Annotated in this window: 105 protein-coding genes (2 of these 105 cut by a window edge); 47 read left to right on the forward strand and 58 right to left on the reverse strand. The window is 59.6% G+C overall.

Annotated features, from left to right (window positions below; all coding sequences use genetic code 11):
- The 7 genes from HNQ72_RS06875 to HNQ72_RS06905 all read left to right on the forward strand — a co-directional run.
- Positions 1–457, forward strand: the 3' end of a protein-coding gene (locus tag HNQ72_RS06875; protein ID WP_183990771.1) for an ABC transporter substrate-binding protein. The gene continues 860 nt to the left of window position 1, outside the view; 457 of the gene's 1,317 nt are visible here — the last part of the coding sequence; its start codon lies off the left edge, out of view; the stop codon is at positions 455–457.
- A gap of 201 nt (positions 458–658) precedes the next feature.
- Positions 659–1,531, forward strand: coding sequence for a carbohydrate ABC transporter permease (locus HNQ72_RS06880; protein WP_183990773.1), 873 nt, complete (start codon positions 659–661; stop codon positions 1,529–1,531).
- A gap of 11 nt (positions 1,532–1,542) precedes the next feature.
- The gene (locus tag HNQ72_RS06885; protein WP_183990775.1) at positions 1,543–2,367 is read left to right on the forward strand and encodes a carbohydrate ABC transporter permease; all 825 of its coding nucleotides are present in this window, start codon (positions 1,543–1,545) and stop codon (positions 2,365–2,367) included.
- 12 nt (positions 2,368–2,379) lie between these two features.
- Entirely contained in the window at positions 2,380–3,384 is a 1,005-nt protein-coding gene (locus HNQ72_RS06890; protein WP_183990777.1) for an ABC transporter ATP-binding protein, read from the forward strand.
- A 45-nt stretch (positions 3,385–3,429) separates the two neighbouring features.
- Positions 3,430–4,914: a mannitol dehydrogenase family protein gene (locus HNQ72_RS06895; protein ID WP_183990779.1), complete on the forward strand. Its 1,485-nt coding sequence runs from the start codon at positions 3,430–3,432 to the stop codon at positions 4,912–4,914.
- 8 nt (positions 4,915–4,922) lie between these two features.
- Entirely contained in the window at positions 4,923–5,654 is a 732-nt protein-coding gene (locus HNQ72_RS06900; protein ID WP_244654311.1) for an HAD family hydrolase, read from the forward strand.
- 55 nt (positions 5,655–5,709) lie between these two features.
- Positions 5,710–7,290: an FGGY-family carbohydrate kinase gene (locus tag HNQ72_RS06905; RefSeq protein WP_183990781.1), complete on the forward strand. Its 1,581-nt coding sequence runs from the start codon at positions 5,710–5,712 to the stop codon at positions 7,288–7,290.
- 17 nt (positions 7,291–7,307) lie between these two features.
- Here the strand turns inward: HNQ72_RS06905 and HNQ72_RS06910 are convergent, their stop codons facing one another.
- Both HNQ72_RS06910 and HNQ72_RS06915 read right to left on the reverse strand, forming a co-directional pair.
- Positions 7,308–7,709: a nuclear transport factor 2-like protein gene (locus HNQ72_RS06910; RefSeq protein WP_183990783.1), complete on the reverse strand. Its 402-nt coding sequence runs from the start codon at positions 7,707–7,709 to the stop codon at positions 7,308–7,310.
- An 82-nt stretch (positions 7,710–7,791) separates the two neighbouring features.
- Entirely contained in the window at positions 7,792–8,544 is a 753-nt protein-coding gene (locus HNQ72_RS06915) for an SDR family NAD(P)-dependent oxidoreductase (protein WP_183990785.1), read from the reverse strand.
- A gap of 111 nt (positions 8,545–8,655) precedes the next feature.
- On the opposite strand from HNQ72_RS06915, the gene HNQ72_RS06920 reads away from it, so the two are divergent.
- Complete coding sequence (locus HNQ72_RS06920; protein WP_244654312.1) at positions 8,656–9,588, forward strand: LysR substrate-binding domain-containing protein; 933 nt, start codon at positions 8,656–8,658, stop codon at positions 9,586–9,588.
- An 82-nt stretch (positions 9,589–9,670) separates the two neighbouring features.
- Here the strand turns inward: HNQ72_RS06920 and mcpU are convergent, their stop codons facing one another.
- Positions 9,671–11,767 carry a methyl-accepting chemotaxis protein McpU gene (gene mcpU / locus HNQ72_RS06925; protein WP_183990789.1) on the reverse strand — a complete coding sequence of 699 codons (2,097 nt, stop codon included), beginning with the start codon at positions 11,765–11,767 and terminating at the stop codon, positions 9,671–9,673.
- Positions 11,768–12,181: 414 nt separating this feature from the next.
- Between mcpU and HNQ72_RS06930 the strand changes: the two genes are divergently transcribed.
- Entirely contained in the window at positions 12,182–12,895 is a 714-nt protein-coding gene (locus tag HNQ72_RS06930) for a sulfate transporter family protein (RefSeq protein ID WP_183990791.1), read from the forward strand.
- Here the strand turns inward: HNQ72_RS06930 and HNQ72_RS06935 are convergent.
- Positions 12,892–13,317: a VOC family protein gene (locus HNQ72_RS06935; RefSeq protein ID WP_183990793.1), complete on the reverse strand. Its 426-nt coding sequence runs from the start codon at positions 13,315–13,317 to the stop codon at positions 12,892–12,894. The two genes, HNQ72_RS06930 and HNQ72_RS06935, sit on opposite strands and share 4 nt — an antisense overlap.
- Before the next feature lie 89 nt (positions 13,318–13,406).
- Between HNQ72_RS06935 and HNQ72_RS06940 the strand changes: the two genes are divergently transcribed.
- Positions 13,407–13,985 carry a TetR/AcrR family transcriptional regulator gene (locus HNQ72_RS06940; protein WP_183990795.1) on the forward strand — a complete coding sequence of 193 codons (579 nt, stop codon included), beginning with the start codon at positions 13,407–13,409 and terminating at the stop codon, positions 13,983–13,985.
- Here HNQ72_RS06940 and nth read toward each other — a convergent pair.
- Entirely contained in the window at positions 13,963–14,757 is a 795-nt protein-coding gene (gene nth / locus HNQ72_RS06945) for an endonuclease III (RefSeq protein WP_183990797.1), read from the reverse strand. The genes HNQ72_RS06940 and nth overlap by 23 nt on opposite strands.
- Positions 14,758–14,778: 21 nt before the next feature.
- Here nth and HNQ72_RS06950 point away from each other — a divergent pair, with 21 nt between their 5' ends.
- The 4 genes from HNQ72_RS06950 to HNQ72_RS06965 all read left to right on the forward strand — a co-directional run bounded on the left by HNQ72_RS06950 (position 14,779) and on the right by HNQ72_RS06965 (position 17,306).
- On the forward strand, positions 14,779–15,276 hold the full coding sequence (locus HNQ72_RS06950; RefSeq protein WP_183990799.1) for a DUF2244 domain-containing protein: 498 nt from the start codon (positions 14,779–14,781) through the stop codon (positions 15,274–15,276).
- Positions 15,277–15,344: 68 nt separating this feature from the next.
- Positions 15,345–16,226 (forward strand): methylated-DNA--[protein]-cysteine S-methyltransferase, encoded by an 882-nt coding sequence (locus HNQ72_RS06955; RefSeq protein WP_183990801.1) that lies wholly within the window; start codon positions 15,345–15,347, stop codon positions 16,224–16,226.
- A gap of 136 nt (positions 16,227–16,362) precedes the next feature.
- The gene (locus HNQ72_RS31065) at positions 16,363–16,608 is read left to right on the forward strand and encodes a PilZ domain-containing protein (RefSeq protein WP_244654313.1); all 246 of its coding nucleotides are present in this window, start codon (positions 16,363–16,365) and stop codon (positions 16,606–16,608) included.
- A 98-nt stretch (positions 16,609–16,706) separates the two neighbouring features.
- The gene (locus tag HNQ72_RS06965; protein ID WP_183990805.1) at positions 16,707–17,306 is read left to right on the forward strand and encodes a dual specificity protein phosphatase family protein; all 600 of its coding nucleotides are present in this window, start codon (positions 16,707–16,709) and stop codon (positions 17,304–17,306) included.
- 16 nt (positions 17,307–17,322) lie between these two features.
- Here HNQ72_RS06965 and HNQ72_RS06970 read toward each other — a convergent pair whose 3' ends face one another.
- From HNQ72_RS06970 to HNQ72_RS06980, 3 genes are all read right to left on the reverse strand, one after another.
- Positions 17,323–19,170, reverse strand: coding sequence for an ABC transporter ATP-binding protein (locus HNQ72_RS06970; protein ID WP_183990807.1), 1,848 nt, complete (start codon positions 19,168–19,170; stop codon positions 17,323–17,325).
- A 36-nt stretch (positions 19,171–19,206) separates the two neighbouring features.
- Positions 19,207–20,370 (reverse strand): M20 aminoacylase family protein, encoded by a 1,164-nt coding sequence (locus HNQ72_RS06975; protein ID WP_183990809.1) that lies wholly within the window; start codon positions 20,368–20,370, stop codon positions 19,207–19,209.
- An 81-nt stretch (positions 20,371–20,451) separates the two neighbouring features.
- Positions 20,452–20,697 carry a hypothetical protein gene (locus tag HNQ72_RS06980; RefSeq protein ID WP_183990810.1) on the reverse strand — a complete coding sequence of 82 codons (246 nt, stop codon included), beginning with the start codon at positions 20,695–20,697 and terminating at the stop codon, positions 20,452–20,454.
- On the opposite strand from HNQ72_RS06980, the gene HNQ72_RS06985 reads away from it, so the two are divergent.
- The 3 genes from HNQ72_RS06985 to HNQ72_RS06995 all read left to right on the forward strand — a co-directional run bounded on the left by HNQ72_RS06985 (position 20,696) and on the right by HNQ72_RS06995 (position 24,500).
- Positions 20,696–22,405: a peptide ABC transporter substrate-binding protein gene (locus tag HNQ72_RS06985; RefSeq protein ID WP_183990813.1), complete on the forward strand. Its 1,710-nt coding sequence runs from the start codon at positions 20,696–20,698 to the stop codon at positions 22,403–22,405. The two genes, HNQ72_RS06980 and HNQ72_RS06985, sit on opposite strands and share 2 nt — an antisense overlap.
- Before the next feature lie 165 nt (positions 22,406–22,570).
- A complete protein-coding gene (locus HNQ72_RS06990; RefSeq protein ID WP_183990815.1) occupies positions 22,571–23,581 on the forward strand; it encodes an ABC transporter permease in 1,011 nt (336 codons plus the stop codon).
- Entirely contained in the window at positions 23,574–24,500 is a 927-nt protein-coding gene (locus HNQ72_RS06995; RefSeq protein WP_183990817.1) for an ABC transporter permease, read from the forward strand. The genes HNQ72_RS06990 and HNQ72_RS06995 overlap by 8 nt, the downstream gene beginning before the upstream one ends.
- A 306-nt stretch (positions 24,501–24,806) precedes the next feature.
- Here the strand turns inward: HNQ72_RS06995 and HNQ72_RS07000 are convergent, their stop codons facing one another.
- Both HNQ72_RS07000 and HNQ72_RS07005 read right to left on the reverse strand, forming a co-directional pair.
- Positions 24,807–25,748: a sensor histidine kinase gene (locus HNQ72_RS07000; RefSeq protein ID WP_183990819.1), complete on the reverse strand. Its 942-nt coding sequence runs from the start codon at positions 25,746–25,748 to the stop codon at positions 24,807–24,809.
- A 381-nt stretch (positions 25,749–26,129) separates the two neighbouring features.
- Positions 26,130–26,924, reverse strand: a complete 795-nt coding sequence (locus HNQ72_RS07005) for a response regulator (RefSeq protein ID WP_183991385.1) — start codon at positions 26,922–26,924, stop codon at positions 26,130–26,132.
- Between the two features lie 165 nt (positions 26,925–27,089).
- On the opposite strand from HNQ72_RS07005, the gene HNQ72_RS07010 reads away from it, so the two are divergent.
- Positions 27,090–27,284, forward strand: a complete 195-nt coding sequence (locus HNQ72_RS07010; protein ID WP_183990821.1) for a NepR family anti-sigma factor — start codon at positions 27,090–27,092, stop codon at positions 27,282–27,284.
- Complete coding sequence (locus HNQ72_RS07015) at positions 27,281–27,862, forward strand: RNA polymerase sigma factor (RefSeq protein ID WP_148143172.1); 582 nt, start codon at positions 27,281–27,283, stop codon at positions 27,860–27,862. Before HNQ72_RS07010 ends, HNQ72_RS07015 begins: the two co-directional genes overlap by 4 nt.
- A 365-nt stretch (positions 27,863–28,227) precedes the next feature.
- Here the strand turns inward: HNQ72_RS07015 and HNQ72_RS07020 are convergent, their stop codons facing one another.
- Together HNQ72_RS07020 and HNQ72_RS07025 are read right to left on the reverse strand one after the other, a co-directional pair.
- Positions 28,228–28,677: a hypothetical protein gene (locus tag HNQ72_RS07020; protein WP_183990823.1), complete on the reverse strand. Its 450-nt coding sequence runs from the start codon at positions 28,675–28,677 to the stop codon at positions 28,228–28,230.
- Between the two features lie 6 nt (positions 28,678–28,683).
- The gene (locus HNQ72_RS07025; protein ID WP_183990825.1) at positions 28,684–29,025 is read right to left on the reverse strand and encodes an ElaB/YgaM/YqjD family protein; all 342 of its coding nucleotides are present in this window, start codon (positions 29,023–29,025) and stop codon (positions 28,684–28,686) included.
- Between HNQ72_RS07025 and HNQ72_RS07030 the strand changes: the two genes are divergently transcribed.
- A complete protein-coding gene (locus HNQ72_RS07030) occupies positions 29,024–29,179 on the forward strand; it encodes a hypothetical protein (RefSeq protein ID WP_183990827.1) in 156 nt (51 codons plus the stop codon). The genes HNQ72_RS07025 and HNQ72_RS07030 overlap by 2 nt on opposite strands.
- A gap of 176 nt (positions 29,180–29,355) precedes the next feature.
- Here HNQ72_RS07030 and HNQ72_RS07035 read toward each other — a convergent pair whose 3' ends face one another.
- From HNQ72_RS07035 to HNQ72_RS07100, 14 genes are all read right to left on the reverse strand, one after another.
- Positions 29,356–30,180, reverse strand: coding sequence for an ABC transporter permease (locus HNQ72_RS07035; protein WP_183990829.1), 825 nt, complete (start codon positions 30,178–30,180; stop codon positions 29,356–29,358).
- A complete protein-coding gene (locus HNQ72_RS07040) occupies positions 30,180–31,127 on the reverse strand; it encodes an ABC transporter permease (RefSeq protein ID WP_183990831.1) in 948 nt (315 codons plus the stop codon). The genes HNQ72_RS07035 and HNQ72_RS07040 overlap by 1 nt, the downstream gene beginning before the upstream one ends.
- 274 nt (positions 31,128–31,401) lie before the next feature.
- Positions 31,402–32,925, reverse strand: coding sequence for an ABC transporter substrate-binding protein (locus tag HNQ72_RS07045; protein ID WP_183990833.1), 1,524 nt, complete (start codon positions 32,923–32,925; stop codon positions 31,402–31,404).
- A gap of 124 nt (positions 32,926–33,049) precedes the next feature.
- Complete coding sequence (locus HNQ72_RS07050) at positions 33,050–33,802, reverse strand: ABC transporter ATP-binding protein (RefSeq protein WP_244654314.1); 753 nt, start codon at positions 33,800–33,802, stop codon at positions 33,050–33,052.
- Positions 33,799–34,650, reverse strand: a complete 852-nt coding sequence (locus HNQ72_RS07055; protein WP_112508262.1) for an ABC transporter ATP-binding protein — start codon at positions 34,648–34,650, stop codon at positions 33,799–33,801. The genes HNQ72_RS07050 and HNQ72_RS07055 overlap by 4 nt, the downstream gene beginning before the upstream one ends.
- Entirely contained in the window at positions 34,647–35,579 is a 933-nt protein-coding gene (locus HNQ72_RS07060) for an ABC transporter permease (RefSeq protein ID WP_183990835.1), read from the reverse strand. The genes HNQ72_RS07055 and HNQ72_RS07060 overlap by 4 nt, the downstream gene beginning before the upstream one ends.
- Positions 35,576–36,643, reverse strand: coding sequence for an ABC transporter permease (locus HNQ72_RS07065; RefSeq protein WP_244654315.1), 1,068 nt, complete (start codon positions 36,641–36,643; stop codon positions 35,576–35,578). Before HNQ72_RS07065 ends, HNQ72_RS07060 begins: the two co-directional genes overlap by 4 nt.
- A gap of 221 nt (positions 36,644–36,864) precedes the next feature.
- Positions 36,865–38,505, reverse strand: coding sequence for an ABC transporter substrate-binding protein (locus HNQ72_RS07070; RefSeq protein ID WP_183990839.1), 1,641 nt, complete (start codon positions 38,503–38,505; stop codon positions 36,865–36,867).
- A gap of 49 nt (positions 38,506–38,554) precedes the next feature.
- Complete coding sequence (locus tag HNQ72_RS07075; protein ID WP_183990841.1) at positions 38,555–39,604, reverse strand: dipeptidase; 1,050 nt, start codon at positions 39,602–39,604, stop codon at positions 38,555–38,557.
- Between the two features lie 86 nt (positions 39,605–39,690).
- Positions 39,691–40,368: a phosphoribosyltransferase gene (locus HNQ72_RS07080; protein WP_183990843.1), complete on the reverse strand. Its 678-nt coding sequence runs from the start codon at positions 40,366–40,368 to the stop codon at positions 39,691–39,693.
- A 19-nt stretch (positions 40,369–40,387) separates the two neighbouring features.
- Complete coding sequence (locus HNQ72_RS07085) at positions 40,388–42,175, reverse strand: adenine deaminase (RefSeq protein WP_244654316.1); 1,788 nt, start codon at positions 42,173–42,175, stop codon at positions 40,388–40,390.
- A complete protein-coding gene (locus HNQ72_RS07090; RefSeq protein WP_183990845.1) occupies positions 42,172–43,095 on the reverse strand; it encodes a nucleoside hydrolase in 924 nt (307 codons plus the stop codon). Before HNQ72_RS07090 ends, HNQ72_RS07085 begins: the two co-directional genes overlap by 4 nt.
- Before the next feature lie 84 nt (positions 43,096–43,179).
- A complete protein-coding gene (locus HNQ72_RS07095) occupies positions 43,180–44,241 on the reverse strand; it encodes a LacI family DNA-binding transcriptional regulator (RefSeq protein WP_183990847.1) in 1,062 nt (353 codons plus the stop codon).
- Between the two features lie 109 nt (positions 44,242–44,350).
- Positions 44,351–45,268, reverse strand: coding sequence for a LysR family transcriptional regulator (locus tag HNQ72_RS07100; protein ID WP_183990849.1), 918 nt, complete (start codon positions 45,266–45,268; stop codon positions 44,351–44,353).
- A 168-nt stretch (positions 45,269–45,436) separates the two neighbouring features.
- Here HNQ72_RS07100 and HNQ72_RS07105 point away from each other — a divergent pair, with 168 nt between their 5' ends.
- A complete protein-coding gene (locus HNQ72_RS07105; RefSeq protein WP_183990851.1) occupies positions 45,437–46,612 on the forward strand; it encodes an acyl-CoA dehydrogenase in 1,176 nt (391 codons plus the stop codon).
- 60 nt (positions 46,613–46,672) lie between these two features.
- Here the strand turns inward: HNQ72_RS07105 and HNQ72_RS07110 are convergent, their stop codons facing one another.
- A complete protein-coding gene (locus tag HNQ72_RS07110) occupies positions 46,673–47,851 on the reverse strand; it encodes a GNAT family N-acetyltransferase (RefSeq protein WP_183990853.1) in 1,179 nt (392 codons plus the stop codon).
- A gap of 334 nt (positions 47,852–48,185) precedes the next feature.
- On the opposite strand from HNQ72_RS07110, the gene HNQ72_RS07115 reads away from it, so the two are divergent.
- The 3 genes from HNQ72_RS07115 to HNQ72_RS07125 all read left to right on the forward strand — a co-directional run bounded on the left by HNQ72_RS07115 (position 48,186) and on the right by HNQ72_RS07125 (position 51,618).
- Positions 48,186–48,782 carry a cupin domain-containing protein gene (locus HNQ72_RS07115; protein ID WP_183990855.1) on the forward strand — a complete coding sequence of 199 codons (597 nt, stop codon included), beginning with the start codon at positions 48,186–48,188 and terminating at the stop codon, positions 48,780–48,782.
- A 166-nt stretch (positions 48,783–48,948) separates the two neighbouring features.
- Complete coding sequence (locus HNQ72_RS07120; RefSeq protein WP_183990857.1) at positions 48,949–50,385, forward strand: NAD-dependent succinate-semialdehyde dehydrogenase; 1,437 nt, start codon at positions 48,949–48,951, stop codon at positions 50,383–50,385.
- Between the two features lie 126 nt (positions 50,386–50,511).
- Positions 50,512–51,618, forward strand: a complete 1,107-nt coding sequence (locus tag HNQ72_RS07125) for a DNA alkylation repair protein (protein WP_183990859.1) — start codon at positions 50,512–50,514, stop codon at positions 51,616–51,618.
- Between the two features lie 39 nt (positions 51,619–51,657).
- On the opposite strand, the gene HNQ72_RS07130 is transcribed toward HNQ72_RS07125, so the two are convergent.
- The 5 genes from HNQ72_RS07130 to cysP all read right to left on the reverse strand — a co-directional run bounded on the left by HNQ72_RS07130 (position 51,658) and on the right by cysP (position 58,061).
- Positions 51,658–53,739, reverse strand: coding sequence for a DEAD/DEAH box helicase (locus HNQ72_RS07130; RefSeq protein ID WP_183990861.1), 2,082 nt, complete (start codon positions 53,737–53,739; stop codon positions 51,658–51,660).
- A 538-nt stretch (positions 53,740–54,277) separates the two neighbouring features.
- Complete coding sequence (locus HNQ72_RS07135) at positions 54,278–55,297, reverse strand: sulfate/molybdate ABC transporter ATP-binding protein (protein ID WP_183990863.1); 1,020 nt, start codon at positions 55,295–55,297, stop codon at positions 54,278–54,280.
- Positions 55,294–56,172 (reverse strand): sulfate ABC transporter permease subunit CysW, encoded by an 879-nt coding sequence (cysW, locus tag HNQ72_RS07140; protein ID WP_183990865.1) that lies wholly within the window; start codon positions 56,170–56,172, stop codon positions 55,294–55,296. Before cysW ends, HNQ72_RS07135 begins: the two co-directional genes overlap by 4 nt.
- 3 nt (positions 56,173–56,175) lie before the next feature.
- The gene (gene cysT, locus HNQ72_RS07145; RefSeq protein ID WP_183990867.1) at positions 56,176–57,000 is read right to left on the reverse strand and encodes a sulfate ABC transporter permease subunit CysT; all 825 of its coding nucleotides are present in this window, start codon (positions 56,998–57,000) and stop codon (positions 56,176–56,178) included.
- Positions 57,001–57,077: 77 nt separating this feature from the next.
- Positions 57,078–58,061 (reverse strand): thiosulfate ABC transporter substrate-binding protein CysP, encoded by a 984-nt coding sequence (gene cysP, locus HNQ72_RS07150; RefSeq protein WP_183990868.1) that lies wholly within the window; start codon positions 58,059–58,061, stop codon positions 57,078–57,080.
- Between the two features lie 277 nt (positions 58,062–58,338).
- Between cysP and HNQ72_RS07155 the strand changes: the two genes are divergently transcribed.
- The 3 genes from HNQ72_RS07155 to HNQ72_RS07165 all read left to right on the forward strand — a co-directional run bounded on the left by HNQ72_RS07155 (position 58,339) and on the right by HNQ72_RS07165 (position 61,988).
- Complete coding sequence (locus tag HNQ72_RS07155) at positions 58,339–59,238, forward strand: DMT family transporter (protein ID WP_308422337.1); 900 nt, start codon at positions 58,339–58,341, stop codon at positions 59,236–59,238.
- A 77-nt stretch (positions 59,239–59,315) separates the two neighbouring features.
- Positions 59,316–60,332, forward strand: a complete 1,017-nt coding sequence (locus HNQ72_RS07160) for a glycosyltransferase family 2 protein (protein ID WP_183990870.1) — start codon at positions 59,316–59,318, stop codon at positions 60,330–60,332.
- 9 nt (positions 60,333–60,341) lie between these two features.
- Entirely contained in the window at positions 60,342–61,988 is a 1,647-nt protein-coding gene (locus tag HNQ72_RS07165) for a hypothetical protein (RefSeq protein WP_183990872.1), read from the forward strand.
- 17 nt (positions 61,989–62,005) lie between these two features.
- On the opposite strand, the gene HNQ72_RS07170 is transcribed toward HNQ72_RS07165, so the two are convergent.
- Positions 62,006–64,069, reverse strand: a complete 2,064-nt coding sequence (locus HNQ72_RS07170) for an ATP-binding protein (RefSeq protein ID WP_183991393.1) — start codon at positions 64,067–64,069, stop codon at positions 62,006–62,008.
- A 93-nt stretch (positions 64,070–64,162) separates the two neighbouring features.
- Positions 64,163–64,768 (reverse strand): TetR/AcrR family transcriptional regulator, encoded by a 606-nt coding sequence (locus HNQ72_RS07175; protein ID WP_183990874.1) that lies wholly within the window; start codon positions 64,766–64,768, stop codon positions 64,163–64,165.
- Between the two features lie 159 nt (positions 64,769–64,927).
- On the opposite strand from HNQ72_RS07175, the gene HNQ72_RS07180 reads away from it, so the two are divergent.
- Positions 64,928–65,326: a RidA family protein gene (locus HNQ72_RS07180; RefSeq protein WP_183991395.1), complete on the forward strand. Its 399-nt coding sequence runs from the start codon at positions 64,928–64,930 to the stop codon at positions 65,324–65,326.
- 405 nt (positions 65,327–65,731) lie between these two features.
- Here HNQ72_RS07180 and HNQ72_RS07185 read toward each other — a convergent pair whose 3' ends face one another.
- The 6 genes from HNQ72_RS07185 to HNQ72_RS07210 form a co-directional block, all read right to left on the reverse strand.
- Positions 65,732–66,811: an enoyl-CoA hydratase/isomerase family protein gene (locus tag HNQ72_RS07185; RefSeq protein ID WP_183990876.1), complete on the reverse strand. Its 1,080-nt coding sequence runs from the start codon at positions 66,809–66,811 to the stop codon at positions 65,732–65,734.
- A gap of 144 nt (positions 66,812–66,955) precedes the next feature.
- Positions 66,956–70,123, reverse strand: a complete 3,168-nt coding sequence (locus HNQ72_RS07190; protein ID WP_183990878.1) for an efflux RND transporter permease subunit — start codon at positions 70,121–70,123, stop codon at positions 66,956–66,958.
- Positions 70,124–70,150: 27 nt separating this feature from the next.
- Complete coding sequence (locus tag HNQ72_RS07195) at positions 70,151–71,314, reverse strand: efflux RND transporter periplasmic adaptor subunit (protein ID WP_373289389.1); 1,164 nt, start codon at positions 71,312–71,314, stop codon at positions 70,151–70,153.
- Between the two features lie 58 nt (positions 71,315–71,372).
- The gene (locus HNQ72_RS07200; protein ID WP_183990882.1) at positions 71,373–71,975 is read right to left on the reverse strand and encodes a TetR/AcrR family transcriptional regulator; all 603 of its coding nucleotides are present in this window, start codon (positions 71,973–71,975) and stop codon (positions 71,373–71,375) included.
- Between the two features lie 156 nt (positions 71,976–72,131).
- Positions 72,132–72,404 (reverse strand): DUF4242 domain-containing protein, encoded by a 273-nt coding sequence (locus HNQ72_RS07205; RefSeq protein ID WP_183990884.1) that lies wholly within the window; start codon positions 72,402–72,404, stop codon positions 72,132–72,134.
- A gap of 79 nt (positions 72,405–72,483) precedes the next feature.
- Positions 72,484–72,942, reverse strand: coding sequence for a hypothetical protein (locus HNQ72_RS07210; RefSeq protein ID WP_244654358.1), 459 nt, complete (start codon positions 72,940–72,942; stop codon positions 72,484–72,486).
- 207 nt (positions 72,943–73,149) lie between these two features.
- Here HNQ72_RS07210 and HNQ72_RS07215 point away from each other — a divergent pair, with 207 nt between their 5' ends.
- From HNQ72_RS07215 to HNQ72_RS07235, 5 genes are all read left to right on the forward strand, one after another.
- Positions 73,150–74,286: a helix-turn-helix transcriptional regulator gene (locus HNQ72_RS07215; protein WP_183990888.1), complete on the forward strand. Its 1,137-nt coding sequence runs from the start codon at positions 73,150–73,152 to the stop codon at positions 74,284–74,286.
- Between the two features lie 167 nt (positions 74,287–74,453).
- A complete protein-coding gene (locus tag HNQ72_RS07220) occupies positions 74,454–76,391 on the forward strand; it encodes a hybrid sensor histidine kinase/response regulator (protein WP_373289390.1) in 1,938 nt (645 codons plus the stop codon).
- Positions 76,392–76,457: 66 nt separating this feature from the next.
- A complete protein-coding gene (locus tag HNQ72_RS07225) occupies positions 76,458–76,751 on the forward strand; it encodes a BON domain-containing protein (protein WP_183990890.1) in 294 nt (97 codons plus the stop codon).
- Between the two features lie 160 nt (positions 76,752–76,911).
- The gene (locus HNQ72_RS07230) at positions 76,912–77,790 is read left to right on the forward strand and encodes a sulfurtransferase (protein ID WP_183990892.1); all 879 of its coding nucleotides are present in this window, start codon (positions 76,912–76,914) and stop codon (positions 77,788–77,790) included.
- Between the two features lie 32 nt (positions 77,791–77,822).
- Positions 77,823–78,644 carry a MetQ/NlpA family ABC transporter substrate-binding protein gene (locus tag HNQ72_RS07235; RefSeq protein WP_183990893.1) on the forward strand — a complete coding sequence of 274 codons (822 nt, stop codon included), beginning with the start codon at positions 77,823–77,825 and terminating at the stop codon, positions 78,642–78,644.
- Positions 78,645–78,742: 98 nt separating this feature from the next.
- On the opposite strand, the gene HNQ72_RS07240 is transcribed toward HNQ72_RS07235, so the two are convergent.
- Positions 78,743–80,083 carry an enoyl ACP reductase FabMG family protein gene (locus tag HNQ72_RS07240; RefSeq protein WP_183990895.1) on the reverse strand — a complete coding sequence of 447 codons (1,341 nt, stop codon included), beginning with the start codon at positions 80,081–80,083 and terminating at the stop codon, positions 78,743–78,745.
- Between the two features lie 188 nt (positions 80,084–80,271).
- The gene (locus tag HNQ72_RS07245; RefSeq protein ID WP_183990897.1) at positions 80,272–82,614 is read right to left on the reverse strand and encodes a glucose/quinate/shikimate family membrane-bound PQQ-dependent dehydrogenase; all 2,343 of its coding nucleotides are present in this window, start codon (positions 82,612–82,614) and stop codon (positions 80,272–80,274) included.
- A 255-nt stretch (positions 82,615–82,869) separates the two neighbouring features.
- On the opposite strand from HNQ72_RS07245, the gene HNQ72_RS07250 reads away from it, so the two are divergent.
- Entirely contained in the window at positions 82,870–83,595 is a 726-nt protein-coding gene (locus HNQ72_RS07250; RefSeq protein WP_183990899.1) for a glutathione S-transferase, read from the forward strand.
- A gap of 2 nt (positions 83,596–83,597) precedes the next feature.
- Here HNQ72_RS07250 and HNQ72_RS07255 read toward each other — a convergent pair whose 3' ends face one another.
- The gene (locus HNQ72_RS07255; protein ID WP_183990901.1) at positions 83,598–84,113 is read right to left on the reverse strand and encodes a superoxide dismutase family protein; all 516 of its coding nucleotides are present in this window, start codon (positions 84,111–84,113) and stop codon (positions 83,598–83,600) included.
- A gap of 30 nt (positions 84,114–84,143) precedes the next feature.
- Positions 84,144–84,650: a sigma-70 family RNA polymerase sigma factor gene (locus tag HNQ72_RS07260; protein ID WP_244654317.1), complete on the reverse strand. Its 507-nt coding sequence runs from the start codon at positions 84,648–84,650 to the stop codon at positions 84,144–84,146.
- A gap of 165 nt (positions 84,651–84,815) precedes the next feature.
- Between HNQ72_RS07260 and HNQ72_RS07265 the strand changes: the two genes are divergently transcribed.
- The 5 genes from HNQ72_RS07265 (at position 84,816) to glgA (ending at position 88,675) form a co-directional block, all read left to right on the forward strand.
- Positions 84,816–85,022: a hypothetical protein gene (locus HNQ72_RS07265; RefSeq protein ID WP_183990903.1), complete on the forward strand. Its 207-nt coding sequence runs from the start codon at positions 84,816–84,818 to the stop codon at positions 85,020–85,022.
- Positions 85,023–85,208: 186 nt separating this feature from the next.
- A complete protein-coding gene (locus HNQ72_RS07270; protein WP_183991433.1) occupies positions 85,209–85,379 on the forward strand; it encodes a hypothetical protein in 171 nt (56 codons plus the stop codon).
- A gap of 120 nt (positions 85,380–85,499) precedes the next feature.
- Positions 85,500–86,000, forward strand: coding sequence for a YciE/YciF ferroxidase family protein (locus HNQ72_RS07275; protein WP_183990905.1), 501 nt, complete (start codon positions 85,500–85,502; stop codon positions 85,998–86,000).
- A 478-nt stretch (positions 86,001–86,478) separates the two neighbouring features.
- A complete protein-coding gene (locus tag HNQ72_RS07280; protein ID WP_183990907.1) occupies positions 86,479–86,850 on the forward strand; it encodes a DUF2934 domain-containing protein in 372 nt (123 codons plus the stop codon).
- A gap of 349 nt (positions 86,851–87,199) precedes the next feature.
- Positions 87,200–88,675, forward strand: a complete 1,476-nt coding sequence (gene glgA / locus HNQ72_RS07285; protein WP_183990909.1) for a glycogen synthase GlgA — start codon at positions 87,200–87,202, stop codon at positions 88,673–88,675.
- A 20-nt stretch (positions 88,676–88,695) separates the two neighbouring features.
- Here glgA and HNQ72_RS07290 read toward each other — a convergent pair whose 3' ends face one another.
- Together HNQ72_RS07290 and glgX are read right to left on the reverse strand one after the other, a co-directional pair.
- Positions 88,696–89,232 (reverse strand): antibiotic biosynthesis monooxygenase, encoded by a 537-nt coding sequence (locus HNQ72_RS07290; RefSeq protein WP_183990911.1) that lies wholly within the window; start codon positions 89,230–89,232, stop codon positions 88,696–88,698.
- Between the two features lie 147 nt (positions 89,233–89,379).
- The gene (gene glgX, locus HNQ72_RS07295) at positions 89,380–91,458 is read right to left on the reverse strand and encodes a glycogen debranching protein GlgX (RefSeq protein ID WP_210319498.1); all 2,079 of its coding nucleotides are present in this window, start codon (positions 91,456–91,458) and stop codon (positions 89,380–89,382) included.
- A 166-nt stretch (positions 91,459–91,624) separates the two neighbouring features.
- Between glgX and HNQ72_RS07300 the strand changes: the two genes are divergently transcribed.
- The 3 genes from HNQ72_RS07300 to HNQ72_RS07310 all read left to right on the forward strand — a co-directional run bounded on the left by HNQ72_RS07300 (position 91,625) and on the right by HNQ72_RS07310 (position 93,122).
- Positions 91,625–91,885 carry a hypothetical protein gene (locus tag HNQ72_RS07300; RefSeq protein WP_148143092.1) on the forward strand — a complete coding sequence of 87 codons (261 nt, stop codon included), beginning with the start codon at positions 91,625–91,627 and terminating at the stop codon, positions 91,883–91,885.
- 424 nt (positions 91,886–92,309) lie between these two features.
- Entirely contained in the window at positions 92,310–92,507 is a 198-nt protein-coding gene (locus tag HNQ72_RS07305; protein ID WP_183990915.1) for a hypothetical protein, read from the forward strand.
- Positions 92,508–92,561: 54 nt separating this feature from the next.
- Positions 92,562–93,122 (forward strand): type 1 glutamine amidotransferase domain-containing protein, encoded by a 561-nt coding sequence (locus HNQ72_RS07310; protein ID WP_183990917.1) that lies wholly within the window; start codon positions 92,562–92,564, stop codon positions 93,120–93,122.
- 195 nt (positions 93,123–93,317) lie between these two features.
- On the opposite strand, the gene HNQ72_RS07315 is transcribed toward HNQ72_RS07310, so the two are convergent.
- From HNQ72_RS07315 to HNQ72_RS07340, 6 genes are all read right to left on the reverse strand, one after another.
- Positions 93,318–94,334: a DNA topoisomerase IB gene (locus HNQ72_RS07315; RefSeq protein ID WP_183991401.1), complete on the reverse strand. Its 1,017-nt coding sequence runs from the start codon at positions 94,332–94,334 to the stop codon at positions 93,318–93,320.
- A gap of 88 nt (positions 94,335–94,422) precedes the next feature.
- A complete protein-coding gene (locus HNQ72_RS07320) occupies positions 94,423–96,120 on the reverse strand; it encodes a sensor histidine kinase (RefSeq protein ID WP_183990919.1) in 1,698 nt (565 codons plus the stop codon).
- A gap of 244 nt (positions 96,121–96,364) precedes the next feature.
- Positions 96,365–97,465, reverse strand: a complete 1,101-nt coding sequence (locus tag HNQ72_RS07325; RefSeq protein ID WP_183990921.1) for an ABC transporter ATP-binding protein — start codon at positions 97,463–97,465, stop codon at positions 96,365–96,367.
- A gap of 5 nt (positions 97,466–97,470) precedes the next feature.
- Positions 97,471–98,352: a carbohydrate ABC transporter permease gene (locus HNQ72_RS07330; protein ID WP_183990923.1), complete on the reverse strand. Its 882-nt coding sequence runs from the start codon at positions 98,350–98,352 to the stop codon at positions 97,471–97,473.
- Positions 98,349–99,275: a carbohydrate ABC transporter permease gene (locus tag HNQ72_RS07335; RefSeq protein ID WP_183990925.1), complete on the reverse strand. Its 927-nt coding sequence runs from the start codon at positions 99,273–99,275 to the stop codon at positions 98,349–98,351. The genes HNQ72_RS07330 and HNQ72_RS07335 overlap by 4 nt, the downstream gene beginning before the upstream one ends.
- A gap of 244 nt (positions 99,276–99,519) precedes the next feature.
- Positions 99,520–100,767 (reverse strand): ABC transporter substrate-binding protein, encoded by a 1,248-nt coding sequence (locus HNQ72_RS07340; protein WP_183991403.1) that lies wholly within the window; start codon positions 100,765–100,767, stop codon positions 99,520–99,522.
- 264 nt (positions 100,768–101,031) lie between these two features.
- Between HNQ72_RS07340 and HNQ72_RS07345 the strand changes: the two genes are divergently transcribed.
- A complete protein-coding gene (locus HNQ72_RS07345) occupies positions 101,032–102,084 on the forward strand; it encodes a LacI family transcriptional regulator (protein ID WP_183990927.1) in 1,053 nt (350 codons plus the stop codon).
- Positions 102,085–102,127: 43 nt separating this feature from the next.
- On the opposite strand, the gene HNQ72_RS07350 is transcribed toward HNQ72_RS07345, so the two are convergent.
- The 6 genes from HNQ72_RS07350 to HNQ72_RS07375 form a co-directional block, all read right to left on the reverse strand.
- Entirely contained in the window at positions 102,128–102,502 is a 375-nt protein-coding gene (locus tag HNQ72_RS07350) for a hypothetical protein (RefSeq protein ID WP_183990929.1), read from the reverse strand.
- A gap of 203 nt (positions 102,503–102,705) precedes the next feature.
- Positions 102,706–104,211, reverse strand: coding sequence for a tripartite tricarboxylate transporter permease (locus HNQ72_RS07355; RefSeq protein ID WP_183990931.1), 1,506 nt, complete (start codon positions 104,209–104,211; stop codon positions 102,706–102,708).
- Between the two features lie 10 nt (positions 104,212–104,221).
- Positions 104,222–104,683, reverse strand: coding sequence for a tripartite tricarboxylate transporter TctB family protein (locus HNQ72_RS07360; protein ID WP_183990933.1), 462 nt, complete (start codon positions 104,681–104,683; stop codon positions 104,222–104,224).
- A 290-nt stretch (positions 104,684–104,973) separates the two neighbouring features.
- Positions 104,974–105,957 (reverse strand): tripartite tricarboxylate transporter substrate-binding protein, encoded by a 984-nt coding sequence (locus HNQ72_RS07365; RefSeq protein ID WP_183990935.1) that lies wholly within the window; start codon positions 105,955–105,957, stop codon positions 104,974–104,976.
- Between the two features lie 251 nt (positions 105,958–106,208).
- Positions 106,209–107,603 carry a sigma-54-dependent transcriptional regulator gene (locus tag HNQ72_RS07370; RefSeq protein WP_183990937.1) on the reverse strand — a complete coding sequence of 465 codons (1,395 nt, stop codon included), beginning with the start codon at positions 107,601–107,603 and terminating at the stop codon, positions 106,209–106,211.
- A complete protein-coding gene (locus tag HNQ72_RS07375; RefSeq protein WP_373289391.1) occupies positions 107,600–109,426 on the reverse strand; it encodes a sensor histidine kinase in 1,827 nt (608 codons plus the stop codon). Before HNQ72_RS07375 ends, HNQ72_RS07370 begins: the two co-directional genes overlap by 4 nt.
- 234 nt (positions 109,427–109,660) lie before the next feature.
- Here HNQ72_RS07375 and HNQ72_RS07380 point away from each other — a divergent pair, with 234 nt between their 5' ends.
- From HNQ72_RS07380 to HNQ72_RS07395, 4 genes are all read left to right on the forward strand, one after another.
- Positions 109,661–110,137 (forward strand): DUF4126 family protein, encoded by a 477-nt coding sequence (locus HNQ72_RS07380; RefSeq protein WP_183990939.1) that lies wholly within the window; start codon positions 109,661–109,663, stop codon positions 110,135–110,137.
- Positions 110,134–111,501, forward strand: a complete 1,368-nt coding sequence (locus HNQ72_RS07385) for an FAD-containing oxidoreductase (RefSeq protein ID WP_183990941.1) — start codon at positions 110,134–110,136, stop codon at positions 111,499–111,501. Before HNQ72_RS07380 ends, HNQ72_RS07385 begins: the two co-directional genes overlap by 4 nt.
- Positions 111,502–111,603: 102 nt before the next feature.
- Complete coding sequence (gene asnB / locus HNQ72_RS07390) at positions 111,604–113,565, forward strand: asparagine synthase (glutamine-hydrolyzing) (protein ID WP_183990943.1); 1,962 nt, start codon at positions 111,604–111,606, stop codon at positions 113,563–113,565.
- Positions 113,566–113,729: 164 nt separating this feature from the next.
- Positions 113,730–114,218, forward strand: the start of a protein-coding gene (locus HNQ72_RS07395) for a glycosyltransferase family 2 protein (protein WP_183990945.1). 558 nt of this gene lie beyond the right edge of the window; only the first 489 of its 1,047 coding nucleotides appear in the window; the start codon lies at positions 113,730–113,732; its stop codon lies off the right edge, out of view.

Raw genomic sequence — 114,218 nt, forward strand, 5'->3', positions numbered from 1 at the left:
GTCCAAGGAAGGCGTGAAGAACCACGGCAACTGGCTGTGGTCGTGGAACCTCGCCGTTCCGGCATCCTCGCAGAAGGCTGAAGCCGCGCAGAAGTTCATCTCCTGGGCAACGAGCAAGGAATACACCGCTCTCGTCGCTTCCAAGGAAGGCTGGGCAAACGTTCCTCCGGGCACGCGCACTTCGCTCTATAAGAACGCGGACTACCAGAAGGAAGCAGCCTTCGCAGCTCCGACGCTTGCTGCTATGGACGCTGCCGACATCACCAAGCCGACCGTCAAGCCGGTGCCTTACACCGGTGGCCAGTTCGTCGCGATCCCTGAGTTCCAGGCTCTCGGCACCACTGTCGGTCAGCTCTTCTCGGCTGTCATCGCCGGCCAGTCCACGGTCGACGACGCGCTTGCCGCTGCTCAGGCAACGGCTACCCGCGACATGACTCGCGCCGGCTACATCAAGTAAGGGATTTCCTCCCAAGGATAAGGGTTGTCCGGCGCCTTTGCCGGGCAGCCCGCCTCAGACGGAAACCAGAACGACCGGAAGCCGCGCCTCTCGTCGTATCCACAAGCTACCCTATAAAAACAAGATCATGCTTCCGCGCTGACGTTCCATGAGGACGCCACGACGGCAATGAGAGCCAAAGCTCCGGGGAGGTTTTTTAAGATGGCAACGCAGAACACCAGGACGTTGGCACGCCTTATGATGGCGCCCTCCGTCGTCGTTCTTCTGATCTGGATGGCCGTACCGCTCGCAATGACGCTGTACTACTCCTTCCAGAACTACAACCTGCTGACACCGATGAATGTATCGTTCGCAGGCTTCTTCAATTATCAGTATTTCTACACCGATCCGGCCTTCTTCCAGTCGATCTGGAATACGTTGCTGCTGGTTCTCGGCGTGCTGGCCATCACCGTCATCGGTGGTACCGCGATCGCGCTCCTGATCGACCAGCCGATCTTCGGCCAGGGCATCGTCCGCATCCTGGTGATCTCGCCCTTCTTCGTCATGCCGCCGGTAGCTGCATTGATCTGGAAGAACATGATCATGCATCCGGGTTATGGTGTGTTTGCCGACATCGCCAAGTTCTTCGGACTTCAGCCGATCGACTGGTTCGCGCAATATCCGCTTTTCTCGGTCATCATCATCGTCGCCTGGCAGTGGCTGCCTTTTGCGACCCTGATCCTGCTGACCGCTCTGCAGTCCCTCGACAGCGAGCAGAAGGAAGCAGCCGAAATGGACGGCGCCAACTTCTTCAACCGCTTCATCTACCTGACGATCCCGCATCTTTCGCGCGCCGTCACCGTCGTCATCCTGATCCAGACGATCTTCCTGCTCGGCATCTATGCGGAAATCCTCGTCACCACCAATGGCGGCCCGGGTTACGCATCGACCAACCTCACCTTCCTGATCTACCGCACCGCGCGTCTCGGTTACGACGTCGGCGGCGGTGCCGCAGGCGGTATCATCGCAGTCGTTCTCGCCAATATCGTCGCCATCTTCCTGATGCGCGCCGTCGGCAAGAACCTGGACAAGTAGGAGAGAAGATCATGGCTCGTTCAGTTTCCACCGGACAAAAGATCGGCTGGAGCATCGCCGCCTGGGTCGTGGCTCTGCTCATCTTCTTCCCGATCCTCTATGCGGTCATCACCAGCCTCAAGACCGAGCAGGAAGCCATTGCCGGCTTCTCGCTCATCCCGTCGGGCACGTTCGAGAACTACGTCACGGTTCAGACGCAGCGTGACTACTTCAAGCCGTTCATGAACTCGGTGATCCTCTCGGTCGGCTCCACCATCCTGGCGCTGATCATTGCCATCCCGTCCGCATGGGCCATGGCGTTCGCCCCGACCAAACGGACGAAGGACATCCTCATGTGGATGCTCTCGACCAAGATGATGCCCTCGGTCGCGGTTCTCCTGCCGATCTTCATCATCTTCCGCACCTTCGGCCTGCTCGACAGCCGCGTCGGCCTGACCATCATGCTGACGCTGATCAACCTGCCGATCGTCATCTGGATGCTCTACACCTATTTCCGCGAAATCCCCGGCGAGATCCTGGAAGCAGCGCGCATGGATGGTGCAAGCCTCTGGAAAGAGATCGTCTATGTGCTGACCCCGATGGCGGTTCCGGGCATTGCCTCGACCCTGCTTCTCAACATCATCCTTGCCTGGAACGAAGCCTTCTGGACCATTCAGCTGACGACCACCAATGCGGCGCCGCTGACGGCCTTCATCGCCTCCTTCTCGTCGCCTCAGGGTCTGTTCTGGGCAAAGCTCTCGGCAGCTTCGACCATGGCGATTGCGCCGATCCTCATCCTCGGCTGGTTCAGCCAGAAGCAACTCGTTCGCGGCCTCACGTTTGGCGCGGTTAAGTAAGGAATTCCGATCATGGGCAGCATTACTCTTAAGAACGTCCAGAAACACTTCGGCGAAGCCAAGGTCATCCCGTCGGTCGATCTGGAAATCAAGGAAGGCGAATTCGTCGTCTTCGTCGGCCCCTCGGGCAGCGGCAAGTCCACGCTCCTGCGCCTGATCGCCGGCCTTGAAGACCTGACCGGCGGCACCATCACCATCGACGGCAAGGATGTGACGGAAGCGGCCCCTGCCGCACGTGGTCTCGCCATGGTCTTCCAGTCCTATGCGCTCTACCCGCATATGAGCGTCCGCAAGAACATCGCCTTCCCGCTGAAGATGGCGAAGATGGAACAGTCGGCGATCGACAAGAAGGTCGAGGCCGCCGCCAAGGTTCTGAACCTCACCGACTATCTGGAACGCCGCCCGTCGCAGCTTTCCGGCGGTCAGCGCCAGCGTGTCGCGATCGGTCGCGCCATCGTCCGCGAACCCTCCGCCTTCCTCTTCGACGAGCCGCTCTCCAACCTCGATGCAGCGCTTCGCGGCACGATGCGTCTGGAAATCAGCGATCTTCACAATCAGCTGAAGACGACGATGATCTACGTCACCCACGACCAGATCGAAGCCATGACCATGGCCGACAAGATCGTCGTGCTCAATCGCGGCAATATCGAGCAGGTCGGCTCCCCGATGGAACTCTATCTGACGCCGCGCAACCTGTTCGTGGCGGGCTTCATCGGTTCGCCGCGGATGAACCTGATCACCGGCGACTATGCCAGATCCAAGGGTGCCGTCACCGCCGGCATCCGTCCCGAGCATCTGACGCTGTCGAAGGAAAGCGGCACCTGGAAGGGCAAGGTCACCGTTGCCGAACATCTCGGCGCCGACACTTTCCTGCATCTCGATGTCGAAGGCATCGGCCAGATGACCGCACGCGCCAGCGGCGAGTTCGGCGCCCATCACGGCGACACCGTCTACCTGACGCCGGATGAAACCAAACTGCACCGTTTCGACGACAAGGGCCTTGCTATCAAGGCCTGATGGATCCTACCGGCCTGACAATGAGGCCAACCGGAGTATGAGAAAATGACTGTGAAGCTTTCGCTGGCAAGCCTCAAGGATGCCGCAGCAACCGCCGCTGTGCCCGCTTACGATCCTAAAAGCCTGACGCCGGGCATCATCCATTTCGGCGTCGGCAATTTCCACCGCGCCCATCAGGCCGTCTATCTCGACGACCTGTTCAACACCGGCAAGGGTCACGACTGGGCGCTGATCGGCGCAGGCGTCATGCCCTCCGACGCCGCTATGCGCGACAAGCTCAAGGCTCAGGATTACCTGACCACCGTCGTCGAACAGGACAACAACAAGACGGGCGCACGCGTTACCGCCCCAATGATCGACGTCATCGCACCCGACCAGAAAGACGCCCTGATCGAAAAACTCGCCGACCCGGCGATCCGCATCGTTTCCATGACGATCACCGAAGGCGGTTATTTCATCGACGCTGCCGGCCACTTCAACCCGGCCCATCCGGCCATGGTCGAGGACGGCCAGAACCCGGCTTCCCCGAAGACGGTCTTCGGCCTCATCCTCGCCGGCCTGAAGCTTCGCCGCGAACGTGGCGTGCAGCCCTTCACCATCATGTCCTGCGACAACATTCCGGGTAACGGCCACGTCACGGAAAACACCGTCATCGGCCTCGCCAAAATGTCCGACCCGGCCTTTGCCGAGTGGATCCACGGCAATGTCGCCTTCCCGAACTCGATGGTCGACCGCATCACACCGGCAACCGGCCCCCGCGAAATCGACATCCTGAAGAACGACTTCAACATCGACGACAACTGGCCGGTCTTCTGCGAAGAATTCAAGCAGTGGGTCATGGAAGACAACTTCCCCGCAGGCCGCCCGGCGCTGGAAGAGGTCGGCGTCCAGTTCGTTCCCGACGTTGCTCCCTACGAACTGATGAAGATCCGCATCCTCAATGGCGGCCACGCGACGATCGCCTATCCGGGCGAGCTGCTCGACATCCACTTCGTCCACGAGGCGATGGAACACCCGCTGATCCGCGCCTTCCTGGCCAAGCTCGAGAAGGAAGAGATCATCCCGATCGTGCCGCCGGTCCCGGATACCAATCTCGACGAATATTTCGATCTGATCGAGCGCCGGTTCCTCAATCCGAAGATCGGCGACACCATTCCGCGCCTGGCGCAGGATGGCTCCAACCGCCAGCCAAAATTCATCCTGCCTTCGACCCGCGATCGCCTCGCCAAGGGCGACGACATTATCGGCCTGTCGCTGGTCTCGGCACTGTGGTGCCGCTACTTCGCCGGCACGTCGGATAGCGGCCGCAAGATCGTTTTCAACGATGCCAGCGCAGAGAAGCTGCAGGCCGCAGCCCTCAAGGCCAAGGACGATCCGGCAGCCTTCCTCGTCTTCGATGAGATCTTCGGCGAGGTTTCCAACAACGAACTGTTCCGCAAGCGTTTCGCCCATGCATTGAAGACGCTATGGAGCGAAGGGACTGCAAAGACCCTGCAGCTCTATCTCGACGACAAGCTGGTTCAGGAATGAGGTGAAACGTGGCGGATAAGGCTTTGCTGAACAGCGGACCTCTGGTGATTTTCGACTGCGACGGCGTGCTCGTCGACAGCGAACCGCTTTCGGTCAGGGTTCTGGTCGAAGCGCTCAACCGCCACGGTATCGACATGGCCGAGGAGGAAGCCTACCAGCGCTTCCTCGGCCGCAGCCTCGCCACCATGCGGCAGGTCATGGACGAGGAATACGATTTCCACACCGGCCCGGAATTCCTCGAAACGCTGCGTCTCGATCTCTACGATCTGTTCAAGACCGACCTTCAGCCGATCGACGGCATTGCCGAAACGCTCGATGGTCTGGCGCTTTTGAACCTGCCGCGCTGCGTTGCATCCTCCAGCCAGCCGGAGCGCATCCGCCTGTCGCTCAGCATAACCGGCATTCTCGACAAGCTGGAGCCGCATATATTCAGCGCCTCCATGGTCAAGAACGGCAAGCCCGCGCCGGATCTCTTCCTCCATGCCGCCGAGCAGATGGGCGTAACGCCCGCAAACTGCATCGTCATCGAGGACAGCCCCGCCGGCATCGAGGCGGCGCAGCGCGCCGGAATGACCGTTTTCGCCTTTACCGGCGGATCGCATGCCTGCGTCCCTGGATATCGTGAACGGATCGACGAACTTTCGCCCGATCTCATATTTGACGCCATGCCGGATTTGCTCCACCTTGTAAAAAACCACATGGAGGGTCGCGGAGGAAAGTCTTCCCAACGGGCGGTCTGATCGTCATTGAGGAAGAGTTTGCCGCGAGCGGTACAGGGACAGGAAACAGATCTGGATGCGTGATCACCTCGTTGCGGTCGATATCGGCACGACCAGCGCGCGTGCCGGCGTTTTCGACAGCAGTGGCCGAATGCTTGCCAAGGCCAAACATCCGATCCGGATGTTTCGCCCCAGGGAAAGCCATGCCGAACATTCCTCGCAGGATATCTGGGCCGCCACCTGCCATGCCGTGAAAGCCGCGATGGCCGAGGCCAGCATCGAGCCTTCAAGCATCGCCGCAATCGGCTTCGACGCCACCTGTTCGCTCGTCATGCGCGACCGGGACGGCAAGCCGCTTTCCGTTTCCACCACCGGCGCGCCCGAGCAGGACACGATCGTCTGGCACGATCACCGCGCGATCCGCGAAGCCGACGAACTCTCCGCCTCCGGCCATCACGTCCTGGATTTCTCCGGCGGTTCGCTATCGCCCGAAATGGAAATGCCGAAGCTGAAATGGCTGAAGCAAAACCGACCGGAAAGCTGGGAAAAATCCGGTTTCATCTTCGATCTGGCCGACTTCCTCACCTGGAAGGCAACCGGATCGGCCGAACGCTCGCGCTGCACCGTCACCGCCAAATGGAACTATCTGGCGCATGAGACGCCCGGCTGGAAAAGCGATTACCTGAAGCTCGCCTACCTCGAAGACCTCAAGGAAAAAGCCGGGCTGCCGGAAGGCACTGCCGAAGTTGGCTCCAGCCTCGGCAAACTGTCGGAAGAAGCAGCTTCGCAGCTTGGCCTCGATACGCAAGTCGAAGTGTCCCCCGGCCTGATCGATGCCTATGCCGGCGCCTTCGGTGCGCTTGCCGGTGCTGCCAGCAATGCGGAACTCGAAACCAGCGTTGCGCTGATCGGCGGCACATCCAGCTGTATCGTCGCCTTCTCACGCGATCCGAAACCGGGCCGCAGCCTCTGGGGTCCCTATTACGAAGCGGTCCTGCCCAAACATTGGCTCGTCGAAGGCGGTCAGTCGGCGGCAGGTGCGCTGCTCGATCATATCGTCCAGATGCATGCAGCAGGCGGCGAGCCGACCTCGGATCTGCATGGCCGCATCATCGCCCGCATTGCAGAACTCCGCTTTGAGACGGACGGCGATATCGCCCCCAACCTGCATATCCTGCCGGATTTCCACGGTAACCGTTCGCCGCTGGCCGATCCGCATGTCCGCGGCGTCATCACCGGCCTTACCCTCGACACGTCCTTCGATGGACTGTGCCGCCGCTATTGGCGCAGCTGCGTGGCGATCGCGCTCGGCATCCGCCACATCCTCGATACCATGGTCGGTTTCGGTTATCGTTTCGAAACCCTGCATGTCACCGGCGGCCATGTGAACAACCCGCTGCTCGTCGAGCTTTACGCCGATGTCACCGGCTGCCGGGTCGTGGTGCCGCAGACAAGTGACGCAGTCCTGCTTGGCACCGCCATGACCGCCGCAGTCGCCGGTGGCCTGCATTCCTCTCTCTTTGCCGCCGGCGAGGCCATGCAGGCGGGCGGCACCGAATATCTGCCGAACCTCACCCGCAAGGCCGCATACGACCGCGATTACCGCCGCTTCCTCACCATGGTCCGCCATCGTGAGGAATTGAGGGAACTGGCCTGAAGTTCGGGTGACCCCGCTTATGTCCGGGATTTATCCTGCGATATCTCGCCTGCACCCGGCAGCGGATCGAAGAACAGGTAAAGCCCGCTGATCTGCCCGTCGCGAGCAATGATGAAGTCGGTCCCGGCATAGGCTGGCGGCTCGCCGGGCAGACCGGAAACCCAGCGCACCCTGCCCGCCGTTTCCTGCAGAACTTCAGCCGGGCCGAGCTCGCTGTAGCGATAATCCGGATGGGACGCACGGATCACACCCGCGATCCGCGCGATCTCCACTGGCCCGCGATAGATCCCGTGCGGCTCGTGGAATTCCGCATCCGGCGTGAAGATTTCCGCAGCAACAGCCTGCCGGCGCGCCTCATCAGCCTCGCCGAAAACCTCCTGCAGATTGCGCTTCAGCAGTGTCGCAATGTCGTAAGTCATCGTCAGTCTCCTTGAGGAAAGCCACGCGTCCGCTTGGGATACATTCGGGACGCGCGGATGAGCTTCAACGTTCAGGCAGGCCTCAGATCTGCACCTGACCACCATCGACGAAGAGTTCGACGCCATTGACGAAGCTTGCATCGTCCGAGGCAAGGAACAGCACCGCCTTGGCGATCTCTTCCGGCTGACCGACGCGGCCGGCAGGGATCAGGCTTGCCAGATAATCCTTCGTGCCTTCCGCCTGCGCACCGCCGCCGAACAGTTCGTTCAGGCCGGCCGTGTCGGTGACACCGGGGCTGACGGCATTGACCCGGATATGGCGGTCCTTCAGGTCGAGGATCCAGTTGCGGGCGAAGCTGCGGATCGCGGCCTTGGTGGCGGAATAGACGCTGAAGGCAGGCGTGCCGGAAATGCTGGTCGTCGATGAGGTCAGCACGATCGAACCGCCATCACGCATCAGCGGCAAAGCCTTCTGCACGGTGAACAGCACACCCTTCACATTGCTGTCGAAAGTCGACTGGTAATGCTCTTCGGTGATCGAGCCGAGCGCTGCAAATCCACCACCGCCGGCATTGGCGAAGACGACGTCGATATGGCTGTGCTTCTGCTGGACCGCATCATAAAGCCGGTCGATATCGGCAAGCTTGCCCATGTCGCCCTGTACGCCGGTCACGCGACCACCAATGGTCTTGACGGCAGCATCGAGCGCGTCCTGACGACGGCCGGTAATGAACACCGAAGCACCCTCGCCGGCAAACGCCTTGGCAGTGGCAAGTCCGATACCGCTGGTGCCGCCGGTAACGATGACGACCTTGTTTTCAAATCTCTGAGCCATTGTCTTTCTCCTTTAATCTTGCGGTTCGTTTTCCGCTGGATAAGAAATGCATCTGGAACGATGATTTCGAAAGTCGGCAAAATCGACACTCATCGTTCCATATGGAGAACGATGATGCGCCTCGATCTGAATGATCTTGTCTATTTCGCTGAAGTGGTCGCCCATGGCGGTTTTGCCCCCGCCGGGCGCGCGCTGCGCGAACCGAAATCCAAGCTCAGCCGCCGCGTGGCAGGATTGGAGACTCGGCTCGGCGTGCGCCTGATCGAACGTTCAAGCCGCCGCTTCCGGGTGACGGATGTGGGACAGGTCTTCTATCAGCGCTGCAAGGCCATGCTCGCCGAGGCGGAACTGGCGCAGGCTCTCGTGGCCGAAGCGAAATCGGAACCGGAAGGCCTGGTGCGCTTCAGTTGCCCGACCGGACTGGTCGAGCCGATATCGGGTCTGGTCAACACATTCCTAGACCGCCACCCGAAAGTGCAGCTGCAGCTCGTGGCGGTCGACAGGCCGGTCGATCTCATCGAGGAACGGATAGACATTGCGCTGCGCGTCCGCACCACAATCGACAGTGACGCATCGCTCACCATGCGCTCGCTCGGCAAATCGATCCGTATTCTCGTTGCAAGCCCGCAACTCGCCAGCCGGGTAGCCAGTATCGAACAGCTCGCCTCCCTGCCGACACTCGCAACCAGCGACGATGCGAGCGAACTGGAATGGCATCTGGAAACCGATGACGACCGAAGGCACATTGTCCGCCACGCTCCGCGCATGGGCTGCGGTGATTTCGCCGCGGTCCGCGCGGCCGCAATCGCCGGTCTCGGTATCGCCCTTCTACCCGATCACACCTGCCGTCAGGCGCTGGAAGACGGAACGCTTGTCCGCATCCTGCCCGCCTGGCGCGGCATCACCGGCATCGTCCATCTTGTCTTCACCACCCGCCGCGGCCTGCCGCCGGCGGTGAGAAAATTCATCGACCATCTGGCGGCGAATTTCCCCAAGGATGCGCTGGACGATCCGCAGTTCCGAAGTCGCATACCTGTGACGTGAGGTACTGAAATACGAATGAGGCGGCACATGTGCCGCCTCATTGATTTTCGCAGATCGGCATTCATATGCCGGTCGATTGCCATCAGGCAGCGCGGCTGTAGGATCCGCGAGCATCCGAGACGACGGCTGCACCAAGACGGAACTGCGCAAGCAGCGTCTTGAGAGCCGTGGCTTCCGACGCCAGACCATGGCTGGCCGCCGTCTGTTCCTCGACCATGGCGGCGTTCTGCTGCGTGCCCTGGTCCATCGTATTGACGGCAGTGTTGATCTCGTTGAGGCCAGTCGACTGCTCGCGGGTCGCGGTAACGATCGCCTGGATGTGACCGTTGATCTCCTGCACCTCGGCCACGATGGCCTCTAACCTGGTACCGGTCTCGCCGACACGGCTGACGCCCTGCTGCACCAGAGTGCCGGATGCGTTGATCAGCTCCTTGATCTCCTTCGCCGCCTGGGCGGAACGCTGGGCCAGTTCGCGAACTTCCTGCGCCACAACCGCAAAACCCTTGCCGGCTTCACCCGCGCGCGCGGCCTCGACACCGGCATTCAGCGCCAGAAGGTTGGTCTGGAAGGCGATCTCGTCGATCACGCCGATGATCTTGGAGATCTCCGAAGACGAACGCTCGATATCTTCCATGGCGCGTACGGCTTCACGTACGATATTGCCGGAATTTTCGGCGTTGGAGCGGGTCCGGCTAACCAGACGACCGACTTCTTCAGCACGATGGGCACTATCACGCACCGTCGTGGTGATCTCTTCCAGTGCTGCAGCGGTTTCTTCGACCGAGGCGGCCTGCTGTTCCGTGCGGCGTGCCAGATCGTCGGCCGCATGGCGGATTTCCGAAGCGCCGGCATCGATATTGCGGGCATTGTCACCCACCCTGGTCAGCGCGCCGTTCAGCTTGCCGATCGAGGTATTGAAGTCTTCGCGCAGGCTGTCGAGTTCGGCCACGAAGGGAGAGGTGATGCGATATTGCAGGTCGCCGTCGGAAAGATGCGACAGGCCCTTTGCCAGTTCGTCGACGGCAAAACGCACATCCGCTGCATTGCGGGCAGAAACGCGTTCGCGTTCGCCACGCTCACGCTCCGAAAGCGTCCGTGTCTCTTCCGCATCTCCCTCAAGACGCAGGCGCTCGACAGCATTGCTACGGAACACGGCAACCGCCGCAGCCATCGAGCCGATCTGGTCGGTGCGATCCTGGCCGGGAATGGCAGTGTCGAGATTGCCGGCTGCAAGCTTTTCCATTGCAGCCGTCATGGCGGTCACCGGCGAGATGACGATGCGGCTTAAAAGCGTTGCGAGGAAAGCGATCATGGCGACGACCGCAAGCACGGTTGCAATGGTAGCAGCAACACGGAACTTACCGAGAGCAGCATAGGCATTGTCCCTGTCGACGACGAAGCCGAGGCTCCATTCTGCATTCGGCAGGCCGACAACCGGCAGGAAGCTCACGAGCTTGCCCTTGTCAGCAATCGCAGTCTCGGAAATCTCTGAACCGATCTTCGGTGTATCGGTTGGAAACAGGTCGGCAAGCGTCTTGTTGACGAAAGCCGGGTCCGGATGGAGCAGGATCTTGCCGGCCTTGTTGACCAGGAAGGCATGACCTTCAGGTCCTGCATCGACCGAATTGATAGCCTGTACCAGTGTATCGAGCGAGAAATCGCTGGCAACGACACCTATGAACTTGCCGTCTTTTTCGACTGGAATAGCAGCCGTGATCATCAACTTCTTGTCGGACGCCGAAACATAAGGCTCCGTCAGGACCGGCCCGTTCAGGCTAACGGCCTGCTTGTACCAGCCGCGCTTGCGCGGATCATAATCAGCGGGTAGCGGCAGGTTGGGCCACTGCGTCATCTCGCCGTCGGCCTCGCCGCCGAAATAGGTGGAGACGAACTGGCTGGCGAGAACATCGTTATCAAGAATGGCGAAACGCGACGCAACGTCGGTGCTCTTCTCGATGTTCTTGGCAACGGTGTCGGTAAGCATGAAACGACCACTCAGCCAATTGGCGATGCTCTCCGATGCCTGTTTGCCGGTGGAGTCGATGTTGCGGGCAACGGACTCTGCCACGCCATCTCGCTGAAGACTGTCGATATAGATCGAAAAGGCGCCGAAGGCAGCCGCGACGAGTAGTGACGCGGCAAGCAGGATACGCGTCATGAGATTTGATCTTTTGGTCAACCGAGGTGTTCCTCTGATGAGCGCCGATAAACTCGGCTGCTCGTTGGCATTGTTCTGAGTGGGGGAGACATGCCGCAAGGCAAGGGCGGGAACGCTTCATGCGACCGTGACGCGGGCTAAGACCGCAAGCATCCGCATGAATAAAACCAAATTCTAAACTTTGAATAAAAAACAAACATACGCAATTGCACGCCGTGCGGGCGTACAAATATCACGCACAACAGAAAATTGCTTCAGGACGCGCAACAACCGTCAGACGAACCCGCAGGCACATTGCATTTAATCATACTTTTACTTCGCGCTACACTTCGCTTCTGCAATTATCACGTCTTGCAACACTCGACCGCGATGCCCCTGCTTGCCCTCTCGTTCCTCACTGCCTACATCTGCCCGGCCAACCGCCGGAGACCATGCATGATCCTCGACGCCGCCCGCCTTGCGTTCGTCAACCTTTTCGCACCGGAGACCCGCTCCGCCTTCTGGAAGATGCTGGGTCTGACCCTGCTCATTCTCGTCGGCCTGTGGTTCGCGCTCAGAGAGAGCTTTGCCTATTATATCTGGCCCTGGTTCGCCGCCTTCCTTCCGACAATGCCGGAATGGACCGGATGGGTGACACTGATCGCAGCCATTGCCGCCAGCATTGGCCTGGCGCTGGGGCTTGCACTTCTCATCGCCCCGATCACCGCATTGATCGCCGGCCTGTTTCTCGATGATGTGGCGGCAGTCGTCGAAAAACGCGACTATCCGAACGACCCGCCTGGCAAGGAACTGCCGCTCGGTCAGGCAATCGCCGGCTCGATCAAGTTTCTGGGCGTCGTCATCGTCTTCAACATCATCGCGCTGCTTCTTCTGTTCATTCCGGGCGTCAACCTCATCGCCTTCTTCATGGTCAACGGTTATCTGCTCGGCCGCGAATTCTTCGAATTTGCCGCAATGCGTTTCCGCACGCCGACCGAAGCCCGTGCCTTCCGCTCGAAACATGCCTCGACAGTCCTGCTTGCCGGCATGCTGATCGCCGGTTTTCTGGCGATCCCGATCGTCAACCTGCTGACCCCGCTTTTTGCCGCGGGGCTGATGGTGCATCTGCACAAGGCGCTTTCGGCGCGGGATCCCGGCTTTCGAGACTAATCCGGCAGCGCCGATGCCTCATACATCGCGGCATATTCCGCACTCGGCGGGATAGGCTTGATGATATCGATCAGCACGCCATTCGGGTCGGCGGCAATGAAATGTCGCTGGCCGAAATCCTCGTCCCGGATATCGAGACGTATCGGCAGGCCCGCCGCCTTCAGCCGCTCATAAACCGCATCGACGTCCTCGACCTCGAAGTTCAAAAGCAGGCCGGAAACCGTGCCGCGCCCGGCTTCCGGGATTGTCTCATGGCTGCCATCAAGAATGGCGAGCGTCACATGGTCGCTTTCCTTCGACTGCAGATGAACATACCAGTCGGCGGAGAACAGCGCCTCGAAACCGAAATGCTGGGTGTAGAACGCCGCCGTTCCGGCAACATCTGCGGTCATGATGACCGGATAATAGCTGACTGCCTTCATCTCTTTTCCTCCGTTGAGATTTAAGATACATTCAGTCTGTATGTTTTCTTATAAAATACATTCTGTCTGTATGTAAATAGAGGGCCGAAATGCCGCGCAGCAATCGTGAACGCACAGACGCCACCCGTACCGTTTTGCTGGATGCAGCCCGTAAGCTGTTTATCGAGAAGGGTTACGCCGAAACGGCAACGCCGGAAATCGTCGCTGCCGCCGACGTGACACGGGGAGCGCTCTACCACCATTTTCCGGACAAGAAGGCACTGTTCTGGGCGGTTATCGAGCGCGAGGCGAACAACGTTGCCGCCGATATCGATGCCCATTCGGCGGAAGCCTCATCAGCGCGTGAAGCCCTTCTGCAAGGCGCATCCGCCTATTTCGATGCGATGGCCGTGCCGGGCCGCACGCGGCTGCTCTTAAAGGAAGCCCCCGCCCAGCACGCGATCGATAATGGCGAAGGAGAAGACCCTGCCGAACAAGGCCTGAAGATCGGCCTGTCGCATCTGCTGGCAGGCTCGGAAAACCTCAAGCTTCTAGACCCTCTGACATCGCTGATTTCGTCGGCCTTTGAGAAAGCCGCAATCGCGATCGATTGCGGAGGAAAGCGCGCCGATTACGAAGCCGCAATCGCAGCCCTTCTCGACGGACTTATTGCGCAGCCTCGCCGATGAACTGAGGCGGCAACTCCACCAGCGGCGCCGGGATATCGAAGGTCTTTTCCGGCGAGCGACAGAGATCGGCTATGACGCAATGCTCGCATTCCGGCTTGCGCGCCTTGCAGGTGTAACGCCCATGCAGGATCAGCCAGTGATGCGCATGGAAGAGATATTGCTCGGGGATGACCTTGAGGAACTGTTCCTCCACCTCGTCCGGCGTCTTGCCCGGCGCCATCAGGCAGCGATTGCCGATGCGGAAGACATGTGTATCGACGGCAAGCGTCGGGATGCCAAAGGCCATGGACATCACCACATTGGCGGTCTTGCGCCCCACACCCGGCAGGCGCGTCAACTCCTCGAGCGTCTTCGGCACTTGCGAGCCGAAGTCGTCGATCAGCATGCGACAGAGCGCTATGACATTCTTCGCCTTGTTGCGATAAAGCCCGATCGTCTTGATATGGGCGATGACACCGTCTTCACCGAGCGCCAGCATCTTTTCCGGAGTATCGGCTATTTTGAACAGCGCCCGCGTCGCCTTGTTGACGCCGGCATCGGTCGCCTGGGCGGATAGTGCCACGGCAACGACCAGCGTGAACGGGTTCACATGCTCCAGCTCGCCCTTCGGCTCAGGCCGCTGGATAGAGAAACGGCGAAAGATCTCCACCATCTCTTCCTTCGAATAGGCGGATTTGAAGCGTTTCGTCTTGCTTGCCGCTGCCTTCCTGGCAGGGGCGCGAGTTGACTTTTGCAAAGTTAGGGAGCTGGATTTCGGTTTCGCAGTGGCCATGAGACTGTATAGGCATGCCCCATGATGGAAAGCAACGCGCCGATAAAGGATGACCGCCCGGTCTTCGCCGCTGAACTGATACCCTACCGGTCGCTGGGGCGAACGGGGTTCAAGCTGGTGCTCATGCTTTCGGGTACCGTCTGCGCCTTTTACGGCATCTTCTTCACCGTGACCGGCGCATGGCCGATCGGCCTGTTTCTCGGAGCGGATTTTCTGCTTCTCTATTTTGCCCTGAAGCTGAGCTATCGATCCGGCCGGCAGCGCGAGGAAGTCCGCGTATCGCCGACCGATGTGCTGATCCGCAAATTCTCGCCGACCGGCCGAATGGTCGAGCACCACTTCAATCCGTTCTGGACGCGTTTCCGCGTCAACCGGCATGAGGAATTCGGCATCACCTCCATGCATGTCACGGGCGAAGGCAGGGATACGGATATCGGCTCCTTCCTCAACCCCGATGACCGGGAGAGTTTTGCCAAAGCCTTCCGCAATGCACTGGCAACAGTAACTCGCCGCCTGTGACCAAAGCGCAAGAAACGGGTGGAATCGATGGAGGCGAAAGGGCACATATGAGCGAAAGGAGACAGACCATGAATGCTCTCGCTCAGTTTGCCGCGCCGGCAGTCGATGTGACGCCGGAAGGTTCGGATTACGAGACGGTGCGCCGGGTCATCGAGATGATCACCCTCGATTACCGCGACCAGCCATCGCTCGAAACGATTGCCGCCGAGATCGGCCAGTCACCGACGCAATTGCAGAAGCTGTTCACCCGCTGGGCCGGTCTTTCACCAAAAGCCTTTCTGCAGGCGGTCACGATCGATCACGCCAAGCGCCTGCTCGGTACCGAAGGTCTGCCGCTTCTGGAAACCTCCTATGAGGTCGGCCTTTCCGGCCCCGGTCGCCTGCACGATCTCTTCGTCACTCACGAGGCGATGTCGCCCGGCGAATGGAAGGCCAAGGGCGGCGGCCTGACGATCCGCTACGGCTTCCACCCTTCCCCCTTCGGCATAGCGCTGGTCATGGCCACAGATCGCGGCCTGTCCGGCCTCGCCTTTGCCGATGAAGGCCGCGAGCAGGAAGCGCTGGACGACATGACCCGCCGCTGGCCGAACGCAACCTATGTAGAGGACAAGGCCGCAACCGAACCCTATGTCGGCCGTGTCTTCGATCGCTCGAAATGGCTCTGTGACCGGCCCTTGCGGGTCGTGCTGATCGGCACCGACTTCCAGATGCGTGTCTGGCAAAGCCTGCTGAAAATCCCTTACGGCAAGGCCATCACCTATTCGGATGTCGCTAACGATATCGGTCAGCCGACCGCAAGCCGGGCGGTTGGGGCAGCCGTCGGCGCCAACCCGATCTCCTTCGTCGTCCCCTGCCATCGCGCAGTGGCAAAGAATGGCGCCCTCACCGGCTATCATTGGGGCCTCACCCGCAAGCGCGCCATGCTCGGCTGGGAGACGGGTGGAGCGTAACGCCCTGATTCTGTGCGGCTATCAGAATATTCGTCTGCCAATCTACCCGAAGAAGTTACGGGCTTTTTTGCGGGGTTTTCCGACATTGGCTCGGAACGCTACAGGATTTCCAATCGAACCTTGGAGATCCAGCCGGGTGCAAGAGCGTAAGTTTCCGCGATCGAGGGCCTTCCTCGGCGCAAAAATCCTGTTCAACGATCATCGTTCGGCTTTTGACGGCATCGTCAAGGAAATGTCGGAAGGCGGCGCGATGATCAGGACCGAAAGCGCAATGTCGGTCCCCGAAAGCTTCACGCTGCAACTCTCCGACGGCCGCCAGTTCGAATGCGATGTCCGCTGGCGTCGTATAAACGCGATCGGCGTCGAGTTCCGCACCGCCTGAGATCGAAGTCCCGCCTTCAGGTGACAGTCAGCTTAAAGGCAGATGCCACCGGACAACGACAGATGAAATCTGTCCTGTTCAGCAAGGTGGATCGGCGAATGGCAGTTACATTCAAGCGGAAGTGGCTTCGCAACGGAGCGGCAGCCATTGGTATCACAGCGCTTAGCATCGGCGCCTATCTGGGCTTCCTTCAGCTTTCCGGCAATTTCCACACCGTCATCGCCGGTGAACTCTACCGCTCGGCCCAACCGACATCCGGCCAGATCGAGGAATATGCGCGCAACTACGGTATCCGCACCATCGTCAACCTGCGCGGCCCCTCCAAAAACGCCGCATGGTACACCGATGAAGTGGCGACAACGCAGCGGCTTGGAATAAAGCATATCGACTTCCGCATGGTCTCCTCCAGGGAGCTCACCGCAGAACAGGCGGACCAGCTCGTCGCCTTGCTGAAAGATGCGCCGAAACCGATCCTGATCCACTGCCAGGCAGGTGCCGACCGCACAGGCCTCGTATCCGTCATCTACAGCCATCAGATAGCCGGCATCCCGACCGAAAAGGCGGAACGGCAACTGTCGCTTTATTTCGGCCATGTCGGCCTGCCGCTCGTCTCAAAAGCCTATGCCATGGACAGGACATGGGAAATGCTGGAGCGCCACTACGGTCTTTCCCGGGAACCGTTCACGGCCCCCATCTGAAAGGACGGCGTTCCTTTTATGCCACCTGCACGATATGTCCCTCGGAGACCTCACGGTATTGCCGCACCGGAGGCACGTAATCCACTGAGCGCACGGGGCTCTTGATCTCGTCGGTCGCCATGTTGCGCTTGATCGACCGGCGTGCAGGATCCGGCACGGGAACCGCCGACATCAGCTTTTTCGTATAAGGATGCTGCGGATTTTCGAACACAGCAGCCCGAGGCCCTATCTCGACGATCTCGCCGAGATACATCACCGCCACCCGGTGGCTTACTCGCTCGACCACAGCCATGTCGTGGGAAATGAACAGATAGGCGAGCTTCAGGCTTTGCTGCAGGTCAAGCAGCAGATTGCACACCTGCGCCTTGATCGATACGTCGAGCGCCGACACTGCCTCATCTGCCACAATCACCTTCGGATCGAGCATCAGCGCACGCGCAATCGCGATACGCTGCCTCTGGCCACCGGAAAACTCGTGCGGAAAACGCTTCATCATGTCAGCTGACAGGCCAACCTTTTCGAGCAGCGCCGCTGCCTTGTCACGCGCCTCAGCCTTGCTGCCAAGCGCATGTTCGACAAACGGCTCCATCACCGCAGAACCGATGCTCATGCGCGGATTGAGAGAGGCGAACGGATCCTGAAAGATCATCTGTACCGAGCGGCGCATGCGCCGCAGCGAAGACTGGTCGAGCTTCATAACCTCATAGCCGTCGAGCACTACATTGCCGCTCGTCGGGTTGATCAGCCGCGTCACGGAACGGCCGGTAGTCGACTTTCCGCAACCGGATTCTCCGACAAGCGACAGCGTCTCGCCCTCCTGCAGGCTGAAAGACACGTTTTCCACCGCATGCACGGCACCGGTCTTGCGACCGAGCAGGCCTGAATGGATGTCGAAACGCGTTGTCAGGTCACGAACTTCGAGGATCGGTGTCTTTCCCTTCGCCACCGTGTCGGTGACGTCGGCCAGCTTCTGCTGTTCACCGGTCTTGACGTCGATGATCGGAAACCGCAGCGGCAGTTTACGCTCGCCCATCGACCCCAGCCGTGGCACAGCCGAAAGCAGCGCACGGGTGTAAGGGTGCTTGCCGCGATGAAAGATATCGGCGGTCGCGCCCGTCTCCACCTGGTCGCCACGGAACATCACGATCGTCCGGTCGGCCACTTCCGCCACCACGCCCATATCATGAGTGATGAACAGAACAGACATCCCCTCCTCGTCCTGCAACTGCTTGATCAGATCGAGAATCTGCCCCTGGATCGTCACGTCGAGCGCCGTCGTCGGCTCGTCCGCGATCAAGAGTTTCGGCTTCGACGCAAGCGCCATTGCAATCATCACGCGTTGGCGCATGCCACCGGAAAACTGGTGCGGGTATTCGTCGAACCGGCCCTTGGCGTTCGGGATACGAACCTTTTCCAGAAGTCGCAGGACTTCCGCCTTGGCTTCGGCTTTAGAAATATCCTTGTGAACAGTCAGCGCCTCGGCGATCTGCTTGCCGATCGGGAAGATCGGGTTGAGCGAGGTCATCGGCTCCTGAAAGATCATCGAGATGTCGTTGCCGCGCACTCGGCGCATCTCTTCCTCGGGCAGCGAGACAAGCTCCTTGCCCTGCAGGAACACCTGCCCATCGATACGGCTGGTCTTTTTCGGCAACAACCGCATGATCGACAGCGACGTCACCGATTTGCCCGACCCGCTTTCACCGACGATCGCCACCGTTTCCCGCGGTGCGACATCGAACGAGATGTTGCGCACCACGGTCTTCCACTCGTCACCGACGCGAAACGAGGTCGAGAGGTTCTTCACCGAAAGAACCGGAGCGACGGAGCCGCCCCCATGTTCCATGTCATTTCCGGAAAGCAGCATCGGGTTCCCCTTTTTATATCGATGGTCTTGCCCGGATCAGGCCGCGAGCGCGGTTTCCGCCAGCGTCACCCAATAGCTGACGCCATAGGGGATAGCTTCGTCGTTGAAGTCATAGGCCGCGTTGTGCAGGCTCGCCGTATCGCCATTGCCGATAAAGATGAACGCGCCCGGGCGCTGCTCCAGCATGTAGGAAAAATCCTCGGCCCCCATATGTGGATTGACCTCGCCATTGACCGCTTTCGGGCCGGCTACCTTGCCGGCGATACCGATCGCAAATTCGGTTTCCGCTTCGTGGTTGAAAGTGACCGGATACCCGCGGCGATAGACGACATCGGCAGTAGCGCCATGTACGGTCGCAGTCATTTCCGCCACAGCGGTCAGGCGCTTCTGGGCAAAATCGCGTGTCTCCGGCAACAGTGTTCGCACAGTGCCGACAAGCTTCACCGTATCGGGAATGACATTGTTTGCTTCCCCGCCATGGATGGCTGAGACCGTGACAACCAGCGACTTGAGCGGGTCGGTTTCGCGCGAAACGATCGATTGCAGCGCGATGACGATATGCGATGCGGCGAGCACCGGATCGATCGAGTTATGTGGCTGTGCGGCATGGCTGCCGCGACCGTTGACGCTGATCTCGAACACGTCGGCCGCCGCCATGATACCGCCCTTGCGGATGGCGAAGTTGCCGACAGGAAGCCGCGGCTCGTTATGCATGCCGTAGACTTCCTTGATGCCGAACTTGTCGATGAAGCCGTCATTGATCATCGCCAGCGCTCCGGCGCCTCCCTCTTCGGCCGGCTGGAAGATCACGGCAACCGCTCCCTTGAAGTTGCGCGTCTCGGCCAGATACTGCGCAGCCCCGAGAAGCATGGCCGTGTGGCCGTCGTGGCCGCATGAATGCGCCTTGCCCGGCGTCTTCGATGCCCATGGCTTGCCCGAGGTCTCGAAAATCGGCAGCGCATCCATGTCGGCACGGAACCCGATCACCGGTCCGTCACCGTGCTTGCCCTTGATGATGCCGACGACACCTGTCTTGCCGATGCCGGTTTCGACCACATCGCAACCGAAGGAATTGAGCTTTTCGGCAACAAAGCGTGATGTCTCGTGAACATCGTAAAGCAGCTCCGGATTCTCGTGCAGATGACGCCGCCATTCGGCTACCTGGTCCTGCATCTCGGCTACGCGATTGATCACTGGCATTCCGGCACCTCGTTGATTTTTCTCAAGTTCCCACTTTGTGTGGAGCAGATATTGCGATGCTTGTGTGATGTTTTGCAAGCTTCAATTTTCGCTCTTGAACGAAAAATAGGCTTGTGCTTTGATGGCCCAAAATTTGGTCACACACGCCAGACGTGAAGGAATGGACGTGTCATAAATCGACTGAACATAAAGCTTGCGGGCAGCATCATTGGCACCCGTCGGGAAGGTTGACAGGCTAAAAAGCCGCAACCAGGGAGCCCCGACCGGAACCGCCCGCCACCAATCACCAAAACTCGTAAAGAGAACCACAAAGGGGAACAGCAGCATGCATAGATTGAAACTTCTGTTGGCCGGCACGGTTGCCGCCATGGCGCTTTCAAGCGCCACGGCACACGCGGAGCGCGGCACGGATGGTGACCTGAAGATCCTGTTCTGGCAGGCAGTCTCCACCATGAACCCGTTCCTGTCCGGCGGCACGAAAGAAGTCTTCGCATCTTCGATGGTCATCGAGCCTCTGGCCCGCACCGACGAAAATGGAAAGCTGGTCGCTTATCTTGCAACCGAGATCCCTACCCTGGAAAACGGCGGCCTAGCCAAGGATCTGCTGAGCCTGACCTGGAAGCTGAAGCCCGACGTCAAATGGTCGGACGGCACGCCGTTCACCGCCGAAGACGTGATCTTCACCTGGAAATACTGCACGGCGCCGGACGGCGGCTGCGCCCAGAAGGCACAGTATGAAGGCGTCAAGGACGTCGAAGCCATAGACCCGCACACCGTCAAGGTCACTTTCACCGAGCCGAAACCCTACCCCTATTCCGCCTTTGTCGGCTCTCAGTCACCGATCATCCAGGCAAAGCAGTTCGCCGATTGCGTCGGCGCCAAGGCGCCCGGCTGCACCGCTGCCAATTTCGGCCCGATCGGCACCGGCGCCTTTGTCGTCGCCGACTTCAAGCCGAACGACGTGATCACCTTTAAGGCCAATCCGAATTACCGGGATCCGGCCAAGCCCGCCTTCGCTTCAGTCACCCTCAAGGGCGGCGGTGATGCGGCCTCCGCCGCCCGCGCTGTGCTGGAAACCGGCGAATATGACTATGCCTGGAACACCATGGTCGAGCCGGAAGTGCTGCAGACGATGCTGGCCGCAGGCAAGGGCCGTCTTGAATCGGCCTTCGGCACCAATGTCGAGCGCATCAACCTCAATTGGACCAACCCCGACCCGGCTCTCGGCGACAAGCGCTCCACTACGGATGCAGGCCCCCATCCGGCCCTGAAGGACCCGGCAGTGCGCCGCGCCCTCTCGCTCGCCATTGATCGCGATATCATCGTCGAGGCGGGTTACGGCGCAGCCGGCAAGGCCACCTGCAACATCGTTCCGGCCCCGGAAGCTGTTGCTTCGACCAAGAATGACAGCTGGTGCCTCAAGCAGGACCTCGAAGCCGCCAACAAGCTGCTCGATGATGCAGGCTGGGCAAAGGGTTCGGACGGCATCCGCGCCAAGGACGGCGTCAAGCTCAACTTCCTCTACTCCACTTCGACCAACTCGGTGCGTCAGGCAACCCAGGAACTGGTCAAGTCCATGTGGGCCGAAATCGGTGTCGGTGCGGAACTGCGCAACGCCTCCGCATCGGTCTTCTTCGGCGGCGACCCGGCAAGCCCCGACACGTTCCAGAAGTTCTACGCCGACGTCGAAATGTACACCAACAATTTCGATGGTACCGACCCGGAGAAATATCTGGCGGAATGGCTGTGCAACCAGATGCCAGGTCCGTCGAACGGCTGGCAGGGCCAGAACATTCCGCGTTATTGCAACCCGGAATATGACAAGATGGTTGGCACTCTCTCCAAGACCGCAGACCCGGCAAAGCGCGCCGAGCTTGCCAAGCAGTTGAACGACATGCTGACGGAAGAAGGCGCTCATATCCCGCTCGTTCACCGTGGCGATCTTTCCGCTTTTGCAGTCTCGCTGGATGGCGTCAGGATGAACTCGTGGGACAGCCAGCTCTGGAATGTCGCTGACTGGTATCGCAAGAAATAACACCGGTTGCCGGACCGAACACTCTGTTGGTCCGGCATTCTTAGCCAAGGCATCACGATTTTCCCGGTCTACGGCCGGGCAAATCTCACCGTAAGGCACAGAAATCTGCGCATTCCCGCCGTGTTGCAGCTACGCGGCAGGCAATTGCAGACCGGAGAATTCCATATGTTCACATTCACGTTGCGACGATTGTTCTTCGCAATCCCGACGCTGCTGGTAATCAGCTTTGTCATTTTCGCTCTTCTCGATCTCGCCCCGAATGATCCGACAGGCGACCTGCCTCTGACGATCCCGCCGGAAGTGCGCGAACAGATCCGCGCCTCGCTGGGCCTCGATCAGCCTTTCTTCTTCCGTTATCTGGCCTGGCTGCATCAGTTTTTCATCAACGAGCCGCTCAACATCATCGAAAGCCTCACCGGCTGGCAGTTTGGCGATGGCGAGCGCATGCGCGTCCTTTCCTGGGCAACGCGCAGCCCGGTCGTCGATCTCATTGTCCAGCGTCTGCCTCAGACGCTCTGGGTCGTGGGCCTCGCCTATCTCTTCGGCATCCTCATCGCCATCCCGATCGGCGTCATTTCCGCCTACAAGCAGTATTCGGTCCTCGATCAGGTCGGCACGTTCATCTCGATGGTCGGTTACTCTGTCCCGACGTTCTTCACCGGCGTGCTGCTGGTGGTTATTTTCTCTTCCTATCTGCAGTGGTTCCCTTCGGTTTACGATACCAACCTGCGTGTCACGGACTTTTCCAGCTTCGTCGCGCAGGTAAAACAGATGGTTCTGCCGGTCGCCGTTCTGTCGCTTTATAACGCGTCACAGATCGCTCGTTTCGTTCGCGCCTCGATGCTCGACAACCTGCATCAGGATTATGTCCGCACCGCGCGCGCCAAGGGCGTGAAGGAAAAGGCCGTGCTGCTCGTCCACGTACTGCGCAACAGCCTCATTCCGGTTGTCACCGTGATTGCACTCGGCGTGCCGACCATCTTTTCCGGCGCCATCATTACCGAACAGATTTTTCGTGTGAATGGGCTTGGCCAGTTGTTGATCACCGCCGTGCAGGGCGCGGATATCCCGCTCGTCCAGACGCTCACCTTCATCTTCGCGGTGCTGATCGTCCTCTTCAACCTGATCGCCGACGTACTTTACGGCATTCTTGACCCGAGGATCCGTTATGACTGACGCAACCGCGACCTTGTCTGCACCGGTGACAGCCTCCACTCCGGCACGCTCTGCATTCGCCGACATATGGAAACAGTTCCGCGCCCATAAGGGTGGCGTTGCAGGCCTCGTCGTCTTCACCTTCATCGTGCTGGCCGTCTATGTCGGCCCCTATATTCACCGCGTCGCACCGAACCAGATCAACATCCGCGACAAGAACCAGTGGCCGTCGCTGGCTCACCCCTTCGGCACGGACAATCTCGGCAAGGACATGCTGGCACAGGTTTTGGCAGGCGGCCGCATCTCGCTCGCAGTCGGCATCACCGCCATGCTGCTTGCGCTTTTCCTCGGCACGCTGGTCGGCGTCCTGTCGGGTTATTTCCGCCGCTTGGACGGTCCGCTGATGCGTTTGACCGACCTTTTTCTGGCGCTTCCGCTGCTTCCGCTGCTTCTGGTCATTCTGCTTCTGTTTCGCGATACGCTGCGTTCAGCCTTCGGTCCCGAGACCGGTATATTCATACTGATCGTGGTCGTTATCGGCATTACCAGCTGGATGCATACCGCCCGTATCGTCCGCGGCGATGTTCTGGCGGTCAAAAGCCAGGAATTCGTGCTGGCGGCAAAATCGAGCGGCATGCGCGAATATCGCATCGTGCTGAGGCACATTCTCCCGAACGTGCTCTCCTCGATCATGGTCTCGGCAACGCTCGGCATCGCCTCGGCCATCATCACGGAATCGTCGCTCTCCTTCCTTGGCCTCGGCTTCCCATCGGACTTTCCGACTTGGGGGCGGCTGCTGTTCGATGGCGCCAACTTCCTGCAGCTGACGCCTTCACGCGTTCTCTGGCCAGGCCTCGCCATTTCGATGACTGTCCTGAGCGTCAACTATATCGGCGACGCAATCCGAGACGCGCTCGATCCACGCGCCGTCAAGCGTTGAGAAAAACGACGCCTTTGTGAAACGGCGGCGAAAGCTGCCGTTTACTTTTCTGGAAACGTCACTTTTTTCCTGAAAAAGTTGGAACCTTCTTTATCGCCGCCCGTTATCCGAGTGTCCGAAGGCGACCCCCCGTCCCCCGCCCTACAAAAGCTTTCGGACAAACTCTTCAATCCCCCTCGAAGAGACGAGCCGGCTCGGTTTCCCAAGGAAACCGAGCCGGATCTGTTTTGGCGACATGCCCTCCAGGCCGATGGATCGGCCGGCCACTTTCTCAACCACAGAAGATTTTTTGAAATTAGCCCGGTATCACTCGCCGCCGTGATCAAGCGGGAAACGCAGCTTGTAGCTGATGCCCCGACTGGAGATCACATATTGGGCCTTCCCGTTGACGGAAGCCGGCACGACACGCTCTAGAACCGTGCTGCCAAAATGAGCCTTTAGCCCTTCTTCAGTGGCATCCCGATCGTCAGAGCCGCTCAACGTCTCGTCCCAGCTGAGCTCGAGATAATCATGTCCGTCGGCATTCACCCGCGTCGAAGTGATGTCGATCGGCTTTCCGTTGCGCAACATCGAACCGTGGCTCACGGCATTGACGACCAGCTCATGCAGCGCCAGCCCCAGATGCAGCGAGGCATTCGGCGAAAGCAGCACATTGTCGCCAGAGATTTTCACCATATGCCGGTTATCCGGCATATATTTCTCCGTCTGTTGCCGCACCAGATCGAACAGATAGGCGCCACGCCAGCTGGAATCGGTGATCAGGTCCTGACTTTGCGAAAGTGAATAAAGCCGGCCCCGGAACTTATGGAGGAAGAGATCGAGCGAACCGGAATAACGCGCCGTTTGCAGCGCGATACTCTGGATGATCGCGAGCAGGTTCTTCGAGCGATGGCTTACCTCGCGCAACAACGCGCGCAACAGCCTCTCGCGATGCCGTTCTTCCGAACGATCGATGATCGTCGTCACGAGATGCAGCCCACCGGACTGGAACTCTACTGCCTGAACACGAAATTCGAAAATCTGGTCGGAACCGACAATAACCTCGATATGCCCTTTTTTGCCGCTTTCCGCCATGCCTTGCTTTAGGATGAGCAGCTTTGCTGCAACTTCATCACCGAACAGCGCGGCATCCGAAGGGCTCAGAATATCTTCAAGAGCCCATACCTCGGGCAAGTTGGCGAAATACAGATAGTCCAGCGCCTTGTTCTGAATAATGATACTCGCGCCAAGGTCGATGAGCGCGGGCATGAAAAATTCCCGCAGCTTGTCATCACTCTGACCAGCGTGCTGCCATGTCAGCGGATGCGCCAATCTTGCCACTCCATCTACCGCTTCATCCTGTGACGCCCCGATGGCAGCGCCAGATGCTCGTGTTTCTCTCTTAGGACCGCCCGGCTGCAACCGCAATCGAACATGTCCAATGCTTCGCGTGATGAAGACGGACAGGTGCCTTTACTTCGTACGCGCTGGTCCGGTGCCTAAAGCACCGGAACCTGCAATGTCAGACCATCATTAAGAATAGGCACAGGACAACTAAAACAAGGGGTGCCATGCCGCGTAAGCCGACTTGCCACAACACTATGCTGATAATTTTGTTCCTGAAGCATACAGATCAAGAAGATCAACCGCTCACGCAGCCGCCTTCACCGCCTCGTTGAAGAACAGCGCCTGGCTGATCAATGCTTTTACCATATCCGGATTGAACGGCTTGGTTACGAGGAAGGCAGGCTCAGGCCGCTCGCCGGTCAGCAGCCGTTCTGGGAAGGCCGTGATGAAAATGACCGGCACGCTGGACGTCTTGAGAATCTCGTTGACCGCGTCGATGCCAGAACTGCCATCGGCCAACTGGATATCGGCAAGCACCATCTTCGGCTGCGACGACTGGAACAGCGACACCGCCTCTTTGTGGGTGCGGGCAATTCCTGTCACGCGGTGGCCGAGATCCTGAACCATCTGTTCGATGTCGAGCGCGATCAGCGGCTCGTCCTCGATGATCATGATATCGGTCGCCACCTGTCGCGAGATTTCGCGCGACGCTTCGTCGAGCAGCTTGTTGACTTCCGCAACACTGACATCCAGCACCTCTGCAGCTTCGTCTGGCGTAAAGCCTTCGACGGAAATCAGCAGGAAAGCATGGCGTGCCTGCGAAGGAATGTTCGAGAGATTAACAGCTGCACGCTGTTCCCACGCGAACGGGGATTCGATCGGCCTGATCTCTATGGATGTGGAACCAAAAATCGCGACGAATAGTTTATAAAGCGAAACGCGATCCTTCGAGCTTTCCGGAAAGATGGAAACATCGGCGATCAGCGCTTCAAGAACGGCGGCCACATAAGCGTCTCCTGACGTCTGCGATCCGGTTACCGCTCGGGCATACCGACGCAGGTAAGGAAGGTGTGACGCAACGCGCGTGGTGAGTGACATGCAAATTCTCCCCTGGACCCTGTTGGGCAATTGACTTGAGTTTAACGTGGCGATGCAAAATAAGTTCCGCAAGACGGAACTTTTTTTAAACTCGGGCATTTTCCACCCGACAATTTGATAGCAGGCGCCCGCGTTATGAGTGACGAGATCAGAAAAAATCATGATATGACCACAGCCGAAACCTCACAAATCAAGCCAGGAACCATAGCTCCGAATGCTTCCATCTCGCGGAAGTTGAAAGAGTTTTATGACGCAGTGCAGGAAGAAGGCATTCCGGATCGTTTTCTCGATCTCCTTGAACGGTTGGAAGCAGCTGAAAATGCTCAAAAAGCAAACGCCAAGGCGGTGGATGCAAAATGAGCGCACAGGCTGAATCCACCAAGGCAGATGCGGATGACCGTGTCTTCAAGCGAGACCTGCTCGCGTCGCTACCCAATCTTCGCGCCTTTGCCGTGTCTCTGACCGGCCGCCACGACAAGGCGGACGACCTCGTTCAGGATACGATCATGAAGGCTTGGGCGAACCAGAAAAGCTTTACGGCAGGCACCAACATGCGTGCGTGGCTGTTCACCATCCTTCGCAACGAATTCTACAGCCAGATGCGCAAGCGTGGCCGCGAAGTGCAGGACAGTGACGGCCTGTTTTCCGAACGTTTTTCCGTTCACCCAGAACAATATGGCCGTCTCGACCTGCAGGACTTCCGTCAGGCGCTCGACAAGCTTCCGGAAGACCAGCGCGAAGCAATCGTGCTCGTTGGCGCTGCCGGTTTTGCCTATGAGGAAGCCGCCGAAATTTGCGGCTGCGCCGTCGGCACGATCAAGAGCCGCGTCTCGCGCGCCCGCACCCGTCTGCAGGAACTGCTCGGCGTTTCCGGCGAAAGCGACTATGGCCCGGATGCAGGTGATGCCGCGATCACAGCAAGAGCGTTCGGCAGCTAAAAGCCTGTAACCCAAGTATCGAAGAAAGGCCGCCTCGAGCGGCCTTTTCTTTTTCTACCGGCCTTCTGCGCGGGCACCCGACTCTCATCCGCCGACCGGCACCTTCTCCCCGCATACGGAGAGAAGGACACAAGTCGCAAGCCCTCCGCCGCTCTCAAACGCTGCACAGGCAACTCCCTCTCCCCGCAAGCAGGGAGAGGGTCAGGGCGAGGGACAAGCGGCAAACTCCAAAGCAAGCAGCAAACTCGGAGCCCTCCAGCAATTCGGGCCGAACGACAAACTCGCCCTGCCGAACCATCACCAGAAAACAGAAGGCCGCCCGAAATTTCCGAGCGGCCTCTCATCTCACAAACCCTGCGAAAACCTTACTCCGCCGGCGGTGGCCCCTGCTTCGACCCGCCACCCTTAGTCGCAAGGAAACCAAGTCCCCCGGCAACGGCAAGCAGCATCAAAGGTTTCGACTTCATCAGGAGCGGCAGCGCCGAAACGGCCGCGGTCATCGCCAGCGCCCGCTGACTGTTGGCCGCTGCTTCACGCCGCTTGCGCCGCTCTTCGGCAGCGTTGAGCATCATCACGATGGCAATGATGAACAGCGCCATGACGATCATGCCGCCCGCAATGACCAGCATCGCGATCGGCAGACCCCAGCGTTCACCGAGATGAATGGCGAGTGCCGCCACAAGCAGACCATAGGCAGTCCACAAAAACGCCGCCGCGATCCCGTAAAGGATCGCGTTACGTCTGATCTTTCGTTTCATCGCCGCCACATCCATCGCGATGAAGGATGCAACCAGCGGCCCCAGTGCTGTCAGCATCGAGGATCAGCGGCGCGACAGGAGCGCGAACAGGAAACCGACGCCGGCGGCAATCGCAACCGACTGGATCGGATTGGCACGAATCTGGCCTTCGAGATCGCGCTCCCAGGTCAACGCCTGGTTTTTGGCCGCTTCGGCGATCTGATAGGACGCGTCACTCGCCTCGGCTGCGGCACGCTTCGCCTTGCTCTTCACCTCGGAAGCCTTTTCGTTGCCGACGGCTGCAACGGTCTTGGCCAGCGCCGCGATATCTTCGCGCAACTGCTCCAGCTGAAGTTCGATATCCTTGGTCGAAGCTGCAGAACCGGTGCGCGGAAATTCGGTCGTCGTCGAGGTCGATGCGGGCATGACGGTCTCCTGTTTGATTATGTTCGATTTGGCTGCGGGCGATGCTTTGGTTTTGCGCGAGGCACGACTTGCCGTCGCCTTTTCGGAAGCATTAGCCGCACGCTTCGGCGCGGCCTTGGACGAAGTCACGGTAGCGGATGCCTCAGCCGGCTGAGCGGATAGCTTTCTCCGCGATCTCGTCTGCTTGGGCTTTTCTGCAACGTCGTTCAATCGATAACTCCCCTACCCATGGTTCAAGGCAAGACAAAACCTGCATGCCAATGACTGCACGCGAACAACGTCAGAGGTGAGGGTTTGTTCCAATCCTGAACGGCAAAAACTGAGAAAGTCTCAGCCCGCTTTGGTTTTCGGATCGAGCATATCGCGCAGGCCGTCTCCGAGCATGTTCAAGCCCAGAACGGCGACCGCGATTGCCATGCCAGGCAGGATGGCGAGCCACGGCGCCTGTCCGAAAAACGTCTGGCTGTCTGCGAGCATCCGCCCCCATGTCGGCGCCGGCGGCGGCATGCCGAGCCCCAGGAACGAGAGGCCGGCTTCGGTCAGGATCGCCAGACCCAATTGGATCGTCACCTGGACGATGATCTGGTTGGAAATATTCGGCAGGATATGCACGAGCGTGATCTTCGCCTTCGATCGGCCGATACCAACCGCCGCCGTCACATAATCCCGCGCCCATATCTGCTTCGCCCCGGCAAGCGTCAGCCTCGCAAACACCGGCACCATGAACACCGCAATCGCGATGATCGCCGTAAACCGTCCCGAGCCGAGAAAGGCGCCGAGCATCATCGCGGAGAGGATGGGTGGCACGGCAAAGATGATGTCGCAGCCGCGCATCACGATCAGCTCCAGCCAGCCGCGCCGCATCGCGACGATCACGCCGACGGCAGACCCGACCGTTGCCCCGATCGCCACCGCCAGGAACGAGGTCGAGAGCGAATTCCATGCCCCCACCATCAGCATCGAGGCGACATCGCGCCCGAACTGGTCGGTACCGAAAAGCCCGCCCGGCCCGAGCGGCGGCTTCAGTCGCTGCACGATATTCATCTTCGATGGTAGCGACGGCGTCCAGACGAGCGACAGAAGCGCCACGCCGACAAGCGCAAGCGTCACAACAAGCCCGATCAGCAGCACGGGGCGACGAAAGATCCCCCCCATCACGTCGCCACCCGCAGTCTCGGATCGATCACCAGATAGGCGAGATCAACGAGGAAATTCATCACGATGACGAGCGCCGAAAAGAACAGAACCACGTCCTGCATCACGATGATGTCGCGCTGCGACAGCGCCTGCAGCGCAAGCCGCCCGAGGCCCGGCAGGTTGAAGACATTTTCCACCAGCACCGCACCGGCAATCAGGAAGGTGAACTGCAGCCCGATCATAGTGACGACCGGGATCAGCGCATTCGGCAGCGCATGCCGCCATACGGCAGCCCCGTCGCTCAACCCCTTGGCACGGGCCGTGCGCACGAAATCCTCACCCATCACGTCCAGCACCGCGCTGCGCGCTACCCTTGTGAGCACACCCGCCTGCGGCAGCGCCAGCGCAATGGCCGGCATCAGCAATGCGGCAAGCCCCGCCCACAGGCCTGCATTCCAGCCCGGAAACCCACCGGCCGGCATCCAGCCGAGCTTGGTTGAAAACGCGATGATCAGCAGCAACCCCACCCAGAAGGCCGGCACCGCGATAGACACATAGGAAAAGGCACCCGCAAGATAATCAAACAATCCGTTATGCCGCCGCGCCGCCGCAACGCCGAGCGGGACCGCGATCGCAACCGACATCACGATAGCCATCAGCGCCAGCGGCAATGTCACCGCCAACCGCTCGACGATCAGCCCCGCAACCGGGACACCATAAGTATAGGACTGACCGAGATCACCCTGCAGCACGCCGGCAAGCCAGGCGAGATACCGAACGACGAGCGGCTCATCCAATCCCATCTGGGTCCTGAGCGCCGCCAACGTCTCCGGCGTCGCCGAAGTCCCAAGCATGATCGCCGCCGGATTACCGGGCAAAAGGTTCATCACGGTGAAGATCAGCAATGAGACGACAAGCAGCGTGACGATCAGGCTGACGATACGGCGGAGGAAGATGGAGATCATGGGATGCCTCGCACATCCACATCAGTCACTCCTGTGCCCTCGGCGTTTCGCTCAAGGTATGAGGAAGAAACGAGAGAGCCGCAACGATCTCCGACTGATCTCCCCCCTTGTGGGGGAGATGTCACGAAAGTGACAGAGGGGGGGACACCGCCACCCGTGAGGCGAAAGACAGATATGAGAGAGTTTGCCGCAGCTACCCCCCTCTGCCCTCCCGGGCATCTCCCCCACAAGGGGGGAGATCGATATGCCGTCCTGTTATGCCCGACCAAAACCCTCACTCTTCCCAATGTACCTCGGTCAGCACATTCGACGGGATCGGCTCATTCTCCCACAAACCCTTCAGCTTCTTGTCCCAGATACCGAGCTTCGGCATCACGAACAGGAACAGCGCCGGCACGTCATTGGCGAGAATGGTCTGCGCCTCGCCATAAAGTTTGTCCTGTTCGCTCGCATCCGTGCTTGCCTCGACCTTGGCCAGGACCGCGTTGAATTCCGGGTTCTTGTAATTGAAGTAATACGGGTCGCGCGCATAGATATCGATGTCCATCGGTTCCGCATGGGCAACGATGGTCATGTCGTAATCGGCGGCCTTCAGCACATCCGCCACCCATTTCGCCGGAAATTCGGTGGTCTCGATATTCATCGTCACGCCGATTTCGGCAAACAGCGCCTGCAGGATCTGCGAGGAGCGCTGCGCATAGGCCATCTGCGGCGCCTTCATGGTGAAGGAAAAACCGTTCGGATAACCGGCTTCCGCCAAAAGCGCCTTGGCCTTTTCGACGTCGTAAGGGTAGACGCCGGTCAGGTCCTTGTAACCGCGGTCGTTCGGCGTGTAATGGCTGCCGATCGGCGTACCGAGGCCCGACCACGCACCTTCCACCACCATCGCCCGGTCGACCGCCATCATCAGCGCCTGACGGACCTTCTTGTCGGAAAACGGCTTGCGGGAATTGTTCATGCCCGCCACGACCTTGAGTTCGGTATTGCCGATCACGGTCGCCAGCTTGTCGTTGCCTTCAAACGACGCGACCAGTTCCGGCGCACCGAATTCCGGAAACGCATCCACATCACCCGCCGTGAGCGCCGCCGACTGCGCCTGCGGATCGTTGATGAAACGGAAGGAAGCGGTCTCCAGCTTTACCGAGATATCCTTGTTCCAGTAATCGGCATTCTTCTTCAGATCGACTTTCGTGCCCTTGGCCCAGTTGCTGAAAACAAAAGGCCCGGTTCCGACCGGATTGGTCTTGTTGTCCGCCGCAGTCGAAGGCTCCACCATTACAGCCGCCGGCCATCCGAACCAGTAGAGCAGGCTTCCGGTCGGCTGCTTGAGTTTCAGCACCAGCGTTGCGGCATCCGGCGTCTCGATCGTGTCGATCGAGGTAAAATACCGCTTCTGCGGATTGACGCTGTCGGCACCGCGCGCACGATCCAATGTGAACTTGGCGACAGAACTGTCGAAGGCGACGCCATTGTGGAATTTCACGCCTTGGCGCAGCTTGAACGTATAGGTCTTGCCATCCGGCGAAACGTCCCAGCTCTCGGCAAGCTGCGGCTGCACCTTGCCCGCCTTGTCGATCGTCGTCAGGCCTTCGAAGACATTCTGCCAGGTCACCTGGCCGATCATAACCTGCGCGCCGATCGTCGGATCGAGCCCACCCGGCTCCACCGTCATGCCGATCGTCGCGGCAGTTTTGGGTGCTGCCTGCGCATAAGGCGCGGCGAAGGCCACGCCTGCGCCAAGCGCAAGCGCCATCACGCCACGCCGAGAGACCTGAGACCAGGAGAAAATCGTCTGCATCCTTCATGCTCCCCGTTATTCGCTGCCTGCAGCTTTGTTAAATGCAGTCTAAGGGCATTTCGCAACTGCACACAATGCTCATTCGCGACCTTCCAAGCACTTCCGGCTTTGCTGAAACACGGATTCAGACGCGACGAAATCCTTCGCTGGCGGTCATCAGCTGCCGTGTATAGTCGGCGGCGAACGCACGGCTTTCCAGCGCATCGGCAGTAACCGTTTCGACCACCTTGCCCGACTTCATCACCGCCAGCCGCTCGCACATATGGCTGATCACGCCGAGATCATGGCTGACCATCACGAAGGTCAGTCCGCGATCTTTTCGCGCCTGTTCCAGCAGGTTGAGGATTTCCGCCTGGATCGAGGCATCGAGCGCCGAAGTCGGCTCGTCGAGCAGCAGAACCTTTGGTTCGAGGATCAACGCCCGGGCGATCGCCACGCGCTGCCGCTGCCCGCCGGAAAGCTGGTGCGAATAGCGGAAGCGGAAACCGGACCCCAACCCCACCTCGTCCAGCGCCCGCATGATCCGCTGGTCGACATTGTCGAAACCATGGATCGCCAGTGGCTCCAAGAGCAGCCGGTCGACCGTCTGGCGCGGATGCAGCGAACCGTAAGGATCCTGGAACACCATCTGCACGGTGCGGTAAAAGTCCTTCGACCGGCTTCGGCCCGAATAGGACTGCCCGTTGATGGTCAGCGTCCCGGCGCTGAACGCATTCAGCCCCGCCACTGCCCGCAAAAGCGTCGACTTGCCCGAACCGCTTTCGCCGACGATGCCGAAACTCTCACCCTCAGCCACATCCACCGACACATGATCCAGCGCGACAAAATCGTCGAAGGTGACGACCATGTCTTTGACGGAAAGAACATTGGCCGTCATAGCGCCCACTCCTTCTTGCGGTCGAGAACCGGCAGCGGATGACGATCGGTACCGATCGTCGGCAGGCAGTTGAGCAGGCCCTGTGTATAGGGATGCTGCGCCTTGGAAAGATCAGCCGATGGCAGTTCCTCCACCACGCGCCCCGCATACATGACAAGCACCCGGTCGCAGAAGGATGAGACGAGCCGCAGGTCATGCGACACGAAGATCAGCCCCATGCCGCGCTCGGCCACCAGCTTGTCGAGAATGCCGAGCACTTCGAGCTGCACCGTCACGTCGAGCGCCGAGGTCGGCTCGTCGGCGATCAGCAGTTCCGGGCCACAGATCAGCATCATCGCGATCATCACACGCTGCCCCATGCCGCCCGATACCTCGTGCGGATAAAGCGAAAACACCCGCTCCGGATCGCGGATCTGCACCGCTTCCAGCATCGCAAGCGTGCGGGCCTTCGCCTCCGCCGTCGAGATCCTCTCATGCGTCTTCAGCGTCTCGATGATCTGCCTTCCGATCGTCGAAACGGGGTTCAGCGAATATTTCGGATCCTGCAGCACCATGGCGATCCGCTTGCCGCGGATCTCCCGCCGCTCGCGATCGGAAATCGCCAGCAAATCGCGCCCAGCAAAGTTCAGCGTCTTCGCCGTGATCTTCGCATGTTTCGGCGTCAGCCCCATGATCGCACGGCCGGTCTGCGACTTGCCGGAACCGCTTTCGCCGACAATGCCCAGCCGCTCGCGTCCGAGCGTGAAGGACACCCCGCGCACCGCCTGCACTTCGCCTGTACGGGTCGGAAAACTGACCCGCAGGTCTTCAACCGTCAGAAGCTTGTCCGTCCCAACAACCCCACTCATTGGCCTGCCTCCTTCGGATCGAGCGCATCGCGCAAGCCGTCACCGAGCAGGTTGAAACCGAGCGAGACGATCAGGATCGCCGCACCCGGCATCGCCGCCACCCACCACTGATCGAGAATGAAGCGACGACCGGAAGCGATCATAGCGCCCCATTCAGGCAGCGGCGGCTGTGCGCCGAGACCGAGGAAACCGAGACCGGCAGCAGTCAGGATGATCCCTGCCATGTCGAGCGTCACGCGCACGATCAGCGACGAAAGGCAAAGCGGCATGACGTGGCGAAGGATGATGCGGAACGGCGACGCTCCCATCAGCTTTACCGCCGAAATGAATTCCGAATTGCGGAACGTCATCGTCTCGGCACGGGCAATACGCGCATAAGGTGGCCATGAGGTGACGGCAATCGCCAGCACCGCATTCTCGATCCCCGGCCCGAGAGCCGCGACCAGCGCCAGCGCCAGAACCAGCTTCGGGAAGGCGAGAAAGATGTCGGTGATCCGCATCAGCACCGCATCGATCCAGCCACCGGCATAACCGGAAACCGTGCCGATGATCAGCCCGACGGGTGCAGCAATGATCGCCACCAGCACGACGACAAACAGTGTCAGTCGCGAACCATGGATAAGCCGCGAAAGAATATCGCGCCCCTGATCATCCGTGCCGAGCAGGTAGCCTGCCGTTCCCGGAGGCAGAAGCCGGGCATTGCGAAGATCGCCCTGCACCGGGTTATGCGGCGCAAGCACATCGGCAAAGATCGCAACGAGGATCAGAAGAAGAATGATGCCGAGACCGGCCAGCGCCAGCCGGTTGGCGGAAAACCGCCGCCAGATCACATAGGCGCGGCCAAGCCGTGCCTGATGCCGCGAGGTCGGCTGTTCGGATAAGAGCCATTCGCGGCTATAGGGTTTTTCATTCAATTGGACAGCACTCATCGGCTTCTCGTCCTCGGATCAAGCGTCCGGTAGAGAAGATCGGACAATATGTTGATGGCAACGAACACGGCGCCGATGACGATCGTGCCGCCGAGCACGGCATTCATGTCGGCATTCTGCAGTGAGTTGGTGATATAGAGGCCAAGCCCCGGCCAGGAAAAGATTGTCTCGGTCAGCACCGAGCCCTCGAGCAGGCCCGCATAGGAGAGCGCGATCACCGTCACCAGCGGCACGGCGGCATTGCGCAGAGCATGGAACCAGATGATCCGCGTTTCCGAAAGCCCCTTGGCACGAGCCGCTACGATATACTCCTGCTGCAGCTCGTTGAGCATGAAGCTCCGAGTCATGCGGCTGATATAGGCGAGCGAGAAATAACCGAGCAGCCCGCCGGGCAGGATGATGTGACGGAACAGATCCCAGGCCACATCCCACTGCCCCTGCCAGATCGCATCGAACAGGAAGAAACCCGTCGCCGGCGTGAACGTATATTCGTAGACGATGTCAATGCGTCCCGGATAGGCGACCCATCCGAGCTTTGCATAAAACAGAACCAGCGCCAGCAGCCCGAGCCAGAAGATCGGCACGGAATAGCCGATCAGCCCGATCACCCGCACGATCTGGTCGGCGATCGACCCGCGCTTGACGGCGGCCAGCACGCCGAGCGGTACGCCGATCAAGGCCCCGATGATCGTGCCGATGGTCGCCAGCTCGATCGTCGCCGGAAACACCCGCGCAATGTCGGTCATGACAGGATTGGTGGTCAGCACCGAAATGCCGAAATCGCCCGTCAGCGCCTGTTTTATATAGATCCAGAACTGCTGGTAGAGCGGCAGGTTGAGGCCAAGCTCTTCCCGCACCCGCTCCACCACATGCGCTGGCGCACGGTCACCGACGATCGCCAGCGCCGGATCGATCGGCACCACGCGGCCGATGAAAAAGGTGACGGCCAGAAGGCCGAGAAAGGTCGTAACGACCGTGACCACGAAACGAGCCACTGCCATGCCATAGGAGGAAGCACGGCGCCGGTTGCGCCGTGTCACTGCCGTCGTATCGGTAAGCGTCAAGGAGTTCTCCTTGAAAGGATTGAAAGGGACACAACCTCTGCCCCCAGGATTACCATGGATGAAAAGTCCCCCTCTGGCCTGCCGGCCATCTCCCCCACAAGGGGGGGGAGAAGATCCGTGGCAACCGCTTGACATTACTTGGGCCTCAGCGGTGCCGCCAGTTTAAGCCCTCCCCCTTGTGGGGAGGGTTGGGGAGGGGCCTTTTCCGACAGGCGCGTCGACTACTTCGAAATCGGATAAACGAAGTTCGTATCGAAGCTCGGGCCGAGCTTGAAGTCCTTAAGCTTGGACGAATAACCGGCAACTTCCGTCTGCTGGAAGATGATCACGAACGGGCTCTGGGCAAGCGCCTTTTTCTGCAGGTCCTCGTAGACTGCCGCACGCTTGGCTGCATCCTTTTCAAGAAGCGCGCCCTGGGCCGCCTCTTCGATGTCCTTCGGCACATCCCAGGCATTACGCCACGCAAGCGTCTTGTTCTTGCCCTCGTCGGAATTGTCGTAGTTGATGACGAAGGTTTCGGCGTTCGAGTTGGGGTCGAAATAGTCCGAACCCCACTGGCCGATATAGATGTCGTGGGTGCGGGCGCGGAATTTCGTCAACGTCTGCTTGCCATCGCCCGGAATGATTTCGAGCTTGATGCCGGCCTGCGCCAGTGTCTGCTGCACGCTTTCGGCAATGCCCGTCACCGGCTGCGTGTTGCGCACGTCCATGGTCACGGTAAAGCCGTCCTTCAGCCCCGCCTTGGCAAGCAGTTCCTTGGCCTTGGCGACATCCAGCTTGTAAGGGTTGTCGTTCAGCGCACCGAGCTGGCCCTTCGGCAGGAAGGTCTGGTGGATTTCGCCGATACCCTTGATCAACGTCGCACCGATCGCGTCATAGTCGACCAGATACTTGAACGCTTCCGCCACTTCCGGCTTGGCCAGCTTCTCGTTTTTCTGGTTGAGGCTGAAATAGTAGATCGTGCCCTTCGGCGCCGACGTGATCGAGAGGCCTTCCTTCTTGGAAACGGCCTCCACATCGTTCGGCTCGAGGTTACGGGCGATATCGATATCGCCGTTTTCCAGCGCCAGGCGCTGACCGGAGCTTTCCTTCATGTGGCGATAGATGACGCGCTTCAGCTTCGGCTTCTCGCCATAATAATTCGGGTTGGCTTCCATGATGACGGCCTCGTTGGCGCGCCATGCCAGAACCTTGTACGGGCCGGAGCCGGCAAAGCCGGTCTTCATCCATTCATTTCCGAAATCGCTGTCGTATTTGTAGTCCGCCGAAGGCGTCATCGCCTTGGCATGTTCCATCACCACCTTCTTGTCGACCACGGAGGCGACAGTGGCAGTCAGAACGTTCAGGACGAAGCTCGGCGCATAGGCCTTGTCGACCGTGAAGGTGAATGTGTCGGGCGCAGTCGCCTTGGCCTTCTCGGCAACATTGTCGCCGCTCAGCCCGAACTGGGTCAGAAGGAAGGCCGGCGACTTGTCGAGCTTGACGGCGCGCTCGAACGAGAAGGCAACGTCTTCAGCCGTCAGCGGGTTGCCGGACGCAAACTTCAGGTCTGGCTTCAGCTTGAACGTATAGGTCATGCCGTCATCGGAAACCGTCCAGCTGGAAGCCAGATCACCGACGACCTTGGATGTGTCGGCCGGGTCCAGCATGACCAGCTTGCTATAGGTATTGGCGGTCACTTCGGCGGTGGAAAGCTCGAAGGCTTCGCCCGGATCGATGGTGATGATGTCGTCGATCGCAAAACCTTCGACCAGCGTGTCGGCCGGCGTCGCGGCGAATGCCTGCGGTGCCGCAACCAACAGCAGCGACAGTGCTGCGCTCGTCGAAAGCATGCGGACGGAGTTACGGAAAGAATGGAGCATGATCAGTTCCCCTGTTGTCATTTGCTCATGTTCGGCCCGCTTCGGGCCGTTATTCGTGCCAGGCTTTCCCGAGAACCCTCAACCAGTTCTCGCGGGCCAGCTTGGCCAAATCCTCACCAGCGTATCCCGCTGTTTTTAAAGCTGCAACCAGATTTTGGTTGCCCGCGGCGTCACGAATTTCGACGGGAACGGTGCAGCCATCGAAGTCCGATCCGATCGCCACATGGTCGATCCCCATGCGCTCCACCATGTAGTCTACATGGCGTATCATCTCGGAAAGCGGCGTCGCCGCAATGTCCAGCCCATCGTCGCGCAGCATGGTGACAGCATAGTTCAGGCCGACGAGCCCACCGCTCTCCTTGATCGCATCCATTTGGCGATCGGTCAGGTTGCGGGCGACTGGCGTCAGGGCATGCGCATTGGAATGGCTTGCGATCAACGGCTGGTCAGAAGTTTTTGCCACATCCCAGAACCCCTTCTCGGTAATATGCGATAGGTCGATCAGGATGCCGAGCCGGTTGCAGGCGCGGACAAGTTCGAACCCGAGGTCGGTCAGCCCAGGTCCGGTATCCGTCGTCATCGGAAAGGCGAACGGCACGCCGTGACCAAAAATGTTGTGGCGGCTCCAGACAGGCCCGAGCGAGCGAAGACCAGCAGCATGGAAGACTTCTAGATTTGCGAGATCGCCGTCGATCGGCTCGCAGCCTTCCATATGAAGCACGGCGGCAAATACGCCGTCCTCCATCGCCTGCCGGATGTCGGAGGTGGACCGGCACAGTTTCCAGGCCCCTGCCCGGTCTAGCCGCAGCGCGATTGCCGCCTTTTCCAGCCCGATATCCAGCGAAGGTGCGTATTCGAGCGGTGCGGCAAGCGGCGTCACATAACTCCCGTCCGGTTCGGGATCCTTGAGCACCAGATCGCCGGAGGGAATGTAGATCGCGCAAAGACCACCCGCGAGACCACCCGCTCGCGCCCGCGGCGCATCGATATGGCCTTCGGGGGTACCTTTGGAGAATTCCGCGACGGGATCAGCCCCCGCCTTCATGTTCCGCCAAAGCCGCAACAACACATCGTTATGGCCGTCGAACACCAGTTCCATCAAAGTCTTCCTGAAAATTTCGCTTGGGTCTTGAGGTAGGGTGTCGCGATCCTAGCCAGCAATCTCATGTCCGCAAGCCGAAAAAATCAGTGCGACCAAAGCTCTTCGCCGGCCCTGCTCAATATCGGCGTGCGAAAACAGGAAACCACGCGGCTCTTCCACTCAGGCCCGAAATCGTCGAGCTTCTTTTCCCAGCGATCCGATTGCAGCATGGCGGCGCCGATGACCACTGGCTCGATCCCGAGCGAAGTCATCAGCGTCAGCCCGGAAATGATCGAGGTACCGGAGGAAATTACATCATCGACCAGCGCCACACGCTTTCCTTCGATCAGCGGCATCATGCGCGGGTCGACATATAGCCGTTTCTGTTGCTCCGGTGTGGTGATCGAGGAAAGCGGCACGGAAAGCTCTTCGTCGTACCAAAACTTCTTCGATGTCCCGAGCGGCACGTAACGGGCAAAACCCAGCATCCGCGCCACAGCGGCGGCAAGCGTCAGGCCCAGTGTCGGCAGGCCGACAATCACTTCGGGCCGAAGTGCCGCGATCTTCGGCGCCAGATCCGCCGCAAGCGCATCCTGCACATCGAAACTCGCCTGGTTGATGATCAGCGATGCCAGAGCATGTTGTCCGTCAGCAAGCGGCCGGATCGGCAGCCTGATCTGTTCGCCGCTATCAAGCCGCGCCGGAAAAAACCCGGAAAACGGCCCGGTCTCATCAAAAGAACCGGGAGCATGCAGCTCCTGCCAGAATTCATGCGGCTGCATCGCGTCTCCAAAATCTATATTACGCCAGAACTTCCAGTATCGGGCTTTCCAATAGCGTGCCGGTGGTTACGTCGGCAATGCCCCGGTCGGTCTGATGCGGTCCCGCATTGCAGGCAAGCGTCGCGCCGAAGCAGGCCTTGAAGACGAGGTATGGCGGCTGCCAGTCGACAACCTTGTCCATAGCCGCACGGATCGCCCGGAACTGATCGGCGACCACCTCGACCGGCTCTTCGGACACGAGGCCAGCCAGCGGCAGCGGCAAAAGGCTCACCACTTCGCCGCCGATCGCAACTGCCATGCCGCCGCCCGATGCGATCACCGCATTGGCAGCAGCCGCCATATCGCGCGGATCGGAACCAAAAACGGTGAGGTTATGACTGTCATGCGCAACGGTCGTCGCGAAAGCGCCCTTCCAATTGCCCCAGCCGGTGAGGAAACCCAACCGGGTGCGGCTGTCGACACGGCCATGGCGATGAGTCACGGCGATCAACACCGATTCCTGCGGGGGTACCACGAACCCGTTTTCGACAACCGCATCCGCCTGCCCCCAGCGTGTGAACCGCGGCCGATCAATGGTCGCGACCCTCACCCGGGTACCTTCAGAGCGAAGTTTGAAATCATCTTCCTGCAGAGCCTGCAGCTTTACCGAACGACGCAGCGGATTGGGGTTCATCCGGCACACATCGCCCATCATCTTTCCATCGCGCGAGACGATGTGGCCGCTCGCCACGACCGCACGTGTGCGAAAATCCTTGAGATCTTCGAAGAGCACGATATCCGCCCGGCGACCTGCCGCGATCAATCCGAGATCGGCGCGGCCGATCCTGACCGATCCGTTCAGCGTCGCTGCCTGCAGCGCCCATTCCGGCTTCATCCCGTAGCGCACCAGCCGGCGCACCACATCATCTAGACCGCCGCCATCGACGAGATCGTCGGGGAACACGTCGTCGGTGCATATCGTCACCGTCTGCGGCAGATGCCCGAGCGTGTTCAGCGCCGCGACGAATTCCGGCAGAAGGTGGTCATGCGAGCCACGCATCTCGATCGTCAGACCGGCACGCAGCTTCTGCATCAGGTCTTCAGCGGAAGTCAGCTCGTGATCGGACGTGACGCCAGCCGTCATGAAAGCGGCAAGATCACCGCCAGCAAGGCCGCGGGCATGACCGCTGACAAGCTTTTCCGAAACGAGCGCATTCTGCACGATATTGCTGATGCGTGGTTCGCGGTCGATCACGCCGCGCATATTCATCACTTCCGCAAGACCGGCAATCTTTGGCCACAGCAGCATTTCATCGATCACATCGGCATCGAAGTCCGCTCCAGCGACCTCATAGCCGGGAGCAGACGGAACGCAAGACGGCGCCATCACGACGGCGCGAAGCGGCAGCGAGCGGACAGCCTCCACAGACCATGCCACGCCATCGACACCGCAGACATTGCCGAATTCATGCGGATCCCAGACCACCGTCGTCACGCCGCGCGGCACCACAGTCTCCGCATAGGTCGCCGGCGTCACCATAGAGCTTTCGATATGCATATGCGTATCGATCAGGCCGGGAGAGACGAACGCGCCGGTCGCATTGATCACCTGCGCCGCATCCGAGCGCTCACCGCGCTCGTGAACGCTGACGATGAGCGGCCCGACAATACCGATATCGGCAGGACGCAGCTCACCGGTCACCACGTCCACCAGCGTGCCACCGGCAATCAGGATGTCGAAGGGCGCATCTCCGCGTGCGACCTTCACGGCATGATCGCGAAAGCACGGTTCGGTAAATTCGCCAACGGTTGCGATAATGTCCTTCACCAGCTTGCCTCCGCCTTCAATGCATCGAGAATGGACTGCTTGGCCTTTGCGGCATCGATATCCGCCGCAAACTGCGCGTTGAATTCGGCCTTGCCCGCTCGTGTCTCGACCACGGTGCGACCACGCGTGTGGCTGCCCGTCAGTTCCATGTCGATCCGCGCATCCTGCCATGTCGCAAGATCCGGCTGCACGAAGGCCACCGCCGCAACAGCGTCATAAAGCGACATCGCCTTGCGCCCGCGGCTGGTGGCGATCGAAACGAAACCAGCCAGCAGATCGGCCAGCAGCGTTGCATTGCGGCCACCGGCAGAGCGCACCGGCTCAACATCTTCCGGCGCGCAAAGCACTTTGCGGCAAAGATCGAGATCGACCATCCGCAACGGTATGCCGTGGGCGAGAACGATTGCTACCGCTTCCGGATCGGCAAAGGCGTTGAACTCGGCGGATGCCGTGTGATTGCCGGCAGTCAGTCCGCCGCCCATCCATGTCAGGTCGGTGATCTTGGCGGCGAGATCCGGCCGCGCCAGCGCCACGGCTGCAATGTTGGTAAGAGGCCCGAGCGCCAGAATGCGTCGCTCGCCTTCGCTGCGCTCCAACCATGAACAAAGTGCCTCGAACGCATCCTCAACGAATGTATCCGGTCCGGCCGGCAGTGCTTCACCCGCAGTCGGCATGCCCGCATCGCTGAGGATCGAAACCGCTGTCTCCAGCTTGCCGAGTACCGGCTTTGCCCGCCCGGCGTGAATGGGAAACGGCCAGACGAAGGCCGCCGCGGCACCAGCCGCATTGCGGCGCACCTGATCCAGCGGCGCATTGCCCAGCACAAGCGAAATCCCGTCGATGGCAAGCCCGCCATGGGCGACAACCATGATGGCGGCCAGATCATCGAACCCCATATCGGTATCGATCCAAACACCCATTTCAAGCACACTCCAAAGATACAACCGGACGATCCATCGGGGCGTCCATATACACGAGAGATTGAATACGGAGGATAAGGGTTTTCACCTACCATCCTCCCGAGCATTGCCAGCATCGCTTACAACCGAGATCGCCGCCGGCCCCGTCGATTGACGGACCATCAGCGTCATCGGCACACCTTCACAATCAGGCCTCGCAGCGATCAGGTCACCGGCAGAGGCCTCACTGTCCGCAATCGCATGACCGAGAGCCTCCACGGCACATTCCGCAATCGTCGCAAGGTCCTGCCGCAAGGTGGTGATCGGCGGCATCACCACCGACGACCAGACAAGATCGTCGAAACCGCTGACACTGGCCTGAAGCGGAACATCGATACCGTCACGCTGCAATTCCGTCAGCGCACGCAGCGCCAGAAGATCATAGACGGCAGCAAAGCCGGTAAATCCGTCAGCCACCCGGACGGAGAGGCCGAGCGCGCAACCCGCCCCCTTCGAAGCTTCCAGATCCTCCACCCACAGGGTCTCGCAGCAGACTTCCTTGCCGAGGCCGGCTCTGAGGCCGCCGATCCGGTCATTCTGCACATTCGATTCCCGGCTATGGGCAATCAGCAGCACCTTCCGGTGCCCGAGAGAGGCAAGATGGCGCCCCATCTGCACTCCGCCGTCCCAATGGTCGGACGACACCGTGTTGCCGGGCGTCGACGGACTGTCGATGATCGCCACGGGAGTGCCGATATCGGCAATCCGCGATCCCCGACGGGGAACGACGATCATGCCGTCGACGCCGCGTTCTATCAGGCGACCGATCGCCGCCGTCTGCTGGGCGATTTCCCCGCGACTATCGGCGATCAATACGCCGAACCCGGCAGAAGCCGCCGCCTGCTCGATCGCCTGTGCGATCTGCGGAAACAATGGATTGGAAATATCCGGCAGAACCAGGCCGATGACACCCGTCCGCCCCGTTCTGAGCGCCCGCGCCGCATGGCTCGGCACATAACCAAGCTCTTCCGCGGCCTGCCGGATTTTTGCAGAAAGCTCGGCGGAGACCCGCCCCTTGCCGGAAAGCGCATTCGACACGGTTGCCGAAGACACACCAAGGGCGGCGGCAATTTCCGTCATCGTCGCTGGCGGCCGATCGACACTCATCGTATCTGCTGCGTTCCAAGGTGATTAATCGTTTAACCAACCATATCTGCATATGCTCCTTATGTCGAGCGAAATACAACCTTTTATATAGAGTAATGCACAGCCATTGCTACCAGGCCACGATTTCCTGCCGATAGCGCGCCACCTCTTCCATCAGCCATGCCCGAAAGGCGACGACCGGCGGGAAACTGGCCTTCGCCTGCGGCGCGACCACGTAGTAGGCGCTGGGACTGACCACCTGATGCGGAAATGCCTCCACCAGCTGCCCGCTCGCGAGTTCCGTATCGATCAGGAAAAGCGGCATCAGCCCGACACCCAGACCCGCGAGACACGCCTGCGTGACGCTGCCGAATTGCTCGAACCGCATACCCTCGCTCATGCTGCCGGCAATCCGAAGGCTCTCGAACCAATGCTTCCACCCGCCCGGCCGTGACGCCATATGCAGAAGCGGCAGCCGCAATAAATCTTGCGCCTGCACAACCGGATGAGAGCGGAGAAATGCAGGCGAACAGACCGGAGCCACCATCTCATCCATCAGAAAAGTACATTCGGCACCCGGCCATTCAGGTTGACCGACATGGATTGCCATATCGATACCGTCCCGGTCGAAATCGAACAGACCGATACGGGTCGCAAAATTCAGCGTGATTTCCGGATGCCGTGCAACGAAGCCCGGAATGCGCGGCATCAGCCAGCGCGTACCGAATGTCGGCAGGATCGCCAGATTGAGCTGGTCGCTATGCCGTTTGGTCATGGCGTGGAGCGATGCCGAGCGGATCTGCGACAGTGCACCGGCGATCGCTTTCGCAAAATCCGCGCCCGCCGATGTCAACACGACGCCACGGCTGGTTCGGTCGAAAAGCATCACCCCAAGCTGCTCCTCAAGCCCGGAAACTTGGCGACTTATAGCGCCTTGCGTCAGCGACAACTCGTCCGCCGCAAGTGAAAAACTGCCGAGCCGCGCAACGGAATCGAAGGCGGCAAGCGCTGAGGTAGAAGGCAGGAGTTTTCGCGAAAGCTCTTTCATGCCCTATTACTAACCCTCATGGCCGATTGAGTAAACGGGCCTTGCGACAAACGACCGCGGGACGATAATCTGCAAGAGAAATTGCTTGGCGACGAAGACTTCACCCTGCGCCGCCAGCCCGAAACTCGGCCGGCGACACCCGTCCTACCAAAAACATCGGAGACCCCCTTGGCCTTTATCTGGAACGATCCTTTCCTCATCGAAGATCAGCTGACCGAAGAGGAGCGTATGATCCGCGACGCGGCGGCCGCCTTTGCCAAGTCTGAACTCCTGCCGCGGGTCGAGGAAGCCTATCTTGAGGAAAAGACCGACGCCGGTCTCTTTAAGCTTATGGGGCAGACCGGCCTTCTCGGCGTCACGCTGCCGGAAGAATATGGCGCAGCCAATGCCTCCTACGTCGCCTACGGCCTCGTCGCCCGCGAGATCGAACGCATCGATTCAGGCTACCGTTCGATGATGAGCGTCCAGTCCTCGCTGGTCATCTACCCGATCTTTGCCTACGGCTCCGACGAGCAGAAGAAGAAGTATTTGCCGGGTCTCGTCTCGGGCGAACTGATCGGCTGTTTCGGCCTCACCGAACCGGATGCCGGTTCCGATCCGGGCGGCATGAAGACCCGCGCGGAAAAGATCGAAGGCGGCTACCGCCTGCGCGGCTCGAAAATGTGGATCTCCAACGCCCCCATCGCCGACGTCTTTGTCGTCTGGGCAAAGTCGGAAGCCCATAATAACGAAATCCGCGGCTTCGTTCTGGAAAAAGGCATGAAAGGCCTCTCCGCACCCAAGATCGGCGGCAAGCTCTCGCTGCGTGCCTCGATCACCGGCGAAATCGTCATGGATAGCGTCGAAGTCGGCGAAGACGCGCTTCTTCCAAACGTGTCAGGCCTCAAAGGCCCGTTCGGCTGCCTCAACCGCGCCCGCTACGGCATATCCTGGGGCGTCATGGGCGCGGCTGAAGATTGCTGGTTCCGCGCCCGCCAGTATGGACTGGATCGCAAACAGTTCGGCAAGCCGCTCGCCGGCATGCAGCTTTACCAGAAGAAACTCGCCGACATGCAGACCGAAATCACCCTCGGCCTGCAGGCCAGCTTACGCGTCGGCCAGTTGATGGACCAGCACCGGATGGCGCCGGAAATGATCTCCATCGTCAAGCGCAACAATTGCGGCAAGGCTCTGGATATCGCTCGCCAAGCCCGCGACATGCACGGCGGCAACGGCATCCAGGTCGAATATCACGTCATGCGCCATTCGCAGAATCTGGAAACGGTCAACACCTACGAAGGCACCCACGACGTCCACGCGCTCATCCTCGGCCGCGCACAGACAGGTATTCAGGCCTTTTTCTGATCTGCGACCCCGCTTCGGTAACTTCGCCCTCAAAGCCCGGCCGCCTTGCGAGCCGGGCTTTTACACGCTCGGCTCGATCTGGGGATCCGCTGATTGGCTCCGGCCACTTGCCCAAGGTCGCCATTTCATCATGCGCCGGATCGACGCCCGCTGCTCCGCATTGAAGATTGCGCGCAGCGTCCGGAAGAGAGAGTAGGAAAGATAGTCGGGCAGCAAGACCAGCGCGCCCTTAACCGTCAAAGGCGCGCGGTATTGAATCCGGACTGTCTGCGCGTTCGACCAACGCTCCTTGTAGTCCATGCGCAATATCCGCATGTCGAAATCCAGGCCATGCTCAAAACACCAGCGCACCGCATCCTCGATGATAAGCATACCAGGTGAATAGCGCGCATAGTCGGGATCAAAACTGGTGGCTAAAAGCTCGACACGGGTTCGGTCAATCATGGTCAGGAACGCCGCTATCGGCTTGCCGTTCAGCGTGAGGCGAAAGAGGCCTACGCGCCCCAGCTCGCCACGCTTCATCGAAGCCGCCAGAAAAAACGCCCGCGCTTCGCCTTTGCCAAGCCATGGGCATGACTTGCCCATGCGGCGGAGCCAGCGTCGCTTCTCCTCGATCACCCAATCGATCGTCTCGACAGAACTGGCATAATCTTCAGGAAGTTCGAACCGCAGCTCCCCGAGCTTGAGAAGTCTCTTGCGCCCCTGCTTCAGGTTGGTGCGGAATTTGGAAGAATAGGCCTGGAGCAGATCATCGAAGTTTTCCACGCCGCGGCGCTCGATCATATAGCTATCCAACGGATTGGGGATGTTAAAGACGCCTGTTCTTTCCAGAACCTGCCGCGCGGCACCATACTGTTCAACAAACGGCACCTCGATGATATCAGCCATCGGGCGTAGAAGCGCCAACAGCTCCCGGCAGATTTCGTCCGCATTCATATCGGGCGCCATCAGCGGATCACCATATTCTTCGTGGATACCGCAGCCCAATGGCTCAAGACGGGTCGCAGGGCCTAGCCGGTTTCGCTGGAACGGCCAGACCGCGACAAGCCGAGCACCCAACCAGACGGTCGCGCATATCAACCGGTCACCTGCAGAAGCGTCCCTCGTCTCCCACCCGAGCTTTGCCCACTCAAATGTCTGCGTGTAGTGGCACGTCACAACTGATCGCGCGAGGTCGTTCCACTTATCTTCGAGTTGAACAAAAGCCTCCACGCCATCGACTAAAACAGAGTGCAACATCCGACCTCCCCTTCGGATTCACTGTGGGCTTAAATAAAAACCCCTCTTGCTTTCAGAGATAACAAATAAACTTAAAACAAACAAAGCACATTTCGAAAAACAACAAATACATTTAAAATAATTAAACTCACCGAACCAAGATAAAGGACGACATACGAGTTAACATCCAGATTTCCTCAAATATTTGGATAAGACGACAACAAACCGGTCTCAAGGCATAGAAACTCACAGTTCGCGCCGCTATTCGTCATTGGCCAAGGCGATGCCCCGGGTGTATCAACGCGATGCAGCTCGAAGAAAGCGATAAACACGCACAGGAAAGACCTCGCAAAGCATGCACGCAACGGATGATGCGGGAAAAACCGTCGCTCAGAACGATGCCGAGAACCAGTTCGATGTCGGCGATCGCCTGCGGCTCGTGCGGCAGAGCTATGGTCTGTCGCAGCGGGCATTGGCGGTGAAGGCCGGCGTTACCCATTCGCTCGTGTCGCTGATCGAAAAGAACAAGGTCAGCCCTTCCGTCGCGTCGTTGAAGAAAATTCTCGAGGCGATCAACTATCCGCTGACGGATTTCTTTGCACTTACCCTGCCGCCCGTCGACCAGATCTTCTTTCGCGCCGACGAACTAACCCCCTTGTCGAAAGGCCCGCTGACGCTGCTTCAGGTCGGTGATGCGAAATCCCACAGCGTCCAGATCTTTCACGAGTTCTACGAGCCAGGCGCCGATACCGGTGAAACCATGCTGGCCCACGAGGCGGAGGAAGGCGGGGTTGTCGTCGCCGGCGAACTGGAAGTGACTGTCGGTAGCCAGACCCGCATCCTGAAACGCGGTGATGCCTATTTGTTCAACAGCCGCCTGCCGCATCGTTACCGCAATATCGGCACGGAACGCTGCGAAGTCGTCAGCGCCGTCACGCCGCCCTATCTCTAATCGGCAGACCGCCAGTCGTTAATCCAATTAGTATGACTTTTTTGACCGCACCGCCGGTTGATTGTCGGCAGTGATTGTCTTAACTCAGGCACCGGAACCCATCCGCCCCTTCTGCCCGCGGCACCCCGCCGCGCGACCTGACGTTTCAAAACGAAAGTGGACCCCCATGCAGACCTATCCCGACGTAAAGCTTTTCATCAACGGCGAATGGCGCGATGCCATCGGCGGCGAAACGATCGAAGTTACCGATCCGGCAACCGACGAAGTGATCGGCAAGATTGCCCATGCCCGCAAGGCGGACCTCGATCTGGCGCTTCAAGCCGCCGACAAGGGTTTCAAGATCTGGCGCGACACGGCTCCCTTCGACCGTTCGAAGCTGATGCGTAAGGCAGCCGATATCCTGCGCGAGCGCGCTGACAATATCGCCTGGCTGATGACCCGCGAACAGGGCAAGCCGCTGGCACAGTCCAAGATGGAAATCATGGGCGCCGCCGATACGATCGACTGGTTCGCCGAAGAGGCACGCCGCACCTACGGCCAGATCATCCCGGCCCGCTTCTCCGGCGTCGCCCAGATGACCATCAAGCAGCCGGTCGGCCCGGTCGCAGCCTTCACCCCGTGGAACTTCCCGATCAACCAGATCGTCCGCAAGCTTTCCGCCGCCGTCGCAACCGGCTGCTCGATCATCGTCAAGGCACCGGAAGAAACCCCGGCATCGCCTGCCGAACTAATCCGCGCCTTTGCCGATGCCGGCATCCCGGCTGGCGTCATCGGCTTGGTCTACGGCATCCCGGCGGAAGTATCCGAGTACCTGATCCCGCATCCGGTCATCCGCAAGATCTCCTTCACCGGCTCCACCCCGATCGGCAAGCATCTCGCAGCGCTCGCCGGCAAGCACATGAAGCGCGCCACGATGGAACTCGGCGGCCACGCTCCGGTCATGGTCTTCAATGACGCCGATCTCGACAAGGCGATCGAAATCAGCGCCATGTCGAAGTTCCGCAATGCCGGTCAGGTCTGCGTCTCCCCGACCCGTTTCCTGGTTCAGGACGGCGTCGCCGACAAGTTCCTCGAAGGTTTCGTCAAGGCTGCGGAAGCCATCAAGGTCGGCAACGGTCTCGAAGCAGATACCGTCATGGGTCCGCTTGCCAACGAGCGCCGCATCCCGGCCATGGAAGCACTGATCCAGGACGCAGTATCGAACGGCGGCGAACTGAAGACCGGCGGCAAGCGCATTGGCAACAAGGGTAACTTCTTCGAGCCGACCGTTCTTGCCAACGTTCCGACCTCGGCCAAGATCATGAACGACGAGCCTTTTGGCCCGATCGCCATCATCAACCGCTTCTCGTCCTATGAAGACGCGATCACCGAGGCCAACCGCCTGCCCTTCGGCCTTGCATCCTACGCCTTCACCGGCTCGGTCAAAACCGCCCATGCACTCGGCCGCGAAGTCGAAGCCGGCATGCTGACCATCAACCACAACGGTCTGGCGCTGCCGGAAGTCCCGTTCGGCGGCATGAAGGATTCCGGCTATGGCACCGAAGGCGGCTCGGAAGCCGTCGCTGCCTATCTCGAAACCAAATACGTCACCCAGATGAACTGATCGCTCCATCTGCAATCGCATTTACGAACCGGCCGGAGCCCACGCTCCGGCCGGTTTTGTTTTTGGGGATTGCCTGTATCCGTGTAGTGGATTACGAAAACAAATAGTGAACAAATGGATGTGACGATGGCCGATACGGAAACGGAAACCGCCCCTCTCCTGAAGGAAATCTTCAACCGTGACCGGCTGAACCATTTCGCCCGCGAGACGGCTGCCATCCATCCGGCGTTCAATGGCGAACGCTTCCTCCAGCTCGCATCCGAAGGACTGGACAATCTCAGCATCATGCAGCGCTTGCGGCAGATCGCGGTCTCCTTCCACGCAACCCTGCCCGGCCCCTACGAGAAGAATATCGAGATCCTCTGGACGCTCGCGCCACGCATCAACCACGGCTTCGCCTCGATCACCCTGCCGGAATATGTGGCGCTTTACGGCCAGGATCATTTCGACCTGTCGATGAAGGCGTTGGCTTATCTCACCCGCTTCGGCTCATCCGAATTCGCCGTCCGGCATTTCCTCCTGAAGGACATGCCGCGCACGCTGGCAGTGATGCGGGATTGGTCGCAAGACGACAACGAACATGTCCGCCGCCTGTCTTCGGAAGGCTGCCGCCCGCGCCTGCCCTGGTCCTTCCAGCTGAAACAGCTGATTGCCGACCCCGCGCCGGTTGCCCCGATCCTTGAAAACCTGAAAAGCGACCCGAGCCTCTATGTCCGCAAGTCCGTTGCCAACCACCTGAACGACATCACCAAGGACCACCCGGAATGGGTTCTGGAAAAGCTTTCACACTGGGATCAGGGGGATATCCGCACCGCCTGGATCATGAAACAGGCGCTTCGCACCCTGGTCAAAAAAGGCGATACCCGCGCCCTTCATGTCTTCGGCGCAGGCCACAAGGCGGAGGTCAAGGTGGAGGCTTTCTCGGTCACCCCATCCTCTCTGAAGCTCGGTGGCGCGGTAGAGATCACCACGAAACTCACCTCGACCGGCATTGCTCCGCAGAAGCTGGTGATCGACTACGCCGTCCACTACGTCAAGAAACCAGGCGGCACCTCGAAGAAGGTGTTCAAGTGGAAGGAACTGACGCTCGCGCCGAATGCAGGCGCGGAACTCACCATAAACCGAGCCATCCGCGACTTCACCACCCGCATTCATTATCCGGGAAGCCACGCCGTCGAACTGATCGTCAACGGCGAGGTTTTAGGTGAAGCTGCGTTCGATCTCATTACCTGAATAAAAAGAAAGAGCACCGCCGGGGCGATGCTCTGATCCTTACTTCCGCTTATCGAACCCGCCCTTGGCCGCAGGCTTCTTCTTGAACGGCTTGTCGCCATCGGCCTTGGCAAACGGCTTGTCGCCAAAAGCCTTCTTCTTGAAGGGCTTGTCATCAAACGGCTTGTCGCCGCTTTTCTTGGCAAAATCGCCCTTCGGCTTTTCGCCCCAGACGTCATCGTCCATACGGCGCTCGGCACTCGGCTTTTCGCCCTTCGGCTTCCAGTCCTTGCGCGGCGCATCGCCGGATGCCTTTTCGCGGTAAGGCTTGTCACCAAACGCCTTGTCGCCACGCGGGCCGTCCTTGGCATAAGGCTTGTCCTTGCGGAAACCGTCCTTCTTCGGACCATCCTTGAAAGGCTTGTCCTTCCAGGGCTTGTCCATCCGCGGGCCTTCGCGCTTGGTAAAGCCCTCGTCATCCGTGCCGCGAGAGAATTTCGAAAAGTCCGGAGCGCCATCCAGACGCGTCACGCGGATGCCGCGTTCCATCGTCTTGTCCTTGCCAAGCTTCGCCATGAACTTGTCGGCATGCGCTTCGGCGATTTCGACGAAGGTCTCGTCGGCCTGCATCTTGATTGCGCCGATCTCGTTCTTGCTGAGATCACCGCTTTTGCAGATCGTCGGGATCAGCCAGCGCGGTTCGGCGCGCTGCTTGCGGCCAACCGACAGAGAGAACCAAACGGCCGGACCGAAATCGCCGCGCGGGGTCAGCGGCCGCGAAGCCGGATCGCCCTGGCTGCCGTCACGCGGCTTGCGCGCTTCGAGCGAAACCACGCTGACATCTTCCGGCGCGGAATTCTTACCGCGATAGAGCGCAACGAAAGCGGAGGCAAGTCGTTCAGCGTCGAAACGTTCGGTGAGCTTGGCGATCAGCGCCTGCTCGTCCTCATTGGTCGTCACTTCGGTAAAGATCGGATCGGCGAACAGCCGCTCCTCGTCACGCACCGTCACTTCGTCGGCAGACGGCGGGTTCGCCCATGTCGGCTCGACCTTGGCGCCGAACAGCAGGCGCTCGGCCTTGCGGCGCTGGGTGACCGGCACGATCAGCGCGCTGACGCCCTTGCGGCCCGCGCGGCCGGTACGGCCCGAACGGTGCAGCAGCGTTTCCGAATTGGTCGGAAGATCCGCATGGATGACGAGTTCGAGACCCGGCAGGTCGATACCGCGGGCGGCAACGTCGGTCGCGATGCAGACGCGGGCGCGGCCATCGCGCATCGCCTGCAGCGCATGGGTACGCTCGTTCTGGGTCAATTCGCCGGACAGCGCCACGACGGAGAAATTGCGGTTGGAAAGCCGCGAATGCAAGTGGTTAACGGCCGCACGCGTCGAACAGAACACGATCGCATTCGGCGCTTCGTAATAACGCAGCACGTTGACGATCGCGTTTTCGCGGTCGGACGGCGTGACCAGAAGGGCGCGATAATCGATATCGACATGCTGCTTCTGTTCGGCCTGGGTGGAGATACGCACGGCATCGCGCTGGTAGCTCTTGGCAAGCTTGGCGATAGCGGCCGGAACGGTCGCCGAGAACATCAGCGTGCGGCGTTCGTCCGGAGCCGATTCAAGGATGAATTCCAGGTCTTCGCGGAAACCGAGATCGAGCATCTCGTCGGCTTCGTCGAGCACGGCAACACGAACCTCGGACATGTCGAGCGCATTGCGACGGATATGATCGCAGATACGGCCCGGCGTGCCGACAACGATATGCGCACCGCGTTCCAGCGCCCGGCGCTCGTTGCGGATATCCATGCCGCCGACGCAGGACGTGATCACGGCACCTGCTTCGGCATAAAGCCAGTCGAGTTCGCGCTTTACCTGCATGGCAAGCTCGCGGGTCGGAGCGATGACGAGCGCAAGCGGGGCGCCAGCGCGGCCGAAGCTGTCGCGATCTTCGAGCAGGGTCGGCGCCATGGCAATGCCGAAGGCGACCGTCTTGCCGGAACCCGTCTGGGCGGAAACCAGCGCATCGGCAGTTACGAGCGCCGGATCCAGCATCGCCTGCTGGACGGGGGTCAGCGTCTCATAACCACGCTTCTGCAAAGCCTTCGCGATCGCCGGAACGGCGCCGTTGATATCGGTCATCAATGTTGTCTTTCGGATGTGTCTGGCTCTTTAAGGCCAAGGCTGCAACGATCGCAGCCGAACGTTTGCGCCGTCCGTATAGTGTAAGCTGCAAAAAGTCAAAGCATGGGTGGTTTGCGCGGGGCGCCCGCTTATAGAAATGAGCGATACCTACCTTATAACAGTATGGTCAGCGCCGCAATTTGCGCAACGCTTGCCGGGAAATGCCCGTTGCGGCAACCAGCTCACTTTGTCAGTCCGAAAGAGCGATATTGTTTTGCGTCGACTGAAGATCGACACCCCACACATCCGGCATTTAAACCAAAAAAGCGCGGGCAAGCCATGGGCCAGCCAGATAATTGAGCCGACCACCTGTCCCGGAACGCCGTAAATCCGAGTGAGATAGGACAGCCAGAAGGTTGACGTGATAAAAACGAACAACATCCATCCGACATATAGCCAGGACTTTTGATAGAGTGACATCAGATTGCAACCTAATCTTATGACACCATCTACTGCTGCTTAGTCTCGATCCGCAAGCCGGCGAAGCGCCGAGCTTTTAAACCCCGAACACCTTCGCGCGCCGTAGCGTCACAAAACCCGTCTCTCCAGCCTTCACCACCCGCTCCGGCTCCACATCGAACTCCAGCGCCTCGCCGGCGCCCGTCGTCGCCAGCACGCGCCTGCCATCCGCCCGGTCGAGAACACGGGTGATCTCGGCCGCAATCCCCGGCCCTTGCTCGGACCAGTCGATATCGCTCGGCCGCGCGTATAGCTCTGCCCTGCCGTCAGCCACACCGGCAGCCTCCACGGAAAGCTCGCCGGCATAGGCACGGCCATCACGCACATCAGCCGCGATCACATTCGCATCGCCAAGAAATTTCATCACGAAGGCGGACTTCGGGTCGCGGCATACCTCTTCCGGCGTGCCCTGCTGCACGATCTGTCCATCCTTCAGGATCACCACCCGGTCGGCCAGATCGAGCGCTTCTTCCTGGTCATGGGTGACGAACAGCGTGGTAATCCCGAGTTCCGAATGGATCTCGCGCAACCACCGACGAAGATCGCGGCGCACATTGGCATCGAGCGCCCCGAACGGCTCGTCGAGCAGCAGCACCTTGGGATCGACCGCAAGCGCACGGGCAAGGGCCACGCGCTGCCGCTGGCCGCCGGAAATCTGCGCCGGGAAACGGTCGCCGAGACCTTCGAGCCGAACGAGACGCAAGAGGTCCGTCACACGGCTATCGATCGCCGCCTTGTCGCGCTTCACCTTCGACACCTTCATGCCGAAAGCGATATTGTCGGCCACCGTCATATGCGGAAACAGCGCGTAATGCTGGAAGACGAAACCGACGCCGCGATCGCGAACCGGAATGTCGGTCGCGTCCTGATCGCCGAAATAGATCGCGCCGCCATCGGCATATTCCAGCCCGGCCACCATGCGCAGGATCGTGGTCTTGCCCGAGCCGGATGGGCCGAGCAACGCAACCAGCTCGCCGCTTTCGATATCGAGCGACACGCCCTTGACGGCTTGAAAGCTCTCGAAGGTTTTGACGACGTTTTCGAGATGGATCTTCATGATGTTTTCTCTGCCGGGTTGGCCTGTTTGCGGACGCGGCCCGCACCTTGGCGCTCGAGCGCCACCTTGGCGATGATGGTGAAGACGGCGATCAACGCCAGGATCGAGGCGGCGGCAAAAGCGCCGGTCGCGTTGTAATCGTGGTATAGCAGTTCGATATGCAGCGGCAGCGTATTGGTCTGGCCGCGGATATTGCCCGACACGACCGAAACCGCACCGAACTCGCCCATCACACGCGCGTTGCAGAGAATGACACCGTAAAGCAGCGCCCATTTCACATTCGGCAAGGTCACGGCAAAGAAGGTCCGCCAGCCGGAAGCGCCGAGCGAGGTCGATGCCTCTTCCAGATCCCGTCCCTGTGCCTGCATCAGCGGGATCAGCTCGCGCGCCACGAAGGGCGCAGTGACGAACATCGAGGCGATGATGATGCCCGGAACGGCAAACAGGATCTTGATGTCATGCGCATCCAGCCACGGGCCGAACAGGCCCTGAAGCCCGTAGACGAACAGATAGGCGACACCGGCGACGATGGGCGATACGGAAAACGGGATCTCGATCACCACGAGCAGAAAACGCTTGCCCCAGAAATCAAATTTGGTGATCGCCCAGGCTGCGGCAATGCCGAAGATCGTATTGATCGGAACCGCAATCAGCGCCGCAAGCACGGTCAGCATTACCGCATGCAGCGTATCGGGATGGATGACCGTATCGCGATAAAGCTGCCAGCCCTTCGAAAACGCCTCGACGCCGATGATCACCAGCGGCGCGACGATGACGAAGGCGACCAGCACCAGAACGATGCCTATCAGCGAACGGCGAAACAGCGGGGCATCGCCGACACGCGGCGGCTTGCGGCGGGTGGAAAGATTGCTCATGGCCTACCCCTTCACCGTGTAACGCAATGCCCGCGCCTGCAGCCAGTTGGTCACAGCAAGCATGAAGAAGGCGGCAAGCAGAAGCACGGAGGCGATCGCCGCTGCTGCCTGATAATCATATTCCTCCAGCCGGATGAAGATCAGCAGCGCGGTGATCTCCGTCGACATTGGCTGATTGCCGGCGATGAAGATGATCGCGCCGAACTCACCGAGGCAGCGGGCAAAGGACAAGGACACGCCGGCGAGAAGCGCTGGAGCCAGGAGCGGCAGGATGACCTTGCGGAAAATCGTCCAGTCCGAACCGCCGAGCGATTGCGCCGCCTCTTCCAGTGCCGGATCGAGATCCTCCAGCACCGGCTGCACCGTGCGCACGATAAACGGCAGCGAGGTGAAGCACATGGCGATCATGATACCGATCGGCGTATAGGCGACCTTGATGCCGAAACCTTCGAGCACCGAGCCGAACCAGCCGCTATTGGCAAACAGCGCGGTGAGCGCAATGCCGGCAACGGCGGTCGGCAGCGCAAACGGCAAATCCACCACCGCATCGACGATGCGCCTGCCGGGAAACCGGTAACGGGTGATCACCCAGGCAAGCGAAAGCCCGAAGAACAGGTTGAAGGCAGTGGCTCCGAGCGCCGAAAGCACCGTAACGCGATAGCTCGCCATCGAACGTGACGACGAAACGATCCGCCAGTAATCTTCGAAACCCAGGCTCGCGGCCTTGAATGCCAGCGCCGCCAAAGGCAGCACGACGATCAGGCCGACATAAAACAGGGTCACGCCCAGCGATAACGGCAGGCCGGGCAGGACATTACGTCGTCTCACGCGGTCGTTTCCTTTACACAGCAAAACCCGGCGGAAAGCGCGTCCGCCGGGTAAAGTTGATAGAATACAATTTGGGCTTAGCGGCTGCCGTAAAGCTTGTCGAGCGTGCCGCCAGAAGCGAAATGTTCCTTCTGCACCTTGTCCCAGCCACCGAACACGTCGTCGACCTTGACGAGGCGAACCTCGGGGAACTCGCTCTTGAATTCGGAAGCGACCTTTTCGTTGTGGACGCGATGGCCGAATTCGGCAGCGATCTTCTGGCCCTCTTCCGTGTAGAGGAAGTCGAGATAGCTCTTGGCGAGCGCTTCGGTGCCATGCTTCTTGGCAACCTTGTCAACGACGGCAACCGGGAATTCAGCCAGCAGGCTGACGGACGGGATGACGCTCTCGACCTTGTCCTTGCCGAACTGCTTTTCGATACCGCGGGTTTCAGCCTCGAAGGTGATCAGCACGTCGCCCTGGCCGCGCTCGACGAAGGTCGTCGTGGCCGCACGACCGCCGGTATCGAAGACCGGAACGTTGTCGAAGATCTTGGTGATATAGGCCTCGATCTTTTCCTGATCGTCCTTGTACTCTTCCTTCGCCCAAGCTGTGGCGGCGAGGTAGGTGTAGCGCGCATTGCCGGACGTCTTCGGGTTCGGGAAGACGGCATGCACGTCGTCACGGGCGAGATCAGCCCAGCCCTTGATGTTCTTCGGGTTTCCGGCGCGCACCAGGAAGGCCGGGAAGGAATAGAAAGGCGAGGCATTGTTCGGGAATGCCTTGGTCCAATCGGCCGAGACGAAACCCTGCTTGGCAAGAAAATCGATATCGGTCGACTGGTTGAAGGTCACCACGTCGGCCTCAAGCCCTTCGACGATCGAACGCGCCTGCTTGGACGTGCCGGCATGCGACTGGTCGATGGTGACACCCGGATGCCCCTTCACGAAGGCTTCGTTGACGGCAACGAACAGCTCGCGCGCCACGTCGTAAGAAGCGTTGAGCAGCTTCTGCTCCTGCGCGAAAGCTGGCTGGACGAAAAGGGCTGCGATCGCAGTGCCGAGAATGAGGAGGCGTTTCATCAGGTGTCTCCGAAAATGGCCGAGAATGAGAGTGTGGGAAAACTACAGGCGGGCACGGGCAAGCGCGAGAAATCGCCCACCTCTGCCTGAACCCGGCTTAGAATTTCCGTTCATTTTTCGCCACATTCGGCAACGGTTGTGCCTGAGCCCGATATTTTCTTGCCCGCGACAAGAAATCGGTTCCGGCTAGCGAGGCCGGTCTGGCGGAGCGCTGCACAACCGTATAAGGACCGGGATGCAGCCCTCCTGCCCTTGTCGACAGCCCGGCTCGTTTTCCTTGTCCGCATTCCTTGCCGAAGTCGTCACCTCCATGAAGAACAAGAGTATTGGCTATTTCTACGTCCTGCTGGCCATAACCATTTTCGCCATCCAGGACGGATGCTCCAAATACCTTGCCGACAAATATCCGGTCATCAGCTTCACGATGATCCGCTTCTGGGCTTTTGCGGCCTTTGTTATCGTCTTCGCCGCATTCTCACCCGGCGGGTTGCTCAAGGCGTTCGTCAGCCGCAGACCCTTCCTGCAGATGCTGCGCGGGCCGCTGCTGGTGCTCGAGATCTTTATCGTCGTTTATGCCTATACCGGGGCAGGCTTGGCCATGACCCAGGCAATCCTTCAGGCGACGCCACTTATCATCACCATCCTCTCCGTGCCGCTCCTCGGGGAAAAAGTCGGCTGGCGGCGTGGAACCGCAATCGTGGTCGGCCTTTTCGGCGTGCTGGTCATCCTCAATCCGGTCGGCGTCCGGTTCGATCTGCAACTGCTCTGGCCACTGGCAGGCGCGCTGGCCTTCGGTCTCTACGGCATCTCCACCCGCGCTGTCGGCCGCGAGGATTCAGCCGTCACCAGTGTGCTTTATACCGGCGTCTTCGGTGCGATCGTCGCGACTGCGATCGGCCCGTTCTACTGGGTTCCTATCGCGCCGGAACACTGGCCGGCCCTGTTTGCGCTCTGCGTCTGCGGCGCGACCAGCCACTTCTTCCTGATCAAGGCCTATTCGACGCTGACCGCCGTTGAAGTCCAGCCACTCACCTATCTGCAGATCGTGCTCAGCGTCGCTGTCGCCACGATGTTCTTCGGCGAAACGATCACCATCAACATGATCATAGGCGCCATTATCGTCGTTGCGGCCGGGTTGTTCACCGTCTTCCGGGAGCATAGACTCGGGATCAAATAACATCGACAGCATATGTCGGTGACGACCTGGAATAGCAAAGTAATTCTATCTTAAGCGGCAAAAACTAATCTGGTTGCATGACCAAAGCCGAACTGTCCGTCGTCGTCCCCTGCTTCAACGAAGAGGCTGTACTGGAAGAATTTTCCGGCAGGATGTCGCGCGCTTGCTCTGCAGTCACCAGCGACTACGAGATAATCTTCGTCGATGACGGATCGTCCGACCGCACATGGCCAATCATAGAAACGCTTTCTCAGAATGATCGACGTATCGTCGGCGTCCAGCTTTTCCGTAACCACGGACACCAGCTGGCAGCCACCGCCGGACTTTCCATTGCGGCAGGAGATCGCGTTCTCCTGATCGACGCCGACCTGCAGGACCCTCCCGAATTGCTGCCCTCCATGGCAAGGCTCATGGATGAAGGTTATGACGTCGTTTATGGAAAACGCATCGCCCGCGCCGGAGAAACCACATTCAAGCGGCTGACGGCATCGGTCTTTTACCGCCTGCTGAACAGGCTGTCCTCGGTTGCCATACCGGAAGATACGGGCGATTTCAGGCTGATGTCGCGTCCGGTCGTCGATATCCTCAACGGCATGCCCGAACGGCATCGCTTCATTCGCGGCATGGTCAGCTGGATCGGCGGGCGACAGGCAGCCTTTCCTTATGCACGGGATGCCCGTTTTGCCGGCGAAACCAAATACCCGCTGCGCAAGATGATCTCGCTTGCCATCGATGCCCTGACCAGCTTCTCCACCAAGCCGCTGCGCGCCGCCGTCTGGCTTGGCCTCATGTCCTCGCTGTTCGCTTTCGCCATCCTGTTTTACGCAGTGTTCCAGTGGTCGGCCGTCAATGTCGTACCGGGCTGGGCCAGCTCAGTCGTCGCGATTTCCTTCTTTTCCGGCACGCAGCTCTTCGTCATGGGCGTATTCGGCGAATATCTCGGCCGTGTCGTTCAAGAGGTCAAGGGGCGTCCCCTGTTCACCATCGGCAAGATCTGCCGCAAGGACGCCATGGCGGAAATCCCGGGCGACATCCAGAGCCTCAGGAAAGCCGTGACGGAATATCCGCGATCGGAAAACCGCATTTCTCGCTAGGGAGCAAGCATGACGATGACACCGGAAACGGATGACATCGGGACAAGGACGGCTGGAGAAAGGAAAGCCGCCCGCGTTTCTGATCGACGGAACGTGGCTCTCATCATTCTCGTAGCACTCATTTCACTGATCCCGATCCTGTCGGTGCGTTTTCCGCCGATGACCGATTATGCCAATCACTATGTGCGGCTCTGGCTTCTCGCCGGCGGTATCGAGCGCCCGATGATGTCGCAATTCTACCAGATCTACTGGAACGTCGCCTGGACCAATATCGCCATCGATCTTCTGGCCTTCTTACTCGGCAAGATCGCAACGATGGATTTCATCGCTCCCTTTGTTCTCGCGCTGGCCCTTCTCCTGCCGCCGATCGGTGTCACGCTGCTCAATCGCAAGCTGTTCGGCGGCTTTCACTGGTGGCAATTGCTCTGCTTCGCACTGGCCTGGAATGCCGTCCTTCTTTTCGGTTTTCTGAGCTTTTCGATCAGCCTCGGGCTTGCTCTGGTCTTTGCCTATCTCGATGAATGCTTGAAGCCCCGCGGTCTTGCCGTCGTCCTTGCACTGCGAGCAATCTGCGCAGCGATCCTCCTGACCGCACATCCCTTCGGCCTTCTGTTCTACACCGCACTGCTGGCAGCACTGGCTTTCGGGCCATCGGCCGCCCCTCTGCGGCAGGCCAAAACGTTTGCTGCCGCCACGGGCAGGGTGATGCTCGCAATCATCCCCGTTTTCCTGCCGCTGGTCGTCTTTCTTCTGTTCGGTCCGTCATTGCCAGGCCAAGCAGACGTGTCTCTTCTTGACAGCATGCACTGGGACAGTCCGTCAGTCATACGCTCGCTGAAGGTTCTGCTCATGTATTTCAGAACCTATGATGTGCGCATCGATATGATCTACCTGGCGCTTTTCATCGTGCTTGTCAGGGAAACCATCCGGTACAGGACCATGACCCTGCATTGGGGTCTCGTACTGGTTGCGATCGTCACCGGCATTCTGTCGATGTTCATGCCGACGAGTGTCCTGTCGACCGGCGGCATGGACGTCCGCCTGCCATGCATGATGACCCTTGCTGCCGCAGCAGGACTGAGGCCGCAGGTAAAGGGACGATTGTCATCCCTGGCATTGCCGGTGGTCCTTATTCTTGTCGTATCCCGTACCGTTTACATCGAATATGTATGGCTGCAGCGAAACGCGGATATCGCAGCGGTGGAACGGGCACTGCAACACGTCGAGCCCGGCAGTGCGGTTTTGCCTGCGCATGCCCAGACAGCTCCCGAAGATATTATGAACATGCCGGTTGGGCGTATCATCGGCGGCATGTTTCCGAGTTACATCCACTACCCCGCGCTGGTAAGCTTCGAGCGGGATGCCTTCATGCCATATCTGTTCACGGCAACCGGCAAGCAGCCGCTGCGCGTCAGAGACCCTTGGAGCGAGATCGCCGTACCGGAAGGCATTCCGATACCCACCGATATGCTCAACGAACCGGCACCGCATTATGCACCCTATATGGCGGACTGGAAGAGCCGCTTCGACTATGTGCTGGTCCTGAATGCGGATATGGCCAGCCCGAACCATCCGATGCCGGTAATCGACACCGTTCATCTGGTCGCCGACGAAGGTTTTGCAAGCCTCTACCGCATCGAGCATCCGAGCCCGTAACGGCAATAACCGCCGGCCTATTCCGACAGCAAATCCTTCACCCGCCGCGCAAAAGCATCGCTGAGGAACGGCTTGGTCATCACATGCATGCCATGCTCCAGATGGCCGTGGTTCAGCACAGCGTTTTCGGCATAACCGGTAACGAACAGCACCTTGAAGTCAGGCCGTTCCGCACGCACCGCGTCCGCCAGCTGCCTCCCGTTCATGCCGCCAGGCAGACCGACATCGGTTACCAGGAGATCGATCGGCTGGCCCGAATTGATGATCTTCAGCGCCGTTGGCGCATCACCGGCCTCAAACACATGATAGCCGAGCTCTTCGAGTATCTCGACTGCCACCATGCGCACCAGCGGCTCGTCATCGACCACCAGGATAGTCTCGTGCTCGGCGGAGTGGGGTGTTGCGGTCACATCGACCACATCCTCCTCACCCACGTCATCCGCAAGGTGGCGTGGTAGATAGATGCAGATCATCGTGCCTTTGCCAAGTTCCGAATAAATCCGGGCCGTGCCACCAGATTGCCCTGCAAAACCATGGACCATGGAAAGGCCAAGACCCGTGCCTTGCCCAATCGGCTTGGTCGTGTAGAACGGATCGAAGGCGCGCTCGACGATTTCCGGCGACATACCTGTCCCGGTATCACTGACGCAGAGCGACACATATTGCCCGGGCGGCAGGCCACGTTGGCGAGCAGTCCGATCGTCGAACCAGCGATTGGAGGTCTCGATCGTCAGTTTGCCACCGTCGGGCATCGCATCGCGCGCATTGATACACAGGTTGAGCAAAGCATTTTCGAGCTGCCCAACATCCACGAATGTGGTCCAGAGCCCACCGGCAAATGCAGTCTCCACATGGATTGTCGGTCCGACGCTGCGGGTAATCAGGTCCTGCATGCCAGAAACAAGACGGTTGAGAAGCACCGGCTTCGGATCGAGCGTCTGCCGGCGTGAAAAGGCAAGCAGTCGCTGCGTCAGGCCAGCGGCGCGTTTGGCGGCTCCCTGCGCACCAGTAAGATAACGATCAAGGTCACTGATCCGACCCTGCGCCAGCCGCGTCTGCATCAACTCAAGCGAGCCGGAAATACCGGCCAGCAGATTGTTGAAATCATGCGCCAGTCCGCCGGTCAGCTGGCCAACCGCCTCCATTTTCTGGGAGTGGCGCAACTGTTCTTCGGTACGCATCAGCTCGGCGGTGCGCTCGGCCACGCGCTGTTCCAGTGTCTCGTTCAGCGCCTTGAGGTCAGAAGTCGCCTTGTCGCGCTCTGCCTCGACCGAACGTCGCTGTTCTATGTCGATCAGCACGCCGGGAAAATTCAGGGCTCTCCCGTCCGGTCCGAGTTCGACTCGACCATTCGCTTCGAGCCAGTAATAGTTCCCGTCGTGTCGCCTCGTGCGATATTGATGGATATACGGGCCACCGCGCTTCAAGGCATCGGCAATCGCCTCCAACAGCCCTGCCCTGTCGTCGGGATGGACCGTTTCTGTAACCTGGTCGAGCGTTAGATTGCTGTGGCCTAGCCCCGGATCCAGCCCGAAGGCGGTAGCCAGAGCGTCGTCTCCGGTGAAGCGGTCGGCTTGCACGTCCCAGAACCAGGTGCCGATGATGGCACCTGCGGCAAGTGCGAGTTGTACCCGCTGAACGTTTCTACGAGCCACCGCCTCGCTGGCACGCAATGCTTCCTCGGCACGCTTGCGAGCAGTGATGTCGCGGAACATGACCGAAACCTGCCTGAGGGTCGCAGGTTCCACCCGTGAACTCGACACCTCGATGTGCCTACCGATCGCCTCGAATTCCTGCTCAAAGCGGACTGTCTTGCCGGTCTTCAGCACATCGCCGTAAAGAGCAATCCACTTGTCCGCTGCATCGGGCTCGATCTCCCGCAGCCTTTTCCCGATGATATCGGCAATCCCCGTCTGCCGTTCATAACCGGCATTAGCTTCGATATGCACATAGTCGCTTAGCGGACCATGCGGACCGTCGATGAATTCGATGATGCAGAAACCTTCATCGATCGCCTCGAACAGCGCGCGATACCGCGCTTCGCTCCGCAAAAGAGCATCGTCATCCTGAGGATGAAGCATTTCGTCAGAACTCAAGGATCAATCCTCTCATGCGGCGATGGGCGTAGATACCACAACGCCGCAGGAAGGAAATCGGTTGCTATCGTACCATTGTCACGGCTCGGCCTTTAATCCGCAGGCCATAAGCGAAAAAGCCTCGATCGCCTTCGGCAGCACCTCGGTCGGATTGTCACTCGCCGCCACCCAGAGAGCGGCATTGAGAGCCGCGCCATTGAGAAGCCGTGACGCGGCCTCGATATCGACGGGCTTCATCACTCCGCTTTCGACCATCGCATGCACGCCCTTGCGCGTCTCGGCAAGGCAGCTGTTCTGGCTCGGCCATTGCGACGGATCGCCCAGCACCGCCGGCCCGTCGAGCAGCACGATCCGCTGGATTTCCGGATCGAGCGCCATCTCGATATAGGCAGCACCTTCGGCCAGCAGCGCCAGCCAGATATCGCCCTCGCCGTTGCCTGCGCTTTTCGCCCCGATCTCCCGGGCCCGTGCCGCCATTTCCCCGTCGAGCTGCTCGACGACCGCTGCAAGAAGGCCGCGCTTATCGCCAAAATTATGATAAAGCGCGCCGCGCGTCAGCCCGGCATCGGCCGTCAGATCATCCATCGAGGCGTTCGCAAAACCCTTTTCCGCAAAGGCCTTGCGCGCTGCCGCTATCAGCTTCGCGCGGTTCTCCTCCATCTTTTCGAGACGTTTTCCAGCCATAAGGGACTCCGAGTTCCAGATACGCAGCGTATATTAACTTGACATACACAACGTATGCGACCACTTTATATACGAGCCGTATATCAAATTCGACCCCGGCTTGTGAAGCCGCATTCCGTTGGATGCGCGATGACAGACACAGCAGAGAAAGGTCAGATCATGACAAAACGCGAACCCATTTTCCCGCCGAACCGCCACGCCCTTTATGAGAAGCATGGCTATTCCGCCGCCATCCGCTCCGGCGATCTCCTGTTCGTCTCGGGCCAGGTCGGCAGCCGCGAGGACGGCACGCCCGAGCCTGATTTTAAGACCCAGGTCGAACTCGCCTTCGACAATCTGAAGGCCGTCCTGAAAGCCGCAGGCGCCGGACTGGACGATATCATCGACGTCACGACTTTCCACACCGACCCGGAAAACCAGTTCGGAGCGATCATGGAAGTCAAGAACCGGATCTTTCCTTCCGCGCCCTATCCTAACTGGACGGCAGTCGGCGTAACCTGGCTCTCCGGCTTCGATTTCGAGATCAAGGTCATCGCCCGCGTTCCGCAATCAGCCTGACAACCGGCCCGCGCCCGCAGCGGCAGGCTAACACGCGATGCGGCGGCGAGGATGATCCGCTCCGGTATGAAAATTATTCGCCTTGCCACGAAAGGACTTGGCTCGGCCGCTGGTTCGATTTCATCCTCGCTGCAGCAAACGGTACGACAATCACCCCGTCATCGGATGGGAACCGGCTTCGCGAACCGGCACTCGTTCAACGGGTCGCAACCCGGTTTCCGGTGATGGTCGAAAAATGCGGTCGAACGGGAACTGACAAGTCTCGGGAAGACCAGATGAACCGACCGGGGCAGGCAGACCACCATCTACCTCATACCCCAATACCCACTGCCTGCCCCATTCCCGTTTAAACCACGTCGGCCTTGGCCCGTGTGGTTATAGGTGCTTGTGGCAAGCAGGCCCCCGCTACAACCGATGATCCGCAAACAACGGCTGATGGCCGCCGAGGAAATACCTGTCGAGATCCGCCTCCGTCACCTCGGAAAGTGTCGCCGGCTGCCATTGCGGATTGCGATCCTTGTCGATCACCGCAGCCCGCACACCCTCGTAGAAATCATGGTTGCGCAGAAGCTCCGAAGCGACGGTGAATTCGCGCTCCAGGCATTCCACCAGGCTTGAGCTTTTCCGCCCGGCACGAAGCAATCTCAGCGTCAGCTTCAGGCTCGTCGGCGAACGCTTGGCGATGACACCCCGCGTAAAGGCGGCAAACTCGCCCTCTTCCTTTTCAAGCGCAGCAAGAATTTCCTCGACCGTATCGAAGGAGAATACGCGGTAGATCAACGCCCGCTGCCCTTCAAGCCGGCTCTCACCCGCCGCGGTCGCAAATTTGCCGATCACGACCGCGACATCCGCATCCGACGCACCGGCACCAAGCGCGCCCAGGGCTTGCACCAATTCGGCAAGCCTCTCCGACGGCACATGGTAATCCGCAAAACCTGCATAGATGGCATCCGCCGCACCGACGATCTCGCCGGTCAGCCCCATCCACGTCCCTGCCTCACCCGGCGCACGCGGCAGAAGCCAGGTCGCACCGACATCGGGCACGTAACCAATCCCCGTTTCCGGCATCGCAAGCTTCGTGCGCTCGGTCACGATACGGTGCTTGCCATGCGAGGCAACGCCTACGCCGCCGCCCATGACGATACCGTCCATCAGCGCCACATAGGGCTTGGGGTAACGCGCGATCGTGTAATTGACCGGAAATTCCTCGCGCCAGAACAGCGCCACCTCGGGATCGCCGGCTTTGCCGAGCTGGTAGATGGCCCGGATATCACCGCCGGCGCAAAGTCCGCGCTCGCCCTCTCCGGTCAGGATCACGCAGGAAATCTCGCCATCCTCGACAAACCGCTCCATCGCCGGTTTCATCGCATGCACCATGGCAAGGTTGAGGCTGTTAAGCGCCTTCGGTCGGTTGAGCCTGATGATCGCCGCCGACCCGATGCGGTCGAAAAGGATTTCGTCGGTCTGAACTGCACTATCGGTCATGCCTGCCTCTGGGTGTCATTGACTGCTCCGATCATAGCGGTCAGCAAATCGGTGATGCCAGACAAAATATTGGACAGGATTGCCGCATCGGCGAGGCGGAAGTGACTGGAGCGCCTTCCATGAAATGAGAAGGCGCTCCAGATTTTATTCGGCAGCCATGGGCAGATCCCGGCGGCCTTCGAATAGATCACCCTGATTGGCCGGCGGGTTCTCGTTTTCGACGTCCTTCGCCTTAGGCTCGCGGCCGAAGAACAGGGCATAACCCGCCGGAAGTACCAGAAGCGTCAACACGGTGGCGACCATGATACCGCCCATCATCGCATAGGCGAGCGGTCCCCAGAACAGGCCCCAGGAGATCGGGATCAGTGCCAGCACCGCCGTCATCGCCGTCAGCATGATCGGCCGGAAACGGCGCACGGCAGCGCCGATGATCGCCTCCTGACGATGCATGCCCGCCGCGATATCCTGGTCGATCTGGTCGATCAGGATGATCGAGTTGCGGATGATGATGCCAAGCAGCGCAATCACACCGAGGATCGCCACGAAACCGAAGGGCGCACCGGTGATCAGCAGGGCCATGGCAGCCCCGATGATGCCGAGCGGACCGGTGGCCAGCACCAGCATCGCCTTGCCGAAATGCCTCAGCTGCATCATCAGGAGCAACATGATGACGAGCAGCATGATCGGCGCCTTGGCGGCGATCGATGCCTGACTTTCGGCAGCATCCTCCGCGCCACCCTGGATCTCGATCTTGTAACCGGCCGGAAGTGCAGATCTCAGGTCGGAGATGGAATTGTAGAAGTTGATCGATGCCTGGGTCGACTCGATACCATCAGGCAGCGTTGCCTTGACGGTGATCGTCGGCAGGCGGTCGCGCCGCCATTCGATCCCCTGCTCCATGACGGGCACGACCTCGGCGATCTGCGACACCGGCACGAAGCCACCGAAATCGGTCGGCACATAGACCGACTGCACGGCAGAGAGCAGGTCGCGGGTCGTATCCGGTTCGCGCAGGACGATCGAGACTGTTTCCTCGCCATCGCGGAAATCGGCAAGCGGAGCACCGGCGGTTGCCGCCTGCAGCATCTGCCGCACGCGCTGCGACGAGACACCCAGCGCACGGGCGCGGTCCTGATCGATCACCAGCTTCATGCCCGGCACCGGCTCCATCCAGTCGTCATGGATCGAACCAAAGAGCGGGTTTTGATGGTAACGCTCCTTCACCTGATCGGCGATACGGCGCACCTCAGCCTTATCCGGGCCGATGACGCGCATCTGCACCGGCCAGCCGGTCGGCGGACCAAGGAACAGGCGGTCGACCTTGCTGCGTACGGTCGGGAAATCGTCGGCGAGTATCTGCCGCAACTTGACGATCAGCCGCTCGCGCTGTTCCAGCCCCTTGGACATGATCAACAGCTGGGCATAGTTCGGATTGCGAAGCTGCTGGTCGAGCGGCAGGAAGAAGCGCGGTGCGCCTTCGCCGATGAAGGTAGCGATGAAGGTCTTGTCCTCGTCGGGCATGATCTTCTCTTCGAGAGCCTTGGCCTGACGTTCCACCTCCTCGATCGCAGTTCCTTCCGGCAGCCACATGTCGACCAGGATTTCCGGCCGCGACGATTGCGGGAAGAAGCTCTGCGGAATGAACTGAAACGACCACAAACTGCCGGCAAAGATGCCGAGTGTGGCGAGAAGAATGATCGCCTTGTGACGGACGGACCAGGTCACCGCATGCCGCACGCCGCGATACATCCGCGTATCATAGGCATCATGATGATGGCCGGTACCGGCATGGGCGCGCTGCTTGAGCAGCATATAGCCCAGCCACGGGGTAAAGTAGACCGCCACGAACCACGAGACGACCAGCGCGATGCCGACCACATAGAACAGCGAGCGCACATATTCACCGGCGGTCGAATCCGCAAACCCGACCGGGATGAAGCCGGCGGTGGTGATCAGCGTGCCGGTCAGCATCGGAAAGGCGGTGGAGGAATAGGCGAAAGTCGCAGCCTCCAGCCGCGGCAAGCCCTCCTCGAGCTTCCGCTCCATCATCTCGACCACGATCATCGCGTCGTCGACAAGCAGGCCAAGCGCAATGATCAGCGCGCCGAGCGAGATGCGCTGCAGCTCGATGCCGAGATAATACATGATGGCGAGTGTTGCCGAGAGCACCAGCGGGATCGCGATCGCAATCACGATGCCCGACCGCCAGCCAATCGAGATCAGCGAGACGACGAGCACGATTGCCAGCGCCTCCATCAGCGCCTGGGTAAACTCGCCGACGGCCTCGGTCACCACTTCCGGCTGGTTGGAAATCTGGTGCACTTCCGCACCGATCGGCAGCGTTTCGGCAAACCGCTTGTACATTTCCTCGACGCTGTGGCCGACATCGGTCACCTTGAAGCCGTTGGCCATGACAATTCCGAGCTGCACGCTGTCATGCCCGTTAAAGCGGAACTTGCGCTCGAACGGATCGACAAGCCCGTCTTTAACGGTAGCGATATCGCCCAGCCGGATGACCTGATCGCCAGCCTTGATCCGCAACTCGCGAATATCCTCCGGCGTGGTGACGCCACCTTCGACGGAAATACGAACCGAACGGTCAGCCGTCTGGACACTGCCGGATGCATCGATATCGTTTTGGCCGGCTAACGCCGTCTGGATGTCGGTGACCGTCAGGCCACGCTCAGCCAAGGCCTTGGAGGATACATCGATAAAGATCTTCTGCGGCTGGTCACCAAGGATGGTAGCCTTCTCGACACCGGGCACGGTGAGAAGCATGTCGCGCGCCTGAATGGCGAACTGCTTCAGTTCCGGATAACCGTAACCATCGCCGGTAATCGCATGCAGGGTGATATAGGTATCACCGAATTCGTCGTTGAAATAAGGCCCGCGCAGCCCGGTCGGCAGATCCTGCTTGATGTCACTGATCTTCTTGCGCACCTGATAGAAGGCGTCGGCCACCTCCTGAGCATTCGTGTCGCCCTTGACCTGAATGGTCGAGATCGAGAAACCGGCGCGCGTATCGGATTTGATCCAGTCGAGATGCGGAGTTTCCTGCAGCTTGCGCTCGATCTTGTTGACCACCTGGTTCTGCATCTCATCGACCGAGGCGCCTGGCCAGGCGCTCTGCACCACCATGACGCGGAAGGTGAAGTCGGGATCTTCCTTCTGCCCCATGTTCATGATGCCGAGTGCACCCATGACGATGATGAGGCCGAACAGGAAGCGCGCGATGCTCGGATGGCCGATCGCCCAGCGCGAAAGGTTGAAACCGCCCTTTTGCTGCGGATGTGCCTGATTGGAGGAACTCATTGGGTTGTCCTTTTCAGCGCAGGGCGATTAAGGCTGTATCGAAGCGGTGGACTGGCTGGACGTGCGGCCGAAGCGCGAGGCGACCGTCTCGGGCAGCTTGACCTTCAAGCCGTCGCGCATGAACTGCGTACCGGCAGAGACCACGAGATCACCCTTGGCAAGCCCTTCGGAGACGCGGGCAACGCTGTCGCCATAACCGGCGACCTTGACGGCGCGGGAACTGACCTCGCCCTTGTCGCGCTCGACGATCCAGACGACCGGCTTGCCGTCCTTCTGGGCAAGCGCTGCGAGCGGCACGCCGAAGGTCGGCACCACATTGTCCTCGACCGCATCGATCGTCGCCGTCATGCCGATCAGCACGCGGTCGTCGGCTGGAAGGCTGACGCGGACGGCAAAGGTACGGGACTGGGCATCGGCGCTGCCGGCCACTTCGCGAACCTTGCCCTCAAGCACCAGGTCCCTTGCTGACCAGAAGCTGGCCTTGACTGTCTTGCCCGGCTTGAAATGGGCGATGTCCGTTTCCGGCACCGCGATCTGCACTTCCTTCTCGCCGTCGACGGCGACGGCAACCACGGTAGTACCGGCGCTGACGACCTGGCCGACATCGGCGCTGACAGTCGTCACGATTCCGTTCTGTGTCGCTTTCAACTCGGTATAGGCGACCTGGTTCTGCGCTTCTTCGAGCGCCGATTCAGCCGATTGCAGCTGTGATTGCGCCTGATCGGCGGCAAGTTGCGCCTGTTCGAGCTGCGATTGCGAGGTCACGCTCTTTTCCGCCAGCGTTTCGGCGCGCTTGCGGGCAAGCCCGGTAATCTCAACCTGCTTCTGCGCCGAGGTAAGATCGGCATCTGCGCGGCGGACCGAAAGCTGGTAATCGACAGCATCAAGCCTTGCGAGAATGGTGCCGGGCTCAACCCTGTCACCCACATCGACAAGGCGCTCGGTGATCTTGCCGGCAACGCGGAAGCCGAGATTCATCTCGGTCCGGGCACGTACGGAACCGGAATAGACGAGGCTGCGGCCGATCTCCGGTCCGCCGATCTCGACGACCTTCACCGGCCGGACGGGGTCAGGTGCCTCAACCTTTTTCTCTTCCGAGCAGGCCGTAAGGGCGCTGAGGGCGACTGCGACAAGCAGCCCTTTTGCGAAAACGCAAGAACGTCGAATATTGATCACTGACATGGCCCCCACTCCCGGTGGCGATTGGATATGGCGTCCTGCGACACCGGCTTTTGATTTCGAGATGTTTTTATTTCAGCGCCCTGATGGCGAAATCGACCAGATCGGCCGGCGTCGTGCGACGGTTCTCGATCAGGCATTCGGCGATGATCTGCGGGTGACAGAGCGTCACCGTACTATCACAAAGACATTCCGCGGCAGCGTCTGCATCTTGAGCGCGAAACTCACCGGCGACAATACCCTCGCGGATGATGCCGGCAACGATCGCGCGCATCTGCATGATGTGGTCCTCGATCACCGACCACTGCTCCTGAATGGCGACGATTACCATCTCATGCACCTTGTTCTCATGCAGCAAGGTCTCAACTGTGATGGCGTGCTGCTGCAGGAAATGATCGCGTATCCGCTCTGCGGCACTTACAGGTCGCGCGGCATTTTCCAGCGCAACTGCACGGCCGGAATTCAACAGCCTGTCAGCCAGCGCCCGGTGAATCTCAGACTTGGACGAGAAGAACCGATAGATGTTTGCCGGCGACATCCCAAGATCCTTGGCAATGTCGGCAACATTCGTCTTCGAATAACCGTAGTGCTTGAACAGCCGCTCGGCAGCTTCAAGAATCCGGTGAATGTTTTCCTGACGTACGGTCTCTGCCTGAATGTCGGCGCTATCCATAAGTCCTCACAAATTACGACTGACGAATTTTCATTTTCGTCAGTCGTAATTCAAAAGCGGAAAACTGTCAACCTGCGCTTGAGGCGGTGAAACCTTTGAGTGTGCGAAAGAGGCAGGAAAAGAGGGCGGCCCAACCCCGCCGGCCGCCCTCCCTGCTCACCGGCCCGAATGCGGTCCGATGAGGCTGGTGATCTCCGTCACGCGGTCCGCCGGAAACCCACCCTCTCTGGCGTGACGATAGACCGCCTCGGCGCTTTCGGCTTCATGGACGCAATACATCTTGTCGCCGGTCACATAGCTGGTGATCCAGGTATAGGGTTCACCCAGTCCATCGACGACCGCGTTCGACTTGGCCGAAATTTCCTTCAATGTCTGCTGATCCATGCTTCCAAGACCAGGAATGTTTCGCTCGATGACGAATTGAGGCATTGCGGTATCCTTTCATGAGTTGAAATTGAGGCATGCTGGCAGTTCCGCATGGCGCCCGGGCCAGCAGCTAACCCACCGGTCAACCATGCGCGTGCTCGCAGCTGACATTCGGATTCATGTCTGCAAACGCCCCTTTGGGGTTCTTGCGCCAGGCCCAGACATGCAGCTCGTAGAAAGCCGGCAGCCCATATCGATTGGGCGCTCCGGTCAGACTGAAGAGTTGCCCCTCCAGATTGGCCGGTCCCTTGGTCGTGATATATTCCACCGCCACCAGTTCCATCCGCCCTCGGGCATCAGGCTCATACATCACCGCCTCGGGCCTGGAGAGATCGATCGCCTCGTCCTTGATCAGGTCGGCATTGACATAATGGATGCCCATCGCCCCGCCATCCACGCCACTCGTGCAGGGGATCGGTGAATAGCCCTCCTTCACCGCCTGTTTCACATCCTTGAACCGGGCATTTGCCTCCCGCACCTTGTCGGGCAGGCCAGCGCCGGCTGTGGCGACTGCAGGCAATGCGGCCGATACGAGAAGCATTGCCAACAACGTTTTTATTCGCGTCATGCGTGTCATCTCCAAAAAATGTGCTTGATACCGGACACCCCGCCCGGATGGCGCATTTCTAGGGAAGACGGCGCGCCGCGCATCTCCCACGCGGGGGATGAACAATATTTTCCGAAACATTATCACAATTGCAGATTGTCAAGATTGACCGCCATGGTGCGGCAGGCGCAGGATCATCGCATGGACCACAAGCTGTCTGAAATCATCGGCGCGATTTACGACTGCGTCGCCAGCGAGGCGTCGTGGCCCAATGCCATGCGGCTGATCAACGAAAGGATCGACGGATTCCTGACTACGATCGCCGTCTTCGATACAAGGACAAGATCTGCCAGCCTCGCCCAGATTGCATGCGACGACGAAGAAGCCATACGCACCCTGGTCCGATATGCGAAGGATGTGCCCTTCTTCCACCTCCTGCACCAGATGGAACTTGACGAGCCGGATACGCTGGAGCGAATGTTCGCGCTTTATGGCCCGGACGGCGAAGACGTCTGGCAGCGCGGCGATCTCTATCGCAATTTCCACTCTCGTTATGGCGTTCTGAACTCGATCGACATGGCGATCCTGAAACGACCGCAACGTGTCGGCACGATCAATATTTCGGTCAAATACCAGCCGAAAGACCCGGAAATATTCAATCTCCTTGGCCTGCTCGGCCCGCATATAAGGCGAGCGGTAACCATCCACGACATGCTGGAGATCGAGCGGGACCGTAGCGCGGTTCTTCGCCAGGTGATTAACGCACTCGACCATGCGGTCTTCATCGTCGCCGACGACATGTCGATCCTCTTTGCAAACGAGACTGCTGAAGCAAGATTGCGCGAACAACATGTCCTGCGCGCCCATGCCGGCAAGCTGACCTGCCTGAACGAGTATGCCTGCAACGCGTTATCGACCGCTGTCTTGCTTGGTGCGCGCAATGAGATCAAGCTCGGCGCCGCCGGCATCGACGTTCCGCTTGGCTCAAGCGAACGGCCGGCAGTTGCGCATGTCCTGCCTCTCCAGCGCCGCCGGGAAAGTGGCGGGTACGAGCGCAATGCAGCCGCCGCAATTTTCGTAGCCGCGGCAGGAACCGTGACACAGACCGCGCTGGAAGCCGTCGCGGCGTTATTTGCACTGACGCCGGCCGAGCGGCGCGTGGTCGGTTATGTTGCCGAAGGCCTGACACGCAACCAGATTGCCGAAGCGCAGGGCGTCTCCGATGGGACGGTCAAATCCCAACTGGGCGCAGTCTACGATAAGACGGGCGCTTCAGATCAGCGCAGCCTTCAGCAACTGATACGGGAATTGACGCCGCCAGTACAAAGAAACGTTTAGTAATGAGTTGTTCAAGTTAATGGCCGTTTTTCTGGCAGGCTCCCGGATAAAGTGGTATCACCAAAATACAGCGTAAATTGAGATAATGCGGGAACGTAATTTCGGTTTGTGCGTTACGTAGCGCCCAGCCGCGAATAGAGTGCGGCTTCGGGGGGAACATGCATGCAATGATGGAAAGTCAGGACGTTTCACTGCTCGACCAGGAGCGCTATCGGCTGCTGGTGGATGCAATCTCGGACTATGCCATCTACATGCTCGATCCATCGGGCCATGTCGTAAGCTGGAATGCCGGTGCGCAGCGTTTCAAGGGTTACGATGCTGCGGAAATCCTCGGCCACCATTTTTCCCGCTTCTACACCAACGAAGATCGCCTTGCCCGGCTGCCGGAGCAGGCGATCGACGCCGCGATAGCCCACGGTCATTTCGAAAGCGAAGGCTGGCGCATCCGCAAGGACGGCACCCGTTTCTGGGCGCATGCCATTATCGATCCGATCTGGGACCGCAACGGCCACCTCCTCGGTTTCGCCAAGGTAACGCGTGACCTGACGGAGCGAAAGAAAGCGGAAGCGGAGCTGCGGCTCAGCGACGAAAAATTCCAGCTGCTGGTGAACGGCGTCAGCGATTATGCACTTTACATGCTCGATCCGGATGGCTTCGTCACCAACTGGAATGCCGGCGCCGCGCGCATCAAGGGATATAGCGCTGAAGAGGCGATCGGCAGGCATTTTTCCCACTTCTATACCGACGAGGACCAGAGGAAGGGTGAGCCCGAGCGTAATCTCGATATCGCCCGCCGTGTCGGCAGAGTGGAGCGGGAGGGGCTGCGCCAACGCAATGACGGCACTACTTTCTGGGCCCATGTCGTCATCGATGCCATCCGTGACGAAAGCGGAAATCTGATCGGCTTTGCCAAGATCACCCGCGACGTGACGGAAAAGGTCGAGGCGCAAAAGGCGCTGACCAAGACCCGCGAGGAACTCTTTCAGGCTCAGAAGATGGAGGCGATCGGTCAGCTTACCGGCGGCATCGCCCACGATTTCAACAACCTGCTAATGGCGATCATGGGCAGTCTCGAAATCCTGCGCAAGCGCCTGCCCGATGATCCGGCCCTTCGCCCGCTGATCGACAATGCTATTCAGGGTGCCGAGCGCGGTGCGGCGCTGACACAACGCATGCTTGCCTTTTCCCGCAGGCAGGAATTGAACATGCGGCCCGTCGACGTCCCGTCCCTGGTCGCCGGCATGATGGACTTTCTCGAACGCTCGCTGCGCTCATCGATGCGTATCGAAACCCGCTTCCCTCCGAACCTGCCACATGTCCTGACTGATGGCGTGCAGCTCGAAACCGCCCTGCTCAATCTCGTGGTCAATGCCCGCGATGCGATGAGCGAAAGCGGGACAGTGAGGATCAGCGCCGAACGTCACCAAATTGGCGAAGAGGGTGGAAAACTCCATAGCGGCGACTATCTGCGTATATGCGTCAGTGATACCGGCGAAGGCATGGATCCCGATACGGTCGCGCGCGCAACGACGCCCTTCTTCACTACAAAGGGCGTCGGCAAGGGAACAGGATTGGGATTGTCGATGGTACAGGGACTGACGGAACAATCGGGCGGCATGCTCTCGATCGAAAGCGTCAGGCATGAAGGCACCACGATCTCGCTCTTCCTGCCGACGATCGATGAAGAGGATTGCCCCAAGGAAAAAGCACAAGCCTCGGGCAGCGGCGAAAAGCTCGGCGATCGCCCGCTTATCGTGCTCGCCGTCGACGACGATGCACTCGTACTGATGAACACGACCCTGATGTTGGAAGATCTCGGCCACCAGGTGATCGAGGCCTATAGCGGCCCTGAGGCGCTGTCGGCATTGAGGCAGGAAGACAATCGCATCGATCTCGTCATCACCGACCATTCCATGCCGAAAATGACGGGTGCACAACTCGCCGCAGAGATCGCCACCGAATGGCCGGGCCTGCCGGTCGTGCTCGCCACCGGTTATGCAGAACTGCCGGACGGCAGCGGCAGCCACCTGCCCCGACTGCCAAAACCTTTCTCGCAACAGCAGTTGAGCGAGATGATCGGCACCGTGACCGGAACCGGTGCCTGATAGGCAGGCGCTGAACCATTCTCCACGCCATGCGTTGTCCCCCGTTCCAACACGGGAGGCATCCACATGGTCTTCAAGCACCAGCAATTCTACGAGGCAGCGCCGGAAATCGAAGTCGAATTTCCCGGCCGGGCAACACTGGAAGCAACCGTTTCCGACGCACTTGCCTCGTCCGGCGGCATCGATGCAAGCGATGTCACAGTAACGGCAAGCGGCACGACCATCACGCTTTCAGGCTCCGTTCTCAGACAGGAAGAGCTTGTCCGCGCGGACGAAATCGCTCGTAGTATCGAGGGTGTCACCGAGGTCAGGAATGACATCGCAGTGACCGGCCTCGATCAGGTTCAGCGCGGTATCTGATATCGCCAACAGGCCCTCTCGACACTCCGCATCGATCTGATCGAGAGGGACTGTAACGCTTTTTCTAAGATCGCCCGGATTTTTGGAACACGCATTGCCGCCAGCCGCGTAACGGCTGTGTAAGACTCATGACGATTTCAGCAAAAACCTAAGAATTGTCATGACTTATCAAAATTCAAGAAACCTCGCTTCGGTCGAGGAAATCAGCACGCAACTGGATGATCCGAACGTTGTCATCCTTGATTGCACCTCAACAGTCATCCCGACGGATGGAGGTGGCGGCTTTGCGGTCGCCGATGGCCGCGAGGCGTTTGAAGCGGGCCATATCCCCGGCGCACAATTCGTCAATCTGCAGCGCGACCTTTCCACGCCCTCCGACCACCTGCTTTTCACCCTCCCCTCGGCCGAACAATTCGGCAATGCCCTGAACAGGCTCGGGGTTGGAGCAGAAAGCCGCGTCATCCTTTACTCCACCGGACAGCCCGGCTGGGCGGCCAGGGTCTGGCTGATGCTTCGTGCCTTCGGTTTCGAAAACGCTGCCGTGCTGAATGGTGGCTGGAAGGCATGGACCAATGCCGGCCTGCCGGTTGAAACCGGGGCGGCAAAGCCCCGTTCCGCGGCTTCAAAGCCATTCGGCTGGACCTATCGACCCGGTTTCTTCGTCGCAAGCGACGAGGTGGTCGCCCGCGCGGAAGGCGATGCCCTGGTCAACGCCCTCGGGCCCGATTCCTTCCGCGGCGAGGCACCGATCGCCTATGGCAGACCGGGGCGCATTCCCGGCAGCGTCAATGTTCCGACATCCTCTCTCGTTGATCCCGAAACCGGCCTCTATCTCTCCCAACAGCAGATCGAGAAGATTTTTGCCGATGCGGGTGTGAGACCTGACGCGCAACTGATCGCCTATTGCGGCGCGGGCGTCGCCGCCAGCAACGTCGTTTTTGCCCGCACGCTGAGCGGCGCAGACGCACGCTCCGTTGTCTACGACGGCTCACTGCTGGACTGGTCCTCGGACCCTGATCGCCCGCTTGTTACCGGCTGAACGACATTTCAAAACCAGGAAAGAATTTGATCATGAAACTTGCTTTCGGACGCCGTAGCGCGATCCTGTCCGTGCTCGGGCTGACCTTGCTCGCCGGTATTTCTCCACCCACATCTGCCCGCGCTGAAGACTTCGCCCCGATCAGGATTGGCATCAATGCCGGCCTTTCCGCCGATGCCGTCAATCAGGCAGCCAAAGAGGCCGCCGAAAAAGGCTTGAAGGTTGAGGTCGTCGAGTTCACCGACTGGGTCGTTCCCAACGAGGCGCTGAAATCGAAGGAGATCGACGTCAACTACTTCCAGCACCAGCCGTTTCTCGACCAGAACGCCAAGAAGGCCGGTTACGATTTCGTCTCGGTCGGTGTCGGCACGCTGACCAAGCTTGGCCTATACTCCAAGAAATACAAGTCGATCGAGGAGCTGCCGGAGGGCGCGAAAGTGGCGATCTCCGACGATCCGGTCAACGGCGGCCGGGCGCTGGAACTGCTGCAGTCCATCGGCCTGATCAAGCTCAGGGACGGTCTGACATCTGCCGCCATTCCGGCCGATATCGTCGAGAACCCGAAGAAGCTGGACATCATCGAACTGCCGAACCAGCAGATCCCACGTGCGCTCGATGATGTCGATCTCGGCCAAGGATATCCGTCCGGCATGGGGTTGTTCGGCGTTGATCCGAATTCGGCTCTCGTCTTCGACGGCGTGCAAACCCGCTACGCCCTGCGTTTCTTCGTTCGAAGGGAAGATGAGGCCAACAAAAGCGTTCGGGAATTCGTCAGGACATACCAGAATTCGCCTGAGGTCCGCGCCATCCTCAAGAAGCATTTTGGCGATCTGACCGTCCCTGCCTGGGACTGATCCAAGCCCAACAAAAAAGGGTGCGACGAAAACCGCCGCACCCTTTGATGCAATATCGAAATCCAACAGCCCCGCTTTCAGGCAGGACAGAAAATGCCTCAGGCAGCAGCTTCCGCAGCAGCCTCGGCATGCGACGCATTCAGGCGGCGGGCGACGATGTCGTGGTTGAGCCACTGGACCGGGCCGGTCGGCTCGGAGGATTCGGCGAAGATGAGCTTGCCGGTGGCTTCCACAACGAAGACGCTCAGGAGATCGCTGATCAGAGCCTTGCCATCGCGGTGCATCTGGGAAATCTCGTTCGACGTCGAGATGGTGAGGTCAGCCTGTTCCTGGCTGTTGGCCATAGGCCATGCCGAGAAATCATAGAACGGACGCATCACGGCGCTGCCCTGCATGTCGGTGATCTTCTGCAGGACGTCCTTCATCGAGAACTCGTCCTTCAGAAGCTTCTCGCAGGCCTGCCACTGGCTCTCAGCCCAGGCGCCACCATTTTCCTTCTTCAGCGCCAGAAGCAACGGGATCAGCGGAAGCTCGATACCGGTAAAGACGTCGGAAGAATTGGTGCGGATTTCAGGACAATTGTAGACGCTTGCCTTGATGCCTGCGCCCCAGGCTTTTTCCGCGATGCCTTCGAGACGCATCTTGGCATAGCCCTGGGTGTAGTTCGTGTAGGTCTGCCAGCGGTAATCGCCGTCGATCAGCACTGCAGTGCCATGGTAACCGTAGGCCGTGTAACGAACCTGATTGCCGGCAGCTTCGACGCGCGCACGGATTGCAGCACTTGCATCGATCAGATGCTGGAAGGTGATGGCGGAAACTTCGTCGAAATTCTGCAGTATGAGCTTGCCCAGATCGCTTTCGATCAGCGCCTGCGAGGACATGTGACGAGCAGCCGTACCCTTGTAGATGCGGTTGGCGATGACGAGGAAAACCTTGGCCTTGGGAATACCGCCGGCCATCGTGTGGGCGAAGAAGACGTTGCGGCCTTCGCCGATCATGCCGTCGAGAACGGCCATGACTTCGGCAACGGCATTCTTGAACCGCGCGGTGCCTGCTTCCCGGCACTTCTGGATATAATCCCAGTCGAGCTTCTCGGTCTGCCAGTTTTCCAGCGTCAGCTTGGTCAAGAGTTCGGTCGGCGTCGGGCCACCTTCCGGCGCATCGAGGTCGAAGCCGGCCATGACCGGGATGTTGATGATCTTGCCGCCCAGACGCGCTTCGGCTTCCGCAAGCTCTTCGGCATTGAGCGGGCGAAGCGCGTTGTTCTCGTCGCGCCGTCCGACCGTCACGCCGACGATCTTCATGCCGGCCCGCTTTGCTTCATCGAGAAGGCCGGTTGCATATCCGCGACCGAACAATTCGCCGAAGAGAACGAAAACGTCGCCTTTACGGAAGACGGTGTTTTCGGCGAGGCGGTTTACTGCGACTGGGTTTTTCATGCTGTCAGCTCTTTAGTCAATTTGGTCGTCGAGTCGTCACTCGGACAGGGTGTCGACAGTCTCATGACCGGAATGGCACGGAATAGGAAGTCATATTAAGTGACTGTACATTTCAAAGCGTGAACAGGCTTGAATAAATTGATCGCGCAAGGCGACGGCTGCTGCGAATTCGCAGCAGCCGTTTCCGCTTATCTCGGCAGTGCGTAGGCGATCACATAATCGCCCGGCTTGGTGCCGACCGACCCATGCCCGCCGGCAACGATGACGACGAACTGGCGACCGTCTTCCACCGCATAGCTCATCGGCGTCGCCTGTCCTCCCGCCGGCAACCGGGCTTCCCACAGCTGGCGGCCATCGGTCAGGTTATAGGCCCTCAGGTAATCATCCACAGCGGCACCGAGGAAGGCGACGCCGCCCTTGGTGATCATCGGCCCGCCGATACCAGGCACGCCCACCTTGAACGGCAGCGGCAACGGCGTCATGTCCATCACGGTACCATTGCGGTGCTTGTAGGCGATCTTGCCGGTCCTCAGATCGGCGCCCGAGACATACCCCCATGGCGGTGCCTGACAGGGAATCTTCAGCGGTCCGAGGAACGGCCCCATGAACACACCATAGGGCGCGCCGTCATTGCGGTTCAGCCCCTGCTCGGAGCCTTTCTCGTCCTGCCCCTTCGGCGGAATGTCGGCACGCGGCACCAACTTCGAGGTGAATGCGAGATAGGTCGGCATGCCGAACATCACCATCCGCTCGGGATCGACCGCGACCGAACCCCAGTTGAACGTGCCGAAATTGCCCGGATAGACGATCGTGCCGTTCAGTGACGGCGGCGTGTACTGGCCCTCGTAATTCATCTGTTTCAGCCAAATCCGGCATACCATCTGATCGAACATGGTAACGCCCCACATGTCCCGGCCTTCCAGCGTGCGCGGCCGGAAGTTGAGCGCCGAGATCGGCTGTGTCGGCGAGGAATGATCTTCAGGGATCGTGCCGCCCGGTGCCGGCTGTTCGGTGACGGGAATGATCGGCTCGCCGCTGCGCCGGTCGAGCACATATATATCGCCCTGCTTGGTCGGCCCGACCAATGCCGGCACCACCGTATTGTCCGGCTTGGTGATGTTGATAAGCACCGGCTGCGCCGGCACGTCCATATCCCACAGATCGTGATTCACGGTCTGCCGCACCCACTTGTCCGCACCAGTATTGATGTCGAGCGCCACGATTGACGACGAATATTTCTCGACATTTTCCGACCGACCCATCCCGAGCTGGTCCGGCACCTGGTTGCCGAGCGGTATATAGACGAGGCCGAGTTCTTCATCGACGGAGAAGACCGACCAGCTGTTGGGCGAATTGGTCGTATAGGTCTGGCCTTCCGGCAGCGGCTGGGTCTGGCCCGGATTGCCCGAATCCCAGTTCCAGATCAGCTGCCCGGAATTGACGTCGAAGGCGCGGATAACGCCGGATTGTTCCTCGGTCGAATAATTGTCGTTGACCGCCCCGCCGATGATGATCTTGTTGCCGACGATCGCCGGCGGCGATGTCGAATAATAATAACCGGCCGGATTGTATTTCATGCCCTTTTCGAGATGCAGCGTGCCACCCTCCGCAAAGGAGGTGCAGACCTCGCCGTTCTTCGCATCGAGCGCGATCAGCCTTGCATCCGCAGTCGGCAGGTAGACGCGCTCGGCGCAGGATGCTCCGGCGGCGGCCGCCTGATCCCTGTAATAGCTGACACCGCGGCAGGTCTGATGCTGCCGGTTCGGGTTCATCCCGGAATTGGCGTCATATCTCCAGATCTGCTTGCCGGTCGCGGCATCGAGCGCGATCGCCAGATTGTGCGGCGTGCAGAGATAAAGGGTGTTGCCGACTTTCAGCGGCGTCACCTGATACGTCGTCTCGCCGATATCGTCCGGCCGCTTCACATCGCCCGTCTGGTAACGCCAGACCTCCTGCAGTGAGCCGACATTGTCGACATTGATCTGATCGAGCGGCGAATAACGCTGACCATAGGGCGTGCGGCCATACTGGTGCCATTCGCCATCCGGCACATTGCCGCCGAGCGTCGGCGCGGCGGCGACCTTTTCCTCCGGAAGATCGCCGCTCTGGTCGAGCGGATCGAAGAACATCGAGACGACGGCGATCAAAACCGCGAGCGCCACCGCAACAGCGAGCGGCCGGGAAGTTGCACCGTAACGCGCGCCCGTCGGACTGACGAACCCGAGCGGACGGCGGATCCACGGCGTCAACAGCCACATGCCAAGCAAAATGATCACGCCGCCGCGCGGGCCGAGCTGCCACCAGTCGAAGCCGACTTCCCATATTGCCCAGATGAGCGAGGCGACGACGATCACCGCATAGACATGCAGCGCCAGAAGCTTGCGGGCGAAAAGAAGCGCCGCGACGATGAGAAAACCAAGTCCGCAGAGAAGATAATAGGCGCTTCCGCCGAGCGAAAGCAGGTAGGCCCCGCCGCCTGCAAGCGCGATCCCCATCAGCGCGATGATGATTGCCGTGATCCGAATAGCCATGAGCACCCTCGTCATGTCTCGATAAAGCGGCAGAAGGCCTTCTGTCCGCCCGCGCCCTGGACCTGACCCTCCGGTGAATATCCGAACCGGTCCCGCGCAAAAGGTAAATTAGGAGGAACAGTTGGAAAGGACAGAGGTTGGAACACTCAATGCGAGAGGATTGTACCAATCATCGCGAGCAGATCGGAGCTGCCGCCTTGAAAACCTCGTGGCACCCCTATGTCTTTTCTTGAAGTGAGGGAGTTTTCACACAGCATGCCCTATGAACTTTACTATTGGGACGGCATTCAGGGACGTGGAGAATTTGTCCGTCTGGCCCTGGAGGAGGCCGGCGCCAAATATATCGACAAGTGTCGCAGCTCGACCGGCACGCAGGCGATGATGGAGTTTCTCAAAGGAAGTCACGGCCACGACCAGACGCCTTTCGCACCGCCCTTCCTCAAGGAGGGCGAACTGGTCGTCTCGCATGTCGCCAACATCCTCTCATATCTCGGCCCGAAGCTCGGGCTCGTTGGTGACGACGAGAAGAGCCGCCTGATCATCAACGGGCTGCAACTGACGATCACGGATTTCATCGCCGAGGTGCATGATACGCACCATCCGATCAGCACCGGCGACTATTACGAGGATCAGAAAGCGGAAGCCAAGGCGCGCTCCACCGCCTTCATCCGGGATCGCATGCCGAAATTCCTCAGCTATTTCGAACGGCTGCTTTCCGCCAATCCGGCAGGCAAAGGCTTCATCGTCGGAAACGGCCTCACCTATGTCGACCTGTCACTGTTTCAGGTTATGGAAGGCCTGCACTACGCATTTCCAAAGGCGATGAGGGCAGTAGAGAACGACTATCCGAACCTATCTGCTCTTCGCGACAGGGTCGCTGAACGTCCGGCCATTGCGGCCTATCTGAAATCCGAACGTCGCCTTCCCTTCAGCGAGTCCGGAATTTTCCGTAATTATCCCGAACTCGACCTGACGAGCTGATCCTATTCGATGACCGCACAGGCAAGACGCTTGCCGGCATTACCGGAAGGTTGGCCGGAATAATCGTCGGGTCCGGCATGGATCATTAATGCCCTGCCCTTGATGGCACTGTCACCATCTTCCAGCGTAACGGCCGTGTTGAACACATGCGCCCTGAGCGTGCCGTCGGCCGGCACATACTGGTTCGGCATGTCACCGGCATGCTGACCCTTAGCAGCGAGGTAGCCGTGTTCCGCATTTGTCGGATTGAAATGACCGCCTGCCGATTCATGGCCGGTCGTATGATCACAGGTCCCTGTCTGATGCACGTGAAAGGCAACCCACTGACCGGCCGGCAATCCGCTGATTTCGGCAGCGATCATGACACCGGCTTTCGTACCGGTAAGGTCGGCTTTGCCGATCTCCTTGCCATCTGCGCCGATAAATCTGGCCGTTGCCTTCGAAGCATCCTGGCTCATCGCCATGCTCGGCAGGGTGATGGCGGCAGCAGCGAACGCTGCAGTCAGCAGGTATTTCATGGTTTCCTCCTGGTTTTATCCGGCAGGCTGTCAGCCCGCCTCTTCCCCCAGTTCCTGCAGGATCTGGTGGCGAGCGCGATTGAGCCGGCTCTTGACGGTACCGACCGCACAGTCGCAGATTACCGCCGTCGCCTCGTAGCTTTCTCCCAGGATAGCCACCAGCGTCAGCACTTCGCGGTAATGCGGCGGAAGTTTCTGCAACGCACGCTGCACTTCACGCGCCCTCGCGGCCATTTCCTGCGAGGCTGCGATCGGCGTGTCGCCCGACACATTCTCCTCGACACCCGGCGCCTCGCGCCCGAGAATTTTGGATCGTGTGTAGAAGGTGTTGCGCATGATTGTGAAAAGCCACGACTTGAGCCTGGTGCCACGCTCGAACTTGTCGAGATTGGCGAGCGCCTTCATCAGGGTCTCCTGCACCAGATCATCCGCATCCGACGGATTGCGGCAGAAGGTGCGGGCAAATGCGCGAAGAGCCGGTATAAGCCTGACAATATCTTGACGAGCAGGGTCACCGTTCAACTGTGAGTCAGACACCGTTGCCTACCTCTCCTTACTCATCAGGGCTGAATTGACGGGTGGCAAACGCATGCATTCGCCTTTTGGTTCCGAAAACTCGGGACCTGTTTTGCCGTGGCGGAACAAAGCCTATCCGCCGCCCGTTTTTATCATCGGGACTGGTCAAGCACAGGAGACGAGGTCATGGGTATGAACAACGGCTCACCGAACACGACATCGCGTGACGACAGCGAGAGGCGGGTCGAGAAATCCGCACGCGAGAAAGGAAATAGGCAGGATCTGGAGGAGCAGCTGAACGAAGGGCTGGAAGATACGTTTCCGGCAAGTGATCCGGTTGCCACCAGCACGACGGCCATTCCGGCCGGCACGCCCAAGCCGCCGAAACATTGAGACGGGGCATGTCTCCGAATGGGCGGCGGGCATCGCAAGCCGCTCATTATTTTCGTTTGTATTCATCTGTGACATTTTCGGGATTTTGGGACGACCGGTCTTGCTGTATGGAAGTCTGATATAAACTTCACATCTGGATATCGGTTGCCGGGTCTGCGTGCGGCGCCTCTCACCTCAGGGGTCGGAATGGCGAAGGAAAATGCTCAGGTCGATGAGCGCGAGGCAAGAATGGGACGCCGCGTCAATGGCAAGGTCTCAAGCCTTTTGACGGAAATCGAGAAGGAAGACATTCCCGATCGGCTGCTCGACCTCGCCCGGCAGCTGCAGACTGCGCTCAACGACAAGCTCGTACGATAAGCAATTTTCAGGCAGATCACCGCCCTCTTTGTCCGCAACCGTACAGACGCGGAACCAACGCCATCTCCCCGCGGTTAGAACGCCGCAATGTCAATCGGACAATCGATAGGGAGAACCAAGATGGCGACGTCAAAGACGCTGGATGACCTTTTCTACGAAACCCTCAAGGACATTTATTACGCCGAACGGCAGATCGTGAAGGCGCTGCCGAAAATGGCGCGCGGCGCTCAGGAGCCCAAGCTGAAGGCTGCTTTCCAGACCCATAGGGAAGAAACCGAGGGTCAGATCGAGCGGCTGAAACAGATTTTCGAGATCCTCGGCAAACGCGCCCAGGGCAAGACCTGCGACGCGATCGAGGGCATATTGTCGGAAGGCGAAGAAATTCTGGACGAATTCAAGGGCACGCCCGCTCTCGATGCCGGCCTTCTTGCCGCTGCCCAGGCGGTCGAACACTACGAGATCAGCCGATATGGCACACTTCGTGCGTGGGCCCTGCAACTGGGCATGAAGGATGTTGCAAAGCTGCTTGATGAAACGCTGCAGGAAGAATCCAGCACTGACGAGCTGCTGACCAATCTCGCTGAAGGCGCCGTCAACGCAGCGGCGAAGAAAGCCGCGTGACGCTACAAATGCTTGAAAAACAAAGCCCGGATCCCTCCGGGCTTTTCATGGTTCAACGATAAGCAACCGGTCCTATCCCGGTACCCGGGGGCTGCATCACGGCAGCAATGTCGATTGGCAGCATGTTACCATTGAGGGCCTGGCATCTGAAGATACGGCCATCGCGTCTGCCACGCGTTGCGAGGTGAGTTCGGGCCGCATCAAGAGCTAATTCGTAACTGTGATAGAATGACGCGGATTGAACGCCATCGATGACATAGACCCATCCGGTCGCATGAGGCATTATATCGCAGTAGTTGTGCATGACGATCATCTCCTTCCCGACAACGGAACTGAGCAACAGCGCAAAGGTTCCAGCATTTCGGGAAGAATTCAACTGATGGATTGCAATGTCTTCACGCGACATTGCGGTTTTTAACATTTCCTCGGAACTTTTTTGCAGTGCATGAGTTTTGCGATTTGGGCAATGGAGACGATGATGGCGGCTTCTCAGGAAAACTGGATCAAGCACAGAGCGTATCAATTGTGGGAGCAGGAGGGTTATCCTGCCGGCAAGGACATGGAGCATTGGGAGCGGGCAAAGCTGGAATATGCAACGCTCAAGCCCACGGCAGGGGAAACTGACGCGCCGAAGAATGGCGCAGCGGTAAAGACCAACAAGGCATCGGCAAAACCGGCCAAAACCGGCACGGCGAAGGTTGCCAAGTCTGCCGCCCCCAAAGCGGCAAAGAAGACAGAAAAACCAGCGACGGCCGCCAAGGCCGACGCCAAGCCTAAAGTTCCCGCTGCCGCTGCTGCGGTAAAGCCGGAACAGACCAAAAAGCGGCCCGCAAAAGCTGGCGCAAAATAGGCTCTCAACTCCGAGCCGATCTTAAATCACGCGAATGATGCAGTGACCGGCGACCCTGTCGCCGGGCAATTCTTTTATATTTTGTATGGGATGAGGACATGGGCTCGAAAACCGGCACGAATGCAATTCTCCAACATTCATGCAATCCGCGTGATCGCCGGAGCCTCGCCACCTTACAACGATCCCGAAAACCGGCACGTTTTGACAAATCGCAACTCGATCACGCGATCTTGCAGGACAAGAGCCGATGAGTGCTTATGTTTCGATCGACACACATAATACCCTCTATCCCCGGCGGCGGAATCGAGTAGGCTTTGATTCTGTCGCGGCCCAGGGGGAAAGTGCCAAGATGAAGATATTGTCGGTCACGTCGGAGATCTATCCGCTGATCAAGACCGGCGGACTGGCAGACGTAACCGGTTCGCTTCCCAAGGCGCTTGCACCGCTCGGGATCGAAACCACATCGCTCATTCCCGGTTATCCAAAGGTGATGAAACAGCTTGGGCAATCGACCACGCTGATGGAATTCGAGGACCTGCTCGGCGAGAAGGCAACGCTTAGACACGGCTCGGTCGAAGGTCTCGATCTTCTGGTGCTGGATGCCCCCGCCCTCTACGACCGCCCCGGCGGCCCTTATGTCGACCAATTCGGCAAGGATCACGCAGACAACTGGAAACGGTTTGCCGTCCTGTCACTCGCCGCAGCCGAGATCGCCGCAGGCGCATTGCCCGGCTGGGTTCCCGACCTCGTCCATACCCATGACTGGCAGTCGGCAATGACTTCGGTTTACATGCGTCAGAACGGCTGCAGTACCCCGGTCGTCATCACAATTCACAACATCGCCTTTCAGGGGCAATATTCAGCGGACTTGGTCCCCTGGCTTGGACTCCCGCCGGAAGCTTATTCCATCGACCAGCTGGAATATTTCGGCGATATCAGCTTCCTGAAAGGTGGGCTGCAGACAGCCGACGTAATCACCACAGTCAGCCCGACCTATGCCCGCGAAATCCTGACACCGCGTTTCGGTATGGGCCTCAACGGCGTGCTCAACGAACGAGTGGAAGTGTTGCGCGGCATCGTCAACGGCATCGATCTTGATGTCTGGGACCCGGCTACCGACGAATTCCTGCCTCAGACCTTCGATATAGCCACCCTGCGCCGCAAGCGTGACAACAGGCAGCCGCTTCTAGACCGTTTCGGCCTCGATCCTGACGACCGGGGGCCGATCTTTGCCGCGATCAGCCGTATGACGTGGCAGAAGGGCATCGACATGCTGGCCGAGACGGCGGACGAGGTGATCCACAACGGCGGCAGGATCATTATCGTTGGTGAGGGTGACCACGACATCGAACAGGCACTGCTGGAAACGGCAGCACGTTATCCCGGCCGCATGGCGGTCCATATCGGTTATGACGAACCGACCGCCCATCTCGTCCAAGGCGGTTCCGACGCGATCGTCCAGCCTTCGCGTTTCGAACCTTGCGGCCTGACCCAGCTTTATGCCCTGCGTTACGGCTGCGTGCCGGTCGTCTCGCGCACAGGCGGGCTTTCGGAAACCATCATCGATGCCAATGACGCGGCCATGTCCGCCCGCGTGGCGACCGGCTTCCAGTTCCATCCGGTGACGACAAACGGCCTGCGGCTGGCGCTCAGGCGCGCGCTCCATGCCTATGAGCAGCCGAAAATGTGGGCGCGGCTGCAAAACCAGGGCATGAAGACGAAATTCTCCTGGGAACGCAGCGGCCAGCAATATGCCGCCGTCTACCGCAGCCTCGTCCAGAAGGCCTCGCCGAGCACCGGTCTGCGACGCCTGAAATTCTGGTGAGACGGGCCGAGCAGGGAAGCTTACCGTTTCAAAAACCAGCCCATCCACCGCAACAGATGCGGCAGGACGCCGAAATACATGGTCGGCACGATCAGTACGGTGGCGATGAACATCTTCAACAGGAAGGGGATGTCAACGAGCCAGGGGAAGAGGAAATAGACATAGAAGGATGCGGTCGGAAAGATCCCCATCCAGATAACGAAGGCCATGCGCCAGCGCGCCGGCGGCTTCGGTGGCAAGGCGAGACCCGTCGCCGAAAACCACAGATCCTCGGTATTGTAGATGCGATATTCCGGCGGATGGTCTGAAACCTGTTTCAGCCGTTCGTGCCATTCATGCGAGACATCGGACTGGCGCCATTCATCGAGATCCGCCTGTGTGGCGAAAACCTGGACGATATGGAATTCCTCGCCTTCGACCCGCGGCGGGATCAATGTCGAGAACCTGTAACCCTTCGCCTTCGACGAAGCTTCCAGCATACCCCGCGCCAGCTCTTCATACTGCGTCTCGCAACCGGCATTGGCGCGCCGATGGACGATACGTGTCACCTGGGACATCTGGCCTGATCCTTGTATGAAAGGCCAGTTCCGGGAGGGGCGCCGCTCCATGGAGCGGAAAAGGAAATGGCGCGGTAGGGTGTTCGACTGCTAGAAAAGCAGGAAGCCCTTGTCAACCGGACAAGGGCTCACCCCGTGCGCAAGGCTTCAAGGCCGCCTGAACAGGGCAAGGCTGCGCCCTTCCAGTTCGAAATCCTTTTCCTTGGTAATCGTAAGCCCGCGTTTGGCGCTGTCCGATGTGGTCAGTTCCAGCACCCAGCCGCCCTCGCCGAATTGGGGGATACGGAAGGGCACGTTGCCTTCAAACGGATTGCACAAGAGCAGCACGTCGTGCCAGACGCCTTCTTCTTCCTGCAGGTCGCCGCGGCCGATATAGACGCCGAGCGTTGTTCCCTCGTCCCACTGGTCCGGTTGCTGGAAACCGCCGCCGGCATTGAACCACTTGATATCCATCCCGTCGCGCCAGTTCTCGCGGCGCAGGAGTGGTTGCTCGGCCCTGAGCTTGATCACATGACGGGTGAATTCACGCAATTCCTCGCAGGTTTCGGGTAGGTCGTCCCAATGCACCCAGGAGATCTCGCTGTCCTGCGCATACCCGTTATTGTTGCCCATCTGGCTGCGGCCGAACTCATCGCCGGCAAGCAGCATCGGCGTACCGTGGGAGAAGAACAGCGTGGCGAGAAAGTTGCGCTTCTGCCGGTCGCGCACGGCATTGATGCCCTCATCCTCGGTCGGCCCCTCGGCGCCGTAATTATACGAGCGGTTGTCGTTATGGCCGTCGTTATTGTCCTCGCCATTCGCCTCGTTATGCTTCTCGTTATAGGAAACGAGGTCGTTCAACGTGAACCCGTCATGGGCGGTGATGAAATTGACGGAAGCCCAGGGCCGACGGCCGCGCTGGTCGTATAGATCGCCGGAACCGAGCAGGCGGGCGGCGAAATCGGTCGAGACATTGTCGCCCTTCCAGTATTCACGCACCGTATCGCGATATTTGTCGTTCCATTCCGCCCAGCCCGGCGGAAAGCCGCCGACCTGATAACCGCCCGGACCGATGTCCCATGGCTCGCCGATCAGCTTCAACTTTGAAAGAACCGGATCCTGCGTCATCGCGTCGAAAAAGCCGCCGCGCTGGTCGAACCCTTCCGGCTCGCGGCCTAAAATGGTGCCGAGATCGAAACGGAAACCATCGACATGCATGTGCTCTGCCCAGTAGCGCAGACTGTCCATCACCATCTGCAGCACGCGCGGATGCGAGGTATTGACCGTGTTTCCGGTGCCGGTGTCGTTGATGTAATAACGGTGATTATCCGGCAGGGTGCGATAATATGAGAAGTTGTCGATGCCCTTGAAGGAGAGTGTCGGCCCCAGCTCGTTGCCTTCCGCCGTGTGGTTATAGACCACATCGAGAATGACCTCGATCCCGGCATCGTGGAACGACCGCACCATGTCGCGGAAGCCCTGGATACCGCGCGGCCCGTAATAGCGTGAGGCCGGCGCGAAGAAACCGAGCGAATTGTAACCCCAGAAATTCTTCAGGCCCTTGTCGAGCAGATGCTGATCATCCGGGAACCAGTGGACCGGCAGAAGCTCGACCGAGGTAATGCCGAGGCTCTTGATATAATCGACGGAAGCCTTGTGCCCCATACCCTCGAACGTGCCGCGCAACTCCTTCGGCAGCGCCGAATTGAGCTGGGTGAAACCCTTCACATGGGTCTCATAGACAACCGCCTTCGGCCAGGGAATATTCGGACGGTTCTGGTCCTGCCAGTCGAATGCATAAGGATCGATCACCTTGGCCTTCGGCGTGAACGGTGCACTGTCACGCGTATCGAAGGTGAGATCCTTGTCCTCGTGAAGGAGATCGTAGGCAAAATGCGCCTCGTTCCACTCGATATCGCCGGCGAGTTCGCGAGCATAGGGATCGATCAGAAGCTTCGACGGATTGAAACGGTGTCCGGCCTCCGGCTCGAACGGACCATGGACGCGAAATCCGTAAAGCGCTCCGGGCTTCAGCCCGGGCACATAACCATGCCAGATCTCGTGCGTATATTCCGGCAGGTCAAACTTGGCGATCTCGATCTTTCCGCTCGGATCGTAGAGGCAGAGCTCCACCCGTGTCGCATGAGCCGAGAAGACTGCGAAATTGACGCCCTCGCCATCGAAATTGGCGCCGAGCCGTGTCCAGTCGCCGGATTCGATCGTGAACTGATTGCTCTTCATGTCCATGCAACGCCCTTTTGCCGGAAGATCGGAATGTCTGAAAAATCTGCTCTACAATGGTGCAGCGCGGCATTTGTTCCGTCTTCGTTTTGCGCGGAACGAGATCGTCGGCAGGATCGTTCTTCGCTTCGCGTCCCGTCTATCTTTCACGCTGCGACAGGAGGATAAAAATATGACATCCCTGACACCACAGGAACTCGAAGGTCGGCTCAACGCTCATCGCGAACTGATGATCGAAATGCTGGCAGCCATGATCGGCGGCGAAGTGACGATCACCACATTCCTCAAGAAACTGCGCGATGACGCGACCTTCAAGGATAACGAGGAAGATCCGGGCGTGATGCCGGACAGCGCTTTCGCGATCGAAAACGCCTCAGCCCGTGAAATTCGCGCCATACTGGAAGCCGCGCGGGCGCGGGCTTCCGCCAGTTAGACATCATCGTGGCGTCATGTTTCAGCACATTTTAATATTTGTGGCTGGCTTGCCATCTTTATGGCAATTTCGTGGAACTAGAATGGCAATTGCACGTTCTTGGTCCAGAGTTCGATGGAGGCGACCATGGTCAGGGAATGGTTTGAAGTTGCAGGTTTCGCGCTAGTCATTGCTGCCTGCTACATGTTCGTTATTCCGGTTTAAAATTTCCCGAGGAGGGGAATGAGGCCTCGACAAAAGAGGCCCCAAGCTCTCGTGGCCTAGTGGCCGCGGGAGCATTATGCTTGAGGCGAAAGGCCATCCAGAACAGCCTCGCGATCCATTGCCGGATGTAAAATTGTGGGAACGTTTCTCCGCCCGGGCTTGTTAGCCCACGTGACAGGTCGCCACTTGTTATCGCGAGCGACTGATACGGGAGACTGCCATGCTGCACTTATTCAGAATGCTCAGGAACCGTTTTCTGACCCGGCGGGAACAGCCGACATTCCATGTCGCCCGCCCGGAAGATCTTCAGGTCGTGGTTCCGGAAGCCGTTGCGCTTCCGCTTCCCAAGACACCGCGTGAAGAAATCAGCGTGCCTGCATCAATCAACGGACGCGACCTGTCGACCGGCAGGCTCTAAAGACTGACGAGCCAGCGCTCATCTCAATAAAAACAATCCCAAAAGGAGCTTATCATGGCGAATATCGATTCCGCCAATATCCTCATCTTGGCCACCGATGGCTACGAACGTTCGGAACTGCGCGTGCCTTACGACGAGCTGAAAAAACGCGGAGCCGAAGTGAAAATCGCCTCGATCAAATCCGGCGAGATCAGGAGCTGGGACGAAAAAGACTGGGGCGACAGTGTGACCGTCGATCTCGATGTCAGGCAAGCGAAGGTTGAGGATTTTGACGCACTCGTTCTGCCGGGTGGCCAGATCAACCCGGATGTCCTGCGCAAGAACGAGGAAGCTGTACAGCTGGTTCGCGATTTCATCAGCCGCGGTAAACCGGTAGCCGCCATCTGCCATGGTCCATGGCTGCTGGTCGAGGCTGATGCCCTGCGCGGACGCAAGGCAACCTCCTATGCCTCTATCCGCACCGACCTGCGCAATGCGGGCGCCAACTGGAAGGATGAAGCCGTCGTGGTCGACAGCGGCATCATCACATCTCGCTCGCCAAAGGACCTCGCAGCCTTTGTCGACAAGATCGTCGAGGAAGTGGAGGAGGGCCTGCACCAGCGCCGCGCTGCCTGATTGCCTTACTTCGATCTGGTGGAGGCCGTTCATCCGGCTGTCGCCACCTTCTCCCCGCTTGCGGGGAGAAGGAATATGCCGCACCGGCGGCGGCTTTCTCTAATGCCTATATCGGGAATGTCCCTCGCCCCGCGTGCAGGGTGAGGGCAACTTGACGAGCGCAAGAGCATAACTGCAATCCAGCGCCACTTGGCCTTATTCTTCCTTCAAAAATGCCAGTAAACGCGCCTCGTTCATCCGCAATCCGCGCGGAGAATTGGATGTTTTTCCGGCCTCCATGATCCGACGCAACGATGCATCATCTTCGGCAAGATCGAGAATACTCGGATGGATATAGCTTGAGCGACAGACGGCGGGCGTGTTCTGCAGCACATCCGAAGCGGCCTTGGTCAACGCCTTTATCTTTGGCCGCTTGTCCTCTTCCTCCACGATCGTCCATGCCGTCATGAAGGCGGCCAAGCTGCCACCCCAGGTGCGAAAAGTCTTGGCCGAAACCGGGAAGCCGGCAGCCTTAGCGAGATAGGCGTTGAGCCTGCCGGAATCGACCGAGCGGGCGGTGCCGTGCTCGTCGGGAAATGAAAACAGCTGGCGGCCGGGAAGATCAGCGATCTCTTCCAGAATGCGCTGCAGTCGTGGATGTTTGAGCGTGTGCTGCACCCGCTTGCCGCCCTTGGCCGTGAATTTCAAAAGCACACCGTCGCCGGACAGGATCATGTGACGTTTCAGAAGCGTCGTTGCCCCATAGGTACGGTTTTCCTTGGCATAGGCTTTGTTGCCAACGCGCAGATGCGTCACATCCATCAGCGCCACGAGGGCGGCGAGCACGCAATCGGACTTGTCGAGACCGAGCGCAAGATCGCGCTTCACCTTGCGGCGAATGCGCGGCAAGGCCTCGCCGAACCGGGCCAACTGATCGAACTTCTGCTCGCTGCGAAAACTCTGCCAGTCGGTATGATACCGATATTGCTTTCGCCCGCGGGAATCGTAACCCGTCGCCTGCAGATGTCCCTGCGGGTCCATGCAGATCCAGACATTGTCATAAGCGGGCGGAAGACCAAGTGCCGTTATACGCAACCGGTCGTCTTCATCAGTCAGAAGCAATCCGTCCGGCAGCTTGTAGCAAAAGCCCTTGCCGCGCTTTAGTCGGCGAATGCCCGGCTCCGTATCACTGACATAGGTAAGCCCGATGGCTTTGAGCGAAGCGGCATCGATTTCGATGGTTTTGAGCGAAAGATCCATGAGCGCTAAAACGACACGCGTCAGGCTTCGTTCCTGCGCGAAGCGATCAAATCACTTCGAACTACATCGCCAGGCTGCGCCGCTCGTCGCCGGCATCGTCGCGCTCCAGATTGGCACGCGGCGCCACAAGTCGCCAGACAAGGCCTTCCGGGCGGAATTCGACATCCACCTGACCGCCAAAGGCAGCAACTGCGTGGCGCTGAATGATGGTCGTTCCAAACCCCTTGCGGGAGGGCTCGGTAACCGGCGGCCCGCCGCTTTCTTCCCAGACAAGCCTGATCTTCGGCTCGCCGTCATCTCCGGGGGCAACGTCGTCCCATGAAATCCGCACACGCCCATGCGGCACCGAAAGCGCACCGTATTTGACCGAATTGGTCGCCAGTTCATGCAGCACGAGGCCGAGATTCTGCACCGCCTCGGCCTTGAGCATGAAATCCTCGCCCGACACCAGAAGCCGGTCACCGGCCTCGAAGGTCGAAAGATGGATCTCGATGACGCGCATCAGCCGCACACCGGCCCATTGTTCCTTGGCCAGTGCTTCGATGGATTTTCCAAGCCCGTGCAGGCGGGTGCTGATCGCCTTCTGAAATTCTGGCATGGTCGTGTCCTGACGGCCAAGCTGGCGCATCATCGCCTGCACCAGCGTCAGGATATTCTTCGTGCGATGCACCAGTTCGTGCAGGATCAGGTGAATGCGGTCTTCGGCCTCGCTGCGGTCGAAGGAAGCATTGGACAGCGCCACCGCCACCTGATTGGCCTCGGTGATCCGGGTCTCGACCGGCGAGACGATCTCGCCCTTGCCGATCCGCTCCGCCATGTCGGCAATCTGCCGGATCGGCGTGCGCAGCTGTCGGGCGATCGTATAGGCGAACAGGACCGCCAGCGTGAGAAAGATCACGCCACCTGCGACCAGTTGCTTGAAGGTAGTGATAATGCCTTCCTGTGCCGAGGCGATCGGTCCCCAGACGACGGCCTTCCATGTCCAGCCGGTGATCTGGGCGTAACCGTACATCTGCTTCTCATCACCTTCGACATCTTCGATCGTGCCCTTGAAGCCGGTCATCAATCTTAGCGTATCGGGATCGAACTGCTTGCCGGATGCTATTTTGTCGGCCCCACCAGAAGCCACGACCTGCCCCTGCCCGTCGATGACCGCAGCCGACCAACCCACAGGAAGGCCTTCGATGGAAATCAGCTTCTCCATGTCGTCGGCATTCTGCGTCATGATGATCGCCGAACCGGAATGCGAAAGCGCATCCGGCAAAGGCATGGCGACGTTGAACACCCACCTGTTGCTCGTCTTGCCGAAGAACACACTGGAGACTTCGGTAATGCCCGACCTGAGCACCGATTCCAGGGCCGGCATGTTCGACATTTTCGTCAGCGGATCACCGAAGGGCGAACGGGTGTTGAGCCGCTGCTGGCCATCCTTGTCGACGACAATGACATAAAGCGAATTGGAGCGCAGACTGCGCTGGGTGCGGTCGTGGAAGGCTCGCAGGTCACCGGCTTCGAGCTCCGGCGAGGTGATCAGAAGGCGAAGCGTCGTCGCCATGTCCTGCAATTCGCGATCGACGGAGCGCGCAATCAGCTGCGCATCCTCGGCCGTCTCGTTGGCAAGTCCTTCGCGTTCCTGTCCCTCAAGTTGAAGGACGAGAAAACCGACAAAAGCCAGCAACGGCAAGGCGACGACAATCACCAGCGCCATCAGGTAGGCGCCGATCGAGGCTGTGGGGAAAAGACGCGAAAACTTAAACATTCCGCTATCTTAAGCCAATAATAAAGCTGCAGGCAGAAGCTCGCCCGCTGTCACTGATCATCAGTCGTCCCGCCCTACGCTAATACATCTTAGCCAAAACGGTTCTAACTGCTTTTGCAGATCGCGCCAACATGTGTTTGGAACAACTGAGCCGTGCGTTGCCCCACAATGTTGCGAAAACGTGTCTGCCGTATCGTTTCGGCACAATCGACAAGCGGATGGAACTTAGCCTGCCCGACGAAGATCAACCGATCCGCTGCCCGCTTTGGGGATCGAAAACCACCGCCTTGTCGAGATTGAAAACGAAACGGAATGTCTGGCCGGGTTCGACAACGGTTTCCGCGCGGGCGCGGCCGGTAAAGGTCGTGCCGTCGAGCTTGCCGGTGACGAACGTATCCGATCCGGTCGGCTCGACGATCGTGACTTCCGCATTGATCTGCGCGCTGGCGGCAGCTGCGGCATCGGCGGAACCTTCATCGGAAATCGCCTCGGGCCGCAGGCCGACAATGACCTCTTTCCCCTCGGGAAGCGGTGTCGTGACCGAAGGCGGCACCCTGACGGTCACGCCTTGGCCGCCGGCGCCAAATAGCTGGATGCCGCCTGAAACCGCCCTGCCCTTCAGCATGTTCATCGCCGGCGATCCCATGAAATCGGCGACGAAGAGATTGGCCGGGCGGTTGTAAATTTCCGCCGGCGTGCCGACCTGCTGAACGATGCCTTCCTTCAAAACGACGATCTTGGTCGCCAGCGTCATCGCCTCGATCTGGTCATGGGTGACGTAAACGATCGTGGCGTGCGTATTCTGGTGCAGCGCCTTGATCTCCGCACGGACTTCCACACGCAGCTTGGCATCGAGATTGGAGAGCGGCTCGTCGAACAAGAAGACACGCGGCTTGCGCACCAGTGCCCGGCCCATGGCGACACGCTGGCGCTGGCCACCGGAAAGCTGGCTCGGGCGGCGTGTCAGAAGATGTTCGATCTGCAGGGTCTTTGCCACCTGGGCGACCGCCTTGGCGCGCTCGGCCTTGTCGACACCGCGCATTTCCAGCGCGAATGCGATGTTCTCTTCCACCGTCATGTTCGGATAAAGCGCATAGGACTGGAAGACCATGGCGATATCGCGCTTCGACGGATGCAGGTCGGTGACCACCTGACCATCGATGACGATGTCACCCGAGGATGGCGGCAGAAGACCGGCGATCGCATTCAGAAGCGTGGACTTGCCGCAGCCGGACGGGCCGACCAGCACGAGGAAGCCGCCCTTTTCCAGCTCGATATCGATGCCCTTGAGGATCTCGACACTGCCGATCTTCTTGCGGATTTGTTTGATCTGGAGAAAGCTCATTGCGGTTATCCCTTGACTGCGCCGGCCATCAGGCCACGCACAAAATAGCGTCCGGCGACGACATAAACGAACAGCGTCGGCAGCGCGGCAAAGACGGCCGCTGCCATGTCGACATTGTATTCCTTGACGCCGGTGGAGGACGAAACGAGGTTGTTGAGCGCCACCGTCATCGGCGAGGCTTCGCCGGACGAGAAGGACACGCCGAACAGAAAGTCGTTCCAGATATTGGTGAACTGGTAGATGACCGTCACGACGATGATCGGCCCTGAACTGGGCAGCAGGATTCGCCAGAAGATGCGGAAGAACCCGGCGCCGTCGATCATCGCGGCCTTCACCAGCTCATCCGGAAACGCTTCGTAATAATTGCGGAAGAACAGCGTGGTGAAGCCGAGACCGTAGATGACATGGACCATGACGAGGCCGGTGGTCGAATTCGACAAGCCCATCAGGCCGAGCAACCGCGCCATCGGGATCAGCACCGCCTGGAACGGGATGAAGCAGGCAAACAGCATCATGCCGAAGACGATCTTGTGGCCCGGAAACCGCCACTTGGTCAGCACATAGCCATTGAGCGCCCCGAGCAGCGTCGAGATGATCACGGCGGGCACCACCATCTTGATCGAGTTCCAGAAATACCCCTTGATGCCGACGCAGGAGACGCCGATGCAGGCCTCGCCCCAGGCTTTCAACCAAGCGGCGATCGACGGATCGGTCGGCAGCGCCAGCATGTCACCGCCGCGGATTTCGTCGAGCGATTTCAGCGAGGTAGACAACATCACATAAAGCGGCAGCAGATAGACCACCGCGAGGATGATCAGCGCGCCATAGATAAAATAGCGGGTGAAGCGCGCCGAACCGGCGCTCACGGTTTCGGGCGAAGCGCTCATTGTTTCTTCTCCCGCAGTTCCGAATAGAGATAGGGCACGATGATCGCGGTAATGCCCATCAGCATCATCACGGCGCTGGCCGAACCGACATTCATCTGGTTGCGGTTGAACGTGTAGGAATACATGAAGGTGGAAGGCAGCTCTGTCGCATTGCCCGGCCCGCCGCCGGTCAGCGCAATCACAAGGTCATATGACTTGATCGCCATGTGGGCGAGCACGATGAAGGCCGAAAGAAACACGGGCCTCAGCAGCGGAATGATGATGCGGCGATAGATGGAGACAGTCGATGCCCCGTCGATCTGCGCCGCCTTGATGATCTCGCCGTCGATGCCGCGAAGACCGGCCAGGAACATCGCCATGATGAAGCCCGACGCCTGCCAGACACCGGCGATAACGACGGTGTAGATCGCCATGTTCGGGTTCACCAGCCAGTCGAACGTAAAGCTCTCCCAGCCGAGATTGCGCATCGTGTGTTCGAGGCCAAGGCCGGGGTTGAGGAACCACTTCCACGCCGTACCGGTAACGACGAAGGAAAGCGCCATCGGATAAAGGAAGATCGGTCGCAGAACGCCTTCAGCGCGGATCCGCTGGTCCATCAGAATCGCGATGAACAGCCCGATCGCGGTGCAGAGCGCGATGTAGAGAATGCCGAAAATGGCGAGGTTCTGCATCGCCACATACCAGTTGGGCTGCGACCAGAGCCGGAAATAGGCATCGAACCCGCCCCATTTATAGACCGGCAGGATGCGCGATGTGGTGAAGGAAAGCGTGATCGTCCAGAGGATGAAGCCATAGACGAAGATCAGGATGACGGCGAAGGACGGCGCCAGAACGAGTTTCGGCAGGCCGTTGCGCAACGTGTCGGCGAAGGATTTTCGCGGCCGTTCCGGCGTGATCACCGGCATCGGTTCGATTGTCGTCATGGGGGTCTCCGGCGACATGCGAGAATGGGATTAAGGTGTACGCGGCCGACGATTGAGGCTTGCCCCTCATCCGCCTGCCGGCACCTTCTCCCCGTTCTGACGGGGAGAAGGAGATATGCCGCACCCTCTCCTCACTCTCGAATGTCGAGTGAGGCAAGTCCCCTCTCCCCGCACGCGGGGAGAGGGTTAGGGTGAGGGGCAACCTGCCACTCCCTGCGTAAGGGGCGGCGTCGGTGTCAGCCGATCACTTCGCCGCAGCAACCGCTTCAGGCAGACGCTTCAAGGCAGCATCCGTCGTAAGCTGGCCGTTCAAGTGCTGGGTGATGACGTCGAGCATGGCTTCCTTGATAGCGGCCGGCTGGGCGTAACCGTGAGCCAGCGAGCCCATCAGCGTGCCCTTGGACGAGGCTTCCGCCAGATCCTTCATACCCTTCTTGGCGCAGGCGTCGAATTCCGTATCAGGAATATCCGTACGGGCCGGAACCGAACCCTTCACCTTGTTGAAGGCGATCTGGAAGGCCGGGTTTTCGACGGCGGATGCCATCTTCATCTGCGCGTCGGCGGCATCGCCACCCACGTCGAACATCATGAACTGGTCGGCGTTGAAGAGAACCGAGCCCTGCGTGCCGGGGAAGCGGATGCAGACGAAATCCTTGCCCGGCTCCTTCTTGGCGCGCAGCCATTCGCCCTTCGACCAGTCGCCCATTTCCTGCGCACCGGCCTTGCCTTCGATGACGAGCGCCGTCGACAGGTTCCATTCGCGACCGGAGAAGTTCGGATCGAAATAGGTGCGCAGCTTCGACATGTCGTCGAAGACCTGCTTCATCGTAGCGCTGGAAAGTGCTGCCGGATCGGCTTCGAGAACGGCCTTCTTATAGAAATCCGGGCCGCCGCGAGACAGAACCACGGCTTCCCACAGCGTGCCGTCCTGCCACGGAACGCCGCCATGGGCGAGCGGGACGATACCGTCGGCCTTGAACTTGTCGAGCAGCGCAAACAGCTCGTCCATATTGGTCGGCTCCTTGGCGCCGGCCTTGTCGAGTGCGGCCTTGTTCAGCCACAGCCAGTTGGTCGAGTGGATGTTGACCGGTGCGGCAACCCAGTGACCATCATATTTGGAGAATTCCTGCAGAGCCGGCGGAATGACCTTGTCCCAACCTTCCTTGGCCGCCAGATCGTCGAGGTTTGCAGCGACACCCATCTCGGACCAGTCGCGCAGGTCGAAACCGAGCAGCTGCACCGCAGTCGGCGGATCGCCGGCGGTGACGCGGGCGCGAAGTGCGGTCATGGCAGCCGAACCGGCACCACCGGCAACCGGCATGTCCTTCCAGGTCACGCCTTCCTTGGCGAGGTTTTCCTTCAGAACGTTGAGTGCGGCAGCTTCACCACCGGACGTCCACCAGTGCAGGACTTCGACTTCGGCAGCCTTGGCGGCACCGGCTGTCATCGCGATCAACGCGGCACCGGCGGCCAGTTTTGTAATGGCACGAATATTCATTGATGATCTCCTCCAAATCCGGGCTCCTCTCCGGATGAGCAATTTATAACGTTATAACCCGAGCAAGTGTCAACCCACGGATGAAGGTTTTTGAATTGCTCGTGATCAATTTTTTAAAGTATTGATCTGGCTTGAAAAATATCGATCTTCCGAAGATTTTCTGTATCTCTGAAAGAAAATTCTGGAAATCGCTGCGGAATTTGTAACGATACATATGGAGGTTCCGGCGGCGATCAGTGGCCGGATGGAGGATCAGACATGTCGCTGGACGATGCGGAAGACGGACGCCAACCGAATGCGGTGGGGCCTTCGACTTCAAATCCCGGCTCTCACCGCAAGCCGACGCTGAAGACGATCGCTGAACTGACCGGGCTTGCGGTGACCACTGTGTCTCGTGCGCTTGGCGACGACCCGCTAATTGCCAGAGAAACCCGCCAGCGGGTTCAGGCGGCGGCAGCGCAGGTCGGTTACCTGCCCGACCGGGCCGCCCAGCGCCTGCGCACCGGCCGCACCAACGTCATCAGCCTCGTGCTGGACCCGCATGAGGAAATCCTCGGTTACGGCACCTCGATGATCAGAGGCATGACGGCGACGCTGCGCGGCACCCCCTATCACCTTGTCATCACCCCGCATTTCTCCGATACGCCGCAGATCGATCCCGTTCGCCACATAGTTCGCAACCGAATGGCCGACGGCATCCTGTTCAGCCGCACCGAACCGTCGGACGAGCGGGTGAAATTCCTCATGGAGACAGGTTTTCCCTTCGTCTGCCATGGCAGGACCGAGCTTGCCACGCCGCATCCCTATGTCGATTACGACAATTACCGCTTCACCTACGAGGCAGCGAAAAAGCTGATCGCATCGGGCTGTCGGCGGCTATTCATCATCCTGCCGCCCGAACGCTTCACTTTCCACCAGCATATGCGCCACGGCTTCATGACAGCAGTCAGGGAAGAAGGTATCGGCTTCGAGATCGCGCAGGGCATTACGCTCGACAGCAAGGCGGATGCGGTGCGCGATCATGTGGCCGAAAGGCTGGCCAGGGCTGATCCCCCGGACGGCTTCATCTGCGGCGGCGAGGTCTCTGCGATGGCGGTGATGTCCGCCACCCACGACCTCGGGCTGGAGATCGGGCGCGACGTGAGGCTGGTGGCCAAGCAGACATCAGGCCTTTTCGATCAGGTGCGGCCACGGATCGAGACGATCTACGAGGATCTGTCGGAAGCCGGCCGACTGATGGCGTCCATGCTGTTGAAACGAATGGCGGGGGCGGCACCGGTAAGCGAGCTGCAGGCGGTGCTGACTGTCTAAATCGCGCTTCGGCCTACCGGTTCTGCCCCCCGTTCGCTTTTTGTCAGAACGCGGTGATGGATACCGAATCGCCGTAAACCTGCAGGCGTTCCTTGCCTGCAGTCGTCGCGGTGAATTTGATACCCCGTGCCGGAACTGATTTACCGCAACGCTGGCTTTGCGTTGTACCGACGCCGCCATCCGAATAGGTACCAGTTGTCGTTTTCGGCAGGTTCGACGCGACTTCTGCCCATGATGGCGCACCGTCATCGCATGTCTTACCGCGCGCGCCCTTCAGAACAACCGATTTTCCGACCTTCACGGATACAGACGAGTTGTATTTGAATTCCGCAGCCTGAACCTCGGTCACGAACATGACGGCGAGTGATGATGCGAAAACGAGGCATGCCAGAGATGAAGAGGTTTTACCAAGACGCATTTCCAGTCCCCCATTGGCAGTTGAAGGCATGGAATGTGGCATCGAAAGATAACGTCGTCCTCACCCAAACAGGTCAGCTATCGACTTTAAGTTGAAATCCGGATTCTTTCGAAAGCTGCAGCCAACGGAAGCTATCCCTCATTCCCATTCCCGGTTACGCTCATCGCGCTTGCCCCGATACACAGGAATGAGGGCAGCAGACATCAATCCTCTTCGACAAACACCTCTTCGCGCTTCTTCCGCACACTCGGCAGGAAAACGACGATGAGCACCACCACGGCGATGAACAGCAGCGTGGCGCTGATCGGCCTTGTGACGAAAGTCGACGGATCGCCTCGTGACAGGATCATCGCCCGCCGCAGGTTTTCTTCTAAGAGCGGACCGAGCACGAAGCCGAGCAGCAACGGTGCCGGCTCGCAGCGCAGCTTCAGCAGCAGGTAACCGAGCAGGCCGAAGAAGGCGACGGCATAGAGGTCGTAGACGTTGGAATTGACGCTGTAGACCCCGATCGAGCAGAAGGCCATGATGATCGGGAAGAGCAGGTAATAAGGGATGGTCAAGAGCTTCACCCAAAGCCCGATCAGCGGCAGGTTGAGGATGACGAGCATCAGGTTGCCGATCCACATCGAGGCGATGATGCCCCAGAACAAAGCCGGCTGTTCCGCCGCAACGTTCGGTCCCGGTACGATGCCCTGGATGATCATCGCGCCGACCATCAGCGCCATCACCGGATTGGCCGGAATGCCGAGGGTAAGCAGCGGAATGAACGAGGTCTGCGCACCGGCATTATTGGCCGATTCCGGACCCGCCACGCCAGCAACCGCGCCATGGCCGAACTCTTCCGGTGTCTTCGAAACCTTCTTTTCCACCGTATAGGAAGCGAACGACGCAAGGATCGCGCCGCCGCCCGGCAAGATGCCGAGGATCGAGCCGATCGCCGTGCCACGCAGCACCGGGGCGATCATCGCGCGAAAATCCTCGCGGCTCGGCAGAAGGCCGGAGACCTTCGCCATCAGCACTTCGCGCGTCCGTTCGTTCTCGAGGTTTCGCAGGATTTCCGCGATGCCGAAAACGCCTACCGCGACCGCAACGAAATTCAACCCGTCGGCATATTCACGGATACCGAGCGTGAAGCGCGGCGCGCCGGTATAGATATCGGTGCCGACAAGGCCCAGAAGCAGGCCAAGCGCCACCATGGCAAGCGCCTTGATGACCGAACCATGCGCCAGCGCGATCGAAGAGACGAGACCGACGACCATCAGAGAGAAATATTCGGCAGCGCCGAATTCCAACGCGATGGCGGTAAGCGGCGGCGCGAAGATCGCGACAAGGAAGGTCGAGACGGTGCCGGCAAAGAACGAGCCGATCGCGGCAATCGCAAGGGCTGCCCCCGCCTTGCCCTTGCGGGCCATCTGATAACCGTCGATCGCGGTCACGGCCGACGAGGATTCGCCCGGCATGTTGATCAGGATCGCCGTGGTCGAGCCGCCATATTGCGCACCGTAATAGATGCCGGCGAGCATGATCAGCGACGAGACAGGTTCGAGCTGGAAGGTGATCGGCAAAAGCATGGCGATCGTCGCGGTGGCGCCGATGCCGGGCAACACGCCGATCAGCGTTCCGAGCAGCACGCCGATCAGGCAGAAGAACAGGTTCTCGATCGACCCTGCCGTCTGGAAGCCGAGAAGAAGATTATTGAAAAGATCCATCAGTCAAATCCTAGAAACGAACCCAGGGTCCGAAGCGCTGGAAGGGCAGCCCGAGGCCATAGCTGAAAACCAGCACGGAAAAGGCGGTCAGCAGTACAGCGAGAATGAGTGCCGTCAGCGGCTTCATCTTGTGCGAGGCGAAAGAGGCGATCAGCGCGGCGAAGAACAGCGACGGCACGAAACCGAGGCCACGCACCGTGATGCCGAAGAAGATCGGTGCCGCAAGAATGAAGATGATGCCGCGCCAGGCGATCGGCCCGATCGGCTCTCCCTCGACGCGAAACGCCTGGAAGAGAATGATCGCCCCGAACAGGATCAGCGCCAGTGCCAGGATGAACGGGAAATAACCCGGCCCCATGCGAAACGCCGTGCCGAGTTCAAGCTCGATCGACTGATAGGCGAAGAAGATGCCGGTCAGGATCAGCAAGATGCCGCAGATCAGGTTGGCTTTGTCGAATGACTTGGAATTCATGGTGTCTCCGTTTGTGTGGGAGATGGTCTTGCGTTGATGGCTGGAGCAAGTTCGCCCCCCTCTGGCCTGCCGGCCATCTCCCCCACAGGTGGGGAGATCAGCTGGGGGGCCGCTCACCAATCAACTTCGGCGTTTGCATTCTGCGTTTTGTCTGGCCACTCGAGAGCCGTTGGACGCGGTGATCATGAGGCACGTGATCTCCCCCCTTGTGGGGGAGATGGCCGGCAGGCCAGAGGGGGGCGAGCTTGCTCAACGTCGCCGCTGAATGCTGCCCCCGTCAGCGCCCGCACTCAGTCCGCGTACTGCCCCGCAGATTCGATGATCGGCTTCCAGCGAGCAATCTCGGTTTCGAGCTTGGCTTTCAGGGCAGCCGGTGTTGCATCAGCTTCCGGCGAAGGTGCGGTGCCGAGTTCGGCGAAGCGCTTGACGATGTTCTCATCCTTCAGCGCGCCCTGCAGGGACTTCGACAGGCGTTCGTTGATCTCGGCAGGCGTGCCCTTCGGCGTATAGATGCCGTGCCAGATACCGACCGTCATGCTTTCAAGCCCTGCTTCCTTCACGGTCGGCAGGTCCTTGAAGATCGAAAGACGCTCCGGCGAGGTGACCGCATAAGCCTTGATCGTGCCGCCCTGGATCTGCTTCGTCGTGTTGGTGGTCTGGTCGCACATGATATCAACCTGACCGCCGAGAAGATCGGTCATGGCAGGACCGGTGCCCTTGTAAGGCACGGTGACGAGCGGGGTCTGGATGGCGCTCATGAACAGCATGCCGCAGAGATGCGAGGCAGCACCGATGCCGGCATTGGCGACAGTCACCTTGTCGGCATTCGCCTTGGCATATTCGACGAGACCCTTGAGGTCGGTCGCTTCCATGTCCTTGCGGGCGACGATGGTCATCGGCACGTCGGTGACGAGACCGACATACTCGAAGGCGTTCAGCGTGTCATAGGCAAGCTTGCGGTAAAGCGTGGCGCTGGTTGCCATGCCGATATGGTGGAGCAGAACCGTGTAACCATCGGCCTCTGCTGCCGCAACACGGCCGGCACCGAGCGTACCGCCGGCACCGCCGACATTTTCGACGACGATCTGCTGGCCGAGATCCTTCGACATGGATTCGGCAACGAGACGGGCAACCGTATCCGTCGGGCCACCGGCAGCGAACGGCACGACCATGGTGATCTGGCGCTCAGGATAACCGGCGGCACCCGCCTGCGCGGAAAAAAGCGAGATGGCGGCAAGCGCCGTTGCGCCGAGAACGGCGTTAAACAGTTTCATGGATTTCCTCCTCCAAGGACAATGTCCAGCCTGTAGCTGCAGATGCACATCTCCTCCGGCACCTGCTTGGCCCCATTAGCGGGCCGCGCAGAAGCGCTGGCAATTGGCTAACAGCAAGCAAAGGCGGGATATTTCTTCATGCGCAACGCAGCATGGGTGGATTTGGGAACAACGGGTGGTGGAGATGGGTGGAAATCCACCCAATCGCCGTGAGTAATACTGACGCAGCGGCAAATTATCCGCGCCATCACTCAGGAAAAGTCGACGAGCGCCCCCGACTCGTCTTCATCGCCAAACTGCGAAGACTTGAGCATCTTCTTGTCGAGCCCGTATTTCTGCATCTTCTCGTAAAGCGTCTTGCGGGAAATGCCGAGCGTTTCGTAAACCGGCTTCAGCGCACCGCCATGGGCCGCAATTTCCGTCGCGATAAGATTACGCTCGAAAGCTGCGACCTTTTCCGCCAGCCGCCCGCCATTCTCCTTCGCGGCGGCGCCCGGCTCTCCCGAACCCGGATCGAGACCCAGAACCAGCCGGTCGGCGGCATTGCGCAATTCGCGCACATTGCCCGGCCAGTCCCGCTGGGCGATCAGCGAAAGGACATCGGGCGGCACGATAATATCCTCCCGGCCATAACGCGCCGCAGCCTCGCGCACCAGCTGCAGGAAGAGAAGCGGTATATCCGCCCGCCGCTGCGAAAGCGCCGGCACATGCACGGTTGCGACATTCAGCCGATAGAGAAGATCGGCACGAAAACGGCCGGCCGCCACTTCGGCCTCCAGATCCACCTTGCTGGTGGCGATGAAGCGCACGTCGAGCGGCACGGTTTCGTTCGATCCGAGCCTCGTAATCACCCGCTCCTGCAGCACCCGCAGGAACTTTGCCTGCAGATCGAAGGGCATGGAGCTGATCTCGTCGAGCAGGATCGTCCCTCCCCGCGCATGCTCGAACTTGCCGTATCGCGGACGAAGCGCACCGGGAAATGCGCCTGCCTCATGACCGAACAGCTCGCTTTCGATCAGCGTTTCGGGAAGCGCTGCGCAATTGATGGCGATCAGCGGCCGGTTGGCGCGTGGGCTGATATCATGCAGCGCCCGCGCCACGACTTCCTTGCCGACACCGGTATCGCCGATCACCAGCGTATCGGCATCCGTCGCGCCGATTGCACGGATACGGTAGCGCAGGTCGACCATCACCTGTGTGCGACCCGGCATGCGGGCTTCCACATCGTCGCGTTTTCCCGCCACGGCCCGAAGCCGCCGGTTTTCCAAAATCAGAGCACGCCGCTCCAGAGCACGGCGGATAACGCCGGCGAGATGCTGCGGCGTGAACGGCTTTTCGAGGAAATCGTAAGCCCCCTCGCGCATCGCCTTCACCGCTAACTGCACGTCGCCATGGCCGGTAACGAGAATGACCGGGATTTCCGCATCGAGTTCGCGCACCCGGTGCAGAAGCGTCATGCCATCCAGCCCCGGCATGCGGATATCGCTGACGATCACGCCGTCGAAGCCGAAGCCGGAAAGCTCCAGCACGTTTTCCGCATTGGGAAACGTGTCGACGGTGAGGTCGAACAGTTCCAGAGCTTGGGCAGTGGAGCGACGAAGCTCCTCTTCGTCATCGACAAGCAGCACCCGTTGCGGAAGCGTCATTCGGCGGCCTCCATTACGCTTGCATCGGCCATATCGAGTTCGATGGCAAACACCGCTCCCCCTTCCGGATGATCGGTGACGGAAAGGCTGCCGCCAAAGTCCTTGACGATATTATAGGAGATAGACAGGCCAAGCCCGAGCCCCTTACCGACACCTTTGGTGGTGAAGAACGGATCGAAGATACGCTCGCGGATGGCAGCCGGCACGCCCGGCCCGCGATCCCGCACGATGATCATCACCTTCTCAGCCGCGCTGGAAGCGGATACGTCGATGCGGCGGTCCTCAAGCCCTTCGATCGCGTCCGCCGCATTGGTGACGATGTTGACCAGCACCTGCTGCAGCCGAACGGCGCCTGCCATGACCCGGGGCAAGCCCGGTTCGATCGTGATCGAGAGCTCGGCATCCGCTGCTTTCAGCCGCGCAGAAACGATCTCGATCGTATCGCGAATGACATCCTCGACACTGACGGCGCCAAGTTTCTCGTTCGGCTTGCGGGCAAAATTGCGCAGGTGACGGCTGATCGACGCCATCCGGTCGATCAAGGCTGAGATACGCTTGAGATTGTCACTCGCCTCTTCCACCCGCCCCCGCGCGATCAGCAGGCCGGTCGTCTCCGCATAGGTTTTTGCCGCGGCAAGCGGCTGGTTGAGTTCATGCGAAAGGGCTGCCGACATCTGGCCGAGGCCTGCGAGTTTTCCGGCCTGCACCAGATCGGCCTGTGTCTTGCGCAACCGGCGCTCGGTCAGGCGGCGCTCTGCGATCTCCTTTTCGATCCGGCTGTTGACGCGGGCAAGCGCCGCGGTGCGCTCATCCACACGCCGTTCCAGCTCGTTCTGCGCTTCGGCCTGCAATTGCATGCGCTCGGCAAGTCGCGCCCGGCGCTGCAAGACGATCGCCGAGACAAGCCCGGCAAGGCAGAGCGCCAGAAAAACGGCAGCCATCATCGTCTGCGCCTGCCAGCGCACCGAGGCCGTGTCCATCAGCACATTCACCGTCCACCCTGCTTCCGGCATGGCCTGCGAGACATAGAGATATTCTCGCTCCGCATTTGCGTTGCGGATCAGCATCGTTTCGTGGCCGGCAAAGCTGCCATAGGCAAGCGGCAACTGGTGCAGTTTCACATCCGCATATCGCCTCGAAGTTTCGGTTCGGGCGATCCGATCCGGCGTCAGGGCCAAGATGGCGGCAAACCGCCATTCGTCGCTGCCGGTCATGAAGATGATGCCTTCCGGATCGGAGACGAAAATCCGGTCGTCGCCACCGGCCCAGGAAGCCTCGATCGTATCGAGATCGACCTTGAAGACGATGACGCCCAAAATCTTTCCATCCATCACGATCGGCGAGCTGAAATAATAACCGCGCTTGGCCGATGTCGTGCCGACCGCAAAGAAGCGCGACCGCTCGCCTCGTGCCGCCTCCTGGAAATAGGGACGGTAACTGAAATTCTCGCCGACGAAACTGACGGAGGAATCGTAATTGCTGGCGGCGATCGTCGTGCCGTCCATGGTCATGATGTAGATGTCGGAGGATTTCAGGAGTGCATTGACGGACTTGAGATATCGGTTGGCAGCGGACCGCAAGGTCTCGTTGCCGGGATCTTCGATCAGCACCTCAATGATCTCGTCATCCGCCGTCAGCGCCGGCAGCGCCTCATAGCGTTTCAGATGTCCGTCGAGCGCCGAGACCGCGAGCCTCAGCGTCGTGCCTGCCTGCAATTCGGCCTCGTCCATGGCGCTCTTCGCCACGAAGCCATGCACCTTCCACGTCAGCACAAGGCCGAGCGCAAGACACAGGACAGAAACTGCCAAGATACGATGCTTCACGTCCGAAGGGCTCCTCCTCCCTCGACCATAACGCGCATATCTTACGGAGCGCCGCGGAATTTTCCAATGGGTTCTCGTATGACGGGTGCGTTTGGATATTTTGGCGAAAGCGAAGGCTGTTATGTAGCACTGTCACTGGCAGCTATCCCGTCCAAGACGCTTGACTTGAGGTAGGATATCGCGTCGTTGTGCAATCAATGAGGGTAGCCCGCGTCGGGCGGAATAGGGGTTCAGATGGTTTCCTTGCTTGCGCTGTTCATGGGCGGCGTCGCCGGCCTCAGGGCCATGATGGCACCGGCCCTAATCACCTGGGCAGCAGCGCTCGGCTGGCTTGATCTTTCCGGCTCATGGCTGTCCTTTCTCGGTTCCAACTGGGCGGTGCTGATCCTCACCATCCTCGCCGTGCTGGAGCTGGTGACCGACCAGCTGCCCAACACGCCGAGCCGCAAGGTGCCGCAGCAATTCATCACCCGCCTGATCACCGGCGGCGTGGCCGGTGCCGCGATCGGCATTCCTTACGAGCTGTGGCTGGCTGGCCTCGTTTCCGGCGTTCTCGGCGCCATCGCCGGCACCTATGGCGGGGCATGGGCGCGGGCAAAGCTGGCCGATCATTTTGGCAATGACCAACCGGCTGCATTCATCGAGGATGGCGTCGCTTTCGCTGTCGCCTTTATCATCATTTTGTCTATACCCGCGGCAGCAACGATATGAAGCACTTCGACGCGATCATCATCGGTGCCGGACAGGCCGGCCCCTCGCTTGCCGGCCGGTTCAACGATGCGGGCAAGACGGTCGCGATCATCGAACGCAAACATGTCGGCGGAACTTGCGTCAACACCGGCTGCAAACCAACCAAGACGCTGGTTGCCAGCGCCTATGCGGCCTATCTTGCCCGCCGCGCCGCCGAATATGGTGTCGGCATCGGCGGTAGCGTGACGGTCGACATGCAGGCGGTAATGCGCCGCTCGCACAAGGTCACGCTCGACAGCCGCCATGGTAATGAAAACTGGCTGGAGGGCATGCCGAATTGCCAGTTGATCCGCGGCCACGCCCGGTTCGAGAGCAGCAATGTCATTCGCGTCGGTGACGAGCTTTTGACCGCGCCGCAGATTTTCCTGAATGTCGGCTCGCGGGCGACGATCCCGGATTTCGCCGGTGTGGGCGACATTCCCTACATGACCAATACCGACATCGTTTTGCTCGACCGGCTGCCGAAACATCTGGTCATCGTCGGCGGCAGTTATATAGGGCTGGAATACGCCCAGATCTATCGCCGTTTCGGGGCCGAGGTGACGGTTGTCGAAAAAGGCCCACGGCTGATCGGCCGTGAGGACGAGGACATTTCTGCAGCCGTGCGCGAAATCCTCGAGGCAGAAGGCATTCATATCCGCACCAATGCCGAATGCATCCGGTTTCGCCAACACGCAGACGGCATTGCCGTCGGGGTGAATTGCCAGGAAGGTGAGCCCGAGGTGATCGGCTCGGATGTGCTGCTCGCCGTCGGAAGACGACCGAATACCGACGATCTGGGCCTCGACAAGGCCGGCATCGAACTGGACGCACGCGGCTTCATCAAGGTTGATGACCGGCTTGCCACCAATGTCGATGGCATCTGGGCGATGGGCGATTGCAACGGTCGCGGCGCCTTTACCCACACAGCCTATAACGACTTCGAAATCGTTGCCGCCAACCTCTTCGACGGTGAGAACCGCAAGGTTTCACAACGCCTGCTGGGTTATGCCCTTTTCATCGACCCGCCACTCGGCCGCGTCGGGCTGGGCGAGGAAGAGGCGCGCAAGGCGGGCCATGATGTTCTGGTCGGCACACGGCCGATGACCAATGTCGGGCGCGCGGTTGAAAAGGGCGAAACCAAGGGTTTCATGAAGATCGTCGCCGACGCGAAGACCAAAAAGATCCTCGGCGCGGCTCTGCTCGGCACCGGCGGGGACGAAGCGATCCACGGCGTTCTGGAGCTGATGAATGTCGGCGCAAGTTACGATGACCTGCGCTGGGCAGTGCCCATCCACCCGACAGTTTCCGAGCTCTGGCCAACCGTCGTGCTCTCGATGAAGTAGAACATCCTCCTGGCATCCCCGCGGCATCTCCTCGGGCATAAGGGGATCGGCAAGCTTTTCCGCTTATGAACGGGATCGAACGATCCTGTCTGGATGGAAAAGATGTGCGGATTTGCGGGTTATGCGGGAGAAGGGTTCGGAGCGGAACACGCGCCTCAGCTTCTATCCGCCATGGGACAGGCGATCGGCCATCGCGGCCCGGATGGCCACGGCATCTGGATCGGCCCCGGCATAGGCCTGTCGCATGTGCGTCTGTCGATCGTTGGTCTCTCCGACGGCCAACAGCCGATGACGAGCGCCGACGGGCGTTACACGATCGCCTTCAACGGCGAAATCTTCAACTATGTCGAACTGCGCGACGAACTGAAGGCGCGCGGCGCCACCTTCCGCACCGGTTCTGATACGGAAGTGCTGCTGCAGCTTTATGCCTATGACGGCGAGGCCTGCCTGCAAAAGCTCAACGGCGACTTCGCCTTCGCCATCTGGGATGCGGCGGAACGCAGGCTGATGCTGGCGCGTGATCGCATGGGTGTGCGGCCGCTTTTCTATACCGAGCACAAGGGCACGCTTTATTTCGCCTCCGAGGTGAAGGCGCTGCTGACGGTCCCAGGCATCGAAGCCGAACTCGATCCCGTCGCACTCGACCAGATTTTTACCCTCTGGGCACCGATCGCGCCGCGCACCGCCTTCCGCAATATTTTCGAGCTGGAACCCGGTCAGTCGCTGGTTCGCAAAAACGCAACAAACCGGCTGAGCTGCTACTGGACGCTCGACTTCCCCGATGCTGGGGAATGCGCTGCTGACACCGACCGCTCGGAAGAACTACGCGCCCTGCTTGCCGATGCTGTGCGGCTGAGAATGCGCGCCGATGTGCCGGTGGGATCTTATCTTTCGGGCGGTCTCGATTCCTCGCTGATCTCCGCACTTGCCGCTCCGATGGCACCGAACGGGCTGAACACCTTTTCAGTTACCTTCGACAGTGCGGAGCATGACGAGAGCAGCTTTCAGCAGCAGGTGGCCTCGGCGCTCGGTACCCGTCACCGCTCGATCGCCTCATCGCCTGAAACGATCGCGGCCACATTCCCCGACATCATCCGTTTCACCGAACGCCCGATCCTGCGCACCGCCCCTACCCCGCTTTACACGCTGGCCGGCCTTGTCCGCGAAACCGGCATGAAGGTGGTGCTGACCGGTGAAGGCGCGGATGAAGTATTTGCCGGTTACGACATTTTCCGCGAGGCAAAAGTCCGTCGCTTCTGCGCCCGCCAGCCCGGCTCGAAGATCAGGCCGCATCTTTTCCGCAAGCTCTATCCCTATCTGCCGGGACTGAAAAAGCAGTCGGCGGAATATCTTTCCGCCTTTTTCAACGTCTCCGGCACCGATCCGTCCGATCCGATTTTCTCGCACCGGCCACGGATAAAAAGCACGGCGGCGGCGAAAATCTTCTATTCTGCAGACCTGCGCGACACGCTCGGCGGCTACGATGCTGCCGAAGAACTGAGCGCCCGATTGCCGGAACGTTTCGGCCACTGGCATCCGCTGCATCAGGCGCAATATCTCGAAACCCGTCTCCTCTTGCCGGGTTACATCCTCTCCAGTCAGGGCGACCGGATGGCGATGGCGCATGGCATCGAAGGCCGCTTTCCCTTCCTCGATCACCGGCTGGTCGAGTTTGCCGCGAGACTGTCGCCCGATGCCAAGCTCAAGGGTCTGCGCGAAAAACACATCCTGCGTGAAGCGGCGAAAGGCCTGTTGCCCGACAGCGTCATCGAGCGTCAGAAACAGCCCTACCGCGCTCCGGACAGCAGTTCCTTTACCGGCCCCGGCATGGATGAGCAGGCTTACGTCTCCGAGATGTTGTCCGAACGCGTCGTCACTGCAACCGGGATGTTCGACCCGACGGCCGTTTCAAGACTTTACGGAAAATGCCGCAAGCAGCCGGTCGCCGGTTTTCGCGATAACGCCGCTTTTGTCGGAATTCTTTCAACCCAGCTATGGGTCGGGAATTTTGCCAAAAAACAACCAGTTACCGAGATATCGGCACCGTCTAAAAGCTCGCTTTGAAGCCGAAAACGCGCGTTTTCGCCTCTCACGCTCGCGTGATCGCTAAAATTTTAGTATTGTCTTTATGAGGATCGGAAGAGCCGGTCTTTAAGCCTTCCAGCACGCCGCACCACGATCGGGACCCGTGGGCACAAATCGCGACCAAGTCAGGGAGTTTCACCACCATGACCGTATCGATCATCATCAAGACACTGGATGACGAAAAGCGCATTGCCCGTACGATCGAGTGCGCGCTGAAAGCTCTGCCGGATGGTGAGGGCGAGATCATCGTCACCGACCTCGGCTCCCGCGACCGCACGATCGAGATCGCATCGGCCTATCCGGTGCGCCTGGCTCAGATCGCCCGTCCCGCGCGCTTTCGCAGCGGCGCCGGCTCGCAGCTCGGTTATCAATATGCCCGCCACGACTTCATCTGCCTGATCGACGCCGACATGGAGCTCGATCAAGCTTTCTTAAGCGAAGCGATTGCCTTTCTTGAGCGCCATACGCGCACCGGCGGCGTGACCGGCCATATCGAAACCGGAGCGGCATACGGCAGCAGCTTCATGCCCGACCGGCGTATCGGCGCCGTGGACCAGTTGGCAGGAGGCGGGCTTTACCGCCGCCGCGCGATCGAAGAAATCGACTATATGGCCGACCGCAACCTGCATGGC

It is taken from the genome of Aliirhizobium wenxiniae (genome assembly GCF_014201355.1).
In the GTDB taxonomy this organism is placed as follows: Bacteria; Pseudomonadota; Alphaproteobacteria; order Rhizobiales; family Rhizobiaceae; genus Neorhizobium; species Neorhizobium wenxiniae.

What these genes read in the sequence shown, in the direction of transcription:
- HNQ72_RS06880 (WP_183990773.1), top strand. Translation starts at nt 659, where the DNA reads ATGGCAACGCAGAACACCAGGACGTTGGCACGCCTTATGATGGCGCCC.
- HNQ72_RS06885 (WP_183990775.1), top strand. Translation starts at nt 1,543, where the DNA reads ATGGCTCGTTCAGTTTCCACCGGACAAAAGATCGGCTGGAGCATCGCC.
- HNQ72_RS06890 (WP_183990777.1), top strand. Translation starts at nt 2,380, where the DNA reads ATGGGCAGCATTACTCTTAAGAACGTCCAGAAACACTTCGGCGAAGCC.
- HNQ72_RS06895 (WP_183990779.1), top strand. Translation starts at nt 3,430, where the DNA reads ATGACTGTGAAGCTTTCGCTGGCAAGCCTCAAGGATGCCGCAGCAACC.
- HNQ72_RS06905 (WP_183990781.1), top strand. Translation starts at nt 5,710, where the DNA reads ATGCGTGATCACCTCGTTGCGGTCGATATCGGCACGACCAGCGCGCGT.
- HNQ72_RS06910 (WP_183990783.1), bottom strand. Translation starts at nt 7,709, where the DNA reads ATGACTTACGACATTGCGACACTGCTGAAGCGCAATCTGCAGGAGGTT.
- HNQ72_RS06915 (WP_183990785.1), bottom strand. Translation starts at nt 8,544, where the DNA reads ATGGCTCAGAGATTTGAAAACAAGGTCGTCATCGTTACCGGCGGCACC.
- HNQ72_RS06920 (WP_244654312.1), top strand. Translation starts at nt 8,656, where the DNA reads ATGATGCGCCTCGATCTGAATGATCTTGTCTATTTCGCTGAAGTGGTC.
- HNQ72_RS06930 (WP_183990791.1), top strand. Translation starts at nt 12,182, where the DNA reads ATGATCCTCGACGCCGCCCGCCTTGCGTTCGTCAACCTTTTCGCACCG.
- HNQ72_RS06935 (WP_183990793.1), bottom strand. Translation starts at nt 13,317, where the DNA reads ATGAAGGCAGTCAGCTATTATCCGGTCATCATGACCGCAGATGTTGCC.
- HNQ72_RS06940 (WP_183990795.1), top strand. Translation starts at nt 13,407, where the DNA reads ATGCCGCGCAGCAATCGTGAACGCACAGACGCCACCCGTACCGTTTTG.
- nth (WP_183990797.1), bottom strand. Translation starts at nt 14,757, where the DNA reads ATGGCCACTGCGAAACCGAAATCCAGCTCCCTAACTTTGCAAAAGTCA.
- HNQ72_RS06950 (WP_183990799.1), top strand. Translation starts at nt 14,779, where the DNA reads ATGATGGAAAGCAACGCGCCGATAAAGGATGACCGCCCGGTCTTCGCC.
- HNQ72_RS06955 (WP_183990801.1), top strand. Translation starts at nt 15,345, where the DNA reads ATGAATGCTCTCGCTCAGTTTGCCGCGCCGGCAGTCGATGTGACGCCG.
- HNQ72_RS06965 (WP_183990805.1), top strand. Translation starts at nt 16,707, where the DNA reads ATGGCAGTTACATTCAAGCGGAAGTGGCTTCGCAACGGAGCGGCAGCC.
- HNQ72_RS06970 (WP_183990807.1), bottom strand. Translation starts at nt 19,170, where the DNA reads ATGCTGCTTTCCGGAAATGACATGGAACATGGGGGCGGCTCCGTCGCT.
- HNQ72_RS06975 (WP_183990809.1), bottom strand. Translation starts at nt 20,370, where the DNA reads ATGCCAGTGATCAATCGCGTAGCCGAGATGCAGGACCAGGTAGCCGAA.
- HNQ72_RS06985 (WP_183990813.1), top strand. Translation starts at nt 20,696, where the DNA reads ATGCATAGATTGAAACTTCTGTTGGCCGGCACGGTTGCCGCCATGGCG.
- HNQ72_RS06980 (WP_183990810.1), bottom strand. Translation starts at nt 20,697, where the DNA reads ATGCTGCTGTTCCCCTTTGTGGTTCTCTTTACGAGTTTTGGTGATTGG.
- HNQ72_RS06990 (WP_183990815.1), top strand. Translation starts at nt 22,571, where the DNA reads ATGTTCACATTCACGTTGCGACGATTGTTCTTCGCAATCCCGACGCTG.
- HNQ72_RS06995 (WP_183990817.1), top strand. Translation starts at nt 23,574, where the DNA reads ATGACTGACGCAACCGCGACCTTGTCTGCACCGGTGACAGCCTCCACT.
- HNQ72_RS07000 (WP_183990819.1), bottom strand. Translation starts at nt 25,748, where the DNA reads ATGCCCGCGCTCATCGACCTTGGCGCGAGTATCATTATTCAGAACAAG.
- HNQ72_RS07005 (WP_183991385.1), bottom strand. Translation starts at nt 26,924, where the DNA reads ATGTCACTCACCACGCGCGTTGCGTCACACCTTCCTTACCTGCGTCGG.
- HNQ72_RS07010 (WP_183990821.1), top strand. Translation starts at nt 27,090, where the DNA reads ATGACCACAGCCGAAACCTCACAAATCAAGCCAGGAACCATAGCTCCG.
- HNQ72_RS07015 (WP_148143172.1), top strand. Translation starts at nt 27,281, where the DNA reads ATGAGCGCACAGGCTGAATCCACCAAGGCAGATGCGGATGACCGTGTC.
- HNQ72_RS07020 (WP_183990823.1), bottom strand. Translation starts at nt 28,677, where the DNA reads ATGCTGACAGCACTGGGGCCGCTGGTTGCATCCTTCATCGCGATGGAT.
- HNQ72_RS07030 (WP_183990827.1), top strand. Translation starts at nt 29,024, where the DNA reads ATGACGGTCTCCTGTTTGATTATGTTCGATTTGGCTGCGGGCGATGCT.
- HNQ72_RS07025 (WP_183990825.1), bottom strand. Translation starts at nt 29,025, where the DNA reads ATGCCCGCATCGACCTCGACGACGACCGAATTTCCGCGCACCGGTTCT.
- HNQ72_RS07035 (WP_183990829.1), bottom strand. Translation starts at nt 30,180, where the DNA reads ATGGGGGGGATCTTTCGTCGCCCCGTGCTGCTGATCGGGCTTGTTGTG.
- HNQ72_RS07040 (WP_183990831.1), bottom strand. Translation starts at nt 31,127, where the DNA reads ATGATCTCCATCTTCCTCCGCCGTATCGTCAGCCTGATCGTCACGCTG.
- HNQ72_RS07045 (WP_183990833.1), bottom strand. Translation starts at nt 32,925, where the DNA reads ATGCAGACGATTTTCTCCTGGTCTCAGGTCTCTCGGCGTGGCGTGATG.
- HNQ72_RS07050 (WP_244654314.1), bottom strand. Translation starts at nt 33,802, where the DNA reads ATGACGGCCAATGTTCTTTCCGTCAAAGACATGGTCGTCACCTTCGAC.
- HNQ72_RS07055 (WP_112508262.1), bottom strand. Translation starts at nt 34,650, where the DNA reads ATGAGTGGGGTTGTTGGGACGGACAAGCTTCTGACGGTTGAAGACCTG.
- HNQ72_RS07060 (WP_183990835.1), bottom strand. Translation starts at nt 35,579, where the DNA reads ATGAGTGCTGTCCAATTGAATGAAAAACCCTATAGCCGCGAATGGCTC.
- HNQ72_RS07070 (WP_183990839.1), bottom strand. Translation starts at nt 38,505, where the DNA reads ATGCTCCATTCTTTCCGTAACTCCGTCCGCATGCTTTCGACGAGCGCA.
- HNQ72_RS07075 (WP_183990841.1), bottom strand. Translation starts at nt 39,604, where the DNA reads ATGGAACTGGTGTTCGACGGCCATAACGATGTGTTGTTGCGGCTTTGG.
- HNQ72_RS07080 (WP_183990843.1), bottom strand. Translation starts at nt 40,368, where the DNA reads ATGCAGCCGCATGAATTCTGGCAGGAGCTGCATGCTCCCGGTTCTTTT.
- HNQ72_RS07090 (WP_183990845.1), bottom strand. Translation starts at nt 43,095, where the DNA reads ATGGGTGTTTGGATCGATACCGATATGGGGTTCGATGATCTGGCCGCC.
- HNQ72_RS07095 (WP_183990847.1), bottom strand. Translation starts at nt 44,241, where the DNA reads ATGAGTGTCGATCGGCCGCCAGCGACGATGACGGAAATTGCCGCCGCC.
- HNQ72_RS07100 (WP_183990849.1), bottom strand. Translation starts at nt 45,268, where the DNA reads ATGAAAGAGCTTTCGCGAAAACTCCTGCCTTCTACCTCAGCGCTTGCC.
- HNQ72_RS07110 (WP_183990853.1), bottom strand. Translation starts at nt 47,851, where the DNA reads ATGTTGCACTCTGTTTTAGTCGATGGCGTGGAGGCTTTTGTTCAACTC.
- HNQ72_RS07115 (WP_183990855.1), top strand. Translation starts at nt 48,186, where the DNA reads ATGCACGCAACGGATGATGCGGGAAAAACCGTCGCTCAGAACGATGCC.
- HNQ72_RS07120 (WP_183990857.1), top strand. Translation starts at nt 48,949, where the DNA reads ATGCAGACCTATCCCGACGTAAAGCTTTTCATCAACGGCGAATGGCGC.
- HNQ72_RS07125 (WP_183990859.1), top strand. Translation starts at nt 50,512, where the DNA reads ATGGCCGATACGGAAACGGAAACCGCCCCTCTCCTGAAGGAAATCTTC.
- HNQ72_RS07130 (WP_183990861.1), bottom strand. Translation starts at nt 53,739, where the DNA reads ATGACCGATATCAACGGCGCCGTTCCGGCGATCGCGAAGGCTTTGCAG.
- HNQ72_RS07135 (WP_183990863.1), bottom strand. Translation starts at nt 55,297, where the DNA reads ATGAAGATCCATCTCGAAAACGTCGTCAAAACCTTCGAGAGCTTTCAA.
- cysW (WP_183990865.1), bottom strand. Translation starts at nt 56,172, where the DNA reads ATGAGCAATCTTTCCACCCGCCGCAAGCCGCCGCGTGTCGGCGATGCC.
- cysP (WP_183990868.1), bottom strand. Translation starts at nt 58,061, where the DNA reads ATGAAACGCCTCCTCATTCTCGGCACTGCGATCGCAGCCCTTTTCGTC.
- HNQ72_RS07160 (WP_183990870.1), top strand. Translation starts at nt 59,316, where the DNA reads ATGACCAAAGCCGAACTGTCCGTCGTCGTCCCCTGCTTCAACGAAGAG.
- HNQ72_RS07165 (WP_183990872.1), top strand. Translation starts at nt 60,342, where the DNA reads ATGACGATGACACCGGAAACGGATGACATCGGGACAAGGACGGCTGGA.
- HNQ72_RS07170 (WP_183991393.1), bottom strand. Translation starts at nt 64,069, where the DNA reads ATGCTTCATCCTCAGGATGACGATGCTCTTTTGCGGAGCGAAGCGCGG.
- HNQ72_RS07175 (WP_183990874.1), bottom strand. Translation starts at nt 64,768, where the DNA reads ATGGCTGGAAAACGTCTCGAAAAGATGGAGGAGAACCGCGCGAAGCTG.
- HNQ72_RS07180 (WP_183991395.1), top strand. Translation starts at nt 64,928, where the DNA reads ATGACAAAACGCGAACCCATTTTCCCGCCGAACCGCCACGCCCTTTAT.
- HNQ72_RS07185 (WP_183990876.1), bottom strand. Translation starts at nt 66,811, where the DNA reads ATGACCGATAGTGCAGTTCAGACCGACGAAATCCTTTTCGACCGCATC.
- HNQ72_RS07190 (WP_183990878.1), bottom strand. Translation starts at nt 70,123, where the DNA reads ATGAGTTCCTCCAATCAGGCACATCCGCAGCAAAAGGGCGGTTTCAAC.
- HNQ72_RS07200 (WP_183990882.1), bottom strand. Translation starts at nt 71,975, where the DNA reads ATGGATAGCGCCGACATTCAGGCAGAGACCGTACGTCAGGAAAACATT.
- HNQ72_RS07205 (WP_183990884.1), bottom strand. Translation starts at nt 72,404, where the DNA reads ATGCCTCAATTCGTCATCGAGCGAAACATTCCTGGTCTTGGAAGCATG.
- HNQ72_RS07210 (WP_244654358.1), bottom strand. Translation starts at nt 72,942, where the DNA reads ATGCTTCTCGTATCGGCCGCATTGCCTGCAGTCGCCACAGCCGGCGCT.
- HNQ72_RS07215 (WP_183990888.1), top strand. Translation starts at nt 73,150, where the DNA reads ATGGACCACAAGCTGTCTGAAATCATCGGCGCGATTTACGACTGCGTC.
- HNQ72_RS07220 (WP_373289390.1), top strand. Translation starts at nt 74,454, where the DNA reads ATGATGGAAAGTCAGGACGTTTCACTGCTCGACCAGGAGCGCTATCGG.
- HNQ72_RS07225 (WP_183990890.1), top strand. Translation starts at nt 76,458, where the DNA reads ATGGTCTTCAAGCACCAGCAATTCTACGAGGCAGCGCCGGAAATCGAA.
- HNQ72_RS07230 (WP_183990892.1), top strand. Translation starts at nt 76,912, where the DNA reads ATGACTTATCAAAATTCAAGAAACCTCGCTTCGGTCGAGGAAATCAGC.
- HNQ72_RS07235 (WP_183990893.1), top strand. Translation starts at nt 77,823, where the DNA reads ATGAAACTTGCTTTCGGACGCCGTAGCGCGATCCTGTCCGTGCTCGGG.
- HNQ72_RS07240 (WP_183990895.1), bottom strand. Translation starts at nt 80,083, where the DNA reads ATGAAAAACCCAGTCGCAGTAAACCGCCTCGCCGAAAACACCGTCTTC.
- HNQ72_RS07245 (WP_183990897.1), bottom strand. Translation starts at nt 82,614, where the DNA reads ATGGCTATTCGGATCACGGCAATCATCATCGCGCTGATGGGGATCGCG.
- HNQ72_RS07250 (WP_183990899.1), top strand. Translation starts at nt 82,870, where the DNA reads ATGCCCTATGAACTTTACTATTGGGACGGCATTCAGGGACGTGGAGAA.
- HNQ72_RS07255 (WP_183990901.1), bottom strand. Translation starts at nt 84,113, where the DNA reads ATGAAATACCTGCTGACTGCAGCGTTCGCTGCTGCCGCCATCACCCTG.
- HNQ72_RS07265 (WP_183990903.1), top strand. Translation starts at nt 84,816, where the DNA reads ATGGGTATGAACAACGGCTCACCGAACACGACATCGCGTGACGACAGC.
- HNQ72_RS07270 (WP_183991433.1), top strand. Translation starts at nt 85,209, where the DNA reads ATGGCGAAGGAAAATGCTCAGGTCGATGAGCGCGAGGCAAGAATGGGA.
- HNQ72_RS07275 (WP_183990905.1), top strand. Translation starts at nt 85,500, where the DNA reads ATGGCGACGTCAAAGACGCTGGATGACCTTTTCTACGAAACCCTCAAG.
- HNQ72_RS07280 (WP_183990907.1), top strand. Translation starts at nt 86,479, where the DNA reads ATGGCGGCTTCTCAGGAAAACTGGATCAAGCACAGAGCGTATCAATTG.
- glgA (WP_183990909.1), top strand. Translation starts at nt 87,200, where the DNA reads ATGAAGATATTGTCGGTCACGTCGGAGATCTATCCGCTGATCAAGACC.
- HNQ72_RS07290 (WP_183990911.1), bottom strand. Translation starts at nt 89,232, where the DNA reads ATGTCCCAGGTGACACGTATCGTCCATCGGCGCGCCAATGCCGGTTGC.
- glgX (WP_210319498.1), bottom strand. Translation starts at nt 91,458, where the DNA reads ATGGACATGAAGAGCAATCAGTTCACGATCGAATCCGGCGACTGGACA.
- HNQ72_RS07300 (WP_148143092.1), top strand. Translation starts at nt 91,625, where the DNA reads ATGACATCCCTGACACCACAGGAACTCGAAGGTCGGCTCAACGCTCAT.
- HNQ72_RS07305 (WP_183990915.1), top strand. Translation starts at nt 92,310, where the DNA reads ATGCTGCACTTATTCAGAATGCTCAGGAACCGTTTTCTGACCCGGCGG.
- HNQ72_RS07310 (WP_183990917.1), top strand. Translation starts at nt 92,562, where the DNA reads ATGGCGAATATCGATTCCGCCAATATCCTCATCTTGGCCACCGATGGC.
- HNQ72_RS07320 (WP_183990919.1), bottom strand. Translation starts at nt 96,120, where the DNA reads ATGTTTAAGTTTTCGCGTCTTTTCCCCACAGCCTCGATCGGCGCCTAC.
- HNQ72_RS07325 (WP_183990921.1), bottom strand. Translation starts at nt 97,465, where the DNA reads ATGAGCTTTCTCCAGATCAAACAAATCCGCAAGAAGATCGGCAGTGTC.
- HNQ72_RS07330 (WP_183990923.1), bottom strand. Translation starts at nt 98,352, where the DNA reads ATGAGCGCTTCGCCCGAAACCGTGAGCGCCGGTTCGGCGCGCTTCACC.
- HNQ72_RS07335 (WP_183990925.1), bottom strand. Translation starts at nt 99,275, where the DNA reads ATGACGACAATCGAACCGATGCCGGTGATCACGCCGGAACGGCCGCGA.
- HNQ72_RS07345 (WP_183990927.1), top strand. Translation starts at nt 101,032, where the DNA reads ATGTCGCTGGACGATGCGGAAGACGGACGCCAACCGAATGCGGTGGGG.
- HNQ72_RS07350 (WP_183990929.1), bottom strand. Translation starts at nt 102,502, where the DNA reads ATGCGTCTTGGTAAAACCTCTTCATCTCTGGCATGCCTCGTTTTCGCA.
- HNQ72_RS07355 (WP_183990931.1), bottom strand. Translation starts at nt 104,211, where the DNA reads ATGGATCTTTTCAATAATCTTCTTCTCGGCTTCCAGACGGCAGGGTCG.
- HNQ72_RS07360 (WP_183990933.1), bottom strand. Translation starts at nt 104,683, where the DNA reads ATGAATTCCAAGTCATTCGACAAAGCCAACCTGATCTGCGGCATCTTG.
- HNQ72_RS07365 (WP_183990935.1), bottom strand. Translation starts at nt 105,957, where the DNA reads ATGAAACTGTTTAACGCCGTTCTCGGCGCAACGGCGCTTGCCGCCATC.
- HNQ72_RS07370 (WP_183990937.1), bottom strand. Translation starts at nt 107,603, where the DNA reads ATGACGCTTCCGCAACGGGTGCTGCTTGTCGATGACGAAGAGGAGCTT.
- HNQ72_RS07380 (WP_183990939.1), top strand. Translation starts at nt 109,661, where the DNA reads ATGGTTTCCTTGCTTGCGCTGTTCATGGGCGGCGTCGCCGGCCTCAGG.
- HNQ72_RS07385 (WP_183990941.1), top strand. Translation starts at nt 110,134, where the DNA reads ATGAAGCACTTCGACGCGATCATCATCGGTGCCGGACAGGCCGGCCCC.
- asnB (WP_183990943.1), top strand. Translation starts at nt 111,604, where the DNA reads ATGTGCGGATTTGCGGGTTATGCGGGAGAAGGGTTCGGAGCGGAACAC.